This window comes from Mesorhizobium sp. GbtcB19 (assembly GCF_019091085.1).
Lineage (GTDB): Bacteria > Pseudomonadota > Alphaproteobacteria > Rhizobiales > Rhizobiaceae > Mesorhizobium.
This window is the reverse complement of sequence record NZ_JAGXJY010000012.1, coordinates 1-113,164: the sequence shown is the minus strand read 5'-3', so window position 1 is coordinate 113,164 and position 113,164 is coordinate 1. Positions and strand designations below refer to the sequence as shown.

The 113,164-nt window shown below is 64.9% G+C and carries 106 protein-coding genes and 1 tRNA gene; 52 read left to right on the top strand and 55 right to left on the bottom strand.

The features are described 5' to 3' along the window. Positions 1-16: 16 nt before the first annotated feature. The 3 genes from KVT37_RS20505 to KVT37_RS20495 all read right to left on the bottom strand — a co-directional run bounded on the left by KVT37_RS20505 (position 17) and on the right by KVT37_RS20495 (position 2,439). On the bottom strand, positions 17-589 hold the full coding sequence (locus KVT37_RS20505; RefSeq protein WP_217576372.1) for a YceI family protein: 573 nt from the start codon (positions 587-589) through the stop codon (positions 17-19). A gap of 69 nt (positions 590-658) precedes the next feature. Continuing rightward, a complete protein-coding gene (locus tag KVT37_RS20500) occupies positions 659-1,228 on the bottom strand; it encodes a cytochrome b (RefSeq protein ID WP_217576370.1) in 570 nt (189 codons plus the stop codon). A gap of 320 nt (positions 1,229-1,548) precedes the next feature. Then, positions 1,549-2,439: a LysR family transcriptional regulator gene (locus KVT37_RS20495; protein ID WP_217576368.1), complete on the bottom strand. Its 891-nt coding sequence runs from the start codon at positions 2,437-2,439 to the stop codon at positions 1,549-1,551. A gap of 96 nt (positions 2,440-2,535) precedes the next feature. Here KVT37_RS20495 and KVT37_RS20490 point away from each other — a divergent pair, with 96 nt between their 5' ends. Then, on the top strand, positions 2,536-3,531 hold the full coding sequence (locus KVT37_RS20490; RefSeq protein ID WP_217576366.1) for an aldo/keto reductase: 996 nt from the start codon (positions 2,536-2,538) through the stop codon (positions 3,529-3,531). Between the two features lie 247 nt (positions 3,532-3,778). Here the strand turns inward: KVT37_RS20490 and KVT37_RS20485 are convergent, their stop codons facing one another. From KVT37_RS20485 to infC, 8 genes are all read right to left on the bottom strand, one after another. Then, entirely contained in the window at positions 3,779-4,381 is a 603-nt protein-coding gene (locus KVT37_RS20485) for a nucleotidyltransferase family protein (RefSeq protein ID WP_217576364.1), read from the bottom strand. Positions 4,382-4,419: 38 nt separating this feature from the next. Then, a complete protein-coding gene (gene pheT, locus KVT37_RS20480) occupies positions 4,420-6,828 on the bottom strand; it encodes a phenylalanine--tRNA ligase subunit beta (protein ID WP_217576362.1) in 2,409 nt (802 codons plus the stop codon). Next, entirely contained in the window at positions 6,825-7,292 is a 468-nt protein-coding gene (locus tag KVT37_RS20475) for a GFA family protein (protein WP_217576361.1), read from the bottom strand. Before KVT37_RS20475 ends, pheT begins: the two co-directional genes overlap by 4 nt. Continuing rightward, the gene (gene pheS / locus KVT37_RS20470; RefSeq protein ID WP_217576527.1) at positions 7,289-8,341 is read right to left on the bottom strand and encodes a phenylalanine--tRNA ligase subunit alpha; all 1,053 of its coding nucleotides are present in this window, start codon (positions 8,339-8,341) and stop codon (positions 7,289-7,291) included. The genes KVT37_RS20475 and pheS overlap by 4 nt, the downstream gene beginning before the upstream one ends. Positions 8,342-8,541: 200 nt before the next feature. Further along, entirely contained in the window at positions 8,542-8,943 is a 402-nt protein-coding gene (gene rplT / locus KVT37_RS20465) for a 50S ribosomal protein L20 (protein WP_027053776.1), read from the bottom strand. Positions 8,944-8,980: 37 nt separating this feature from the next. Next, the gene (rpmI, locus tag KVT37_RS20460) at positions 8,981-9,184 is read right to left on the bottom strand and encodes a 50S ribosomal protein L35 (protein WP_027166935.1); all 204 of its coding nucleotides are present in this window, start codon (positions 9,182-9,184) and stop codon (positions 8,981-8,983) included. A 326-nt stretch (positions 9,185-9,510) separates the two neighbouring features. Next, positions 9,511-10,158: an isoprenylcysteine carboxylmethyltransferase family protein gene (locus KVT37_RS20455; protein WP_217576359.1), complete on the bottom strand. Its 648-nt coding sequence runs from the start codon at positions 10,156-10,158 to the stop codon at positions 9,511-9,513. 228 nt (positions 10,159-10,386) lie between these two features. Continuing rightward, the gene (gene infC / locus KVT37_RS20450; RefSeq protein ID WP_095819095.1) at positions 10,387-10,923 is read right to left on the bottom strand and encodes a translation initiation factor IF-3; all 537 of its coding nucleotides are present in this window, start codon (positions 10,921-10,923) and stop codon (positions 10,387-10,389) included. Between the two features lie 215 nt (positions 10,924-11,138). On the opposite strand from infC, the gene KVT37_RS20445 reads away from it, so the two are divergent. The 4 genes from KVT37_RS20445 (at position 11,139) to KVT37_RS20430 (ending at position 14,561) form a co-directional block, all read left to right on the top strand. After that, positions 11,139-11,909 (top strand): carboxylesterase, encoded by a 771-nt coding sequence (locus tag KVT37_RS20445; protein WP_217576357.1) that lies wholly within the window; start codon positions 11,139-11,141, stop codon positions 11,907-11,909. A gap of 2 nt (positions 11,910-11,911) precedes the next feature. Further along, positions 11,912-13,054, top strand: a complete 1,143-nt coding sequence (locus KVT37_RS20440; protein WP_217576355.1) for a benzoate/H(+) symporter BenE family transporter — start codon at positions 11,912-11,914, stop codon at positions 13,052-13,054. 115 nt (positions 13,055-13,169) lie between these two features. After that, positions 13,170-13,649 carry a DUF2852 domain-containing protein gene (locus tag KVT37_RS20435; protein ID WP_217576353.1) on the top strand — a complete coding sequence of 160 codons (480 nt, stop codon included), beginning with the start codon at positions 13,170-13,172 and terminating at the stop codon, positions 13,647-13,649. Between the two features lie 120 nt (positions 13,650-13,769). Beyond that, a complete protein-coding gene (locus tag KVT37_RS20430; RefSeq protein ID WP_217576350.1) occupies positions 13,770-14,561 on the top strand; it encodes a M48 family metallopeptidase in 792 nt (263 codons plus the stop codon). A gap of 255 nt (positions 14,562-14,816) precedes the next feature. On the opposite strand, the gene KVT37_RS20425 is transcribed toward KVT37_RS20430, so the two are convergent. Continuing rightward, positions 14,817-15,035, bottom strand: coding sequence for a hypothetical protein (locus tag KVT37_RS20425; RefSeq protein ID WP_217576348.1), 219 nt, complete (start codon positions 15,033-15,035; stop codon positions 14,817-14,819). A gap of 109 nt (positions 15,036-15,144) precedes the next feature. Here KVT37_RS20425 and KVT37_RS20420 point away from each other — a divergent pair, with 109 nt between their 5' ends. The 6 genes from KVT37_RS20420 (at position 15,145) to KVT37_RS20395 (ending at position 20,881) form a co-directional block, all read left to right on the top strand. Further along, positions 15,145-15,804, top strand: coding sequence for a phosphoribosylanthranilate isomerase (locus tag KVT37_RS20420; protein ID WP_217576346.1), 660 nt, complete (start codon positions 15,145-15,147; stop codon positions 15,802-15,804). Positions 15,805-15,830: 26 nt separating this feature from the next. Then, entirely contained in the window at positions 15,831-17,051 is a 1,221-nt protein-coding gene (gene trpB / locus KVT37_RS20415; protein ID WP_217576344.1) for a tryptophan synthase subunit beta, read from the top strand. A 2-nt stretch (positions 17,052-17,053) separates the two neighbouring features. Continuing rightward, positions 17,054-17,893, top strand: a complete 840-nt coding sequence (gene trpA / locus KVT37_RS20410) for a tryptophan synthase subunit alpha (protein ID WP_217576342.1) — start codon at positions 17,054-17,056, stop codon at positions 17,891-17,893. A gap of 39 nt (positions 17,894-17,932) precedes the next feature. Next, the gene (accD, locus tag KVT37_RS20405; protein WP_217576340.1) at positions 17,933-18,859 is read left to right on the top strand and encodes an acetyl-CoA carboxylase, carboxyltransferase subunit beta; all 927 of its coding nucleotides are present in this window, start codon (positions 17,933-17,935) and stop codon (positions 18,857-18,859) included. A gap of 222 nt (positions 18,860-19,081) precedes the next feature. Continuing rightward, on the top strand, positions 19,082-20,407 hold the full coding sequence (locus KVT37_RS20400) for a folylpolyglutamate synthase/dihydrofolate synthase family protein (protein ID WP_217576338.1): 1,326 nt from the start codon (positions 19,082-19,084) through the stop codon (positions 20,405-20,407). A 54-nt stretch (positions 20,408-20,461) separates the two neighbouring features. Continuing rightward, positions 20,462-20,881 (top strand): VOC family protein, encoded by a 420-nt coding sequence (locus KVT37_RS20395; protein WP_217576336.1) that lies wholly within the window; start codon positions 20,462-20,464, stop codon positions 20,879-20,881. Between the two features lie 24 nt (positions 20,882-20,905). On the opposite strand, the gene KVT37_RS20390 is transcribed toward KVT37_RS20395, so the two are convergent. The 13 genes from KVT37_RS20390 to KVT37_RS20330 form a co-directional block, all read right to left on the bottom strand. Further along, positions 20,906-21,187: a cupin domain-containing protein gene (locus KVT37_RS20390; RefSeq protein WP_027166948.1), complete on the bottom strand. Its 282-nt coding sequence runs from the start codon at positions 21,185-21,187 to the stop codon at positions 20,906-20,908. Positions 21,188-21,316: 129 nt separating this feature from the next. Beyond that, positions 21,317-21,640: a thioredoxin gene (trxA, locus tag KVT37_RS20385; RefSeq protein WP_217576334.1), complete on the bottom strand. Its 324-nt coding sequence runs from the start codon at positions 21,638-21,640 to the stop codon at positions 21,317-21,319. Positions 21,641-21,714: 74 nt separating this feature from the next. Beyond that, a complete protein-coding gene (gene addA, locus KVT37_RS20380) occupies positions 21,715-25,227 on the bottom strand; it encodes a double-strand break repair helicase AddA (RefSeq protein WP_217576332.1) in 3,513 nt (1,170 codons plus the stop codon). Next, on the bottom strand, positions 25,224-28,343 hold the full coding sequence (gene addB, locus KVT37_RS20375; protein ID WP_217576330.1) for a double-strand break repair protein AddB: 3,120 nt from the start codon (positions 28,341-28,343) through the stop codon (positions 25,224-25,226). Before addB ends, addA begins: the two co-directional genes overlap by 4 nt. Next, on the bottom strand, positions 28,340-29,077 hold the full coding sequence (locus KVT37_RS20370) for a nucleotidyltransferase family protein (RefSeq protein WP_254634146.1): 738 nt from the start codon (positions 29,075-29,077) through the stop codon (positions 28,340-28,342). Before KVT37_RS20370 ends, addB begins: the two co-directional genes overlap by 4 nt. Beyond that, complete coding sequence (gene tsaE, locus KVT37_RS20365; RefSeq protein WP_217576328.1) at positions 29,074-30,585, bottom strand: tRNA (adenosine(37)-N6)-threonylcarbamoyltransferase complex ATPase subunit type 1 TsaE; 1,512 nt, start codon at positions 30,583-30,585, stop codon at positions 29,074-29,076. The genes KVT37_RS20370 and tsaE overlap by 4 nt, the downstream gene beginning before the upstream one ends. 9 nt (positions 30,586-30,594) lie before the next feature. Further along, on the bottom strand, positions 30,595-33,174 hold the full coding sequence (locus KVT37_RS20360; protein WP_217576326.1) for a PAS domain-containing sensor histidine kinase: 2,580 nt from the start codon (positions 33,172-33,174) through the stop codon (positions 30,595-30,597). Between the two features lie 190 nt (positions 33,175-33,364). Beyond that, positions 33,365-34,765, bottom strand: coding sequence for an adenosylhomocysteinase (gene ahcY / locus KVT37_RS20355; RefSeq protein ID WP_217576324.1), 1,401 nt, complete (start codon positions 34,763-34,765; stop codon positions 33,365-33,367). 166 nt (positions 34,766-34,931) lie between these two features. Next, a complete protein-coding gene (locus KVT37_RS20350) occupies positions 34,932-35,228 on the bottom strand; it encodes an HPr family phosphocarrier protein (RefSeq protein WP_217576322.1) in 297 nt (98 codons plus the stop codon). After that, a complete protein-coding gene (locus tag KVT37_RS20345; protein ID WP_027166957.1) occupies positions 35,225-35,626 on the bottom strand; it encodes a PTS sugar transporter subunit IIA in 402 nt (133 codons plus the stop codon). Before KVT37_RS20345 ends, KVT37_RS20350 begins: the two co-directional genes overlap by 4 nt. Positions 35,627-35,790: 164 nt before the next feature. Next, complete coding sequence (locus KVT37_RS20340) at positions 35,791-36,252, bottom strand: HPr kinase/phosphorylase (protein ID WP_217576320.1); 462 nt, start codon at positions 36,250-36,252, stop codon at positions 35,791-35,793. Positions 36,253-36,262: 10 nt separating this feature from the next. Further along, entirely contained in the window at positions 36,263-38,047 is a 1,785-nt protein-coding gene (locus tag KVT37_RS20335; RefSeq protein WP_306796986.1) for a sensor histidine kinase, read from the bottom strand. Positions 38,048-38,194: 147 nt separating this feature from the next. Further along, positions 38,195-38,896, bottom strand: coding sequence for a response regulator transcription factor (locus tag KVT37_RS20330; protein WP_126063331.1), 702 nt, complete (start codon positions 38,894-38,896; stop codon positions 38,195-38,197). Positions 38,897-39,236: 340 nt separating this feature from the next. Between KVT37_RS20330 and KVT37_RS20325 the strand changes: the two genes are divergently transcribed. The 5 genes from KVT37_RS20325 to KVT37_RS20305 all read left to right on the top strand — a co-directional run bounded on the left by KVT37_RS20325 (position 39,237) and on the right by KVT37_RS20305 (position 43,918). Further along, positions 39,237-40,847 carry a phosphoenolpyruvate carboxykinase gene (locus KVT37_RS20325; RefSeq protein ID WP_217576318.1) on the top strand — a complete coding sequence of 537 codons (1,611 nt, stop codon included), beginning with the start codon at positions 39,237-39,239 and terminating at the stop codon, positions 40,845-40,847. A gap of 84 nt (positions 40,848-40,931) precedes the next feature. Then, entirely contained in the window at positions 40,932-41,369 is a 438-nt protein-coding gene (gene arfB, locus KVT37_RS20320; protein ID WP_217576316.1) for an alternative ribosome rescue aminoacyl-tRNA hydrolase ArfB, read from the top strand. A gap of 79 nt (positions 41,370-41,448) precedes the next feature. Then, entirely contained in the window at positions 41,449-41,925 is a 477-nt protein-coding gene (lysM, locus tag KVT37_RS20315; protein ID WP_217576314.1) for a peptidoglycan-binding protein LysM, read from the top strand. 93 nt (positions 41,926-42,018) lie between these two features. Further along, positions 42,019-42,642, top strand: coding sequence for an alpha-ketoglutarate-dependent dioxygenase AlkB (locus KVT37_RS20310; RefSeq protein ID WP_217576312.1), 624 nt, complete (start codon positions 42,019-42,021; stop codon positions 42,640-42,642). 61 nt (positions 42,643-42,703) lie between these two features. Continuing rightward, positions 42,704-43,918 (top strand): glycosyltransferase family 87 protein, encoded by a 1,215-nt coding sequence (locus tag KVT37_RS20305; protein WP_217576310.1) that lies wholly within the window; start codon positions 42,704-42,706, stop codon positions 43,916-43,918. A gap of 97 nt (positions 43,919-44,015) precedes the next feature. On the opposite strand, the gene KVT37_RS20300 is transcribed toward KVT37_RS20305, so the two are convergent. Then, positions 44,016-44,381: a VOC family protein gene (locus tag KVT37_RS20300; RefSeq protein ID WP_217576308.1), complete on the bottom strand. Its 366-nt coding sequence runs from the start codon at positions 44,379-44,381 to the stop codon at positions 44,016-44,018. Positions 44,382-44,527: 146 nt separating this feature from the next. Between KVT37_RS20300 and KVT37_RS20295 the strand changes: the two genes are divergently transcribed. From KVT37_RS20295 to KVT37_RS20240, 12 genes are all read left to right on the top strand, one after another. Further along, positions 44,528-44,842, top strand: a complete 315-nt coding sequence (locus KVT37_RS20295) for a hypothetical protein (protein WP_254634145.1) — start codon at positions 44,528-44,530, stop codon at positions 44,840-44,842. A 38-nt stretch (positions 44,843-44,880) separates the two neighbouring features. After that, the gene (locus tag KVT37_RS20290; RefSeq protein WP_217576306.1) at positions 44,881-45,768 is read left to right on the top strand and encodes a sigma-70 family RNA polymerase sigma factor; all 888 of its coding nucleotides are present in this window, start codon (positions 44,881-44,883) and stop codon (positions 45,766-45,768) included. A 232-nt stretch (positions 45,769-46,000) separates the two neighbouring features. Continuing rightward, positions 46,001-50,071 carry a Pls/PosA family non-ribosomal peptide synthetase gene (locus KVT37_RS20285; RefSeq protein WP_217576304.1) on the top strand — a complete coding sequence of 1,357 codons (4,071 nt, stop codon included), beginning with the start codon at positions 46,001-46,003 and terminating at the stop codon, positions 50,069-50,071. Continuing rightward, positions 50,068-50,538, top strand: a complete 471-nt coding sequence (locus KVT37_RS20280; RefSeq protein ID WP_217576302.1) for a GNAT family N-acetyltransferase — start codon at positions 50,068-50,070, stop codon at positions 50,536-50,538. The genes KVT37_RS20285 and KVT37_RS20280 overlap by 4 nt, the downstream gene beginning before the upstream one ends. 4 nt (positions 50,539-50,542) lie before the next feature. Continuing rightward, a complete protein-coding gene (locus KVT37_RS20275) occupies positions 50,543-51,199 on the top strand; it encodes a 4'-phosphopantetheinyl transferase (RefSeq protein ID WP_217576300.1) in 657 nt (218 codons plus the stop codon). 191 nt (positions 51,200-51,390) lie between these two features. Further along, on the top strand, positions 51,391-51,702 hold the full coding sequence (locus KVT37_RS20270) for a helix-turn-helix domain-containing protein (RefSeq protein WP_217576298.1): 312 nt from the start codon (positions 51,391-51,393) through the stop codon (positions 51,700-51,702). Positions 51,703-51,722: 20 nt separating this feature from the next. After that, entirely contained in the window at positions 51,723-53,717 is a 1,995-nt protein-coding gene (gene hyfB, locus KVT37_RS20265) for a hydrogenase 4 subunit B (protein ID WP_217576518.1), read from the top strand. Further along, positions 53,708-54,664 (top strand): respiratory chain complex I subunit 1 family protein, encoded by a 957-nt coding sequence (locus tag KVT37_RS20260; RefSeq protein WP_217576296.1) that lies wholly within the window; start codon positions 53,708-53,710, stop codon positions 54,662-54,664. The genes hyfB and KVT37_RS20260 overlap by 10 nt, the downstream gene beginning before the upstream one ends. Beyond that, entirely contained in the window at positions 54,664-55,326 is a 663-nt protein-coding gene (locus KVT37_RS20255) for a hydrogenase-4 component E (protein WP_140641826.1), read from the top strand. Before KVT37_RS20260 ends, KVT37_RS20255 begins: the two co-directional genes overlap by 1 nt. After that, positions 55,323-56,774, top strand: coding sequence for a hydrogenase 4 subunit F (locus KVT37_RS20250; protein ID WP_217576294.1), 1,452 nt, complete (start codon positions 55,323-55,325; stop codon positions 56,772-56,774). Before KVT37_RS20255 ends, KVT37_RS20250 begins: the two co-directional genes overlap by 4 nt. Before the next feature lie 20 nt (positions 56,775-56,794). Continuing rightward, complete coding sequence (locus KVT37_RS20245) at positions 56,795-58,312, top strand: NADH-quinone oxidoreductase subunit C (protein WP_217576516.1); 1,518 nt, start codon at positions 56,795-56,797, stop codon at positions 58,310-58,312. A gap of 21 nt (positions 58,313-58,333) precedes the next feature. Next, complete coding sequence (locus tag KVT37_RS20240; RefSeq protein WP_217576292.1) at positions 58,334-58,888, top strand: NADH-quinone oxidoreductase subunit B family protein; 555 nt, start codon at positions 58,334-58,336, stop codon at positions 58,886-58,888. 54 nt (positions 58,889-58,942) lie between these two features. On the opposite strand, the gene KVT37_RS20235 is transcribed toward KVT37_RS20240, so the two are convergent. Beyond that, positions 58,943-59,869 (bottom strand): LysR family transcriptional regulator, encoded by a 927-nt coding sequence (locus KVT37_RS20235; protein WP_217576290.1) that lies wholly within the window; start codon positions 59,867-59,869, stop codon positions 58,943-58,945. 75 nt (positions 59,870-59,944) lie between these two features. Between KVT37_RS20235 and KVT37_RS20230 the strand changes: the two genes are divergently transcribed. Continuing rightward, the gene (locus KVT37_RS20230; RefSeq protein ID WP_254634144.1) at positions 59,945-60,367 is read left to right on the top strand and encodes a nuclear transport factor 2 family protein; all 423 of its coding nucleotides are present in this window, start codon (positions 59,945-59,947) and stop codon (positions 60,365-60,367) included. Between the two features lie 30 nt (positions 60,368-60,397). After that, a complete protein-coding gene (locus KVT37_RS20225) occupies positions 60,398-61,045 on the top strand; it encodes a hydrolase (protein ID WP_217576288.1) in 648 nt (215 codons plus the stop codon). A gap of 204 nt (positions 61,046-61,249) precedes the next feature. On the opposite strand, the gene KVT37_RS20220 is transcribed toward KVT37_RS20225, so the two are convergent. Genes KVT37_RS20220 through KVT37_RS20210 form a run of 3 tightly spaced genes read right to left on the bottom strand, consistent with a single transcriptional unit; the run spans position 61,250 to position 63,898 of the window. Next, entirely contained in the window at positions 61,250-62,146 is an 897-nt protein-coding gene (locus KVT37_RS20220) for an NAD(+)/NADH kinase (protein WP_217576286.1), read from the bottom strand. A gap of 10 nt (positions 62,147-62,156) precedes the next feature. Continuing rightward, the gene (locus KVT37_RS20215) at positions 62,157-63,140 is read right to left on the bottom strand and encodes an SPFH domain-containing protein (protein ID WP_217576284.1); all 984 of its coding nucleotides are present in this window, start codon (positions 63,138-63,140) and stop codon (positions 62,157-62,159) included. A 17-nt stretch (positions 63,141-63,157) separates the two neighbouring features. Continuing rightward, positions 63,158-63,898: an NUDIX domain-containing protein gene (locus KVT37_RS20210; protein ID WP_217576282.1), complete on the bottom strand. Its 741-nt coding sequence runs from the start codon at positions 63,896-63,898 to the stop codon at positions 63,158-63,160. A 238-nt stretch (positions 63,899-64,136) separates the two neighbouring features. On the opposite strand from KVT37_RS20210, the gene KVT37_RS20205 reads away from it, so the two are divergent. Then, positions 64,137-65,315, top strand: a complete 1,179-nt coding sequence (locus KVT37_RS20205) for a CynX/NimT family MFS transporter (protein WP_217576280.1) — start codon at positions 64,137-64,139, stop codon at positions 65,313-65,315. Positions 65,316-65,357: 42 nt separating this feature from the next. Here KVT37_RS20205 and KVT37_RS20200 read toward each other — a convergent pair whose 3' ends face one another. Further along, positions 65,358-70,148: an autotransporter domain-containing protein gene (locus KVT37_RS20200; protein ID WP_217576278.1), complete on the bottom strand. Its 4,791-nt coding sequence runs from the start codon at positions 70,146-70,148 to the stop codon at positions 65,358-65,360. 237 nt (positions 70,149-70,385) lie between these two features. Here KVT37_RS20200 and KVT37_RS20195 point away from each other — a divergent pair, with 237 nt between their 5' ends. Continuing rightward, entirely contained in the window at positions 70,386-71,444 is a 1,059-nt protein-coding gene (locus tag KVT37_RS20195) for a helix-turn-helix domain-containing protein (RefSeq protein WP_217576277.1), read from the top strand. 90 nt (positions 71,445-71,534) lie between these two features. Here the strand turns inward: KVT37_RS20195 and KVT37_RS20190 are convergent, their stop codons facing one another. After that, complete coding sequence (locus KVT37_RS20190) at positions 71,535-72,065, bottom strand: dihydrofolate reductase family protein (RefSeq protein ID WP_217576275.1); 531 nt, start codon at positions 72,063-72,065, stop codon at positions 71,535-71,537. A 181-nt stretch (positions 72,066-72,246) separates the two neighbouring features. Here KVT37_RS20190 and KVT37_RS20185 point away from each other — a divergent pair, with 181 nt between their 5' ends. Then, positions 72,247-73,125 carry a GyrI-like domain-containing protein gene (locus tag KVT37_RS20185; protein ID WP_217576273.1) on the top strand — a complete coding sequence of 293 codons (879 nt, stop codon included), beginning with the start codon at positions 72,247-72,249 and terminating at the stop codon, positions 73,123-73,125. Positions 73,126-73,179: 54 nt separating this feature from the next. Here KVT37_RS20185 and KVT37_RS20180 read toward each other — a convergent pair whose 3' ends face one another. The 3 genes from KVT37_RS20180 to KVT37_RS20170 form a co-directional block, all read right to left on the bottom strand. Next, complete coding sequence (locus KVT37_RS20180; protein WP_217576271.1) at positions 73,180-74,202, bottom strand: hypothetical protein; 1,023 nt, start codon at positions 74,200-74,202, stop codon at positions 73,180-73,182. 16 nt (positions 74,203-74,218) lie between these two features. After that, positions 74,219-74,295 (bottom strand) — tRNA-Arg (locus tag KVT37_RS20175). A gap of 280 nt (positions 74,296-74,575) precedes the next feature. After that, a complete protein-coding gene (locus KVT37_RS20170; protein ID WP_217576269.1) occupies positions 74,576-76,069 on the bottom strand; it encodes a HAMP domain-containing sensor histidine kinase in 1,494 nt (497 codons plus the stop codon). Between the two features lie 256 nt (positions 76,070-76,325). On the opposite strand from KVT37_RS20170, the gene rpmH reads away from it, so the two are divergent. From rpmH to yidC, 3 genes are read left to right on the top strand one after another with little or no spacing between them, the layout of a single operon-like run. Next, positions 76,326-76,460: a 50S ribosomal protein L34 gene (gene rpmH / locus KVT37_RS20165; RefSeq protein ID WP_008833937.1), complete on the top strand. Its 135-nt coding sequence runs from the start codon at positions 76,326-76,328 to the stop codon at positions 76,458-76,460. 16 nt (positions 76,461-76,476) lie between these two features. Beyond that, entirely contained in the window at positions 76,477-76,830 is a 354-nt protein-coding gene (rnpA, locus tag KVT37_RS20160; RefSeq protein WP_217576267.1) for a ribonuclease P protein component, read from the top strand. A 14-nt stretch (positions 76,831-76,844) separates the two neighbouring features. Further along, entirely contained in the window at positions 76,845-78,665 is a 1,821-nt protein-coding gene (yidC, locus tag KVT37_RS20155; protein ID WP_217576265.1) for a membrane protein insertase YidC, read from the top strand. 590 nt (positions 78,666-79,255) lie between these two features. Here the strand turns inward: yidC and KVT37_RS20150 are convergent. Genes KVT37_RS20150 through KVT37_RS33820 form a run of 3 tightly spaced genes read right to left on the bottom strand, consistent with a single transcriptional unit; the run spans position 79,256 to position 82,213 of the window. Beyond that, entirely contained in the window at positions 79,256-80,800 is a 1,545-nt protein-coding gene (locus tag KVT37_RS20150; protein WP_217576263.1) for a DHA2 family efflux MFS transporter permease subunit, read from the bottom strand. Further along, the gene (locus KVT37_RS20145; RefSeq protein WP_217576261.1) at positions 80,797-82,089 is read right to left on the bottom strand and encodes an HlyD family secretion protein; all 1,293 of its coding nucleotides are present in this window, start codon (positions 82,087-82,089) and stop codon (positions 80,797-80,799) included. Before KVT37_RS20145 ends, KVT37_RS20150 begins: the two co-directional genes overlap by 4 nt. Further along, positions 82,082-82,213, bottom strand: coding sequence for a hypothetical protein (locus KVT37_RS33820; RefSeq protein ID WP_306796983.1), 132 nt, complete (start codon positions 82,211-82,213; stop codon positions 82,082-82,084). Before KVT37_RS33820 ends, KVT37_RS20145 begins: the two co-directional genes overlap by 8 nt. Positions 82,214-82,378: 165 nt before the next feature. Here KVT37_RS33820 and KVT37_RS20140 point away from each other — a divergent pair, with 165 nt between their 5' ends. The 4 genes from KVT37_RS20140 (at position 82,379) to KVT37_RS20125 (ending at position 84,851) form a co-directional block, all read left to right on the top strand. Beyond that, a complete protein-coding gene (locus KVT37_RS20140) occupies positions 82,379-82,693 on the top strand; it encodes a hypothetical protein (RefSeq protein ID WP_217576259.1) in 315 nt (104 codons plus the stop codon). Between the two features lie 94 nt (positions 82,694-82,787). Further along, positions 82,788-83,426, top strand: coding sequence for a CatB-related O-acetyltransferase (locus KVT37_RS20135; protein ID WP_217576257.1), 639 nt, complete (start codon positions 82,788-82,790; stop codon positions 83,424-83,426). Continuing rightward, on the top strand, positions 83,423-84,082 hold the full coding sequence (gene yihA, locus KVT37_RS20130; protein ID WP_217576255.1) for a ribosome biogenesis GTP-binding protein YihA/YsxC: 660 nt from the start codon (positions 83,423-83,425) through the stop codon (positions 84,080-84,082). The genes KVT37_RS20135 and yihA overlap by 4 nt, the downstream gene beginning before the upstream one ends. 67 nt (positions 84,083-84,149) lie before the next feature. Continuing rightward, positions 84,150-84,851 carry a hypothetical protein gene (locus KVT37_RS20125; protein ID WP_217576254.1) on the top strand — a complete coding sequence of 234 codons (702 nt, stop codon included), beginning with the start codon at positions 84,150-84,152 and terminating at the stop codon, positions 84,849-84,851. Positions 84,852-84,948: 97 nt separating this feature from the next. Here KVT37_RS20125 and KVT37_RS20120 read toward each other — a convergent pair whose 3' ends face one another. The 3 genes from KVT37_RS20120 to KVT37_RS20110 all read right to left on the bottom strand — a co-directional run bounded on the left by KVT37_RS20120 (position 84,949) and on the right by KVT37_RS20110 (position 89,341). Further along, a complete protein-coding gene (locus KVT37_RS20120; protein ID WP_254634143.1) occupies positions 84,949-85,764 on the bottom strand; it encodes a tetratricopeptide repeat protein in 816 nt (271 codons plus the stop codon). A gap of 163 nt (positions 85,765-85,927) precedes the next feature. Further along, positions 85,928-88,411, bottom strand: coding sequence for a DNA translocase FtsK (locus tag KVT37_RS20115; RefSeq protein WP_254634142.1), 2,484 nt, complete (start codon positions 88,409-88,411; stop codon positions 85,928-85,930). A gap of 231 nt (positions 88,412-88,642) precedes the next feature. Next, positions 88,643-89,341: a TetR/AcrR family transcriptional regulator gene (locus KVT37_RS20110; RefSeq protein ID WP_217576251.1), complete on the bottom strand. Its 699-nt coding sequence runs from the start codon at positions 89,339-89,341 to the stop codon at positions 88,643-88,645. 134 nt (positions 89,342-89,475) lie between these two features. Here KVT37_RS20110 and KVT37_RS20105 point away from each other — a divergent pair, with 134 nt between their 5' ends. Together KVT37_RS20105 and KVT37_RS20100 are read left to right on the top strand one after the other, a co-directional pair. Further along, on the top strand, positions 89,476-90,669 hold the full coding sequence (locus KVT37_RS20105; protein WP_217576249.1) for an HlyD family secretion protein: 1,194 nt from the start codon (positions 89,476-89,478) through the stop codon (positions 90,667-90,669). 119 nt (positions 90,670-90,788) lie between these two features. Beyond that, positions 90,789-92,402 (top strand): DHA2 family efflux MFS transporter permease subunit, encoded by a 1,614-nt coding sequence (locus KVT37_RS20100; protein WP_217576247.1) that lies wholly within the window; start codon positions 90,789-90,791, stop codon positions 92,400-92,402. A 119-nt stretch (positions 92,403-92,521) separates the two neighbouring features. On the opposite strand, the gene msrB is transcribed toward KVT37_RS20100, so the two are convergent. The 4 genes from msrB to KVT37_RS20080 all read right to left on the bottom strand — a co-directional run bounded on the left by msrB (position 92,522) and on the right by KVT37_RS20080 (position 95,253). Continuing rightward, entirely contained in the window at positions 92,522-93,025 is a 504-nt protein-coding gene (gene msrB, locus KVT37_RS20095) for a peptide-methionine (R)-S-oxide reductase MsrB (protein WP_217576245.1), read from the bottom strand. 200 nt (positions 93,026-93,225) lie between these two features. Further along, positions 93,226-93,702, bottom strand: coding sequence for a fasciclin domain-containing protein (locus KVT37_RS20090; RefSeq protein ID WP_254634149.1), 477 nt, complete (start codon positions 93,700-93,702; stop codon positions 93,226-93,228). Positions 93,703-93,994: 292 nt separating this feature from the next. Beyond that, entirely contained in the window at positions 93,995-94,717 is a 723-nt protein-coding gene (locus tag KVT37_RS20085) for an anti-sigma factor (protein WP_217576510.1), read from the bottom strand. Then, a complete protein-coding gene (locus KVT37_RS20080) occupies positions 94,714-95,253 on the bottom strand; it encodes a sigma-70 family RNA polymerase sigma factor (protein ID WP_217576241.1) in 540 nt (179 codons plus the stop codon). Before KVT37_RS20080 ends, KVT37_RS20085 begins: the two co-directional genes overlap by 4 nt. 222 nt (positions 95,254-95,475) lie before the next feature. Between KVT37_RS20080 and KVT37_RS20075 the strand changes: the two genes are divergently transcribed. Continuing rightward, positions 95,476-96,972 (top strand): amidase, encoded by a 1,497-nt coding sequence (locus KVT37_RS20075; protein WP_217576239.1) that lies wholly within the window; start codon positions 95,476-95,478, stop codon positions 96,970-96,972. Positions 96,973-97,377: 405 nt separating this feature from the next. Then, the gene (argB, locus tag KVT37_RS20070; protein WP_217576237.1) at positions 97,378-98,271 is read left to right on the top strand and encodes an acetylglutamate kinase; all 894 of its coding nucleotides are present in this window, start codon (positions 97,378-97,380) and stop codon (positions 98,269-98,271) included. A gap of 43 nt (positions 98,272-98,314) precedes the next feature. On the opposite strand, the gene bchE is transcribed toward argB, so the two are convergent. Both bchE and KVT37_RS20060 read right to left on the bottom strand, forming a co-directional pair. After that, entirely contained in the window at positions 98,315-99,868 is a 1,554-nt protein-coding gene (gene bchE / locus KVT37_RS20065) for a magnesium-protoporphyrin IX monomethyl ester anaerobic oxidative cyclase (protein WP_217576235.1), read from the bottom strand. A 151-nt stretch (positions 99,869-100,019) separates the two neighbouring features. Next, positions 100,020-100,496 carry an Lrp/AsnC family transcriptional regulator gene (locus KVT37_RS20060; RefSeq protein WP_040984916.1) on the bottom strand — a complete coding sequence of 159 codons (477 nt, stop codon included), beginning with the start codon at positions 100,494-100,496 and terminating at the stop codon, positions 100,020-100,022. A 139-nt stretch (positions 100,497-100,635) separates the two neighbouring features. On the opposite strand from KVT37_RS20060, the gene phhA reads away from it, so the two are divergent. Next, positions 100,636-101,469, top strand: coding sequence for a phenylalanine 4-monooxygenase (phhA, locus tag KVT37_RS20055; protein ID WP_217576233.1), 834 nt, complete (start codon positions 100,636-100,638; stop codon positions 101,467-101,469). A 466-nt stretch (positions 101,470-101,935) separates the two neighbouring features. Here phhA and KVT37_RS20050 read toward each other — a convergent pair whose 3' ends face one another. Continuing rightward, positions 101,936-102,424 carry a MarR family winged helix-turn-helix transcriptional regulator gene (locus tag KVT37_RS20050; protein ID WP_217576231.1) on the bottom strand — a complete coding sequence of 163 codons (489 nt, stop codon included), beginning with the start codon at positions 102,422-102,424 and terminating at the stop codon, positions 101,936-101,938. 101 nt (positions 102,425-102,525) lie between these two features. Between KVT37_RS20050 and KVT37_RS20045 the strand changes: the two genes are divergently transcribed. Continuing rightward, complete coding sequence (locus KVT37_RS20045) at positions 102,526-102,693, top strand: hypothetical protein (protein WP_217576229.1); 168 nt, start codon at positions 102,526-102,528, stop codon at positions 102,691-102,693. A gap of 83 nt (positions 102,694-102,776) precedes the next feature. Here the strand turns inward: KVT37_RS20045 and KVT37_RS20040 are convergent, their stop codons facing one another. The 3 genes from KVT37_RS20040 to KVT37_RS20030 all read right to left on the bottom strand — a co-directional run bounded on the left by KVT37_RS20040 (position 102,777) and on the right by KVT37_RS20030 (position 105,306). Beyond that, a complete protein-coding gene (locus KVT37_RS20040; RefSeq protein ID WP_217576227.1) occupies positions 102,777-104,216 on the bottom strand; it encodes a GMC oxidoreductase in 1,440 nt (479 codons plus the stop codon). Beyond that, positions 104,213-104,359, bottom strand: a complete 147-nt coding sequence (locus tag KVT37_RS20035; protein WP_217576543.1) for a hypothetical protein — start codon at positions 104,357-104,359, stop codon at positions 104,213-104,215. The genes KVT37_RS20040 and KVT37_RS20035 overlap by 4 nt, the downstream gene beginning before the upstream one ends. 185 nt (positions 104,360-104,544) lie before the next feature. Next, positions 104,545-105,306: a GGDEF domain-containing protein gene (locus tag KVT37_RS20030; RefSeq protein ID WP_217576225.1), complete on the bottom strand. Its 762-nt coding sequence runs from the start codon at positions 105,304-105,306 to the stop codon at positions 104,545-104,547. 150 nt (positions 105,307-105,456) lie between these two features. Between KVT37_RS20030 and KVT37_RS20025 the strand changes: the two genes are divergently transcribed. Beyond that, complete coding sequence (locus tag KVT37_RS20025) at positions 105,457-106,164, top strand: pyrimidine 5'-nucleotidase (RefSeq protein WP_127226836.1); 708 nt, start codon at positions 105,457-105,459, stop codon at positions 106,162-106,164. Between the two features lie 338 nt (positions 106,165-106,502). Here KVT37_RS20025 and KVT37_RS20020 read toward each other — a convergent pair whose 3' ends face one another. The 3 genes from KVT37_RS20020 to KVT37_RS20010 all read right to left on the bottom strand — a co-directional run bounded on the left by KVT37_RS20020 (position 106,503) and on the right by KVT37_RS20010 (position 108,035). Continuing rightward, on the bottom strand, positions 106,503-106,970 hold the full coding sequence (locus KVT37_RS20020; protein WP_217576223.1) for a hypothetical protein: 468 nt from the start codon (positions 106,968-106,970) through the stop codon (positions 106,503-106,505). Continuing rightward, positions 106,970-107,422: a hypothetical protein gene (locus KVT37_RS20015; protein WP_217576221.1), complete on the bottom strand. Its 453-nt coding sequence runs from the start codon at positions 107,420-107,422 to the stop codon at positions 106,970-106,972. Before KVT37_RS20015 ends, KVT37_RS20020 begins: the two co-directional genes overlap by 1 nt. A gap of 196 nt (positions 107,423-107,618) precedes the next feature. Beyond that, positions 107,619-108,035: a hypothetical protein gene (locus KVT37_RS20010; RefSeq protein WP_217576219.1), complete on the bottom strand. Its 417-nt coding sequence runs from the start codon at positions 108,033-108,035 to the stop codon at positions 107,619-107,621. A gap of 294 nt (positions 108,036-108,329) precedes the next feature. Between KVT37_RS20010 and KVT37_RS20005 the strand changes: the two genes are divergently transcribed. Continuing rightward, the gene (locus KVT37_RS20005; RefSeq protein WP_254634148.1) at positions 108,330-108,992 is read left to right on the top strand and encodes a sensor histidine kinase; all 663 of its coding nucleotides are present in this window, start codon (positions 108,330-108,332) and stop codon (positions 108,990-108,992) included. A 299-nt stretch (positions 108,993-109,291) separates the two neighbouring features. Continuing rightward, positions 109,292-109,915 carry a response regulator transcription factor gene (locus KVT37_RS33945; RefSeq protein WP_308642670.1) on the top strand — a complete coding sequence of 208 codons (624 nt, stop codon included), beginning with the start codon at positions 109,292-109,294 and terminating at the stop codon, positions 109,913-109,915. A gap of 128 nt (positions 109,916-110,043) precedes the next feature. Here the strand turns inward: KVT37_RS33945 and KVT37_RS19995 are convergent, their stop codons facing one another. Then, the gene (locus tag KVT37_RS19995) at positions 110,044-110,883 is read right to left on the bottom strand and encodes an LOG family protein (RefSeq protein ID WP_217576215.1); all 840 of its coding nucleotides are present in this window, start codon (positions 110,881-110,883) and stop codon (positions 110,044-110,046) included. A gap of 144 nt (positions 110,884-111,027) precedes the next feature. Between KVT37_RS19995 and dapD the strand changes: the two genes are divergently transcribed. The 3 genes from dapD to KVT37_RS19980 all read left to right on the top strand — a co-directional run bounded on the left by dapD (position 111,028) and on the right by KVT37_RS19980 (position 113,091). Beyond that, positions 111,028-111,882: a 2,3,4,5-tetrahydropyridine-2,6-dicarboxylate N-succinyltransferase gene (gene dapD / locus KVT37_RS19990; RefSeq protein WP_217576213.1), complete on the top strand. Its 855-nt coding sequence runs from the start codon at positions 111,028-111,030 to the stop codon at positions 111,880-111,882. A gap of 128 nt (positions 111,883-112,010) precedes the next feature. Next, positions 112,011-112,382, top strand: a complete 372-nt coding sequence (locus KVT37_RS19985; protein WP_217576211.1) for a DUF805 domain-containing protein — start codon at positions 112,011-112,013, stop codon at positions 112,380-112,382. Between the two features lie 7 nt (positions 112,383-112,389). Further along, on the top strand, positions 112,390-113,091 hold the full coding sequence (locus KVT37_RS19980; protein ID WP_217576209.1) for a hypothetical protein: 702 nt from the start codon (positions 112,390-112,392) through the stop codon (positions 113,089-113,091). Positions 113,092-113,164: the final 73 nt, after the last annotated feature.

Sequence of the window (113,164 nt, the reverse complement as noted above, 5' to 3'; positions counted from 1 at the left end):
AAGGCGGGGCTTAGAACTAGCCCCTTTTCCCCATCAGCGTCATGTCGAAGTCGACGATGTTGGAATAGAGCGGCGTGCCGACATCCATGCCGTAGCGTGACCTGAGCACCTTGCCGGTCACGTGGAACTTGATGGTCCCGCCCTTCAATCCGCCGAGCTCGGCGGTGAACTTTTCCGAAAACGTCTTGCCGCGTGCCGTCAGCCGGCCGATCACCAGCGCCGTCGTGTCGCCGGTGCGGGTCACGCTGGTCGAACGGAACTGGATTTCCGGATTGTTGGTTGCGTCGAACACCGCGTCGGAGCGCAGGAAGGCGTCGATGCGGCCCTGGCCGGTGCCGACGCTCTCGGGATAGATGGTGAGGTCGACCTTGGAGCGGCCGACATCGCCATTGTCGATGCGGATCGTGCCCTTGAAGCGGCCGAAGGCGCCGTCGAAGCCGCCGCCGCCCGCCTTGCCTATGGTGAAGCGGATCGAGGAGCCCGACGGGCTGATCGTGTAGCTGCCGGCGGCGTCGCTGAGCGCCACCGCGTAGACAGGCATGGCAAGGCAAGCGGCAAAAGCCGCCAATCCGAAGATGCGCGCTTTCATGAGAATGGTCCTCTTGGTGAGACAGCGCATTGCCGTCATCTCGCCGCATCAACGAATGACCGGCCTGTTCTATTCCTTGGCTGACGAAGGTGTGATGATGCGCGTGAGCACAGTGTCGCGCAGCAGGAAATGGTGGCGCAGCGCCGCCGCGATGTGCAGCGCCACCAGCGCGATGCCGGCATAGGCGAGATACCAATGGACGGACGTCCAAAAGCTCTCCGAGGCGTCCGACTCGGTCAGCGGCAAATTGGGCATCACGAACAGGTTGAACGGCATGGTCGGGATTTCCAGCGTCGACACCGAGACAAGCGCCCAGCCTGACAAGGGGAGCGCGATCTGGAAGGCATAGAGCGCGAAATGCGCCAGTGGCGCGGTCTTGCGCTCCAGCGTGCCGACCGAACCCGGCAAGGTCGGCGCCGCATTGCGAAGCCGCCAGGCGATGCGCAGGATGATCAGGCCGAGCAGCAGGAAGCCGACGGATTTGTGCAATTGGATCAGCTCGAAAGACGTCCGCTGGCTTGTCGTGCGCACCATGACGAAGCCGAGCGCGAACTGGCCGATGAAGAGGATGCCGATCAGCCAGTGCAGGATGATCATGGCCCAGCCGTAGCGGGTGGGGGTGTTGGTGATGGACTGCATGCGAGGCGAACGTTACCGGCGCCGGCTTTCTTCCGGCTTGACATCAAACGTTGCCTGCCCTCGAATTTGGATCGGAGAGAAATCCTCTCAACGCCGGCGCTGCCCCTCATTGCCCTGCCGGGCATTTCTCCCCGTAAACGGGGCGAAAGAGGCTGTCGCCGACGATTTCGCTAATCTCAGAAGTCGCAGGAAAAGGCGCCGGCCTTGCGGCCAGCCCCTTCTCCCCGTTCAACGGGGAGAAGATGCCGGCAGGCAGATGAGGGGCGGCGCCGACGCCGATTTTTTTCAGAAACGCTTTTGAAGCGTGGTTTTGCTGCAGGCTAGGCTGTGACTTTGAAGAAATCGACAAACGCCCTCAGCGCTGGCCGCATTTGCCTGCGGCTTGGATAATAGACGAAAAAGCCCTCGAAAGACGGGCACCAATCCTCCAGCACGCGGATCAGGCGGCCATCGGCGAGCGGCGCCCGCACATAGGATTCGAAGACGAAGGCGAGACCGGCGCCGTCGACCGCCGCCTGGGCGATCAGGTGGTCCTCGTCGAGGATCAGCGGCCCTTGCGCCGCGATCTCGATTTCCTCGCCGTCCTTCTCGAATTCCCAGCGGTAGAGGATGCCGCTGGAAAAGCGGAAGCGGATGCAGCGATGGTCGGCGAGGTCACGGGGATGGCGCGGCTTCGGCATGGAAGCGAAATAGGACGGCGCGGCGACCACCGCGCCGCGGAGGTCTGGCCCGATGCGCACCGCGATCATGTCGCGCTGCAGGCTTTCGCCGAGGCGCACGCCGGCATCGAAGCCGCCTTCGACCACATCGGTGAAGCGGTCTTCGATGGCGATCTCCAGCACGATATCGGGATAGGCTGTGGCAAAGGCGCCGAGCCTGGGCGTGAGCGTCAGGTGGGCGGCCGTGCGCGGCACGGTGAGCCGCAGATTGCCCGCCGGCCGGTCGCGCGCCTCGACTGCCGTTTCCAGTGCCAGGTCGATTTCGGAGAGCGCCGGGCGCAGGCGCTCTAGAAGCTGCGCGCCTTCCTCGGTCGGCGCGACGCTGCGTGTGCTGCGCGCCAGGAGCCGCACGCCGAGTCGCGCTTCCAGGCTCGACACCGCGTGGCTGACCGCCGACGGCGCGATGCCAAGCTCGCGCGCAGCACGACGGAAGCTGGCGCATTGGGCGACAGTGGCGAGCACGGCGAGCTGGGAGAGGTTGGTTCGGTCCATTGTTCTATTTTATAGATCAAGTCGTGCAAAAGAGAGCCGATTATCGAACGGACTGCAAGACCTTATTTCCCTCCCATCGCAACAAGGAGATGCGTCATGCAAACCCGCAAACTCGGAACTGAACTCGAAGTCTTTCCCGTCGGCCTCGGCTGCATGGGCATGAGCTTCGCCTATGGCGGCCAGCCGGAGGCGGAAGCGATCGCCACGTTGCGCCGCGCCGTCGAAATCGGCGTGACCTTCTTCGACACGGCGGAAGTCTACGGCCCGTTCGAGAACGAAATCCTGCTCGGCAAGGCGCTGAAGCCGGTGCGCGACAAGGTCACCATCGCCACCAAATTCGGCTTCAAGATCCTCGACGAAGGCACCGGCCTCGACCGCATGGCGGGCGTCGACAGCCGCCCCGAGCACGTCAAGGCGGTGGCGGAGGCCTCGCTGAAGCGGCTGGGTACCGATGTCATCGACCTCTACTATCAGCACCGCGTCGATCCGAACGTGCCGATCGAGGACACGGTCGGCGCCATGGCCGAGTTGGTGCGCGAAGGCAAGGTGCGAGCGCTGGGTCTCTCGGAGGTGAGCGGCGCGACGCTGCGCCGGGCGCATGCCGTGCATCCGATCGCCGCCGTGCAGAGCGAATATTCGCTGTGGAGCCGCGATCCCGAGGACGAGATCCTCGCCGTCTGCCGCGAGCTCGGCATCGGTTTTGTCCCCTACAGCCCGCTTGGCCGCGGCCTGCTCACCGGCACGCTCGCCAAGCCGGACGCGCTTGGCGCCGGCGACTGGCGCCTGACCCTGCCGCGCTTCCAGGCCGAGGCGATGGAAGCCAACAATGCGGTCATCGCGGTGCTGGAAAAGATGGCGGCCGAGAAGGGCGTGACATCGGCGCAGCTGGCGCTCGCCTGGGTGCTGCACCAGGGCGATTTCATCGTGCCGATCCCGGGGGCAAGGAAGATACGCCATCTGGAGCAGAATACGGCGGCCGCCGGGATCGAGTTGAGCGCGGCGGAAGTCGCGGCGATCGGCGATGCGCTGTCGCCCGACAAGGTGGTCGGCAAACGCTATACGGAGGAATTGCTGGCGCTGGTGAATGGGTGAGTACGCAACATGCAAATGAGAGGGGCGCTTCGGCGCCCTTTTTGTTGAGACGTTAGCGCGAGGCACCCCCCTCTGGCCTGCCGGCCATCTCCCCCGCAAGGGGGGAGATCAGATGTCGCCTTTGCTTTCGCCAATCGGCAACGTTGCAAGAATGGTGCCGGCGACGAAGCTGCCAATCTCCCCCCTTGCGGGGGAGATGCCCGGCAGGGCAGAGGGGGGGTGCTGTCCCGCCGACTTCTCTAATGTCCTACCACGGCACCACGCTAATCTCCGGCCAGCACTCCTGCGCCCTTCTCCCCTTCGCCTCATGCGTCCGCTGATTATCCAGCACCCGGTTGGGCACGATTCGGAACGAGAAAACATCGTCGAGCCCGAACGGCGCCACCAGATCGAGCCGCCCTTCGTCATCGTACCGCACCCCCACCGCATGGGTCTTCGAGGCGAAATAGCTGATGGACTCGCTTGCGTTGCTATACTGCGGACATTCCTGCCCGAACTTCGCCGGATACCACAGATGCACGCGCGCCTGGTTGCGCACCTCGACCGGCAGCTTCAATCCGTCGAAATGCGCCGCCGCCCGGCGGATCACCGCATCCTCGGCCTCGTAGGACAAGTCGCTGTCATCGAAATAGAACAGGTCGACATCCTTGATGCCGTATCCCGGCGGCTTGCCGGTGAGATGGTTCCAGACGCTGTTATAGAGCGCGCCCGAGACCACCAGCCAATCCGGCAAGGCAAATTCCCGCACCCGCGCCAGCGTCTCGCCAAGCAGAGAGTCGGCCGCGACGATCCTCAGGAACGCAGCGCGCTGCTCTTCGAAGGGAAGGCCGGAATAGCGGAGATGGCTCATCGCCCTTTGGAGGACGATTCGCCACCTGCCGGCAATGCCTACGCGCGCAGCACGCCGCCCGTCTGCTTGTTGACGTTCTCGACGATGCGCTTGGCCAGCATCTCGAAATCCTCGTCGGTAAGCGTCTTCTCGACCGGCTGGATCGATACCTCGATGGCGATCGACTTCTTGGCAGCACCCAGCGAGGCACCCTCGAAGACGTCGAACACCGAAACGCCGGTGACCAGCTTCTTGTCGGCCGCGAGCGCTGCCCGCACCAGCGTGCCGGCCTCGACCGTCCTGTCGACGACGAAGGCGAAATCGCGCTTCACCGCCTGGAAGGGCGACAGCTCCAGCTTCGGCTTGGTGCGTGTCGGCTTGGTCTTCGGCTCCGGTACGGCATCGACGAAAACCTCGAAGCCGCAGATCGGCCCGGACACGTCGAGCGTTTCAAGCGTCCTCGGATGGAACTCGCCAAAGGTGCCGAGCACGGTCTTGGGGCCGAGCTTGATCGTGCCGGAGCGTCCGGGGTGATACCAGGCCGGGCCGCCTGGCTCGATCTGCAGCCGGTCGACCGGCGCGCCGCAGGCCTCGAGCGCCGCGATCGCGTCCGCCTTGGCGTCGAACACGCCGACCGGCCCGGCATTGCCGGCCCAGCTGCGCCCCGCACCGTCGAGCTTGGCGGTGCCGCGCCTGACACCGGCGGCAACACGCCGCTGCTGGTCGGCCGCATCGCCCTCATAGGTGCCCGACACCTCGAACAGCGCCACGTCGCCGATGCCCTTGTCGGCATTGCGCTGCGCCGCTGCGATCAGGCCGGGAAGCAGCGAAGGCCGCATGTCGGACATGTCGGCGGCGATCGGGTTGGCGAGCTTCAGCGCCGTCTGGCCGCCGCCGAACAGTTCGGCATGCTTGGCCGGGATGAACGACCAGGTGACGGCCTCCATCATGCCGCGCACGGCCAGCGCGCGCTTGGCCGCGCGCGTGCGCACCTGCAGCGTGGTCAGGATCCTGCCATTGACCGCGTCATGCGAGGTCAACGGCTGGGCCAAGATGTTGTCGACGCCATGGATGCGCATCACCTCCTCGACCAGGTCGGCCTTGCCGTCGACATCCGGCCGCCAGGAGGGCACCTTGACCTTGACGACGTCGCCCGAACCCTGCGGCTCGAAGCCGAGACGGGTCAGGATGTCCAGCGCCTCCGCCTTCGGCACCTCGATGCCGGTCAGCCGTTTCACTTCCGACAGCGGGAAGGAGACGACCTTCGCCTTGTGGCCGGCATAGCCCGCCACCTCCATCTCGCTCGGTGTGCCGCCGCAGAAATCGAGCACCAGCCTGGTCGCCAACTCGACGCCCGGCACCATGAATTCCGGATCGACGCCGCGCTCGAAGCGGTAGCGCGCGTCGGTGATGATGCCGAGCGTGCGGCCGGTGCGAGCGGTGGTGATCGGATCCCAGAGCGCGGATTCGATCAGCACGTCGGTGGTGTTCTCGTCGCAGCCCGAATGCTCGCCGCCCATGATGCCGGCGATCGATTCGACGCCATTGTCGTCGGCGATCACGCACATTTCGGGCGTCAGCGTGTATTCGCGGCCGTCGAGCGCCAGCACTTTTTCACCGTCCCTGGCGCGGCGCACGACGAGGTTGCCGGCGACCTTCGCGGCGTCGAAGACATGCAGCGGACGGCCGCGGTCGAAGGTGACGTAATTGGTGATGTCGACCAGCGCGCTGATCGGCCGGAGCCCGATGGCGATCAGCCGCTGCTGCAGCCATTTCGGCGACGGGCCGTTCTTGACGCCCTTCACCAGCCTGAGCGCGAAACCGGGGCAAAGCTCCGGCGCCTCGATGGTGACCTTGACCGGGCACAGGCCTTCGCCGGCATGCGGCATGATCGCGCCGCCGGTGAGCCGGCCGAGCCCGCTTGCCGCGAGATCGCGGGCGATGCCGTAGACGCTGGTGGCGTCCGGGCGGTTCGGCGTCAGGTTGATCTCGATGACCGGATCGTCGAGATGCGCGTAGGCCGCGAAGCTGGTGCCGACCGGCGCGTCCTGCGGCAAATCGATGATGCCGTTATGCTCGTCGGAGATCTCCAGCTCGCGCTCCGAGCACATCATGCCGTGGCTTTCGACGCCGCGGATCTTGCCGACCGAGAGCGTCACGTCGATGCCCGGAACATAGGTGCCGGGCGCCGCGAACGCGCCGATCAGGCCGGCCCGGGCGTTGGGCGCGCCGCACACCACCTGCACCGGCGCCTTGCCGTCGCCGGTGTCGACGGTCAGCACGCGCAGCCGGTCGGCATCGGGATGCTGCACCGCCGTCAGCACCTTGGCGATGACGAAGGGTTTCAGGCCGGCCTTGTCGTCGACATGCTCGACTTCGAGGCCGATCGCGGTCAACCGCTCGACGATCTCGGCAAGCGAGGCGTCGGTCTCGAGATGGTCCTTGAGCCAGGAGAGGGTGAATTTCATGACTGGATTCCGTCGGATCTTGGTTCTTCGGGTCTTTGTTCGCCAGGTCTTTGTTCGCCAGGTCTGGGCACGCTGGTTTTCAGCTCGCGCGGCAAGGCGTCGGGCATGTGCAGGAAGGGCAGTTGCTCGCGCACATGCGCATGCACGGTCGGCCTGAAATAGGCCGGCATGTCCATGGCGCCGAGCATGAAATAGATCTGGTTGTCGAGCCGCTTGTCGGTATAGGCGATCGGCGAGCCGCAGATGCCGCAGAACGTGCGCTCCACCGGACCGTTGCGGTAGCTTTTCAGCGATTTGCCGTTGAGCGCGACCTGGTCGGCCAGGAAGCCGACAAAGGCCGACACCGGCGCGCCGCTGGCGCGCCGGCAGTCGCCGCAATGGCAATAGCTGATGTGGTGCGGCTCGGCCGAGGCCTCGAACCGCACGGCGCCGCAGCGGCAACTCCCGGTGTGGGGAGCAGTCATGTCGACAGTCCCCCGAACAGCGTCGGCAGGTCGAGCGGCCGGAAGCCGTAATGGGACAGCCAGCGCACATCCGCGTCGAAGAAGGCGCGCAGGTCCGGCATGCCGTATTTCAGCATGGCGATGCGGTCGATGCCCATGCCCCAGGCGAAGCCCTGATATTCGTCGGGGTCGAGCCCGCCGGCGCGCAGCACGTTCGGATGCACCATGCCGCAGCCCAGGATCTCCATCCAGTCGGAGCCCTCGCCGAAGCGCACTTCGCCAGGACGCGAGCGGTCGCACTGAATGTCGACCTCGAGGCTGGGCTCGGTGAAGGGGAAGAAGGACGGCCGGAAGCGCATCTTGACCGACGGCACCTCGAAGAAGGCCTTGCAGAACTCCTCCAGCACCCACTTCATGTTGGCGACATTGGCCGTCTTGTCGACCACCAGCCCCTCGACCTGATGGAACATCGGCGAATGCGTGGCGTCGGAATCCTGGCGGTAGGTCTTGCCGGGGATGACGATGCGGATCGGCGGCTTCTGCCGCTCCATGGTGCGGATCTGCACGGGCGAGGTGTGCGTGCGCAAAAGCTTGCGCTCGCCCTTCTCATCCGGCTGGAAGAAGAAGGTGTCGTGCATCTCGCGCGCCGGATGCCCTTCGGGGAAATTCAGCGCGGTGAAATTGTAGTAGTCGGTCTCGATATCCGGGCCTTCGGCGATCGCGAAGCCGAGATCGCCGAAGATCGCCGCGATCTCGTCGATCACCTGGCTGATCGGATGGATGCGGCCGCGCTCGGCCGGCGACTGGCGCACCGGCAGGGTCACGTCGACCGTTTCGGCGGCGAGCCGTGCGGCGATCGCCACATCCTTCAGCTCCGCCTTGCGCTGGGTGAGCGCCTCGGTGACGCGGTTCTTGAGGCCGTTGATCGCCGGGCCCTTCACCTGCCGCTCCTCGGCGCTCATGGCGCCCAGCGTCTTCAGCATTTCGGAGACCGAGCCCTTCTTGCCCAGCGCCGAGACGCGCACCGCCTCGATCGCCGGCTCGTCGGCCGCGGCCGCAATGTCGGCCATCAGCGAAGCTTCAAGGGTTTCAAGATTTCCAGCGGTGGCGTTCACGGCGAAGCTCTCTCGATTGATGACTGGCATTGCAGCGTCACCATTTTGGTTACGCGGGTGCCATTTTGGTTGCATCGGGCATAAGAAAAACCCGCGCCAGCCGAGCCAGCGCGGGTTCCCCAAATCAGTCCTAAAAATGCTTGGGAAGCGCTGGCTTAGGCGACAGCGCTCTCAAAAGCATTCGGCGTGGTGTTCTTCAGATATTCGAGCGCGACCTTGGCCTTGGCCACCAGTGCGGCGAAAGCCTGCGGCTCGTGGATGGCCATGTCCGACAGGATCTTGCGGTCGATCTCGATGCCGGCCTTGTTGAGGCCGTCGATGAAGCGGCCATAGGTCAGGCCGTGCTCGTGGGTCGCCGCGTTGATGCGCTGGATCCACAGCGCGCGGAACGAGCGCTTGCGGTTCTTGCGGTCGCGGTAGGCGTATTGCAGCGACTTCTCCACCGCCTGCTTGGCGATGCGAATGGTGTTCTTGCGACGGCCGTAGAAACCCTTGGCGGCTTTCAGGACCTTCTTGTGCTTGGCGTGGGCGGTAACGCCTCTCTTTACGCGTGCCATGTCATGATCTCCTTAAAACGTTGTCCAGGCCGAGGGATTAGAGGCCGTTCGGCAGAAAATTCTTGATGACCTTCTTGCCGTCCGGTTCAGCCAGAACCATCGTGCCGCGGGCATCGCGAATGAACTTGTTGGAACGCTTGATCATGCCGTGGCGCTTGCCGGCGGCAGCCGACAGCACCTTGCCGGTGGCAGTAATCTTGAACCGCTTCTTGGCGGCCGATTTGGTCTTCATCTTGGGCATTTTGCTACTCCGTATTGGTGGCGCACCATCGCGCTTCTTTTCTCGCTTCGGGCCGACCAAAGCCCGAAAAGCAAATGAAACCGCCACGGCATGCCCTGCCGGGCGGTTTTCTTGGAACGGCGGTCCTATAGATCAAACAGGGCGCGGGTGCAACACCTCGCCGTGCGACGCGCTGTCCTGCTGGGTAGGGTGGTTGAGATTCAGGTCAGGCCAAGACGAAAATGGTGGGTTCCGAGAACCGGATCGGAGCGTACTTAAAGTACGTGAGCACCGGAAGCGCAGGAAGCCGCCATTTGCAGGCCGGCCTCACCTGAATATCAGCCACCCTAGGGCAGGGTGAACCATACCGGCAGCATCCCCGACTGCTGCATGCCGTCGATCAGCTCGAAGGCCGGCAGCGCCACCAGGAACACCAGCCCGTCGAGCAGCGTGTTCAACAAGAGGCGGGGCCTGAAGCTGCCGGTATCGCCTTCCTGGTAGAGCGAGAGCTTGGGGAAGAAGCGCGGCACCTTGGCGAGATAGGCCTGGTAAGGCGCGCCGAGCACTTCTTTCAGATACCGCTCCTCGCGCAGGATGACGATGTGGAAGGCGCCGGCGCAAAGCACCGAAAACAAGACGATGCCGGTGAAGGAGCCGATCTGCGCGCCGACGCCGGCGGCCGCCACCGTCGAGAACAGATAGAGCGGGTTGCGGGTGATCGAATAAGGCCCGCCGGTGACGACCTCGGCCGATTTGCGGCCGCCGATATAGAGCGTCGACCACAGCCGCCCGACGATGCCGAGGAAGATCAGCAGCACGCCGAACATCTCGATCGACTCGTGCATTGGCGTGTCTGGCGGAAAGGAAGACTGGCCGAACAGCAGCGCGGCAAACAGCACCACGACCAGCACCGCCAGCACGATCCGGCGCATGTGCTGGTAGCCGCCCAACCCTTCGTTGCGGTTGTCGGCAGGGACCTTCACTTCATCGACCATGACCCATCCGATCGCGTTTGCTCGTGATCAGGGAAACCCGATCGTCGATTGGCTCGCGATCGAGGAACTCGATCGTCGAGTAGCGATCGGATTGAAAACAGGCGCCCCGCCGATCGTCGGGACGCCGTGCCCGGCAATTCGGGCGGATTTGAGAGCGGATGCAACGCGGCCCGGCAACTCGCGAAAGCGTGATGGGCGCGACGGTGTCGACGGCCGCGCCTTCCTCGATCAGCGCGGCGCCAGAACCATCATCATCTGGCGGCCTTCGAGCTTCGGCTCGGCCTCGACCTTGGCGATGGTGGCCACTTCCTCACGCACCTTGTTCAGAAGCTGCATGCCGAGCTCCATATGCGCCATCTCGCGGCCGCGGAAGCGCAGCGTCAGCTTGACCTTGTCACCTTCCTCGAAGAAGCGGCGCACCGCCTTCATCTTGGTGTCGTAGTCATGGCTGTCGATGTTCGGGCGCATCTTGATCTCCTTGATCTCGATGACCTTCTGGTTCTTGCGCGCTTCGGCCGCCTTCTTCTGGTTGGCGTATTTCAGCTTGCCGAGATCGAGGATCTTGACGACCGGCGGCACCGCATTGGGCGATATCTCGACGAGATCGAGCCCGGCCTCTTCGGCGAGCAGCAATGCGTCGTTGATGGAAACATCGCCGCGGTTCTGGCCTTCGGCGTCGATGAGCTGGACCCGGGGAACCCGGATGTCTCGGTTGGAGCGCGGGCCGTCCTTGGTGGGCGCCGCTGCTTTAAAAGGTCTGCGAATGGTCGTGGTCTCCTCGGCCGTTTCGTTCAGGGTTTCTGTAGAGTCAAAATAGGTGGACGCGCCTATGTGGTGAGCGCGGGGCGTGAGTCAATAGCATAGCCGCGCCGGAAAATCACCTGCCGCCTGGCAATTGTCTGCACCAAGCAAAGAAATGCCGCGAGCACTTTTCGTTGAACCACCGCCTGTGTCAAAAGACCGGCCGAGAGGACAAGGTCATGACCGCCAGCGCTCCGGTATTCATCGATGTGGACGGGTCGAAGATCGCCGTCCGGCAGGCGCGGGGCGCGGCGCCTGGCGTGGTCTGGCTCGGCGGCTACAAGTCCGACATGCTTGGCACCAAGGCCGAGACGCTTGCCGCCTGGGCCAGCGGCGAGGGCCACGCTTATCTTCGCCACGACTATTCAGGCCATGGTGAATCGGGCGGCGAATTCGCCGACGGCACCATCTCCAGATGGCTGGCCGAGAGCCTCGCCGTCTTTCGCCGCTTCGGTAAGGGCAAGCAGGTCCTTGTCGGCTCATCGATGGGGGCCTGGATCGCGCTGCGCATGGTGCAGGAACTGCGCAAGGCGGGTGACGACCGCGTTGCCGGGCTTGTGCTGCTCGCCCCGGCGCCGGATTTCACCGTCGAGCTGATCGAGCCGGTGCTGACCGGCGCGCAACGGCAGGATTTGCAGGAAAAGGGCTTCTTCGCCGAGCCGTCCGATTATTCGGACCAGCCTTATATCTACACGCGCGCGCTGATCGAGGACGGCCGCGCCAACCGGGTGATGACCGGGCCGATCGACACGCATTGTCCGGTGCACATCCTGCAGGGCCTGGCCGATCCGGACGTGCCTTCGGGCCATGCCTTGAAGCTCGCCTCCATGCTGCCCGCCGACGACGTGACGCTGTCCTTGATCCCGGACGGCGACCATCGCCTGTCCCGACCCGAGGATCTCGATATGCTGAAGCGCGCCGTCGGCGACATGGTCAGGCGGGCCAGCTGACGATGCGCGTTTCGATCCCGATTTCCGCCTTTGTCGCGGCGATCGTCGGCTTTGGCGGGACGCTCGCCATCGTCATCGCCGCCGCCAAGGCGGTCGGCGCGACGCAGGTCGAGACCGCGAGCGGCGTGACCGCGATCTGCCTTGCCATGGCGATCGAATGCCTGTGGCTGTCCTGGCGCACGAAAATGCCTGTCATCACCGCCTGGTCGACGCCGGGTCTGGCGCTGGTCGCCGCCTCCAGCGGCTTCACCATGCCCGAAGCGGTCGGCGCTTTCATCGTCACCGGCGTCCTGTTGATCGCCACCGGCCTGTTCAAGCCGTTGACCAGGCTGATCGCGCGGATACCGGCGTCCGTCGCCTCCGGCATGCTGGCCGGTATCGTCGTCACCTTCGCCATCAATGCGGTGAAGGCTATCCCGGCGGACCCCTGGCTCATCCTGCCGCTGATCGCAGCGTTTTTCGTCATCCGCCTGTTCAACCCGTCGCTGTCGGTGCTGGCGGTACTGGTCGGCGGCGGGCTCGCCGCCTTCCTCACCGGCCGTGTCGGCGGCCTGCCGGCGCCGGAATTGTCGACGCTGACGCTGATTGCTCCTGTTTTCACCGCCAAGGCGATCGTCGGCCTGGCGCTGCCGCTCTATCTCGTCACCATGGCCTCGCAGAACCTTTCCGGCCTCGCCGTGCTGCGCGCGGCCGGCTACCACCCCGAACCCGGACCGCTGATCGGCGTCACCGGCCTGTTTTCGCTGCTGTCGGCGCCATTCGGCGCCGCCACCACCAATCTGGCGGCGATCTCGGCGGCAATCTGCACCGGCCCGGACGTGCACCCCGACCCCGCCGAGCGTTGGAAGACCGGGCCGTTCTATGCGCTGGCCTATCTGATCTTCGCGATCTTCGGCGCTTCGCTGGTGGCGATCTTCGCCGTCCTGCCCCAGAGCCTGATCGTACTGGTCGCCGGGCTGGCGCTGATGGCGTCCTTGGCCAATGCCCTGTCGATCGCGCTGAGGGACGAGGCGGAGCGCATGCCCGCCACCATCACCTTTGCCGTCACCGCCTCCGGGCTCACCCTGTTCGGCGTCGGCGCGGCGTTCTGGGGCCTTGTCGCCGGCATGGCAGTGCTTTTCCTCGACAAACTCAAAAAGCGATAATCATTTCAGGCGCTTCGCCGGTTTTGGCCGGATTTGTCTTGAATAGCCTATTTCGCCTTCCCATTTCGATTCCACGCAGCCGGATTGGCTGTCTCCAACGGAAGGATTGGGAGAAATGAACACGAGTGCATTGATCCGTCCGGCCTGGACGCCGGCCACCATCGCGCTGATGGTTATCGGCTTCATGGTGTTCTGGCCGCTCGGCTTCGCCATGCTCGCCTACATCATCTGGGGCGACCGGCTCGAGGGCTTCAAGCGCGACGTCAACCGCGCCACGGACGGCATCTTCGCCGGCTGCCGCCGCGGTTCCGACAAGGCGGCCCGCTGGGGCCACGGTTCGACCCGCACCGGCAATGTCGCTTTCGACGACTGGCGCGAGAAGGAGCTCGAGCGCCTGGCCGAAGAACGCCGCAAGCTCGACGAGATGCTGACCGAGTTCGACGACTATGCCCGCGAACTGCGCCGCGCCAAGGATCAGGACGAGTTCGACCGCTTCATGGCCAACCGCAACAAGCATACCGCGCCGACCACTACCGAGTCGGGCGATAAGCCTGCTTCCAAGCGCGGCAAGGGTACGAACCTGCTCGACGACTGAGATCCCGCGACAGGTCTCGGCATGATATGCGGCGTCGCGTCTAGCGGCGCCGTTTCTTTTTTGTTCTCTATGTGGCACCCCTCCACTGGCCGTTTTTTTCGAATCGCGTATCGTCCAGCCATGACCCTCGGCTTCTTTCGCAATCTGACCAAGCCCAAGGCCGCGCCCGTCGTGGAGCGCGCCAAGCAAAAGGCCGCGCCCGTCGTAGAGCGCGAACATTGCGTCGCCGGCCGCACGCTGCCGCTGAAAATCGTCGAAAGCGCCAGGGCCCGGCGGCTGACGCTGCGCATCGATTCCGGTGGCCAGGGCCTGCGCGTCACCGTGCCGCCCGGCTTGCGCCGCGGCGAGGTCGAGAAATTCCTCGACCGCCATCAGGACTGGCTGGAGCAGCGCCTGGCCAAGGTGCCGACGAGGCCGCAGGTGCGCCCGGGCATCAGGATTCCGGTTCGCGGCGTGCCGCACCGCATCGTGCATGAGCCTTCGAAGCGCGGCACCATCACCGTGGCGCGCGACGACCGCGGCCCGCTTTTGATCGTCCATGGCGAGCGCATCCATCTGCCGCGCCGCATCGCCGATTACCTCAAGCGCGAGGCCAAGAAGGAGATCGAGAAGCTGGTGGTCAAGCACACCGAGGCGATCGGCAAGCGCGCCAAGGCGATAAGGTATAAGGATACCTCCAGCCGCTGGGGGTCATGCACTTCGGAGGGCAACCTCTCCTTCTCCTGGCGCATCATGATGGCGCCGCCGGCGGTGATAAACTACCTGGTGGCGCATGAGGTGGCGCATCTCAAGGAGATGAACCACGGCCCGAAGTTCTGGAAGCTGTGCGAGAAGCTTTGCCCGGATACCGACCGCTGCAAGGACTGGCTGAAGCGGAATGGCGGGGCGTTGCAGGCGATTGTGTTTGAGTAGCTCTCCCCTGCTGCTGCGCGCATGCGCGCAACGTTTGAGACGACGGAGTTCCTTCGCGCCCCCCCTCTGCCCTGCCGGGCATCTCCCCCACGAGGGGGGAGATTGGATGTCGCGACCTCTTTCGCCAATCATCGACGTTGCAAGAGAGGTGCCGCCGGCGGAGCTGCTGATCTCCCCCCTTGCGGGGGAGATGGCCGGCAGGCCAGAGGGGGGTGCTGTCCCGCCAGCGTCTACCGGGTTCAGGACGCAACTTCCTCAATCATCATTCGCCGCGTTCAACTCCTCCGGCCGCAACCCTTCGTGGCCATGTTGCGGCCATGGCAGGAAATTCCGGTCGAAGGCATCGCTGCCAAAATAGTCCAGCGCCCGGTGCGCCTCGGCGCCGTCGAAAGCGGCCTTGTCCATCAGATGCGCGATCACCTCGCGCGCCTGCGCGATCTTCTGCCTGAGTTCGGCGATGGTCTGGTCGGCCATGACTGTCTGCTCCCGCCTGTGCTTCCTATATCAAGGTAGTGTTTTCCGCAGAGCCGGCAACAGCATGCTTTTTCTCGACTCTCGCGGCTTTTCGTGCCAAGCCCGGCCCATGACGCTCGACATCAAGATCTGCGGATTGAAGACCGACGCCGCGATGGCCGCCGCCCTTGCCGGCGGCGCCAGCCATGTCGGCTTTATTTTCTTCGCCAAGAGCCCGCGCTATGTCGAGCCGGCCGAGGCCGGGCGGCTGCGCGAAACGGCGCGCGGCAAGGCGCTCGCGGTTGCCGTCACCGTCGATGCCGACGATGCATTCCTGGACGACATCGTCGCAAAAATGCAGCCGGACATGCTGCAGTTGCATGGTTCCGAGACGCCCGAGCGGGTGGCGGAGCTCAAGGCGCGCTACGGCCTGCCGGTCATGAAGGTGTTTTCGGTCAGCGAGGCTGCAGATCTCGACCGCGTAAAGCCGTTCGCCGGCATCGCCGATCGCTTCATGTTCGACGCCAAGCCGCCGAAGGGATCGCAACTCCCGGGCGGCAACGGCGTCGCCTTCGACTGGCGCATCCTTGCCGGCCTTGACGCCGGGCTTGATTACATGCTTTCCGGAGGGCTCAACGCCGCCAATATCGGCGATGCCCTGAGACTGGCCAATCCACCCGGAATAGACATTTCGTCCGGCGTGGAAAGCGCTCCGGGCGTCAAGGATCCGGCGCTGATCGAGCAGTTTTTCCGGGCCGTCAGGGCCGCGCGCGACGACCGCGCCGCCTGAAGCACATTCACATTAGGAGAGCGGCGATGAACAAGCCGGCTATGCCCAATTCCTTCCGCACAGGACCCGACGAGCAGGGCATGTTCGGCATTTTCGGCGGCCGTTTCGTCGCCGAGACGCTGATGCCGCTGATCCTCGACCTCGAGGAGCAGTGGAACAAGGCCAAGACCGATCCGGAGTTCAAGGCCGAGCTGCAGAATTTGTCGACCCATTATGCCGGGCGGCCGTCGAAGCTCTATTTCGCCGAAGGCCTGACGAAACATCTCGGCGGCGCCAAGGTCTATTTCAAGCGCGAGGATCTGAACCACACCGGCTCGCACAAGATCAACAATTGCCTCGGCCAGATCCTGCTTGCCAAGCGCATGGGCAAGAAGCGCATCATCGCCGAGACCGGCGCCGGCCAGCATGGCGTCGCCTCGGCAACCGTCGCGGCGCGTTTCGGCTATCCTTGCGTGGTCTACATGGGCGCCACCGACGTCGCCCGCCAGAGCCCGAACGTCTTCCGCATGAAGCTGCTCGGCGCCGAGGTGCGGCCGGTCACCGCCGGCCATGGCACGCTGAAGGACGCCATGAACGAGGCGCTGCGTGATTGGGTCACCAATGTCGAGGACACCTATTACCTGATCGGCACGGCCGCCGGCCCGCATCCCTATCCGGAGCTGGTGCGCGACTTCCAGTCGGTGATCGGCTCCGAGGCGCGCGCGCAGATTCTGGAACAGGAGGGCCGGCTGCCGGACGTGATCATCGCCGCCGTCGGCGGCGGCTCCAATGCCATCGGCCTGTTCCACCCCTTCCTTGACGACAAGGATGTCCGCATCATCGGCATCGAAGCAGGCGGACGCGGCCTCGACGGCGTCGAGCATTGCGCCTCGATGAACGCCGGCAAGCCCGGCGTGCTGCACGGCAACCGCACCTATCTCCTACAGAATGCCGACGGCCAGATCCTCGACGGCCATTCGATCTCGGCCGGCCTCGACTATCCGGGCGTCGGTCCGGAACATTCCTGGCTGCGTGACTCCGGCCGTGTCCAGTACGAGCCGATCCTCGATGACGAGGCGCTGGAAGCCTTCCAGCTCACCACCCGCGTCGAAGGCATCATCCCGGCGCTGGAATCGGCGCATGCCATCGCCCATGCGATGAAGATCGTGCCCAAGATGGACAAGGACCAGCTCGTCATCGTCAACCTGTCCGGCCGCGGCGACAAGGACGTGCACACGGTGGCCAACATGCTGGGCATGGAGATCTGACAATGACCACCCGCATCGACCGCCGCATGGCGAAACTGAAGGCCGAAGGCCGTCCGGCTCTCGTTACCTACATCATGGGCGGCGACCCCGACTACGACACCTCGCTGTCGATCATGAAGGCGCTTCCTGCCTCGGGCAGCGACGTCATCGAACTCGGCATGCCGTTCTCCGACCCAATGGCTGACGGGCCGGCCATCCAGGCGGCTGGCCTCAGGGCACTGAAGGGCGGCCAGACGCTGGCCAAGACGCTGAAGATGGCGTCCGATTTCCGCGCCAGCGACAATGACACGCCGATCGTGCTGATGGGCTACTACAACCCGATCTACATCTACGGCGTCGACCGCTTCCTCGCCGACGCCAAGGCAAGCGGCATCGACGGCCTGATCGTTGTCGACCTGCCGCCGGAGATGGACGAGGAGCTCTGCATTCCGGCGCTGAAGGCCGGCGTCAACTTCATCCGCCTGGCGACGCCGACCACCGACGACAAACGCCTGCCCAAGGTTTTGGAAAACACCTCCGGCTTCGTCTATTACGTCTCGATGACCGGCATCACCGGCTCGGCGCTGGCCGACACCGCCAAGGTCTCGGCGGCGGTCACCCGCATCAAGGGCCACACGGCCCTGCCGGTCTGCGTCGGCTTCGGCGTCAAGACCGCCGAGCAGGCGCGCGTCATCGGCGCCTCGGCCGACGGCGTCGTGGTCGGCACGGCGATCGTCAACGCGATCGCCAATGTGCTTGGGCCGAAGGGCGAGAAGACAGCCGATCCGGCCGAAGCCGTCGCCACCCTGGTCAGCGGCCTTGCCCAGGGCGTCCGCTCGGCCCGCCTTGCTGCCGCCGAATAGTTTTCCTACCTCTTCCTCACAGGGACAGGAGCCGAAGCGATGAACTGGATCACGAACTACGTTCGCCCGAAGATCAATTCGATGCTCGGCAGGCGCACCGACATGCCAGAGAACCTCTGGATCAAGGATCCCGAGACCGGCGAGATGATCTTCCACAAGGATCTCGAATCCAACCAGTTCGTCATCCCGGCTTCCGGCCACCACATGAAGATCTCGGCCAAGGAGCGGCTGAAATACTTCTTCGACGACGGCAAATACGAGACACTGGAAAATCCCAGGGTCGTCCAGGATCCGCTGAAGTTCCGCGACGAGAAGCGCTACACCGACCGCCTCAAGGAGGCGAAGGCCAAGACCAGCCTGGAGGATGCGATCCTCAACGGCGCCGGTACCATCGACGGGCTGCCGGTCATCGTCACCGTGCAGGATTTCGCCTTCATGGGCGGCTCGCTCGGCATGGCCGCCGGCGAAGCCATCGTGCATGCCTTCGAGGTCGCGCTGCAGCGCAAGCGGCCGCTGATCCTGTTCGCGGCCTCCGGTGGCGCCCGCATGCAGGAAGGCATCCTGTCGCTGATGCAATTGCCGCGCACCACCGTGGGCGTCGACCGGCTCAAGGAAGCCGGCCTGCCCTATATCGTCGTGCTGACCAATCCGACCACCGGCGGCGTCACCGCTTCCTACGCCATGCTGGGCGACGTCCAGATCGCCGAGCCCGGCGCGCTGATCGGCTTTGCCGGGCCGCGCGTCATCGAGCAGACCATTCGCGAAAAGCTGCCTGACGGTTTTCAGCGCGCCGAATATCTGATGGAGCATGGCATGGTCGACATGGTCGTCTCTCGCCTCGAAATGCGCCAGACCATCGCGCGGCTGTTGAGGATGCTACTGAAGGTGCCGGAAGCCGAAAAGCCGCTCGAGCCGGAGATCCTGCCGCCGGCGGTGGTCAATACTGAGGCGCGGCCATCGGCCTGACGCGACATCCTTGGTCGCGCCGCCCTGATTGCTTCACGCGTTGCGTGCTGTAGCCTCTGATTTGCGCATGGCCGTTCCGAAACCGATTCCCGGTTTCGGGGCCATGCGCTAAAGCAATTCCAGGAAAAGTGTGAAACGGTTTTCCGTCCGGAATTGCGTCAACAAAAAAGAGAGAGCGGTTCTGCATTTCCATGAAATGATGAACCGCTCTAGGATTCCATCATGACAACGCTTTCCGCCGAACGCGAAATCGAACATCTGATGACGCTGCATCCGAAAGGCTTCGACCTTTCGCTGGACCGCGTCACACGGCTTCTCGAACGCCTCGGCAATCCGCAGGACCGGCTGCCGCCGGTCATCCACATCGCCGGCACCAATGGCAAGGGCTCCTGCGCCGCCTTCTCGCGCGCGCTGCTGGAAGCGGCCGGCCATCTCGTCCACGTCCATACCTCGCCGCACCTGGTGAACTGGCATGAGCGCTACCGGCTGGCGGCCGAAGGCGGCGGCAAGCTGGTAGAGGACGATATTTTCGCCGAGGCCATCGCCCGCGTCGCCGAGGCCAATGGCGGCCAGAAGATAACCGTCTTCGAGATCCTCACCGCCGTCACCTTCATCCTGTTTTCGGAACATCCGGCGGAGGCGGCGATCATCGAGGTCGGCCTCGGCGGCCGCTTCGACGCCACCAACGTCGTCAAGCGGCCGGCGGTTTCTGTGATCATGCCGATCTCGATGGATCACGAGGCCTATCTCGGCGACCGCGTCGAGCTGATCGCGGCCGAAAAGGCCGGCATCATGAAGCGCGGCTGCCCGGTGGTGATTGGCGCCCAGGAAAGCGATACCGCGCTTCAGGTGCTGATCGAGACGGCCGAGCGACTGGATTGCCCGACGGTGGTTTATGGCCAGGACTTCCTCGCCTTCGAGGAGAACGGCCGCATGGTCTACCAGGACGAGGACGGGCTGATGGACCTGCCTTCGCCACGCCTGCCCGGGCGTCATCAATACGCCAACGCCGCGGCGGCGATCGCCGCGGTCAAGGCGGCCGGCTTCGAGATCAGCCATCGCGCCGCCGAAAAGGCGATGACCCATGTCGCCTGGCCGGCGCGCATGCAGAAGCTGACCCAGGGCAAGCTTGTCGACCTCGCGCCGAAGGGCGCGGAGATCTGGCTGGACGGCGGCCACAATCCCGGCGCCGGCATCGTCATCGCCGAGGCGCTGGCCGAGCAGGAGGAAAAGAACCCGAGGCCGCTGGTCCTGATCTCCGGCATGATCAACACCAAGGACCAGACCGGCTATTTCAGCGCCTTCAAGGGCCTTGCCCGCCATGTCTACACCGTGCCGGTGACCAGCAGCGATGCCGGCGTGCCGAACGACGAGCTGGCCTTGCGTGCCGAAGAGGCCGGGCTGTCGGCCGAGCCGGTCAGCTCCGTCGCCAGCGCGCTGATGCTGTTGCGCGACTCATGGGACGGCCCGGCGCCGCGCATTCTCATCGGCGGCTCGCTCTATCTCGCCGGCGCGGTGCTGGCCGAGAACGGCACGCCGCCGACATAAGCTGAGATCAAGATAGTGCTGCGGATGTCGGCGGGGGGCCGAAAGGAACCGGCCATGATCAAGGTCAAGCAGCTCGCCCATGTCTGCATTTTCGCGCATGACCTGGAGGCGACGCGCCGCTTCTACCGCGACGTGCTCGGCATGGAAACGCGGTTCAATTTCCTGCGCGACGGCAGGATTTTCGGCTTCTATCTCGATTGCGGCGGCCGCAGCCAAGTCGAGGTGTTCGAGAAGACTGAGGCCAGTTTCAGCGAGACCAACCAGATCAACCATTTCTGCCTGGAGGTGGAGGACATCGACGCCGCCATCGCCCACATCCGGTCGCAAGGCATCGCAGTGACGCCGAAGAAGCTCGCCTGCGACGATACTTTTCAAGCCTGGATCGCCGACCCCAACGGGGTGAAGATCGAACTGTTCGAATACACCGGCAAAAGCGCGCAGTTTACCGGCGGAGATCGCGTCGCCGACTGGTGACGGACCTGGATTGGTCGTGAGAAGCTACTTCAGCTCGATCTCGATGAAGGCGTATTCGCCGTCATTGGCGTTGATGACGTCGTGCTCGACGCCTTCCCTGCGGAAATAGGGAGCGCCTTGCTTCATCTCGGCGAAGGACTCGCCGTCCTTGGTCACCAGCTTCACCTTGCCGTCCATCAGGGGCACCACGACATAGTCGTGGCCGTGGCGATGCCAGCCGGTGTTGGCGCCGGGCGCGAAGCGATATTCGGTGACGATCACCCGCTCATTGTCGACATGGACTGTGGCCTTGGCTGTTCCGGTCATGGAGCTCTCCTTTTGCGCTAGCAAAGGAGATGGCGTGCCGAAACGTCAGGGCCAGAGCGCCGTCAGCGATGGCGCCAAAGAAAAGCCCGGCGCGATGGCCGGGCTCGTTCTTGAATTTTTCGGATTGGCTCAGGCGATAGCGCCGTTGATCCAGTGCGACAGCGCGGTCTTCGGTGCCGCGCCGACCTTCATGTCGGCCACTTCGCCACCCTTGAAGATCATCAGCGTCGGGATCGAGCGCACGCCGAACTGCGCGGCAAGCTCGGGATTCTCGTCAATGTTGAGCTTGGCGATCTTGACCTTCCCGCCGAGCTCCTTGGCGATCTCTTCCAGGGACGGGCCGATCATCTTGCACGGGCCGCACCATTCCGCCCAGAAATCCACCACAACCGGCTCCTTGGCGTTGAGCACATCGGCCTGGAAATTGCCATTGTCGACCTTGACGGTGGCCATGCTGAAATCCTTTCGAAAACTCGGGTTGCACCAAATGTGGTGGTTGTGGCGGCGATGTTCAAGCAGTTCTTGTGTCACGCTGCCGTGAGTCGGGCAAGGGCGTCGTCCATGACCTTGGCCGGTAGCTCGATCAGCCGCGGCGCTTCGGTGAACAGCAGCGCCGCCGTCACCCCGCGCCCGGGATAGAGCGGCTGAAGCAGCGCGCGGTAGAGCGCGAGCTGCAGCACGTAGGCAGGCGGCACCTCCGCCAGCTTCCCGGGTGCCGGCCGATTGGTCTTGTAGTCGACGATCGAGACGCTTTCCGGCGTGACCGCCAGCCGGTCGATCTTGCCGGAGATCGAGCGCAGCTTGCCCTTCACCTCGAGGCTGCCCATGATCGCCACTTCGGCGCGCGAGGACGGCGAGAACAACGGGCCGAAGCGGACGTCGGACAGGATCGACAGCACCGCCTCCAGCGCCTTGTCACGCTCACCATCCGGCCAGTCGGCACCGGCGCGCGCCAGATAGCGCTCCGCAGCCTCCCGCCTTTCCGCCTCGGCAATGCCGGGCAACATCTGCAGCAACTTGTGCAAGGCAAGGCCCCGCACCACCGCGAAGCCCGGCTCGGCGGCGGCGTCGAGCACCGGCGAACGCGTGTCGGGGAGAACTTCCTTCGCTTCATCGATCAGCGCCGAGGCGCCGGAAGGCGAAAGCGGCCGCGGCAGCTCCTCATAGGGCGGCAGCGGCCGGAACAGGTTTTCGGGCAGCGGCGCGGTGTGTTCGAAGGGCCCCGCCTCCTCGACGCCCGTCAGCGCCACCGGCGGCAGTTTCGTCATATGGAAGCGATGCACGGCCACATCGGCCGTCGCGGGATGCCGGCGTTCGGCACTTTCGGGGGCGCTCAGCAAAGCCCGGCTGACGATCGAATGCCAGGTGCCGGGGCTTGGCTGCCGCTTGCCGTGATAGCCGCAGACGACCAGCCGGTCCTCGGCGCGCGTCATGCCGACATAGAGCAGCCGCCGGTATTCGTCATCCGCCAGCTCGCGCGCCCGCGCCGAAGCCGCCTTCGAGACGCCATTGGCGACGTCGCTGGCCGAGCGCCAGAGATAACCCTTGCCTTTCCACTCAGCGCCCGAGCTTTCGAACGGCATCAGCCGCGGCAGATGCTGGTCGCTGAACGGCGCCGAGCCGCCATCGACGAGGAAGACGACCGGCGCTTCGAGGCCCTTGGCGGCGTGCACGGTCATGACGCGGACTTCGTCGCGCGTCTGGTCCATCTCGCGTTTGATCTCGGGACCGGCATTTTCCAGTGTCGACAGGAAGGATTCCAGCCCCGGCAGTCCAGTGCGTTCCTCGGCCAGGCAGAAGCTCAGGAATTCGTCGAGGATGTCGCCGGCCTCCGGCCCGAGCCGCGCCGTCATCTTGCGCCGCAACCCGTCGCGCGCCAGCGCCGCGGCATAGAATTCGAACACCGGCTTGAACGCCACTTCAGTCGCCCAGGCGTCGAGCCGGCTAACGACTGCGGCGAGGCCCACATCTTCGGTCGCATGCTGCCGCAGCGAGGCAATCAGCGACTGGCCCTTCGGCCGCTCGCCGGTAAGCGCCAGCAGCGTTTCTTCCGAAACCTCGAAGATCGGGCTGCGCAGCACGGCGGCCAAGGAAAGGTCGTCCTCCGGCTGGATGAGGAAATGTCCAAGCGCGATCAGGTCCTGCACGGCGATATGGCCGGGCAGGCTCAGCCTGTCGGCGCCGGCGACCGGGATCTGGCGGTTCTTCAGGCTGCGCGACAGCGCATGGACGAAGCGGTCGCGCTTGCGCACCAGGACGAGGATGTCGCCGGCGGTCAGCTTCCTGCCCTTGCCTTCGATGATTTCGCCATTGCGCAGCCAGCTCTGGATGGTCGTCGCCACATGCTCGGCCACCCGCACGGCCGGCGCGCTGGCATGGTTGACCGGCAAGGTCCAGTCGTCCGGTTCCTCGACCATTTCGGCGCCGACCGATGGCCACACCTCGACATAGCCCGGCGCGTCATTGCGGATCGCCTTGTGGCTGAGTGGATCCGGATCGTGGCTGATGCCGCGCCTGATCCCCGGCTCGGCGAAGACGCGGTCGACTGCCGCCAGCACATCGTCGCTCGACCGGAACGACCAGGTGAGCTTCAAATTGGCGAAGGCGGCTTCCGCGTCGCGAACGCGGCCGGCAAACAATAGCCGGCTTTCGGCAAAGGAATCAGGTGCTGCGCCCTGGAAGGAGTAGATCGACTGTTTCTCGTCGCCGACGGCAAACACCGTGCGCCTGACCGCCTCGCGCTGGCCTAGCCCGGCAAAAAACTCCTCCGTCAGCTTCTTCACCACTTCCCACTGGTCCGGGCTGGTGTCCTGCGCCTCGTCGAGCAGGATGTGGTCGATGCCCTGGTCGAGCTTGAACTGCACCCATGGCCCGGCATCGGGCCGCGACAAGAGGCTGACCGTGCGGGTGATCAGGTCGTTGAAATCGAGGAAGCCGCGACCGCGCTTCAACTGCTCGTAGCGCGCGATCAGCCAGCCGGCGACCGCGAGCGCCGCAGCAGTCCCTTCCAGCATGCGGAACAGCGCCAGCCGGTCCGACACGTCGAGGATCGCCTTGGCCGCCGCCAGGTAGCGTTCCGGCAGATCCGGCAGCCGGTCGACCAGCGCCTTCTTGAATATCTTGGGCGGGTCATAGGGGTCGCCGTCCGCCTTGAGAAAGGCCTTTGCCAGCAGCCGCAGCCGGCGGATCGGATCGGCTTCGGCGAATGCGCCGCGCGCATAGGGGACGACATTGTTCAGCACCTGCCGCGCGTCGGTGGCTTCGGCGGCCTGCGCGAATTCGGCGAACTGGCCGGGCGCGAAGCCGGGCAACGGCCAGAGGGAAGCGGCGATGTCCTCGGCCGTCTGTCCGTGCCTGAAGCCGAATTCGGCGAACAGCGGCCGGAAATCCCGATCCTTGCCGAGCCTGGCGACGAAGTCGCGCAGTTCGTCGCGCTTGCTGACGATTTCGGCAAGCAGTGAATCCAGCCCAAACTCGCCGCCGCGCTCCAGAACGGTGGCGAAGGCTTCCGCCAGGCCCTCGACGCCGGCGCCCGCGCCCGAGATCATGTCGCGCCGGGCATCGCCGAACAGCGAGGCTTCCATCTGCGGATCGAGCATCTCGAAATGCGCCGGGATGTTGGCTTCGAGCGGGAACTGATGCAGCACCGATTCGCAGAAGGCATGGATGGTCTGGATCTTCAGTCCGCCCGGCGTCTCCAGCGCCTCGGCAAACAATCGCCGCGCGCGCCGCATCATGTCGCGGTCGGCGGCCCGCCCGTCGAGCGCCGCGATCCTGGCCGCCAGCTCAGCATCGGGCAGCGCCGTCCATTCCGACAGCGTCGAGAAGACACGGTTCGACATGTTGGCGGCAGCCGCCCGCGTATAGGTGAGGCACAGGATCTTCGACGGGTCGGTGCCGTTGAGCAGCAGCCGGATGACGCGTTGCGCCAGGACATGCGTCTTGCCCGAGCCGGCATTGGCCGACACCCAGGCGGAATTGGCCGGGTCGGAGGCGCGCGCCTGGCTGGCGGCGGTATCGGAGGGGATCGGATATTTCATCCTTCCGCCTCGTCTTCGCTGGCGCCGCCGGCCGACCATTCCAGCACGCGCGCCAGGTGGTCGTAGTCGCCGTCGGCTTCGCCCTCGCGGAAAGGCAGCGCGCGCGACAGATAGCCGGTGGTCGGGTCGGCATAGTGGAAGAGCAGCCGTTCCAGCCGCGCCCAGGCTTCCTCGGAAAGGTCATTGGCGGTGCGGGGCTTGCGGTTGTATTCGAGGATCGATTCCTCGAACACCTCGCCATTCGGCTTCAGCCGCACGAAGGCAAGCTGCGAAGGCTCGCGAATGCCGAGCTCCTTGAAGGCGCCACGCCGGAGCAACGCGCCTTCCAGCGCCAGCTGCGGCGACAGCAGCGTGTGCGCCTGCGCTTTCGAGGGCGAGGAGCCGGTCTTGTAGTCGAGGATGTCCGCCATGCCGCCGGCAAGCAGGTCGACGCGGTCGGCGTAGCCGGACAGCGTCACGCCGGTGCGGCCGACCACCGTTTTCTCGGCGCGTTCCTCGGCATGGCGCCGGGCAACGGCATCGGCCCGGCCATGCTCCCATTCGATGATGTTTTCGGCGAGCTTTTCGAAACGCGGCCACCAGACAGCCTCGATGTCGGGTGGAAGCTTTGCGTCGGCAAAGCAAACACGACCCGCCTCGATGAGGCTTGCCAGCGCGTTCGGCGCTCTTGGATCCTCGACCCGCCGCGAGAACAGATGCAAGATTTCGTGGAACAGCGTGCCGCGTTCGGCGGCGCCCGGATCGCGGATCAGCGGCTCGAGCGGCATCAGGCCGAGGATGCGCCGCGCATAGACCGCGTAGGGGTCGCGGCGCAGCGTCTCGATCTCGGTGACCGAGAAGTGCCGCGGTCGCTGGCTGAGCGGCGGCTTAGGCTGCGGGCGCGCCGCAAAATCCTTCCTTTCGCCCGCGTCTAGCGCGCGTGCCCAGGCAAGCAGCGCGTCGCCGCGCCCGCGCAATACCGTCGCCGGCTCCTTGCCGATGAAGGTCAGCATGCGCTGCAGCCAGCGCGACGGCACCGCCGGTGCATCGCCGGAGCGCGCCGAACGCGTCAGCACGACCTCTTTCGTACCCATCGCCATCTGGAAATCATGCGCGGCAAGACCGATGCGGCGTTCCGGCGGCTCGAGATCGATGCCGGTCTTCATCAGCCGCGACATGAAGCGGTCGCTCTCGGGTTTGCGCGGCCAGACCCCTTCATTGAGCCCGCCGATGACCAGCGTATCGACGTTCTGCAGCCGGGCTTCCAGCGCGCCCCAAATGGCGATGTTGCGGTCGGTGCCCTGCGCCGGCTTCACCGTCTCCGGCGCGATCAGCGCCTCCATCACGTCGGGCCATTCGCCGGCCGCGAATGTGAAGGGCGAGGATGCGGCGACCAGCCCGCGCAGCAGATCGGCGAGTTTTTCGCCGGCGTCGCCGGCATAAAGGTCGGTCAGGCTGCCATCGACCGCGCGGCCCAGATCCTCCAGCGCAACCACGCTCGCGCGCGTCAGTGTTGTGATATCGGCGTCGTTCTCCTGGCGCGTCGCCGTCAGCGGTGAGAGCGCGTTGATGAGGCGGCTAAGCATGCCTTGCGCCTGCTCGATGCCGCGTACGGACAGGCGCGAAAACCAGAAAGGCTGCCTTGTGTCGCCGCTCAGCTCCGCGAGCCGTGTCTCGAAAAGCGCGTCGAGAGATGCGACATCGGGCCGGCCCGTGCCTCCCCGCAGGGCGACCAGCTCGACGAGTTCGGCGGCCTTGCGCACGCTCCGGCGTTCCAGGCCGAGCCCGAGCAGCGGATGCTTGAGCAAGGCGAGCAGGCCCACCGGATCGCCGGGCCGGAACGCGGCGCTGAGCGCCAGCCTGAGCAGGCTGGCGGCCGGCGTGTTGGCGAGCGGCGCGCCGCCGGAATCGTCGGCGACGACGCCGAAGCGCAGAAGCTCGGCCGAAACCCGCCGCGCCAGCGCGCGGTCGCCGGTGACGAGCGCCGCGCGCTTGCCCGGCGTCTCGACGGCGCGCTTCAGCGCGATGGCGATTGCCGCCGCCTCGTCGCGTTCGTTCGCCGCCTCCACCAGCGTCACGCCGGCAAGCGCCTGTTCGACATCGCTCGCCGTGAAGCGTGGCCGCGTCTCGGTCCAATACTCCGTGGTTTCGGCCGGCCGCAACGCTTCGCCGACAAGAGCCGCGCGCAGCGCAAGCGGAGATGGCGCCGCGACGATGTCCTCGACATCGCGGCGCGGAATGCCGATACCGCCGAGCAGCTTGGCGAGGCCGTATTGCGGGTGACCCAGCGTCGCCGGGCGCGCGCCGGGCGCCGTGATCGCGGCGAAGGATGCCTCGTCCAGTTCGCGGTCGAGCCCCGGCAGCACGACGGCGCCGTTGGGCAGTCCGGCGATCACGCCAAGCAGCTCGGCCGTGGCGGGAATGGAACCGGTCGAACCGGCAGCAATCACCGGTCCTGCCGGCGGATTGCGCTTCAGCCGCGTCGCCTCCAGGCGGATCAACGCGCTGCGATGCGCCGCGGGGTTCGAGCGGTTGCGTTCTTCTAGCAGCTTCGGCCAGTTGTCGGTGACGATGCCGAGGAAATCGAGCGTCACCTGCCACCATCCGGCGAGGTTGCCGGTGACCAGCGTCGCGAGCTTCGCCCAGTCCGTGCCTTCGGTCTCGATCTCGTCCATCAGCCCGGCAAGGTCGCGCGCCAGCCAGATTGCGTCCGCGGCCGAGGTCGGCACGACGAATTCCTCGTCGAACCGAGCCCGGACATGCGCCGGCAGGCTTTCCTTCCAGGCGCGCACCAAAGGCGCCAGCAAAAGCAGCCGCTCCTGCGCGGCGATCGGCGGTGCAAGCTCGATGGCCGGCGCCGATTCGGCGTCGAAGGCCGCCTCGTCCTCGTCGAACTCGCCGAGCGGCCGCACCGTCGGCAGGATGGCCGAGCGCTGCCCAAGCCGGTCGACGAAGGCGCCACGCAGCGCCCGCGCCGCGCGCCGCGTCGGCACATAGATGGTGGCGTCGGCGAGCGCCAGCGGCTCGCCGTCGAAGCGGAAGCCGGGGATCAGGCGCCCGTCGAGCAACGCCTCCGCCAGCGTCGGCAGGAACGGCGCTCCGGGTGGGATGGAAAGGACGCGGCGCGCGCCGCTCATACCGCCTTCGCTAGGGCGCCGGCGACGGCCGCCTCGGCGGCGGGGATGGCGTCCGGCGTGCCGACGGTGATCCAGCGTCCGTGCATCTTGATGCCGAACAGGCGCCCGGCGGCGATCGCCTTGTCGAAATAGACATTGAGCGAATGCGAGCCTGTGGGCGCACCCTCGAAAATGCGCGGATGGACGATCGCAGCGCCTGCATAGATCAGCCCAGCCGGGTCGCCCTTCGAGCGCTGGAGCGCGCCGTCGGGCGCCACCAGGAAATCGGTGCCGATGCAATGCCCGGTCGCTGAGTCGAGATCGGTAAGCATCAGCAGAATATCCATTCTGGCGGCGTCCCATGCAAGGGCGAGACGCTCGAGGCTGGGTTTGCCGCTGTCGATCCAGAAGGTATCGGCGTTGATGATATAGAAGGGTTCGCTGCCAAGCAGCGGCAGTGCCTTGACGATGCCGCCCGCCGATTCGAGCAGCGCCTCGCGCTCGTCGGAGATGACGATCTTCGGCGCTTTGCGGCTGGCGACATGCTCGACGATCTGCTCGGGCAGGTAATGCACGTTGACGACGGCCCTGGCGATGCCGGCCGCCTCGAGGCTGTCCAACCCCCAGTCGAGCAAGGTCTTGCCGGCGATCGTCACCAGCGGCTTCGGCATCGTGTCGGTGATCGGCCGCATGCGCTTGCCAAGCCCGGCCGCCAGCACCATCGCGGTCGTCGGCGTCATGGTTGGGGGCTTCATGGGACCCGTTCCTCGAGCAGACCGTGGGCCATGTAGAATTCCTTCAGGCCAGCCAGCGCCGGATGCGCCAGCGCCCGCCTTAGATAATCGCGGATGCGCGGCAGGTGTTTCAGATAGTAAGGCTTGCCGTCGCGCTTTTCGAGCCGCACGAAGATGCCGAGGATCTTCGAATTGCGCTGAGCCGCCATGATCGCATAGGCCTCGGCGAAGCCGGCCTCGTCGAAGGCGCCGGTTGCGCGCCGCGCCGCGACATAGGCAGCCACCGTCCGCCGCTCGATCTCGGGCGAGACGGTGACGCGCGCATCCATGGCAAGCGAAGCGACGTCATAGGCCGCTGGGCCGATCAGCGCGTCCTGGACGTCGACGATGCCGAGCCGGTCGAGGCCGGATCGCTCCGCGCGCCAGATGATGTTGGGCGAATGGAAATCGCGCAGCGTCAGCGTGTATTCGCTGCCCGCGAGGCGATCGAGGAGCTCATTCCACACCCGGTGATAGCCTGCCCGCAATTCGCTGTCGGGCTGCTCGCCGGTAATCCATGGCACATACCAGTCGACCAGCAGGTCGGCCTCGATCAGCATGGCTTCCCGATCGAAAGGCGGCACGTCGTGGAACACGCCGGGCGCGGCCGCCATGCGCGCGGGCCATTCCTTGCCATGCATCATGGCCAGCAGTTCCGCTGCTGCCTCATAGCGCTCGGCGATCGGCTGGCCGTCGCCGCTCAAAAAGCCTTCCGAGCCGAGATGTTCGATGAGCAGAAAGCCCTGGTCGAGGTTCTGGGCATGGATCACCGGCACGCTGACGCCGGCCGCAAGCAGTGCCCTGTCGATGGCGACGAAGGCCGCGACCGATTGCGCCGTGTGGGCGATCACAGCATAGGGCTTGCCGTCGCGCACGGGCGGGCCGAGCACCAGGCGCGGCGAGTTCATCAGCACGCGCGGCGCCTGGCCGGGCAGCGCGACGATCTCGTAGGAGCGGGCGGAAGCGTCGCCGACGAAGTGGCGGCGGCTGGCTTCGCCCCATCCGGCGGAAGCCAGGAAGTCGCGCATGGCCAGCGATCTCGCCACGCGCTCGAAGACCGGTCCCTGGCCCGACAAACGCGCAACGCGGCCTTCACCATGCTCGGCCAGATCGACCCACAGCGCGCTTGTCGGCAGTCGGTCTCCGGCCCGTTCCGGCCATTCGACGAGCGCCGTACCTTGGCTCAGCGCATCATCGAGGCCGAGCTCGTCGAGCTCATCCGGCGCCGACAGCCGGTAGAGGTCGAAATGGTGGACGGGAACGCGCGTCTCGTAGCTCTGCACCAGCGTGAAGGTCGGGCTCGGCACTTCGAGATTGGCGTCGTCGGCGAGCGCCCGGATCAACGCGCGGGCCAGTGTCGACTTGCCGGCGCCGAGATCGCCCTTGAGTGCGATCGCGTCGCCGCCGCGCAACGCCATGGCGAGATCCTCGCCAAGCCTTGCCGTTGCCGCCTCGTCGGCGAGAAAACGCTCGAGCACCATCCCTGTCATATAGGCTGGCTACTCGGCCGCGTCGCGGATGCCCGCCGGCGTGTCCGGGATACCTGAAGGCTTGTCCGGGAACGTGCAGATCACCGTGGTGCCCTTGTCCTGGCCGGTCTCGATGCGCACGCTCCCACCATGCAGTTCGACGAAGCTCTTGACGATCGAGAGCCCCAGCCCGGCGCCGCGCCGCCGCCCGCCATTGGCGCGCGGCTCGAAGCGGCGGAAGACCGATTCCAGCACGTCCGGCGGCATGCCGGGGCCATCGTCATGCACCGAGAACTCGACGGCATCTGCCAACCTGCGGCAGGTAAGCCGGATCGTGCTCGCCTCGGGCGCGTAGTTCGCCGCGTTGCTGAGCAGGTTGTAGAGGATCTGGCGGATACGGGTCTCGTCGCCATGGAAGCTCGCCGGCGCCTCCGCCGCATCGATCTCGAGCTTGATCCGGTGCTCGTCCAGCCGGTCGGCGACCAGTTCGGCGGCCGCCGCGATCGTCCGGTCGATGTTCATTTCGGAAATGTCGAGCTGCATGATGCCGGCATCGACGGTCGCCAGGTCGAGAATATCGTTGACGATGGTCAGCAGCACCGACGACGACGAGCCGACATGCTCGACATATTCGCTTTGCTTCGCGGTCAGCGGCCCGGTCGCGGGCAGCGACAGCAGTTCGGTGAAGCCGATGATGTTGGTCAGCGGCGAGCGCAGCTCGTAGGACACGTGCTGCACGAATTCGTTCTTCAGCTGGTCGGATTTCTCCAGCGCCTCGTTCCTGTCCTTCAACGCCCGCTCGACATTGACGGTGTCGGTGACGTCGACGAAGGTGATCATCACCTGGCCGTTCGGCAGGTGGATCACCGCGTAGCTCAGAACGGTACCGTTGACGAGCTCGATCTGGCCGCGGCGGTCGCGGCGCTCGTCGTCGAAGCCGGTGACCGCGGCGACGAAGCCGCCCCATGGGCTGTTCGCTGCCCGCTGGTCGCACAGGTCGCGGATCGCCGAAACATGGACGTTCGGCTTGACCGCTTCCGCCGTCAGCCCCCACAGCGCCACGAAGGCCGGATTGGATAGCCGCAGCCGCCCGTCCGGGCCGAACACGACCACGCCTTCGGCGAGGTTGTCCAGCGTCTCGCCCTGCACCCGCACGGCGGTCTGGTAGCGGCTTTCGAGGTCCATCTTCTCGGTCAGGTTCTCGAACACCCAGGTCACCCCGCCCTTCGGCTGCGGGTTCGCCACGACGCGGATCGTCTTGCCGTCCGGCAGGTGCCACCAGTGCTCCTGCGATTCGACGGCGCGATAGGCGCTGAGCAGGTTCTCCTTCCAGCGCCGCCATTCCGGCTGTTCGGCGATCCTGCCTTCCGAGCGCAGCCGGTCGAGCAGCAGCGTGTTCGAAGGGGCGCTGAGCAGGAAGCCCGAGTCGAGACCCCACAGCTTCTGGAAGGCCTGGTTGAAGAAGCGCAGCTTTTCGTCAGTGTCGAAGATCGCCACCGCGGTGTTCAGCTGGTCGAGCGTGTCGGCATGGCTGCGCACGGTCCGCTCATATTCGGCGCGGATCGTCTCGGCCGCGCTTGTGTCGCAGGCAAGTCCCGCCGAGCCGTCAGCGCCGGCGAAGTCGGTGACCGCGAACATGCGGCGGTCGCCTTCGATCACGGTGGAAAGCGTCTGTTCGAAGACCGGGCGCGACTTGTGCTGCTCGGCGATCTGCTCGCGTGCCTGGCCGCCGAGGAATTCCTTGGCGTCGCGCACCGCCGCGGCCGGGCTTTCCGCCTCCACCGCCTCGGCATAGGCGCGGTTGACCCATTGCAACCGGCCGTCCGCCGCGCGCAGCCAGGTCGGCATCTTCAAAGCGTCGAGCAGGCCGACCATGGTGTCGTACTCGGCGCTGAGCCGCTGGTTCTCGATCTTAAGCCTGGCCTGGCTGCGGAGTGTCTCCGACAGCGAGACGAAGCGCACCAGCACATGCGCCGCGCTCTTGCGGCCATGCACTTCCAGCGGCACACCGGCCTGGGTCTCGATGACAAGGTCGAAGGCTTTCGCCTGTTCGCGCAGAGCGGCGACCGCATGCTCCAGCGCCGCCGCCGAGCGCGGCATCAGCCAGCGGCCGAAAGCCAGGAAAGCCGACCGGTCGTCGGGCGCGCCGCTTTCCAGCGGCAGGCTGCCGATCAACTCGGCCTTCTTGTTGTCCGTTGTCCAGACGATCAGGCGCTGGTCGCGCAGATTGAGCAGCGCCTCGGAACGCTGCAGCGCCGCATTGACGTCGGCGATGCGGGACCTGAGCTGGACATTCTGCGAAGCAGTGCGGGCGCGCTCGCGGATCAGGAAGATGGCCGAGACAAGTGCGGCGCCCATGACGCCGACGAACATGGCGAGCTGCATGACCTCGACGGCGCTGACCGGCGCTGCGGCCTTTCCCGGGATGCGTGTCTCGGCGTGGGCGGCGAAGGCAAGCAGCGGACTGGCAAGCGCCGAAGTGGCAAGCAACAGGGCCTGCCGCGCGCCGTCGCGAAAACCGCCGCCCCTTACGGCAAGGCCGGCCTCGTTCGAATCCTCATGGCCGCCGGAAACGGCCTTTCCCGCGCGTAGCGGGTAATCCCCCGGCATGTCTTGGTCCTCTTCGCCGCTTGAATGCAAGACCGCCCTGAATGCGTCCCCGGCCCATCCTGTCCCCGGACCGCGAATCACAACAATAACGCCTGCCGGAATCGGCGTGAAGAATCATTGGCGCAAAAAATAAAGCCGGGCGGAAAGTCAACCACCCGGCTTCAATATCTGGTAGATAATTTCGCTTTGGTTAATAGCGGTAGTGTTCCGGCTTGAACGGACCCTGCGGCGTCACGCCGATATAGGCGGCCTGTTCGCCGGACAGCTCCGTGAGCCTGGCGCCGAGCTTGTCGAGATGCAGCCGCGCCACCTTCTCATCGAGGTGCTTGGGCAGCACATAGACCTGGTTCTGATACTGGCCGTGCTTGGAGAAAAGCTCGATCTGCGCCAGCACCTGGTTGGTGAACGAGGCCGACATGACGAAGCTCGGATGCCCGGTGGCGTTGCCGAGGTTGAGCAGGCGTCCCTCGGACAGAAGGATCATACGCTTGCCGTCCGGGAAGGTGATCAGGTCGACCTGCGGCTTGACGTTGGTCCATTTCAGGTTGCGCAGCGACGCCACCTGGATCTCGTTGTCGAAGTGGCCGATATTGCCGACGATCACCATGTCCTTCATCGACCGCATATGGTCGAGCGTGACGACGTCCTTGTTGCCGGTGGTGGTGATGACGATGTCGGCCGTCGGAGCCGCGTCTTCCAACGTCACCACCTCATAGCCGTCCATCGCCGCCTGCAGCGCGCAGATCGGGTCGACCTCGGTGACCTTGACGCGGGCGCCGGCGCCACGCAGCGAGGCGGACGAGCCCTTGCCGACGTCGCCATAGCCGCAGACCACCGCGACCTTGCCGGCCATCATGGTGTCGGTGCCGCGGCGGATGCCGTCGACCAGCGATTCCTTGCAGCCATATTTGTTGTCGAATTTCGACTTGGTGACGGAGTCGTTGACGTTGATCGCCGGGAAGGGCAACAGGCCCTTCTTCTGCAGCTGGTAGAGGCGATTGACGCCGGTGGTGGTTTCCTCGGTGACGCCGCGGATCGCCTCGCGCTGCTTGGTGAAGAAGCCGGGCGAGGCCTTCAGGCGCTTCTTGATCTGGGCGAACAGGATCTCTTCCTCTTCGCTGCCGGGGTTCGACAGCACGTCCTCGCCGGCCTCGGCGCGGGCGCCGAGCAGGATGTACATGGTGGCGTCGCCGCCATCGTCGAGGATCATGTTGGAGGTGCCGCCGTCGGTCCACTGGAAGATGCGGTCGGTGTAGTCCCAATAGTCTTCCAGCGACTCGCCCTTGATGGCGAACACCGGGATGCCTGCCTCGGCGATCGCCGCCGCCGCATGGTCCTGCGTCGAGAAGATGTTGCAGGAGGCCCAGCGGACGTCGGCGCCCAGCGCCTTCAGCGTCTCGATCAGAACCGCCGTCTGGATGGTCATGTGCAGCGAGCCGGTGATGCGCGCGCCCTTGAGCGGCTTCTTGGCGCCGAACTCCTCGCGGCAGGCCATCAGGCCCGGCATTTCGGTTTCGGCGATCTCGATCTCCTTGCGGCCCCAGCCGGCAAGCGAGATGTCGGCGACCACATAGTCCTTGCTACCCGTCATGGCAGTGCTCCGGTGTGATTTTTTCTCAAAGGCGCGCCGGCGCCGGGAGGCGCATGGGAGGGCGCGGTTGCCGGCTTGACTAGCAGATCGGCCGCGGGACGACAATGGGATATAAAGAAATCTTTATGCGCGCATGTCTTGAGGCGTGAGATCCGCGGTTAGGAAATTAGATTTCCTCGCCGAAACGCGAGGCCACCAGCTGTTCCAGCGCGTCCATAGCAGGCAAGGCTTCCGGGCCGCTGGCCATCACGCGGATGGAATAGCCCGGGCTCGCCGCCAGCATCATCAGGCCCATGATCGAAGTGCCGCCGACCTTCACGCCGTCCTTCTCGACATGGATGGTGGCATCGAAGCCGCTGGCGACCTGGACGAACTTGGCCGAAGCGCGCGCATGCAGGCCGCGCTGATTGATGATCGGGAACTCCCGCACCACCTCATCCGTCTGCGGCGCGGGTGCGTTCATTTGCTGCTCAGGAGCTGACTGGCGACGTTGATGTATTTGCGGCCCGCGGCCTGTGCCTCGTCGAGCGCGGCGGCCATGTTGTCGCCCTTGCGGATCGACGAAAGCTTGATCAGCATCGGCAGGTTCATGCCCGCGATGACCTCGGTGCGGCCGGATTCCATCACCGAGATGGCAAGGTTCGAGGGCGTGCCGCCGAACATGTCGGTGAGCACGATGACGCCGGCGCCGGTGTCGACGCGCGCAACCGCGTCGACAATGTCGGCCCGGCGCTGCTCCATGTCGTCGTCGGCGCCGATCGCCACGGTTTCGAAATTGTCTTGCGGCCCGACGACATGCTCTACGGCATGCCGGAACTCGGTGGCGAGTTGACCGTGCGTCACGAGCACGAGTCCGATCATTCTCTGGTGGCTCCCGTCATCGCCGCTTCACAGGCGTATCTTATGTTCGCCAGCCATTCCAGGCGGCGGGAGCGCTATCTTGTCGACGCGCGGCCGGTTGACAAGCCCAAAATTGCGGCGGCCCGGGCCATTTTGACGCATCGCAACAAAAAACCCGGGACGGATCATGAAAAAGGCTGGATCGACAGCCGCGCCATAACCGCCGGCAGGGCGGAGGCTGCGTTGCGCTCGGCAAGATCGATGCGTGGCACAGGACAGCCTGCGACCGGCTCGCTGATATCTTCCTGGAAACGGGCCATTTCTTCCTTCGGCACGAGCCGGATATGCAGGTCGATCACGCCGCCCGGCTCGAACGGCAACGGACATGGAATGAAACCTGGCACCTCTGCGAGGCCGGCGATGGCGGCCGGCGCGCGGCAGACCAGCCGCCCGCCATGCGCCACGGCAAGCAGCCTGTCGTCGCTGATCAGACACGAAAACAGTCCGCGCGCCCGGCAATGGTCGATGAGCGTCAGCGCCAGTGTCGTCTTGCCGGCGCCTGACGGCCCGGTGATGAGGACGCCGCAATCGCCGATAAGGATCGCCGTTCCATGGATGTTTTCGGGCTTCACGGCAGGGTCGGACATGCCGGTCGGATCAGCCTTCCGCCGGCAGCGTCACCACGAAGCGCGCGCCCTTGATCTCGCCGGGCTTGGTGCCGGGGATGTTCTCGGCCGTCAGCGTGCCGCCATGCGCCTCGACGATCTGGCGGCTGATCGACAGCCCGAGGCCGGAATTCTGGCCGAACGCCTCGCCGGCCGGCCGGTCGGTGTAGAAGCGCTCGAAGATGCGGTCGATCTTCTCCGCCCGGATGCCTGGACCATTGTCGTCGACGGTGATGATGTTGAACTTGCCCGCGCGCGCCAGCGAAATGGCGATGTGGCCATGCTCGTCGGGCACGAAGGAGCGCGCGTTCTCGATCAGGTTGGTGATGACCTGACCGATCCTGAGATCATGGCCGGAAACGAAATAGCCTTTGGCGCCGGCCGGCAGCTTGGCGACCTTGAGCTCGATCTCGACGGCCTTCTTGTTGCGCGTCGTCTCGCGCGAGACGGCGATCAGATCGGTGGTGAATTTCTTCAGGTCGACGATCGCCGCATCCTCGCGCGCCAGCTCGGCGTCGAGCCGCGAGGCATCCGAGATGTCGGTGATCAGCCGGTCGAGCCGCCTCACATCGTGCTGGATGATTTCCATCAACCGGCCGCGCGAGTTCTCGTTCTTCGCCAGCGGCAGCGTTTCGACCGCGCTGCGCAGCGACGTCAGCGGGTTCTTCAGTTCATGCGACACGTCCGCCGCAAAACTCTCGATCGCCTCGATTCTCGCGTACAGCGCATTCGTCATGTCGCGCACGGCGATGGACAGATTGCCGATCTCGTCCTGCCGGTCGGAGAAATCCGGGATCTCTTCGCGGCTCTTGACGCCGCGCCGCACGCGGACCGCGGCGGCGGACAGCCGCCGCAGCGGATTGGCGATGGTGGAGGCGAGCAGCATCGACAGGATGGCGGTGACCAAAGCCGCCACACCGAACACGCGCAGGATCGCCTTGCGCTCGGCCGCGACGATCTTGTCGATATCGCCGCCTTCGGTGGACAGCATCAGCACACCCAATACAGCGCGAAAACGCTGGATCGGCACCGCTACCGAGACGATCTGCTCGCCCTGCTCGCTCACCCGCACGATGGTCGACGGGCTGCCGGTCAGCGCCTTGACCACTTCCGGGAAGGCGGCGCCATTGCCGCCGGGCTGCTCGTGATAGACCGGCAGGTCCTTGTTGCGGAAGAAGTCGAAGACAAACTTCTCAACCCGCTCGACAATGCCGGGCTGCTCGTCGTCGACGGGCGGCAGGTCGTAGCGCAGGATCTGGCCGCGCGAATAGAGATGACGCGAATCCAGCAAAAGATTGGCATCCCGGTCGTAGATGCGGGCGCGTGTGCGCGTCGGCGAGATCAGCCTTCGCAGCACCGGCGCGACGCGCTCGGGATTGATCGGGAAGTCGAGATTGTCGAGCTGGTCCGAGCCAGGTCCCAGGCTTTCGCCGGCCTGCAGCTCAAGCAGCTTTTCCGGATCGATGCTGATCGAATCGGTCTCGACGGTCGCCGAAGCCGCGATCGCGCCGGCGATGATCTCGCCCTGCGTCATCAGGCTTTCGACGCGCGCGTCGATCAGTCCGTCGCGGAAGGTGTTGAGATAAAGGATGCCGGTGACCAGCACGGCGAGGCCGGCCAGGTTGAGGAACAGGATACGCCGCGTCAGGCTGGAGAAGATGTGATGGCCGAGAAACCGGCGCATCGGCACCGTGAATTTCGACACGAAGGCGGGCACGATACGCGGCGGACGCCTTGCCGCGCCCGCCCGTCTGCCTCGCTCTACTTCCACTGCCATCGACTAGCAGTTCCCTGTTTGGTGAGTAGGCAGTAGGAAGTAGGCAGTAGGCAAAGAGAAATGGCTGAAATTGCAGCGATGCATTAACTGGCCGCTCGCACCATTCAAGCTGATTACCGACTATCTGCCTACTGCCTATTCCCTATCTCACGCCTCTCGAAACCGGTACCCGACTCCGTAAAGGGTTTCGATCATCTCGAAGTCGTCGTCGACGGCCTTGAACTTCTTGCGCAGCCGCTTGATGTGGCTGTCGATGGTGCGGTCGTCAACATAGACCTGTTCATCATAGGCCGAATCCATCAGCGCATCACGGCTTTTTACCACACCCGGGCGCTGCGCCAGCGAATGCAGGATGAGGAACTCGGTCACCGTCAGCGTCACCGGCTCGCCCTTCCAGGTGCAGGTATGCCGCTCCTGGTCCATCACCAACTGGCCGCGTTCGAGCGAGCGGGCCTGCTGGGTGGGCGCCTTGGCCGCCGCCTCGCGGGCGCTGGTCCGGCGCAGCACCGCGCGCACCCGCTCGACCAGCAAGCGCTGCGAGAACGGTTTGCGGATGAAGTCGTCGGCGCCCATCTTGAGGCCGAACAATTCGTCGATCTCGTCGTCCTTGGAGGTCAGGAAGATGACCGGCAGGTCCGACTTCTGGCGCATGCGGCGCAACAGTTCCATGCCGTCCATGCGCGGCATCTTGATGTCGAGGATGGCGAGGTTCGGCGGCCGCGCCGCCAGGCCTTCCAGCGCCGACGCGCCGTCCGTGTAGGTTTCGACCCGATAGCCCTCGGACTCGAGCGCGATCGACACCGAGGTCAGAATGTTGCGGTCGTCGTCGACAAGCGCGATTGTTGCCATTTCAAGCGGCTCCCTCATGAGCTGTCCCTTCTGTCGTCGAGAAGGGGCTTTTGCAGGACAAATTGGGTACAAAATGTGGCACGGGCCCGGTCCGAAGTCACGGGCGGCCTGCCGTCACACACGATCGCACCCGTATTGGGATTGGACGAGTGAAGCCTGCCAATCCTTTGGGCAACCCCTATGGGTTTTTGCACATATAAACGATTTAAACAACTTTCAAATTTTTTAAATCGATTAAAGATTTGATATCATTCGGCTTTTCTGGTTCTGAACCTGGCAGCCCCAGCGCGGGCTCCGGGAAATCACCCGTCAGATGCGGCCAATCCAGAGAGGAAATTTGATGTCGGAAGCCGGCAAACGCAACCCCGACTGCGCGATTGACGCGATCGGCCTGAAGACCACGGGCGTGGTGCGCTACAATTTCGGTGCGGCCGAACTCTACGAGGAAGCGATCCGGCGCGGCGAGGCGAGATTGACCGCGCAGGGCGCCCTGCTCGCCGAGACCGGCCAGCACACCGGGCGTTCGCCGAAGGACAAATTCGTCGTGCGCGACGAGGCGACCGAGCCGCATGTCTGGTGGGACAACAACAAGGCGATCTCGCCCGCCCAGTTCGAGGCATTGCTTTCCGACTTCCGCGCCCATGCGGCGGACAAGGATCTCTATGTCCAGGACCTGGTTGGCGGCGCCGACGCCGACCTCAAGCTGCCGGTCCGCGTCGTCACCGAATTCGCCTGGCATTCGCTGTTCATCCGCAACCTGTTGATCCGTCCGCAAGCCGCCGAACTCGAGCGCTTCGTCCCCGACATGACGATCATCGACCTGCCCTCCTTCCGCGCCGATCCGGCGCGCCACGGCACCCGCACCGAAACCGTGATCGCGGTCGATCTCAGCCGCAAGATCGTGCTGATCGGCGGCACGTCCTATGCCGGCGAGATGAAGAAGTCGGTGTTCACCATGCTGAACTACCTGCTGCCGGCAAAGGGCGTCATGCCGATGCACTGCTCGGCCAATGAGGGGCCGGACGGCGACGCCGCTGTGTTCTTCGGCCTGTCCGGCACCGGCAAGACGACGCTTTCCGCGGACCCGTCGCGCACGCTGATCGGCGACGACGAGCATGGCTGGGGTCCGCACGGCATCTTCAATTTCGAGGGCGGCTGCTACGCCAAGACGATCAGGCTTTCGGCAGAGGCCGAGCCGGAAATCTTCGCCACCACGCAGCGCTTCGGCACGGTGCTGGAGAACGTCGTGCTCGATGCCGGCCGCGTGCCGGATTTCAACGACGGCAGCCTGACCGAGAACACGCGCTGCGCCTATCCGCTGGACTTCATCCCCAATGCCTCGAAGACCGGCCGCGCCGGTCACCCGAAAAACATCATCATGCTGACCGCCGATGCTTTCGGCGTGATGCCGCCGATCGCCAGGCTGACACCGGCGCAGGCGATGTACCACTTCCTGTCCGGCTACACCGCCAAGGTCGCCGGCACGGAAAAGGGCGTCACAGAGCCGGAGGCGACGTTCTCGACCTGCTTCGGCGCGCCGTTCATGCCGCGCCATCCGTCCGAATACGGCAATCTGCTGCGCGAGCTGATCGCCAGCCACGGCGTCGACTGCTGGCTGGTCAACACCGGCTGGACCGGCGGCGCCTACGGCACCGGCCGCCGCATGCCGATCAAGGTGACGCGCGCTCTTCTGGGCGCCGCGCTCGACGGTTCGCTGAAATCGGCCGAGTTCCGCACCGACGCCAATTTCGGCTTCGCGGTGCCGGTGGCGGTTCCGGGCGTCGACGGCGCCATTCTCGACCCGCGCTCGACCTGGGCGGACAAGGCCGGTTACGACCGCCAGGCCTCTAAGCTGGTCAACATGTTCGCGACCAATTTCGAGAAGTTCGAGCGTCACGTCGACGCCACCATCCTGGGCGCGGCGCCGCGCCTGCAGGAAGCGGCAGAGTAGCAACCGTCTCCAGGCATTCCCTCCAGGGCCCGGCCTTCAAGTCGGGCCTTTTCTTTTGGTCGCCGCCGCGCCATGACTGCGCGCATGGCGAGCGACGACGACATCATCATATCGGGAGAAGCGGTCATCCGCCCCGGCGACCTGCATGAGGATTTCATCCGTTCCTCCGGTCCGGGCGGACAGAACGTCAACAAGGTGGCCACCGCGGTGCAGCTGCGCTTCGACGCGGCAAACGCTTCGGGCCTGTCCGAGCGGGTCCGCGCCCGCGCGATCAAGCTTGCCGGCCAGCGCGCCACCAAGGACGGCGTCATCGTCATCGAGGCGGGCCGCTTCCGCACCCAGGAGCAGAACCGCGCCGATGCGCGGGCGCGACTGACCGCGCTGATCGCCAAGGCGGCCGAACCGCCACCGCCGCCGCGCAAGAAGACCAGGCCTTCCAAAGGCGCAGTGGAGCGCCGCCTCAAGAGCAAGGCAGGCCGCTCGACGGTGAAGAAGCTGCGCGGCCGGGTCGAGAATGATTAAGCACCGTTGAAATCGGCTGCTTCCAATTCAGGGTTGCAGATGGCAAGCTCCGATTGCTGCAACAGCGAGGAGACCAGCAATGGGTATTTTCGATTTCGTCAAAGGCGTCGGCAAGAAGCTCGGCATCGGCGGTGAGGACGAAGCATCGCCGACCGCGGATTCACTGAAGAAGGAACTGGATTCGCACAAGCTCGGCACCGACGGCGTCGACGTCGTCGTCCAGGGCGACACCGCGGTGCTGAAGGGCACGGTCAAGGACCAGTCGGTCTTCGAGAAAGCGGTGATCGCGGTCGGCAACACGCTCGGCGTCTCCAAGGTGCAGGCCGACGAGCTGAAAGTCGCGCCCGGAGCCGGCCAGGCGGCGTCGGCCAAGGAACCGACATTCTACACGGTGCAGAAGGGCGACAATCTCTGGAAGATCGCCGAAAAATCCTACGGCAAGGGTCAGGGCGCGAAGAACAACGTCATCTTCGAGGCCAACAAGCCGATGCTGACGCATCCCGACAAGATCTATCCGGGCCAGGTGCTGCGCATACCGGATCTCAACCCGGCCTGACGGGCATATCGCGGAAATCGGGCAAACGGCGGCTTTCGGGTCGCCGTTTTCTTTTGCCGGTGGCATGCTTGGGCCAGTCAACAGGATCGACCCATGCTCGTTTTGCCGAAAGGCGTCCGCCATATGCCGGGTTACCTCGCGCGCCCCGCCCAGGAGGCGCTGGTCGAGGAGATCAGGCGCGTCGTGCAGGCAGCCCCGCTCTATGTGCCGGCCATGCCGCGCACGGGCAAGGAGATGAGCGTGCGCATGACCAATTGCGGCGCGCTTGGCTGGGTGACCGACAAGGATGGCGGCTATCGCTACCAGCCGACGCATCCGGTGACGGGCGAGCCCTGGCCGCCGATCCCCGAGGCTTTGCTGCAATTGTGGCGCGAGGTTTCGGCGTACCCGCATCCGCCCGAGGCCTGCCTGGTCAATTTCTATTCGGCGGATGCCAAAATGGGCCTGCACCAGGATCGCGACGAGAAGGATTTCGCCGCGCCCGTGGTGTCGGTCTCGCTGGGCGACGACTGCCTGTTCCGGGTCGGCCAGTCGACGCGCGAAGGCGGCACGAAATCGTTCAGGCTGAAAAGCGGCGACGTCGTCGTGCTTGGCGGCGAAGGCCGCCTCGCCTTCCACGGCGTCGACCGCATCTACCCCGCGACGTCGGCGCTGTTGAAGCATGGCGGCCGCATCAATCTGACGTTGCGGCGGGTGACGGTGCCGATGCCCGGATGAAAGCGGGCAACGCGATCTTAAGGACGCCGGGATTACATGGCGGTTGCGAAACCGAGGTCCCATGGAACCGAACCGGATCAGCACCCGCAGCCTTTCCGACGTGGCCATCGTGACGATCGTATCGATCATTGGCCTGTGGATGGCGCAGTTCTACCTGAGCAGGCTGTGGGACCTCGACAGCAGGGGATTCTCCGAACTTTCGCTCAGACTCCCCTACTGGGACTTCACCAATCTCTGGGCAGGTTCGCGCATGGCCGCCGACGGCCACGTCGCCGTCGTTTTCGACGTGGATGCCTATCGCGCCGCGCTGCGCGACATGTTCTCGCCCGACCTGCCAAATCAGGAATGGAGCTATCCGCCGAGCATCCTGCTGCTCGGCGTTCCGCTTGCGGCTCTGCCGATCCTGCCAGCCTACCTGGTCTGGACGGCCGGCACCGTTTTGTGCCTGTGGCTGGCAATCCGGCCGCTGAAGCTCGGAGCGGCGGTGGAGCTGGCGATCGTGCTCAGTCCGGCCGTGATCTGGAACTCGGTGTTCGGCCAGAACGGCGCTCTGACGGCCGCGCTTTTGATCGGAGGCCTCGCGGTGGCGCCCAGGCGCCCGCTGCTGGCCGGCATCCTGTTCGGTCTGCTGACGATCAAGCCGCATCTTGGCATCCTCGTGCCTTTCTGCCTGCTCGCCAGCGGCAACTGGCGTGCCATTGTCGCCGCCATCGGGACCACGCTCGCGATCGCCGTCACCACCGGTATGTTCTTCGGCTTCGATGTCTGGCGACTGTTCCTGACCGAAACCCGTCCCTTGATGACGGCGATCATGGAGGCTCCCTATCCGCAGCCCTATCAATACCACGCGATAACGGTGTTTTTCACGATGAGGGCCATCGGCATCGGGGTGACGGGCGCCTATGGCGTGCAGGGGGTCGCGACCGTCGCTTGCATAGCCGCGGCGGTCTGGCTCTGGCGCCCGGGGCGCCCGGTTTCGCATCAGGAACGCGTGGCGCTCACCGCCGTCCTGGCAATCCTCGCCACGCCCTATGGCTACACTTACGACACGATCGGCATGGCCGTGGCCGTCGCGCTGCTCGCCACGATGCCTTCAAGGCCGCCTCGTCTGATCCTGGCGATTTGCTGGCTCTGGCCGTTCGTCGCGCATTCCTTCGCCCACGCCGGATATTGCGTGGGTGTGCTGGTCCCGCTGTTTCTCGCCGCATGGATGCTGCGTTCGATATGGACACGAGGCCGGAAGGCTGAAATCTCCGCGGAGCCGTCCCTGGCCTAGACCGTTTCACCGTTTCCCGGAAACGGCGAAACGCTCTATCCCTTTGTTTTTACGCAATTCCGAACGGAAACCCGCCCACACTTTTCCTGGAATTGCTCTAGCGGCTTGCCAGCACCATGCGGTTGCCTTCGCTGTCGTGGAATTCGGCGATGGTGCGGCCCGGCTCCCATGGCGCTTGCTGCGGCTCGCTGACGATCTCGACGCCCTTTGCCTTGAGCGATGCGACCGTTGCCTCGACATTGTCGTCGACCAGGACCATCACCGGCTCTGCGCTCGGCGATGCATCGGCTCGCCGGATAAAATGCAGATTGGTGACCGCGTGCGGGAAGGCCAGTTCCACCCAGCGCCAGCCGCTATCGCCCATCGGCTGGTCGGCGATGACCTGGCAGGCAAGGTTGTCGGTGTAGAACGCCTTGGCGCGGTCCTGGTCGGATACCGGCAGCTCGGCAAACTGGATATGCATGATGTCTCTCCTCATCGCGGAGGCCGCGAATGCGGTCTCGACACGTGAAAGACGATTGGCGCAGACAAAAAGATTCTCAGGTCGACGAGAATCTTTTCGCCGAACCGGAACGTCTTTCCTTCGCAAACCCGTCGAAGGAGACGACCATGACCTACAATTTCATCCGCTACGGCGTGAAGGACGCCAGCATCGCCGAGAACCGGGCGCTGGTGGCGAAAGTGCTCGAAGCCCTGGATGAGACGCAGCCGCAAACCGTACGCTATCTGGTGCTCGAACTGGAGAATGGCGAATTCGTCCATCTCGTCGGCTATGACAAGGACAGCTCGGCGCTGACCGAACTCGATGCGTTCAAGGCTTTCAGCGCCGATCACGCCGATCGGCGCTCGACACCGCTTGCCAGGTCGCCGGCGAAGATCGTCGCCAATTACCATATGCTGGCGAACGAGACCGCGCCGGCCTGACTGGCATGGCTCGAGCCGCGATTGAGAGAACGAGGACGATGAGCTCAGCCAGATTCGACCGCGCGGAACTCGAATCCTTGCTCGTCGGCCTGCGGCCAAAACTGCACCGCTATGCCGCCCGCATGGCCGGTTCGACGATCGAGGGCGAGGATATCGTGCAGGAGGCGATCGTGAAGGCGCTTGCGGCGCATGACGGCGGTGCATTGGTCGAGCGCCCCGAGCAGTGGCTGTTCCGCATCGCCCACAATGCGGCGCAGGATCACCTGCGCCGCCGCCAGCGCGAGCGCTCACGAACAACCGAGGCCGACATGACGGCAATAGAGGACCTTTCGGCCGACGCCGAGGCAAGACTTGCGGCGGCAACGAGCCTGCGCACCTTCATGCGGCTCACGCTGGCGCAGCGCGCGGCGGTCATCCTAACTGACGTGCTCGGCCTCAGCCTCACTGAGACCTGCGAGGTGACGGGGGCGACCTTGGCGGCAACCAAGGCGGCGCTGCATCGCGGCCGGGCCGAATTGAAGGCGCTGGCAGCCATATCCGACGAAGTTGCGATGCCGAAGCTCGATCCGGCAGAAGAGCGCCGCCTGCGCCGCTACATCGATCTGTTCAATGCCCGCGACTTCGATGCCGTCAGGGCGCTGATTGCCGAGGATATCGAGCTCGAGGTCGTCAACCGCACCCGGCTCAGCGGCAAGCAGCAGGCCTCGACCTATTTCGGCAATTACAACCGCGCCGCCGACTGGGCGCTGTCGCTCGGCTTTGTCGAGGGACGGCCGGCGATCCTGATCCGCAACCCGCAGGCGGACAATGCGGTGCGTGGCTTCATGCTCCTGGACTGGCACAACGACCGGGTCGTGGGGATCCGTGATTTCCGCTACGCGCCCTACTGCCTCGATAATGCCGACATCCGCGCTATCGCCGTTTGATCGCCTATGAGGGCGCTGCCCAATCAAATCATCGTGAAGTCGTGCGATCGTCACGGATCGGCCATCAGTGCGGCAGCATAGGCCTGCTTGAAGTCGGCCAGCTCCCAGTCTGACACGCCGCGGCACGATCATTTCACCGCCGCGCACAAGGCGCGCCCTGGTTAGACTTCGTTGGTTTAAGTCTTTTCATCAATCATGTATTGCGGGCGGATACGAGCCCGCGAGGTTCCCAATGTCTCTCAATGAAGCCACCAAGCCCGCCAAGCAGAATTCCCGCCAGGCCAAAGCAGCAACCGAAGCGCCGGCGCGCGAGCAGATTCTGATCGGCCCCGATTTCATCCAGAAAGGCGAGCCGCATGAGCGGCTCGACCGATTCTTCGGCGACCTGGCGAGCCGCTTCGACGCAGCCCCCGCGGTCATTTCCGGCGGCCGGCCGTGGTCGTACCGCGAACTGAACAGCCGGGCCAACCAGTTCGCCCATCTTTTGATCGAGCGCGGCGTGAAGCCTGGCGACCGGATCGGCCTTCTGCTCGACCGCTCGGCCGAAACCTATATCGCCGTGCTCGCCGTGATGAAGGCCGGAGCGGCATTCGTGCCTTTGGCCACCGCGTTTCCCGAAGATCGCATGGTGATGATCATCGAGGACGCCAACGTCACCATGGTGATCAGCGTTTCCGGCTATGCGGCGCGCGTGGCGCGTCTGCCCGTTCCGCATATCTCGATCGATTCGGCGGAGTCCGAGATCGCGCTGCAGCCGGAAACGGCGCCCTTGCCGGACGGCAGCCAGGATCAGACCTGCTACATCCTCTACACCTCGGGCACCACGGGCAAGCCAAAGGGCGTGGTCATCACGCATCAGAGTTTTTGCAACTTCATCCGCGTCGCGGCGGCGTCCTATGGCTACCAGCCGGGCGACCGCGTCTATCAGGGCATGACCATCGCCTTCGACTTCTCCTCGGAAGAGATCTGGGTGCCGTTTGCCGCGGGCGCCACCGTGGTGCCGGCGCCGGGCCAGCAGCCACTCGTGGGCGAGGAGCTGGCGAGCTTCCTGCGCGAGCACAACATCACCTGCATGGCCTGCAGCCCGACGCTGCTGTCGTCGATCGAGAGCGACGCGCCAAGCCTGCGCGCGATCCTGGTCGGCGGCGAGGCCTGCTCGCAGAAGCTGGTGACCCGCTGGGCAAAGCCGGGCCGCAAGATCCTCAACACCTATGGGCCGACCGAAGCGACGGTCACCGCGACGATGGCCTTTTTGACCCCGGACGAGCCGGTGACCATCGGCAAGCCGCTGCCCACCTATTCGATCGCCATTCTCGATCCTGAAAAGCCGGAAGTGCTCTCCGGCGATCAACTTGGCGAGGTCTGCATCGGCGGCATGGGCGTGGCGGTCGGCTACCTCAACCGGCCGGAACTCACCGAACAGCGCTTCATCAAGGATTTCATCGGCCTGCCGAACAATCCCAGCGGCCGCATCTACCGGACCGGCGACCTTGGCCGCGTCAACGACAATGGCGATATCGAATATCACGGCCGCATCGACACGCAGGTGAAGATCCGCGGCTACCGCATCGAGCTTGGCGAGATCGAGGCCGTGCTTCTGGATCAGCCGGGCATCGCGCAGGCGGCGGTCACGACCTGGGAGATCGAGCCCGAGCGCACGGAACTGGTCGGCTATTTTGCCCCCAAGAGCGGCGGCGACGGCGTGGACCGCACCGTGCTGGTGCAGGAGCTCAAGCGGCGGCTGCCCGACTATATGGTTCCGGCCTATCTGGAACAGCTGCCCGCGATCCCGATGACCGTTTCCAACAAGGTCGATTTGCGGAAGCTGCCGAAGCCGACGAGCGCCCGCGTCGCCGCCGGCCACGCGATGATCGACCCGCGCAACGAGGACGAGAAGTTCCTCGTCGACACGCTGCAGGACGTGCTGAAGTTCGAGGATATCTCGATCGAGGATCACTTCTTCGACGATCTCGGCGCGAACTCGCTGCTGATGGCCAGGTTCTGCGCGCGCATCCGTTCGCGCAAGGCCTGGTCGACGACGTCGATGCGCGACATCTACCTGCACCCGACGGTGGCGAAGCTCGCCGATTACCTGCGGGCGCCGCAGATGGCGGCGGTTGCCGCAAGCGAACCCATGCTGACGCATCGGGCCTCCAATCTTGCCATCTGGGCCACCGGCTTCGGCCAGCTGATCTTTTACGCGGCTTACTGGTATGCCGCGCTGTGGCTGATCAATGACGGCCTCAACTGGGTCTATGACGCGCTGGACGATGCGCCGGACCTCTATATGCGCTGCGTCGTTCTGTCCGCCGGCGTGTTCTTCGGCCTGAGCGGCTTCGCCATCGTCGCCAAATGGCTGCTGGTCGGCCGCTGGAAGGCCGAAACCTTTCCGATCTGGGGCTGGCGTTACTATCGCTTCTGGGTCGTGAAGACGCTGGTTCGGAGCGCCCCGGTCGTGCTGTTCCGCGGCAGCCCGCTCTACAGCCTCTATCTGCGCCTGCTCGGCGCGCGGCTCGGCAGCCGCACCGTGGTCGAGTGCAGGGCGGTTCCGGTCTGCACCGACCTGATCGCCATCGGCGACAACTCGATCCTGCGCAAGGACTCGACGATCCTCGGTTTCCGCGCGCAGGCCGGCTACATCCATACCGGACCCGTCGACATCGGCAACAACGCCTTTGTCGGCGTCGGATCGACGCTCGACATCGACACCCGCATGGGCGACGGAACACAGCTCGGCCATGCCTCGTCGCTGCATCGCGGGCAGTCGATCCCGGCCGGCGAGCGCTGGCACGGATCACCGGCGATCCCGACCGATGCGAATTACTGCACCGTCCCCAACGTGCCACTGTCCAGGGCGCGCCGCTTCATCTATGAGGCGATCCAGCTCTTCATCCTGTTCGCCATCGTCACACCGTTCCCGCTTCTGTTCCACAGCTACTGGGAAAATGTCGGCGACGACTACGACGAGACCATCGGCGTCGTGGCGATCGGCACCACGGTCACCGTGGCCGGCTTCATCATCGGCGGGGTGTTGCTGGCGGCGATCGTGCCGCGTCTCTTCAACCTCGTGCTGAAGCCCGGCCGGAACTATTCGCTCTACGGCTTCCACTACTGGCTGCAAACGATGCTGGAGCTGATCAGCAATGTGCGGCTGCTCAACGTGCTGTTCGGCGACAGCTCGGCCGTCGTCTACTATCTGCGCGCCATCGGCTGGAAGCTGAACAAGGTGGATCAGACCGGTTCGAATTTCGGCACCAACCAGCGGCACGAAAACCCGCAGCTGAGCGAGATCGGCTCGCACACGATGGTGTCCGACGGCCTGTTCATGGTCAACATGCAGAAATCGGCCAATTCCTTCCGCATCGAGCATACGCGGGTCGGCGAACGCAACTTCTTCGGCAACAACATCATCTATTCACCGGATTCCCGCGTCGGCGACAATTGCCTGCTGGGCACCAAGGTGCACGTGCCGGTGGACGGCCCGATGCGCGAGAATGTCGGGCTTCTGGGCTCGCCGCCCTTCGAGATTCCGCGCATGGTCAATCGCGACAAGGAGCTTCTCGGACTGATCTCCGACAAGGAGCGCAGCCGTCGCCTGCCGCTCAAGAACCTGCACAACCTCGTCACCGCGCTGATGTTCGTGGCCGCGCAGTGGCTGGTCCTGTTCCTGACGCTCGCCATCTGGGACCGCGCGCTCAACTACTATACCGAATGGGGGGCGACGGCGATGTTCGTGGCGGTGATGCTGACCACGGCGATCGGCATCCCGTTCTACATCTTCCTGGAGCGCGCCAGCCTCGGCTTCCGCCGGCTGAAGCCCAGGATGGCGACGATCTACGACCCGGTCTTCTGGCGGCACGAACGTCACTGGAAGCTGTCCGACTCGCCGATCATGGGTCTGTTCACCGGCACCCCGTTCCGGCCGATCATCCTGCGCATGCTGGGGGTGAAGGTCGGGCTGCGGCTCTATGACGGCGGCAGCATCATCACCGAGCGGTCGCTGGTGGAGATCGGCGACGACGTGACGCTCAACGAAGGCTGCGTGATCCAGCCGCACTCGCTGGAGGAAGGCGCGTTCAAGTCCGACTACATCCGCATCGGCAATGGCTGCACGCTGGCGCCATCCTCCTTCGTCCACTACGCGGTGGTGATGGGTGAGGGATCGGTGGCCGACGTCGACTGCTTCGTCATGAAGGGCGAGGTGCTCGAGCCGAACACGGTCTGGCGCGGCAACCCGGCGAAGCTCTATGGCGTGGTGACGCCGATCGATGCGCGCGCGATGGAAATCGGGCACGCCCCGTGACGCGTCCCGCCGGCACGAGCGGCCAGCCGGTTGCCCTGGAGCCTGTCGGCAAGGGCAACCGGGCGGCGATACGGGCGCTCGAACTGTTGCCGGAGCAGCAGGGGTTCGTCGCATCCAACGCCGAATCGCTGGCCGAGGCCCGGCAGGACGACGAGGCGATCGCCCGGGCGGTGGTCGCCGCCGGGCGCGTCGTCGGATTTCTGATGTACAGCGCGCCCGAGGACGATGACGAGGCGATCATCTATCGCTTCATGATCGACCGTCGCGAGCAGGGCAAAGGCCTTGGCCGTGCCGCCGTCGCCAAGGCGCTGGAAGAGATTGCCCGGCTCAGCCACGTCCGCCGTGTTCTGATCTGCTATGAGCCGGAGAACGAGGCGGCGCGCCGGCTTTACGCCGGCTTCGGTTTCGTCGAGCAGGGACTGGACCAAGACGACGAGATGATCGCCGTGCTCGAACTGGGCGGATAGAGCGTTGAGCACCCGGCCGCAAGGCACGTCAGCAAGCATCGAACGCGCCGTCGAGCAGGCATTGGCCGGCCTCGCGCCACCCGGCCTCAGCATCGGCTGCCGTCATATCCAAGCCGGCGACGAGCAGTATTTGCTGCCGGAGGAAAACGCCTCGATGGCCACGCGCGAACCCGGCGCGCGCGCCGCCACGGGGGCGGGCCGCAACATCGCGCACGAATTGCTGCGGCGCCTGGAGTGCGTTGATCTCTCAATATTGCGCGGCCAATCGGGAAACCCGATCTGGCCGGCCGGCATTGTCGGCTCGATCGCGCATGACGACGCGATGGCCGTGGCCGTCGCCGCGCGATCCGACTCGATCAAAAGCGTCGGCGTCGACATCGAGCCCGCCTTGCCATTGCCCCACGACCTTCTTGCCGTCGTCGCCGCGCCGCAAGACCGCCTGGGCGATCTCGACCCGAAGCTGGGCGGCCGCATCCTGTTCGCGGTCAAGGAGGCGGCCTACAAGGCGTCGTTTCCGCTCGACGGCCGCGTGCTGGGCTTTGAGGACATCGCGGTGGATGTCGGCCGCGGCGAGGCCGTCACCTCATTCGGCCGGCGCCTGACCGTGCGCTTTGCCACCTCTCCACGCATCCTGGCGCTGGCCTACTCGGCTGAGCGCTGAAGCGTCCTTCCGGACGACGGCGCTTCGGCGCCGGTCGAACAATCAGGCGCCGAGCAAGCGCCCGAGGGGCTCCGCCTTGGCTGCTGCCATCAACATAGATGTTTCAAACATCAATACTTGACGATAGAACGTTTTTATGTAGGGTAAAGCACCGAGACCTCATATCTCAGCACTGAACAAGAGAGTCGTCGGTGATAACCGCACCGCAATTGCGCGCCGCCAGATCGCTGCTCGGCATCGATCAGCGCCGGCTTGCCGAATTGTCCGGCCTGTCGGTGCCGACGATCCAGCGCATGGAAGCCAGCGGCTCGATCATCCGGGGCAATGTCGATTCGCTGATGAAGCTGATCGCCGCGCTCGAGGTGGCCGGCATCGAACTGATCGGCGAAGGCGCGGTCAGCCAGGGCGGCGGGCGCGGCGTGCGGCTGAAGGCCGGCTTCGATCCGGCCAAGACCTCCGAAGCCGACGGCAATGAGGCCGAACCCGGCGGGAGCCTGCCTTGAATTCGACGGTCGCCCTTCTCATGTGCGGCCCTGCCGCGCTTCTGGCGACAGCCCTGCTGGCCGCGGTGGTCGGCCGGCGCGCTTCAGCAACGCATCTGATCTATGGCGCGGCGCTTATCATTTCCGCCGCCCTGTTCGTGATCGCCGCCGGCCATCTCGCCCGCAATCCCGAAGCGGCGTCGGCCATCACATTGCCGCTCGGCCTGCCCTGGACGGGCGCCCGGTTCCGTCTCGACGGCCTGTCGGCGTTCTTCCTCGTCGTCGTCAATCTGGGCGGCGCCATTGCCAGCCTCTACGGTCTCGGTTACGGCCGGCACGAGGCCACACCACATCGCGTGCTGCCGTTCTACCCGGCATTCCTCGCCGGCATGAACCTCGTCGTGCTCGCGAACGACGCTTTCAGCTTCCTGTTGTCCTGGGAGTTCATGTCGCTCGCCTCCTGGGCGCTGGTCATGGCGCATCACGGCGACGAGGCCAACAGGCGGGCAGGCTATATCTACCTGGTGATGGCGAGCTTCGGCACGCTGGCCCTGCTGCTTGCCTTCGGCACGCTGGCGGGGCCGGCCGGAACCTACGTGTTCGACGCGATGCGGACGGCACATCCCGGACCGTACGCCGCCGGCGCGGTGCTCGTTCTCATGCTGCTCGGCGCCGGCTCCAAGGCCGGCCTCGTGCCGCTGCATGCCTGGCTGCCGCTTGCCCATCCGGCGGCACCCAGCCACGTCTCGGCGCTGATGAGCGGCATCATGACGAAGGTCGCCATCTACGGCTTCATCCGCGTGGTGTTCGACCTGCTTGGCGAGCCGGCATGGTGGTCGGGCGTCGCAGTGCTCCTGATCGGCGGCGTGACGGCGGTGCTCGGCATCCTCCACGCGCTGATGGAAAAGGATCTCAAGCGGCTGCTCGCCTATTCGACCATCGAGAATATAGGCGTCATATTTGCCAGTCTCGGCCTCGCGCTCGCCTTCAAGGCGAATGCCATGCCGTCGGCCGCGGCGCTGGCCTTCACCGCGGCGCTGTTCCACGTGCTGAACCACTCCTTCTTCAAGAGCCTGCTGTTCTTCGGCGCCGGCGCGGTGCTGACGGCGACCGGCGAACGCGACATGGAGAAGCTCGGCGGCCTCATCCACCGCCTGCCGGTGACCAGCTTCGTCTTCCTCGTCGGCTGCGTCTCGATCTCGGCGCTGCCGCCCTTCAACGGCTTTGCCTCCGAATGGCTGGTCTTCCAGGCCATCTTGCGCAGTCCCGAGCTGCCGCAATGGGGACTGAAGGTCATCGTGCCCGCGGTCGGCGGCATGCTGGCGCTGGCGGCAGCCTTGGCCGCGGCCTGCTTCGTCAAGGCATTCGGCATCACCTTCCTCGGCCGGGCGCGGTCGGCGGCGGTGGAGCGCGCGCATGAGGTCGACCGCTGGTCGCTGGCGGCGATGGCGGTGCTTGCCGTCTTCTGCCTGCTTGCCGGCATTGTGCCCGGCTTCGTCCTCGACGGCCTGTCGCCGGTGACGCTTTCGCTCGTCGGCGACCGCATGCCGGTGCAGATGGCCGAGCCCTGGCTGTCGATCGTGCCGATCGCCGAGAGCCGCAGCTCCTATAACGGCCTCTTGGTCTTCGCCTTCATCGCCATTTCGGCGTCGCTCGCGGCCTTCTTCATCCACCGCTTCGCCTCGCATGCCGTGCGCCGGGGCATCGCATGGGGCTGCGGCTTCGCGGATGCGGTGCCGGCCGCGCAATACACGGCCGCGAGCTTCGCGCAGCCCATCCGCCGCGTCTTCGGCAGCTTCGCCTTCCGCGCTCGCGAAACGGTGGACATGCCGGCGCCAGGCTCCCTCGACCCGGCCCGCATCAAGGTGGATATGCATGACGTGGCCTGGGAGATCTTCTACCAGCCGATCACCGGCGCGATCGATTTCGCCACCGAGCGGTTGAACCACCTGCAGTTCCTGACCATCCGCCGCTACCTGACGCTGGTTTTTCTTTACCTCGTCATCCTGCTCCTGGTGCTTGCGCTATGGCCGTGATCCTGGAGCTCGCGGTGCAGGGCGCGCAGATGTTTTCGGTGCTGTTGCTGGCGCCGCTTCTGATCGGCTTCGTGCGCAAGGTGAAGGCGAGGCTGGTGAGGCGGCAGGGGCCTTCCGTGATCCAGCCCTATCGCGATCTCGTCAGGCTGATGCGCAAGGAGGTCGTGCTGGCGGACAATGCGTCCTGGCTGTTCCGGGTGACGCCCTATCTGATCTTTGCCGCCACCTGGGTTGCGGCAGCGCTCGTGCCGACCTTCGCCACCGGCCTCGAGTTCAGCTGGGCCGCCGACCTCATCGTCATCGTGGCGCTGCTCGGCAGCGCGCGCTTCTTCCAGGCGCTGGCCGGAATGGATGTCGGCACCAGCTTCGGCGGCATCGGCGCCAGCCGCGAGGTGATGATCGCGTCGCTCGCCGAACCGGCGATGCTGCTCATCGTCTTCAGCCTGGCGCTGGTCGCAGGCGCCACGCAGCTTTCGACGGTCGCCGCCTTCATGGGCTCGCCCGAGGTGGGGTTGCGGGTGTCGCTCGGCATGTCGCTGATCGCCCTGGTGATGGTGGCGATCGCCGAGAATGCGCGCATTCCGGTCGACAATCCGGCCACGCATCTGGAACTCACCATGGTGCATGAGGCGATGATCCTGGAATATTCCGGCCGGCATCTGGCGATGATCGAGCTCGCCAGCTTCCTCAAGCTACTGCTCTACATGTCGCTGATCTCCTGCGTCTTCCTGCCCTGGGGGCTGGGGAGCGCGGGAACGGGTGCGAAATCGCTGGCCATCGGCGCCGCCGCCTATCTCGGCAAGCTCGCGGTGCTCGCCATCCTGCTTGCCGTGTTCGAGACCGCGGTCGCCAAGATGCGTGTCTTCCGCGTGCCGGATTTCCTGGGTGCTGCGCTGATGCTGGCGCTGCTCGGCACGCTTTTGCTGTTCGTGTCGCGGAGCCTGTGATGAACGGTCTCACCTTCGACATCGCCCATCTGCTCGCCGGCAGCCTGGTGCTGATCTCCTTCATGATGCTCTACCAGGACAGGCTGTTCGCGCTGATCAACGTCTTTGCGCTGCACGCGGTGGTGCTGGCGCTGTCGGTCGCCTGGCAGGCCTATATCCAGGACGCGCATCATCTCTACATCACCGCGGCAATAGCGCTGGTGTTCAAGGCCATCGTCATCCCCGTCGGGCTGCATCGCATCATCCAGCGGCTCGGCATCCACCGCGACATCGAAACCGCCGTCGGCATCGGCCCGACCATGCTTGCCGGCATCGGGCTGGTGACGCTCTCCATGGTGCTGATGCTGCGGGTGACGCCCGAGGCCGACCCGCTCGCCCGCGAGGATCTCGCCTTCGCGCTGTCGATCATTTTGCTGGGGCTGCTGGTGATGGTCACGAGGCGCAACGCCGTCAGCCAGGTCGTCGGCTTCATGTCGCTGGAAAACGGCCTGGTGCTGGCCGCCACCGGCGCCAAGGGCATGCCGCTGGTCGTCGAGATCAGCGTCGCCTTCTCGATCCTGATCGCCTTCATCGTTATCGGCGTCTTCCTGTTCCGCATCCGGGAGCGGTTCGATTCGGTCGATGTCGGCGCGCTCGACGACTACCGGGGAGAACGCCGGTGAGCGGGTTTTCCTTCGACGCCGTGGCCGCGATCCTTTTCATCCCGGCCGCCGCCGCAGCCATCCTGGCGGCGTTGCCGAACTACAAGATGACGGCCATGGTGAACGTCATCGCCAGCCTGCTCACCTTGCTCGCGGCGCTGTCGCTGTTCGTCACCGAGCGGCCGGCGCCGGGGCAATATCTCATCGTCGACGACCTCAATATCGTCTTCATCGTGCTCAACACATTCGTCGGCTTCACCACCAGCGTGTTCAGCGCCTCCTACATCGCGCATGAGCTGGAGACCGGGCGGCTGACCGCGCCGAACCTGCGGTTCTACCACGCCATGTACCAGATCATGATGTTCGGCATGAACCTCGCCTTCGTGTCGAACAATATCGGGCTGATGTGGGTCGCGGTGGAACTCGCCACGCTCACCACCGTGCTGATGGTCGGCATCTACCGCACGCATGAGGCGCTGGAGGCGGCCTGGAAATACTTCATCCTCGGCAGCGTCGGCATCGCGCTCGCCTTGTTCGGCACCATCCTGGTCTACATGGCCGCGCAGCCGGTCGTCGGCGAGGGCACCAACGCCATGGTCTGGTCGGTGCTGATCGAGAAGGCGGCGCATTTCGACCCCGCGCTCCTCAGCGTCGCCTTCATCTTCCTGCTACTTGGCTACGGCACCAAGGTCGGCCTTGCCCCCTTGCATGCCTGGCTGCCCGACGCGCACGCCGAAGGTCCGACGCCGATCTCGGCGGTGCTGTCGGGCCTGCTGCTCAACGTCGCGCTTTACGCCGTGCTGCGCTTCAAACTGCTGCTCGCGGCGAGCCCGCAGGCGATCGGGCCCGGGCCGCTGATGGTCACGATGGGGCTGACTTCACTGATCTTCGCCGCCTTCATGCTCTACCGGCGCCGCGACATCAAACGCCTGTTCGCCTATTCCTCGATCGAGCATATGGGCATCATCGTCTTTGCCTTCGGCATGGGCGGGCCGCTCGCCAACTTCGCCGGCCTGCTGCACATGGTCATGCACAGCCTGACCAAGTCAGCGATCTTCTTCGCCGTCGGCCACATCGCGCAGGTCAAGGGCACGCAGAAGATCTCCGAGATCAGGGGCCTGACCGAAAGCCATCCCGGGCTTGGCTGGGCGCTGGTGATCGGCGTCGTCGCCATCGCCGGCCTGCCGCCGCTCGGCATCTTCATGAGCGAGTTCCTGGTCGTCAGCTCGACCTTCGCCAGATATCCGTGGCTGGCGATCCCGCTGGTGTTCGGGCTGCTGATCGCCTTCGGCGCGCTGCTCTTGCGGCTGACCGGGCTCGCCTTCGGCGATCCGCGCGGCGGCATGGCCCCGGTCGAGGCGTCATACGTGCCGATGTATTCGCACCTCGCTCTGGTGTTTGCGGCCGGCATCTACCTGCCGGCGCCGCTGGTGGCGTGGTTCCAGCACGTCGCCGGCATCCTGGGGTGACGCGCATGATCCGGAAGAACATGCCAGCGCTCGCCGATCTCATCGAAGCCGACCGTCAGGTCGAGCATCACGCACCCTGGCCGCGCGCCGTGGTGGCCCCGAAGCTCTGGAACCTCGCCGTCGAGCAGCTCGCCAACGGCCGCTGGAACCTGCTCGGCCTGTGGGGGGAGCCGGACAAGGTTCACATGGCGCTTCTGGACGAGGCGCTGGACATCGGCGTCATCAGCCTGGATTGCCGCGGCGGCCGCTACCCGTCGGTCGGCCAGCATCATCCGCCGGCTCTGCGATTGGAACGCGCCGCGGCGGATCTTTTCGGGCTGGCGCCGCAAGGCCTTCCCGATACACGGCGCTGGCTCGACCATGGCCAATGGGACGTCAGCCACCCGCTGGCGGCGCGGCCCGGCGGGCCGCCAGCCGCCGCCTCCTACCGGTTCCTGGTGGCCGAAGGCGAAAGCCTCCACCAGATCGCGGTCGGGCCGGTGCATGCCGGCATCATCGAGCCGGGACATTTCCGCTTCACGGCCGGCGGCGAAACGGTGGTGCGGCTGGAAGAGCGGCTGGGCTATGTGCACAAGGGCATCGAGGGCCTGATGGCGGGAGCGGCGATCGATCGTGCCGCGAAGCTGGCGGGCAGGACCTCCGGCGACAGCACGGTCGCCTATTCGCTGGCCTTCGCCCGCGCGGTGGAGGCGGCGCTCGGCGTCACACCACCGCCGCGCGCGACATGGCTGCGCGCGCTGATGGCGGAGCTGGAGCGCCTTGCCAATCACCTCGGCGACATCGGCGCCATCTGCAACGACGCCGCTTTCGCGATCATGCACGCGCATTGCGGCGTGCTGCGCGAACGCGCGCTGCGCGCCGCCGACGCGGCCTTTGGCCATCGCCTGATGCGTGACCGCATCCTGCCCGGCGGCACGGCAAGCGATCTGAACGAAGCTGGCGCAGATGCCATCCGGTCGCTGGTCGCGGAGATCAGGCGGCGCTTCCCGCATCTGGTCGAGCTCTACGACAACACAGCCTCGCTGCAGGACCGCACGGTGGCGACGGGGCGGCTCAAGGTCGAGCTTGCCCGGCAATATGCCGCCGGCGGCTATGTCGGACGCGCCTCGGGCCGCGATTTCGATGCGCGGCGCACGCCGGGCTATGCGCCCTACGATCAGTTGACCTTCGATGTGCCGGTGCTGCAGGAGGGCGATGTCAACGCGCGCGTCTGGATCCGCGTGCGGGAGGTCGAGCAGAGCCTGTCGCTGGTCGAACAGATTCTGGGGCGGCTGCCCGCCGGCCCGATCCACATCGACCTCGCCGTGGCGGGTAGTGCCGCGCCGCGCGAAGGCATGGCACTGGTCGAGGGTTTTCGCGGCGACATACTCGCCTGGCTGCGCATCGGCGAGGACGGCACGATCGAGCGCTGCCACCTGCGCGACCCGTCATGGTTCCAGTGGCCGCTGCTGGAAGCGGCGATCGAGGGCAACATCGTCGCCGACTTCCCGCTCTGCAACAAATCGTTCAACTGCTCCTATTCCGGCCACGATCTCTAAGCTGGTCGAAGGCACACCGTCATGCGAAAACTCCTCTTCGAAAGCCTGATCCGCCCGCCCTTGACCGAACGCGCGCCGCAGGTCAGCGATGCGGCGGTCGACGAGCTGGCGCGCGCGCTCGACGGCATGGCGCGCAGGAAGCTCGGCCGGAGCCTGTCGATCCGCGCGGTCGATGCCGGTTCCTGCAATGGATGCGAGCTCGAGATGCATGCGCTCAACAACGCCTTCTACGACATCGAGCGCTTCGGCTTCCACTTCGTCGCCTCGCCGCGCCATGCCGACGTGCTTTTGGTCACCGGGCCGGTCACCAAGAACATGCGCGAGGCGCTGAAGCGGACCTTTGACGCGACGCCCAATCCGAAATGGGTGGTCGCGCTTGGCGACTGCGCCAAGGACGGCGGCTGCTTTGCCGGCAGCTATGCGGTCGTCGGCGGCGTGTCGGACGTGGTGCCGGTCGACCTGCACATTCCGGGATGCCCGCCGCCGCCGATCGAGATCCTCAAGGGATTGATCGCGCTGCTCGACGGCGCGAATGGGAATGCGCGTAAATCTCAGGCCGGAACCGCCCGGGCTTGAACGGGCAGGGCTGAGGGCGCAAAGCGGGCGGCCCCCAGGGCGGTTGCCGCGCAATCATCCATCCGCTGAAAACCGGTGCGCTAGGTTCTGTTCGCGGAACGCGGCGGACACATGATCGACAAAAGCGCGGGTCTTGGCGGGCAGCAATTTCTGGCTGGCGAAGTAAAGCGATATCGCGCCGAGGTCGGCATGCCAATCCGGCAGGAGGCGTAGCAGCGCACCGCTTTCGAGGTGCCGCTCCACATATGGCACGGCGATCATCGCCACTCCCAGACCCATCAGGGCCGCACGGCATATCGCCTCGGGATCGTTGGCCACCATGCGCGCCTTGTGTTCCAGCGTCGTTTCGGCGCCTTCGCGGTTGCGCATCCGCCAGACGCGTACACGACCCGTGTGCGCCGAGCGCATCGAGATTCCGTCCAGCATGGCCAGCTCGTGAGGTTGCCGCGGCGGCTGGCGGCCCCGCAAATAGTCCGGCGAGGCGACCGCGATGACATGCAGTGGCGCCAGCCGCCGGGCTATCACACCGGACGCCAGTTCCATGCCGCCGCCGATAGCGGCATCGTAGCCCTCGCTTATCAAATCGACCTGACGGTTCTCGAAGCTCCAGTCCAACTGGACATCGGGATAGCGCTTCATGAAGGCCGGCAGCAAAGGCAGCACATGGTCCAGCCCGAAGGTCAAAGCCATGCTCACCTTGAGCACGCCGGCGGGCTTGCCGGCCTGCGTCGTCACGCCGGCAATGGCCGACTGGATGGATTCGACCCCATCGGTGACCGACACCAGGAAACGCTCGCCGTCCTCGGTCAGGGTCAGGCTGCGGCTGCTGCGCTGAAACAAGCGAATGCCCAGGTTGCGTTCGAGCATCGCCACGTTGCGGCTGATCGCGGCTGGCGTCACGCCCAGCCGCCGGGCCGCCGCGGAAAAGCTCCCACACTCGGCGCTTCGGATGAAGGATTCCAGGTTGGCCAGCGTTTCCATCCGGCGATCTTAAACGAACAGTTGAAGCTGGTTCCAGTCATCAATGACTAATCGAAGCAGAATCCGGAATTATTTATGGGCCTCAAGGTGCCCCAACACGAGGCCGTGGCAATGTCCATCCCAGCGGAAGCTTCCATCGACTACGATCGCCTCATGCAGGCAAACCTGAAGCGGGTGTTTGGCGAACGCGACGCCGGACGGCGCCTCGCGGCGATCCGCGAGCTTTATGCCACAGACGCCGTTCTCAATGAGCCGCAAGCCGCGGCTACGGGCCACGCCGCCATAAATGGAGCGGTGACGGCACTCCTGTCGAACCTGCCCCCGACGTTCGCCTTCTCCGCAATCGGCCCGGCCGTCGGCCATCACGGCGTCGGCCGGCTTCGCTGGCAGTCCGGGCCACCGAACGGTCCCGTCGCGGTCAGCGGAACCGATGTCGCGCAGTTCCAAGGCGACCTCATCCAGACCCTGCACGTCTTTCTCGATCCACCCGCCGCCTGAGCACCACTCAGCGTTCTCCAAGGAGTTTCCATGCCCAAGACAGGTCTTGACGCCTTGCTTCGCCCCGAAGACAGCATCCTCGTGCTGATCGACCATCAGCCATACCAGTTCACCAATCTCAACAGCCACGAGCCGACGATGATCGTCAACAACGTCATCGGCTTGGCCAAGACCGCGAAGGTCTTCAATGTGCCGACCGTGCTGACCACAGTGATCGAGGAGCGCGGCGGTTATCTGATCAAGGGGCTCCAGGACGTCTTTCCAGAGCAGAAGCCGATCAACCGCACTTTCATCAACACTTGGGAAGACCCGAACGTCACCAGCATCGTCAGGAAGAGTGGCCGCAAACAACTCGTGCTGGCTGCGCTGTGGACCGAGATATGCCTTGCCATGCCGACGATCCAAGCGCTCGGCGAGGGCTACGACGTCTTTGTGGTTACCGACGCCTCCGGCGGCGTTTCGGCGGAAGCCCATGACATGGCCGTGCGACGCATGGCCGCCGCAGGTGCGGTGCCGATCACCTGGCTGGCCGTCATGGCCGAATGGCAGCGTGACTGGGCAAGGGAAAAGACCGCGGCCGCGCTCGCGGGTGTGCTCGCCGAACATGGCGGCGCCAGCGGCGTCGCCTTCGCCTGGGAAATGCAGCTTCTCGGCGGGCATGCCGGATCGGGTCGCTAGAGCGTTCATCGTTTCACGGAAACGGCGAAATGCTCTATCCCTTTGTTTTTACGCAATTCCGGACGGAAAACCGCTCACACTTTTCCTGGAATTGCTCTAAGCCGCACCGAGAAGACGTCACAAGGCGGGCGGTCCTGTTGGCCGTCCCGTCGAATTGGTTTGCTCCAGCGTGGCGGCGTCCACCTCGCGCCGACGCGCGGTCGCTTACCGATCGACGACCAGGCGCAGCACCCTCGACGCCGGCGACAGCCGCACCTGCCGGCCCCAATCGAAGGCGATAAAATCCTGTTCGATGCCGTCGGCGAAGATGACGCCGCCCTCATTCATGCGCGAGGTGATGAAGAGCGGTTTTTGCGTGATCTTTCCCGCCCGCAGTTTCGTGGCGGTGGCGATGCTCGGAAAAGGCTCGCGCACCCAGAAGCCGACCGCATGCTCCTCGCGCCCGAGCGACAGCTCCAGATGCGTCGCATCCATGATCGAGCGCGCCCAGCCGGTCGCGCCGGTGCCGGAGGCGACGATGAGGCCGCTGGAGGAATGGTCCTCCGTCCCGCCTTCCGCCTCGATGCGATAGCGGGCCGACTGGTGGCTGCGATGGCCGACGAAGATTTCGTTGAGCGCAAGAAGCGTCTCGCCTTCGCCGAGCTCGGCCTGGACCATGGTGCGCAATTCCATCTGGACATCGCTGGCGGCGCTGGCGGCAAGCAGTTTCGCCAGCCTGCCGACGCCGATCCGCACCAGGACGCCGTCATAGAGATCCGGCGCCGGATTGACGCCCAGCACCGGCTGGCCGTTCAGATATTTGGCGACGTTGGCGACCAGGCCGTCCTGCCCGACGGCGACAACGACGTCGTCGGGCGCAAACAGGAAGCGGTTGAGGTCGGCGCGCGTCACCAGGGTTTGCCGCCAGTCGGCCGGCACCGCGGCACGCGCCGTGCCGAGCACGGCCTGGAAATGGTCGTGCCGGGCTTCTACGTCTTCCAGCCGCTGGCCGCGCGTCTCGAGGAAGAAGCGGGCCTGACCGCGCGTCGCATGATGCGCGATCAGCAGTTCATAGTCGGTCTCGCGCGTCACGAAGACCGCGCGGGGTCGGTTCGCGGCCATATGCGTTGCCTCACCGCGCCTCGATCACCGCCAGGCCCTTGCGGAACTCGCCAAGCAAGGTCGCAAGCAGGTCGGGCGTGACGTTGACGTGCTCGATCTTGTCCAGCTTGCCGGCAAACTGCTGCGCGGCAAGGCCGAGCAGGATCGCGGGCGGCAGGTCGCGGTAGATGGCGATGTGCTGCCTTTCGGCCTCCGCCCTGGCGCCTTCGATGGCGCGGATGCGCTCGGCCTCGGCCCCGGCTTCGATCTGCTGCGCTTCGGCGGCGCCGGTGGCGCGATTGCGGGCGTTCTCGGCCTCCTCGGCGATGAGCAGCTTCTCGCGCCGCGCCAGCTCGGTCTTGTTCGCCAGCTCGTTCTCGGCGATGGCGCGCTCCTTCTCGACGGCCAAGGCCCGGCGCTGGAAGGTCGCTTCGTCGGCCTTCTGCTGCAGCGCCTCGAAGGTCGGCGTCTGCAGGGCACGCTCGAGCTCGCTGGTCGGCGTCAGGTTGGTGAGCCTGACCGCCACGGCGGCGACGCCGATGTCGGTCAGCGCCGGATCGGCGGCGACCAGCGCCTGCAGCCGTTCGCGCAAGGGCGCGGGTCCGGCGTCGAGCAAAGCGCGCACGGGCGCCTGTCCAAGATATTGCTGCACCGCCTGGTTGGCGATGCCGGCGATGCGCGCCTGGATCTTTTCGATCGGCTCACCGCGCAGCTTCCCGGTGGCAAGGTCGATGCTGAAATCAACGCGCTCGGCCAGCCGCGCCGGGTCGACGACGTGCCAGCCGATCGTGCCCTGCACGGCGACGGTCTGGAAATCCTGGCTGCGGCCCTTGACGAACAAGGTCATCTCGCGGTCGTCCATCGGCAGTTCGGCGATGCTGGCGGTCTCGGGCACGAACCAGAAGACCAGCCCGCGGCCGCTCTGCTTGGTGCGACCGTTGCGATAGCGGATGACGTGGCTGCTCGCCTCGCTGCGAAGCTGGGCGACGAAGCCTAGACTGCGGATGGTGGCCATGATGGGTTCTCCCTCAATCAGTATGCTGGAAGGCCTTGGGGACGTTGAAAGCGATAAAGTTCGGCCGGACGGAAGGCGGCGCCAGCCTCATAGGCGCCGGTCGCCGCCAGCCAACCCTTGTCGAGCTGCCGCCGGCGAAAGGCCGGCTTGTTGAGCGCGGTGCCGAGGACGGCCTCGTGCACATCCTGCAGCTGGCGCAGCGTGAAGAGCTCGGGCAGCAGCGCGAAGGCGACATCGGAATAGTCGAGCTTGCCGCGCAGCCTGAGCATCGCCATCGCCAGGATGGCGGCATGGTCGAAGGCGAGCGCCAGTTTTTCGCCTTCCGGCGCGAGCACATCGACAGGCCCCCCGGTCTCGCCGGCCCAGGGCACATGGATCGCGGCCGGCAGCAGAGCCGGCATCGCGCCGAGTGCCGCATCGAAGGCCTGTTCGGTAAGCAGCGCCAGATAGGCGACGCTGATGATGCGCATGCGCGGATCGCGATCCACCGCACCGAACGTGTAGAGCTGTTCGAGATGCGCCTCGGCCATGCCGGCCTTTTCGCGCAGCACGCGCGCGGCGGCCGCATCGAGGGACTCGTCGATGCCGACAAAGCCGCCCGGCAGCGCCCAGCGGCCGGCATGCGGAAGCTGGGCGCGCCTGACCAGCAGCACTGCCGGCCGGCCGGCGCGGATGCCGAGCAGGACAAGGTCGACCGCCACCGATGGACGCTGGAAGGCGCCCGGGTCGTATTCCTTGAGGAAATCTGTCTCGTTCATCGAACGCGTCCTTGCTAATATGCGAGATACATATATCTATTGTGAATATATGTCAACGATGAGTTTCGGGCGCGATGAAGGGGCGCCGGCTTGGCGCTGGTGGTGGGGCTTTCATTCCGGGCGGCAGGACGGCTTCACGCGCGGGCCGAATAGTGCATTATCCGAGATATCGATCGCGCCAGACCTTCATTGCCTTTACCGCACTTGAGCCGCCAGGTCCCTTAGCAGGAGCAGTGCCATGCGCAGCCGCTGGACCATCCTTGCCGTTCTCTTCGTCGCCCGCGCCGCGATGGCGGTGCAATTCGAGAGCATCGCGGCCGTTGCGCCGGAACTTGGCAAGGCGCTCGATGCAAACCTCGCCGACATCGGCGTGCTCATCGGTCTGTACTTCGCCCCAGGCGTCGCGCTGGCGCTTCCCGGCGGCGCGATCGGCAGGCGCTTCGGCGACAGGGCGAGCGTGCTCGCCGGCCTGATGATGATGCTGGCGGGCGAGATCCTGCTTTTCGCCTCGACTGCGTGGAGCGTGCAGATCGCGGGACGGCTGATCTCCGGCATCGGAGGCGTGTTGCTGAACGTGCTGATGACCAAGATGGTCGTCGACTGGTTCGCGGGACGGCGGATCGCCACGGCGATGGCGATCTTCATCAACTCATGGCCCCTGGGCATCGCCCTCACGCTCGCCGGGCTGCCGCTGATACAGGCGCGCTTCGGCATAGCGGGGACGCAGATCGCGGTGATGGCGCTCATCGTCGCGGCGCTTGCGTTGGTGGGGCTCCTGTACAGGCCGCCCGGGCCCGCCGCCGCCGCGGCTTCAACGCAAGGCTCGCGGCTTGCCAAGCCGGCCGTCTGGGCCGTGCTGCTGGCGGGCTTGACCTGGGCCTTCTACAATGTCGCCTTCGCCATGATTTTCAGCTTTGGTCCGTCGATGCTGGTCGAGCGCGGCTGGTCGACCGCCGCCGCCGGCTCGGCCGTCAGCATCGTGCTGTGGCTCGCGGCCCTTTCCGTTCCCTTCGGAGGCTATCTCGCGGACCAGACCCGGAGCCGAAACGCCATGCTGGCGACAAGCTGCCTCGCTTTCGCGGCCTTGGTCGTCTTGCTATGGCGCGGTTCGGCTGTGCTGCCCACGGTGGTTGTGCTCGGCCTGGTCTGCGGGCTGCCGGCCGGAGCGATCATGAGCCTGCCGGCGCGGGCGCTGGCGCCGGCGACGCGAGCGCTCGGAATGGGCCTCTTCTACACGGTCTATTACGCCACGATGCTGATCGCGCCCTGGCTCGGCGGCAAGCTTGCGCTTTGGACAGGCAGCGCCGGCGCGGCCCTCGGCCTCGGCGCGGCGGCTCTCGTGGCCTGCCCGGTTCTTTTGTGGGGGTTCGAACGCCGGCTGCTCGTGCAGACCCGGACGGCGCCGCAGGCGGGCTGAGGTCCGTCAATCCGTCACAGACAGCCTGTGCTGAAGTCCTCCTTAAAATCTCACCGCGAGATTGCCCTTGACGCTCTGGTCGATGGCACTGCCGGCGAATTGCCCGCCATAGGAGATGCCGAGCGTCGCATTCCTGGCGATGGCGACGTCCACGCCGACATCGAGCACCAAAGCGTTCCGGGCGATCGGCACGCCTGCCACCGTGAAGGGCGAGCCGCCGGCCAGGGCGAGAGTCGACAGCGGCGTCGTGTCGCCGAAAGCGTGGCGCCAGCCGAGCGTGCCGCGAACCGTCGCGGCAGTATCGCCAAGGGCAACGTCGGTCGAGGCATGCAGGCCGAGCGTGGTGAAGGAGACGGCGCTGTTGCTCCCGGCGCCTTGCAGCGCCGCGGCTCCACCCTGCTCCGCAAACGCGCCGGACCTCAGGTTCACATAGGCGAGATTGGCGAAGGGCTCGAACCCTAAGCCGCCGGCGCGAATGCCATAGCCGAGCTCGCCGAAGACCTGCGCCGTTCCGGCGTGATACTCCGCCTTCAGACTGTCGCTGAAGCCGGGAAGGACGACGGAACGGCCGGTCGAAATCTCGTGCCAGCTATAGGACGCGCCGGTCCGGAAGCCGAGATCGCCTCCCAAGACATTCCAGTCGGTGCCGCCATAGACACCGAGATGGTAGTTGTCGCTAGCGCCCGAGGAGGCGTGATCCTTCACCTCGAAGCTGGTGCGGCTGTAGCCCGCCATCATGCCGAAGCGCCAGGTGTCGAAGGCCGGCGCGTCGATGCCGACGAGCACGCCGCCGGTCGAATGCGACAGGCGCGCGGCATTGCCGTCGCCGCCGGTATTGCCCCAGCCGCCGAAGCCCTGCCCCCACAGTGCGAAACGATCCGTGGTCGCGGGCGCGGCGATGCCCGCCGTCGTCTCCTGATCGAGCGAGGCAAGCGCGGCATCTGCAGTGCCCGGCCTGCCATCGGCCGGTTCGGCAAAAGCCAGGACCGGTGCTTGCGGCGCCCCAACGGCGCCGAAGGCGGCGCGGATGCGGTCGGTGGCGGCGTCCTGAATGAACCGGCCGTCCTCGATCAGGGCGGTCTTCGCCGAAGCATGCGCCTCGCCCGAGACCAGGCCGAAGGCATTGCGCGCGGCCGCATCCGTCGGCAGCGCCAGGATGGCGTTGTAAAGCGGGTTGCCGGTGAAGAACGGATCGCTGCCCGCGAGGCTCTGGATGCCTGCCGCGGCAGCCTTCTGGTTGCGCGTCGCACCCGCATCGGCGAGATCGCGCAGCTGCAGCACATCGAGATAGGCGTTGTAGGTGTCGTAGCTGTCGGTGACCCCAAGGAAGGTCGAAATCGCACCGATCCCGGTGACGGAGCCGAAGGAGCCGGTGAGGCCGCTACCGGTCGTCATGATGGTGTAGCGTCCGATCTTCAGGCCCTGCGCCGACACGTCGAGCGCCGCGCCGGTGATGTCGGCCGTGCCCGACACGGCGATGCGATCGGAAGCGCCGGTTCCGTCGATGTCGGCGGCCAGATGCGAGCCGGCCGACATGGACAGATTGCCCTCCACCGAGAGGGTGCCGATGCCACCGCTGCCGGGCGCGATCGTGCCGCCGCTTTGCGCGACGATGCCGCCGACCGTGCCGCCGCCGCGAAGTGCCGCGCCAGCGGCAATCGTGACGGTGGAATTGGCGAGCGATCCATCGACCGCCAGTGCGCCGGCCCCGATCGTCGTCGGGCCGATCAACCCGCTGATCCCCGTGAGGGTAAGCGCTCCGGCGCCGGTCTTGGTGAAGGAGCCGCTGCCGTCGATGACGTTGGCGAAGACGGCATCGGTTTGCTGATCGACGACGAGGGCCGCGTTGTCGAGGATCGCGCCGCTGCCGAAACCGGCAGCCGATCCGCGCAGCGTGCCGGCGCTGATCGTCGTGCCCCCGGAATAGCTGTTGGTCCCGGTCAGGACCAGCGTGCCGAGATCGCTCTTCACCAACCGGCTGTTGCCGGTCAGCGCCGAAGCGATCGTGGCGGTCATGCCGGCGCCAGCCGCCGTGCCGTCGCCGACACGGATCGTGGTCGATCCGCCGGAGCCCTGCAGGGCTACCGAATCGCCTTCGATCCGGTAGCCGTCGACGGCGAACTGCATCTTGGTCACGCCGATCGCGCCGGCCGAGGCGTCCACCGTCACCACGCCGCCGGCATTCTGGAACACGGCAAAGGTCGGATTGGGCTGGTAGGGCCCGTTCACCGCGCCATCGGCCTGCGTCCAGTTGCGCCCGTCGGCGCGCCAGATACCTGACCCGCCATCGACCGCGCCATTGTCGTGCAGCGCGGAGTTGCCGCCATCCCAGAAGCTGAGCTCGACGCCCTGCGTGGAAACGAGATTGATCTGGTTGGCGACGGAAGTCTGCACGAAGAGATTGGACGCGGTCACGCCGGCCGGCGTGGAACCGATCGCGAGACCGTTGTCGGTGAGCGATCCGCCATAGTCGAACAGGCGATAGATGCCGGCGCCGAAGCCGCCCGCATCGGTCACGTTGAGCGTGCCGGCAAGCGTCAGGTTGCCGGTGACGTTGAAGAGCGCCGTCGTCGAGGGCGCGCCCAGCGCGACGTCGACGTTCGAGCCGGCGTCCAACGCCAGGCTGCTCATCGTCAGCGTCGAGCCGGCCGCGCCCGAAATCGTGCCGCCGGAAGTGACGAGCAGGCTGGCGATCGAGCCGGCGCCGCTGAGCGTGCCGCCGGCGTTGACCGTCGCCGCGCCCGCGATCGAGCTATTGATCCGCAATTCGCCGCCGTTCACCGTGGTGGGCCCGGTATAGGTGTTCGCGCCGCTCAGGGTAAGGATTCCGGCTCCTTCCTTGACCAGCGCCAGGCTGCCCGTGCCCCCGTCGCGTATGACCCCGGAAAACGACGAGGCGCCGGCGGTCGAGCTATCGACGGTGAGGATGCTGTTCGTGGCTGCGCCATTCTCGACGATACCCGCTCCCCCGTTCTGGCTGTCGATGGCGCCGACCACCGAGCTGTGGCCGTTCAGCCGCAAGGTGCCGCCCGGGCCGCCGATCGTGCTGTAGAAATCGATCCCGACGTCGCGGGTGAGGGCATTGTCGGCGAGCACGTTCAGCTTGCTTGCCTGGTAGAAACTCTGCGTCCCGCCGCTGACGGCATTGGCGGCGGAGGCGTTGAGTGTCGTGGTGCCCCTGAAAAACTGCGCCCCGCCGCTGACGGCGTTGGCGGCCGAGGCATCCAGCCTGCTGCTGTTGAAGAAATCCTGCGCTCCGCCGCTGACGGCATTTGCGGCGGAAGCATTCAATCGGCTGTCGCCCTGGAACCTCTGGTCGCCGCCGCTGACGGCGTTGCCGACAGTGGCATTCAGCGTGCTGGAATTGTAGAAGATCTGGAACCCTCCGCTGACGGCATTCGCGGCGGAGGCGTTCAGAGCACTGGAACCAAGGAAGCCCTGCCCGCCTCCGCTGACGGCGTTTGCAACGGAGGCGTTCAGCGCGCTGCTGTCGTTGAAGCCCTGGACTCCCCCGCTGACGGCATTGGCGGCGGAGGCGTTCAACATGCTGCTGCCGTAAAAACTCTGCGTCCCGCCGCTCAGGGCATTGCCGACGGAGGCGTTCAAGGCGCTGGTGTCGGAGAAGGTTTGCGTTCCGCCGCTGACGGCATTCGCCGCGGAGGCAGTCAGGACGCTGGTGCCGTAGAAGAGCTGCGTTCCACCGCTGAGGGCATTGGCGACGGAAGCTTTCAAGGCGCTGCTGTTGAAAAAGGTTTGGGTTCCGCCGGCGACGGCGTTGGCGGCGGAAGCGTTCAGCGAACTGGTGCCGTAGAAGAGCTGCGATCCATCACTGACGGCGTTGGCCGTAGAGGCGTTCAGCGTGCTTGTGTCGTAGAAGCTCTGCGTCCCGCCGCTGACGGCAGTGGCCTGGGACGCGTTCAGCGCGCTGGTATCATGGAAAGTCTGCGATCCTCCGTTGACGGCATTGAAATTGGAAGCATTCAAGGCGCTGGCGCCTGAGAATGTTTGCGTGCCGCCGGTGATGGCGCTGGAGCCGGAGGCGTTCAACGCACTGGCGTTGTCGAAGTTCTGCGTTCCGCCGCTGACGGCATTGACAGTGACAGCATTCAGCACGCTGGCGTCGTTGAAAGTCTGCACACCTCCGCTGACGGCATTGCTGACATAGGAATTCAGCACGCTGTTGTTGTAGAAATCCTGGATTCCCCCACTGACGGCATTGGTGGCCGAAGCATTCAATTGACTGGTGGCCCAGAATATCTGGTGTCCGCCGCTGACAGCGTTGCCGGCTGTTGCATTCAGCCAACTGCTGTTGACAAAGGTCTGGGCGCCTCCGCTGACGGCATCCGCCACCGTGGCGTTCAGTATGGTGAAGCCCGTGAACTGCTGGTTTCCGCCGTTGACCGCGTTGGCGGCGGAGGCGTTCAACGAGCTGCTGGCGTAGAAAACCTGCAGCCCTCCGCGGATCGCATTGCCCGCGGAGGCGTTCAGTGAGCTGCTGTTGTTGAAGAATTGGCGCCCGCCAACGGCGGCGTAGGCGGCGTTCGCGTCGAACGTGCTGGTGTCGTAGAAATATTGGTCTCCGCTCGAAAAAGGCCCGTTCGTCGTTTGCGTGCCGGTGAAAGTCTGCGCGGATGCTTCCGCTCCAAGGCAGATGGCCGCCGCCAAGATGCACAGGAGACGCAAGGGCCATGCCGCCCGCAGGCGGCCGCCTGGGCCGGCGCTCCCGTGCTGCGGCCGCGCCGGGCTGTTAGAAGCGTTCAGCGCAATACGCGAAACGGTGGTCAGCCAGGCGCGGCCGCAGGCCGCCGCCATCGTCTCAAATCCTGTCCCCATCACGCGTGCCGCCGGCTCCTCAGTCGTATCGCGACGCGCCGCACCGACCCGCCCTCGCGGTCGAATTCGGCGCGTCGCAGCCCCCGGGTGGATTTATTCGCGGTCGGCTTCGGCAGAAAAGCGGAGACTGTGAAATGAGACGCCAGGTCAATTAAAAGAGACGCCTTGCAAAATCAGGGGGCGTTGGGCAGGCTGGCTCGCCTCAGGTTTGGGTGCAGCCGCCCCGTGGAGCCGCCAGTGACGCAAACGATCCGCCGCGCGCCGAGCCGCGTCAGCCTGTCGATCGACCCCGGCAATGCGCGCGAATTCGACCTCTGGCAGTCGACCTATTCCTCCCTCTATGAGATGAACGCCGAAAGCGCGGCGAGCCGCGCTTCCTTTCGGGCTGGATTGACAAGCTTCAACCTGGCCAATGTCGTCATCATCGAAGGCTATTCCTCGGCGGAGACCTTGAAGCGAACGGGGCGAACAATCGCGCAGAGCAGCATCGACCATATCGGCGTCGTTGTCCGCCTGGAGGGCGGGTTCGGCCTCGATATCGAGGGCCGCGCGGCCGAGGTCCACACCGGCGATGTGTGTTTTCTCGACATGACCCGCCCCAGCGCATTGCGCGCATCCGACTATAGGAGCCTGACGCTCGTTCTGCCGAGAAACCTGCTTGCATCGCAGATCGCCGATCTCGACGGCCTGCATGGCAGGATCCTGCCGAAGGCGAGCCCGCTGAACGCGATGCTGACCGGCCATATGCGGCTGCTCTATGCGCAGGCGCCCTCGCTCGATTTGCCGGATGCCCATGCTGCCGCGCGCGGCGCGGCGGCCCTGGTCGCGGCGTTCGCGGGAGCATCGGCCGACGGGCGGGACATGATCGCTCAAGCGGCCGCCAGCGCTTCCCTGCAGGCCTGCCGGCGGATGATCGACGCGAACCTGCACGACCGGAGCCTGGGACCGGACCTCCTATGCGGAAAGCTCGGCATTTCGCGCGCGAAGCTTTACCGCATTTTTGAGCCCCTGGGCGGGGTGCGCCTGTATATCCAACAGCGGCGGCTGATGCGCGCCTATCAGATCATCGTCGATCCAGCACAGGTCCGGGAGCGGATCAGCGCCATCGCCCTTCGATGCGGCTTCAGCAATGTTCCGGCCTTCAACCGGGCCTTTCGCCGGGCCCATGGCATGTCGCCATCGGAATTGCGTTTCGCCTCGATAAGCGCCGGGAGGGAGAACATCGAACTCACGGGGGACAGAGCCTTCAGAACCATACAGCGCTGGCTGCACGGCATGGATGCAGTGGCGGCGTAGTGCATCGCTTGCCGCGACCAACGCAAAGCATTCCCCTCGCTCTAAGCCCGGTCCAAGACCGGACGTCAGGCGATTTTCCATCCGGCGAGATCAGGCAGGGCGATAGATCAGCCTGATCACATTCTCGTCGATCCGGTCGGCGGCCATGAGGCGCAGCGGCGGCCGGGGTCCGGCGAAATAGGGCTTGCCGCGGCCAAGCACTACGGGGTGCAGGTAGATCCGATATTCGTCGATCAAGCCGAGTTCGGTGAGGCTTCGCGCCAGGTCCGGGCCTGCGACCGCGATCTCGCCGTCGCGCTCGGCCTTCAGCTTGCGCATCGCGCCCTCGAGATCTTCACCAACAAGCCTGGCGTTGGGGCCTACCGATTGCAATGTGCGCGAGACGACCCATTTGGGCTGGTTCCGCCACGCCGCCGCGAAGGCCTGTCGGTCGGCATCCCATTCGGAATGCTCATCGTCCCAGTAGCGCATGGTCTCATACATGCGGCGACCGTAGACGCTGCCGGCCTTGCGCCCCACATCCTCGATGAAATGCCGGAAGAGCGTGGGGCTTGGCCCAAACTCCGTGTGATCGACATAGCCGTCCAGCGACTGGTTCATTCCGAAGATAAGCTTGGCCATAGCCGTTCCTTCGTGCATCCATGCGGGTCTGATTGCGCAATGCAATCGGTTTCAGGCTAGATCTACTGCTTTTATTTTGCAATTGGTTTTGGCGTGCGCATGAGCGTTTTCAAACCGCAAGATCGGTCGAGAACATCGTGGCCCTGGTCGGCTAAGTGATGCGGCCACAGAGCAAGGAACGATGAAAGCGGCGCTTCAGAACTACCATAGCCGGATGCAGCGGGCGCTGGACTATATCGACCGGCATCCTGACGGTGATCTCGACCTGGAAACGGTGAGCCGTGTTGCCGCCTTTTCCAAGTTCCATTTCCACCGGCAGTTCACGGCGACCTTCGGGCTGTCCGTGCATCGCTATGTCCAGCTTACCCGCATGCGGCGCGCTTCCTACAGGCTCGCCGACAAGGAGAGCGTCACGGAGATAGCGATGGATGCCGGCTACGAGGCGCCGGACGCCTTCGCCCGCGCCTTTCGGCAAAGGTTCGGACAATCGCCTTCGTCGTTCCGCAAATCCCCCAACTGGGGAGCGTGGCTAATGGCCTTCGGGCCGCTCGACAATGCGAGGAGAACGCTCATGCAGATCATCTTCACCGAGGACGACGTGACGATCCGCGACGTGCCGCCGACGCCGGTGGCGATCATGGAGCATCGGGGCGACCGGGCGACGCTCGGCGACACGATCCAGCGCTTCATCGCCTGGCGCAAGGCCGCCGGCCTGTCGCCCGAAACGAGCCCGACCTTCAACATCTTCCGTTCCGAGCGATGTCCCGCAATCGCGGCCGACTACAGCATGGATATCTGCGTCGGCACCGACCGGCCGATCGCGCCAGACGACAGGCAGATGAAGGCCGGCGTGATCCCCGGCGGACGCTGCGCCGTGCTGCGCTATCCCGGCAACACCAACAATCTCGAGCCAGCCGGTCTCTATCTTTATCGCGACTGGCTTCCGGCCAGCGGCGAGGAAGCGCGCGACTTCCCGCTCTATTGCCAGCGACGGCTGTCCTTCGCCCCGGACAGGCCTGTGCCCGAGATCGTCGTGGAGCTGTTCCTGCCGCTTAAATAGCGGTTTGGGGTGGCAGCTTGCCGCTTCCGGCCACGAGAAGCGGGCAGGTTGCTATCAGCGTTCGGCGAGATCGAATTCGATCCGAGTGATAGTGTCCCCATTCACGATCGCGAAACGCTTGGTGGCGGCATCGAATGCCATGGGCGGCGGGACGGCGTCACCATCAAGACCCCAAATGATACTGCCGTCCTGAAGGCCTGACCGTAGCTCGGTCCACATATGGACGACCTTGCCTGTCGAAAGATCGATCAGCTTCGGATGCCGATAAAGCGAAAGGACAAACCGCTCCCCGAGCGCCATGATGGTGCCCGCCGGCTCGTCCAACTGGAATGCCTGAAGGCAGGTTCGTTGGATCGCGTCGTAGACAGCCATTCCGGAGCGTGGTTCTTCGTCACGCTCGGCGGCAGCCCTGTCTGGCATGACCGAGACAGCCACGGCAAGGTGATGATCGTCGAGCCAACAGGACGAATTTTCCTCGACCAAACCCGGGCCGAACGATGGGGGAAGATCCTGCCCATCGTCGAGGTGACTCGGATCTGTAAGAGCCTGTGCAACGTCGAAGGATACCACGAGACCTAAGGGGTGCCATACCCATCCGGCGCTGAGCAGTCGCTGACCATCTGGGCTTACGGCTAAACGTGAATGGAAAAAATCGGACAGCTCGCGATCTGCCGATTCGGTGAGCGGTAGACCGGTTTCTGCATCCTCCAGGTCAATGCGGCGGTAGTCCCGCGGGCAATGCGCAAGCAGGACGCGACCGTCTGGGCCGTTGAACAGCGAAACGGGATACTCGTATGCGTCTGCAAAGTAGGAACTGCGCTCGAGTTCCCGAAGGATCCGTCCGTCGTGGAGCAGAAGTCCTTTCGTGCCCACCCTTTGGTAGATAACGGCGAAGCGGCCATCCGGCGATGCTGTCGCAGCGTCGAACCGATAGCGGTAACTTACTTTTGGGTCGCGCTCAGTGCCGTCGACCGCGAAAGAGCGGCCGCCACCGACCCAATCGACGAGCTCATCGCCGCGCCAGCAGAGCGACTTTATGCCGGTAGCTGTGAAGGTGGATTGCTTGAAGAGAGCCATGAGGCATTTACCGAAATGGCGCGCCCGAAGAGATTCGAACTCCTGACCCCCAGATTCGTAGTCTGGTGCTCTATCCAGCTGAGCTACGGGCGCGCAACAGGCCGTGTGTGACACAAGCCCCGCGATCCGGTCGAGACGGCCGGCCGCGATGTGGAGTGTTCCCTAACGACTGAATTCGCGAATTGCAAGCCGATCCGGCAAAAGTTTTGTCGCAGGCGGTTCGCCGGCGTCGAGGTGCGCCGAGATTCAGGTCAGGCCGAGACGAAAATGGTGGGTTCCGAGAACCGGAGCGGAGCGTACTTAATGTACGTGAGCACCGGAAGCGCAGGAAGCCGCTATTTGCAGGCCGGCCTCACCTGAATATCGGTGCGCCTCAGGCGGGGCGGCGCAGGCCGTTGCGCGCTTGATCGAGCCGGACCGGCTGATCGGGGATGGTGACGGCGAAGACGGTGCGGCCGCCGATCGATTCGACCAGCTCGACCGTGCCGCCATGGGCGCGGATCAGCTCGTGCGCGATCGCCAGGCCGAGCCCGGTGCCGCCGCTGCGGGCCGAGCCGCGGAAGGCGGCGAACAGGTTCTCGCGCGCCTTGGGCGGCAGGCCGGGACCGGTGTCGGTGACGGTGATGCGGCTGACGCTGCCCTGGCGCTCGGCAGCGACCGCCAGCCGGCGCACCACCGCGCTCTCGGTGTCGGCGGCCATCGCCTGGACGGCGTTGCGGCAGAGATTGGTAAGCACGCGGAAGAGATGATCGGAATCGGCGTCGACCTCGAAGGCGAGCTCGACGGCGTTGATGAACTCGATGCCTTCCTCGATATCGAGCAGGCCGTGCACGTCGTCGACCAGCTGGCGCAACCTGAGACGCCGGCGCGACGGCGCCGGCTCCTGCGTGCGGCCATAGTGAAGCACGCCCTCGGAATAGGAGACGGCGCGGTCGAGCGCGCGTACAAGCTTCGGCGCGAAGGACTGCACGGTCGGGTCCTTCACCTGGCGCAGCCGATCCGACATGAGCTGCGCGGAAGCCAGGATGTTGCGCATGTCGTGGTTGATCTTCGACACGGCGAGGCCGAGGTCGGCGAGATGCTTCTGCTCGGCCAGCATCTTCTGCAGCCGGTCCTGCATCTGCGCCAGCTCGCGCTCGGCAACGCCGATCTCGTCGGAACGCTCCGTCGGACAGATCACGCGGCCCGGATCGTCGGGCTGCTCCGAGAAGGACAGGATCGAGCGCGTCATGGTGCGGATCGGCCCGATCATGATCAGGTCGATCGCCGCATAGACCAGCATGGCGGTGAACAGCGAGATCAACAGGGACACGACCGCGACGTTGCGCGAATATCTGAGCATGGCGTCGCGCAGCCGGTAGTCCGGCATGATCAGCTCGAATTCCTTGTCGCTGTCGCCGACCGGGCCGAAGACGCGCAACATGCGCTTGCCGCCGAAGAACAAGGTGTCAAGCGCGCCGGTCATGCCGCTGACCAGGCCGACATTGGCGATGTCGATATGCACGTCGACCTGCGGCGGCATGTCAGCAACAACCAAGAGCCGCGAGACGCCGCCGTCGCGCACGGCGATCGCCTTGGCGCCGATCGCCATCAGCACGTCGTTCTGGGCGGCGTGCGACAACGAGTTGGGCTCGCCCTGCAAAAGCACGATCGAGACGGCGGCGGCGGTGTTCAGCCGCTCCTTCAGCCAGTTGACCCGGTAGCTGGCGATCCAGGGCAGGAAGATCAGAACTTCGGCCAGGAGCACGAAGGCGATGGTGAGCAGCAGGAGCTTGGTCGACAGGCCGCGCGACAGCGGCACCCGGCGCGTCGGGTTCGCCGCCGCCGGCTTTGCCTTTTCATCCGTGGACAGGACTTCACTCGTCATGACGCGGTCTTCACGAAGCCTTGATCGGCCAAGATTATGCGATTTGCGGCTTTTTTGCCAATTTCAACCTTGGTCCAGCGAAAAAATGCCCGGAGACCACGGCGGATTGACTTCCAAAAACCTTCTTTCTATAAGCCCGCTCACGCTCGGGCCATTCGTCCCGGCGCGGTTTCGATCGCGCCTAAGCCGGCCCGGCAAAGCTCCTGTTACACCGTGACAGAATCAAGAAGGGCCGCACCCCGCGGTATTAAAACAAATGAAGCGTACCTACCAACCGTCCAAACTCGTCCGCAAGCGCCGGCATGGTTTCCGTGCCCGCATGGCCACCAAGGGTGGCCGCGGCGTCGTTGCTGCCCGCCGCAATCGCGGCCGCAAGCGGCTCAGCGCCTGAACGAAAGACGAGATCGTTGCCCGCAACCGGCAAGCCAAAGGGGAACACCCCCGGGCGGCTTCTGAAACGCGCGGATTTCCTGGCTGTGCGCGGCGGCGAAAAACGCCGCGGACGGCTTTTTCTCGTTGAAGTTCTCGATCGCGGCGACGCTTTCGCGCCGCGCGTCGGCTACACCGTCACCAAAAAAGTCGGCAACGCCGTGGTGCGCAACCGCGTCCGGCGGCGGCTGAGGGAAGCCGTGCGCGTTCATGCCGCCGATGACATGGCGCCCGGCAATGACTATGTCATCGTGGGGCGTGAAGACGTGCTTGCCATACCGTTCGGCCAGTTGAAGGCTGAGCTTTCCCGCCGGCTGCGCGGAACACGATAGGCCAAGGGCTTTCGATGGAAAACAACCGCAATTTCTTCATCACCATCGCGCTGTCGGTGCTGATCCTGACGCTCTGGCAGGTGTTCTACATGAACCCGAAGATGGAGCAGCAGCGCGAGCAGGCCCGCGTCGAGCAGCAGCGTGTCGAGGCGCAGAAGAAGGAAGCGGGCGGCGGCGCCAACTCCGGCGCGGCCGGAACGCCTGCTCCCACTGCCGGCGCGATCCCCAACGCGCCCGGCGGCGATACGGTGACGGCGGCCAGCCGAGACCAGGCCGTTGCCGCGACCAAGCGCGTCAAGATCGATACGCCCAGCCTCGAAGGTTCGATCAATCTGACCGGCGCGCGCCTCGATGACCTGAAGCTCAAGCACTACACCGAGACCGTCGACAAGAACTCGCCCGAAATCCAGCTTCTCAACCCGCAGGCATTGCCAACCGGCTATTTCGCCGAGATCGGTTTCGTCGGCACCGACAAGACGGGGGCGGTGCCCAGCTCGGACACGGTGTGGAGTGTCGAAGGCAACCCGACGCTGACCGCGTCGACGCCGGTGACGCTGACCTACACCAACGACAAGGGCCTGACCTTCAAGCGCACCATCTCTGTCGACAATGATTACATGTTCACCGTTTCCGACACGGTGCAGAATTCGGGAAGCGCCGCCGTCAGCCTGTTCAACTATGGGCGCGTCACGCGCTACGACAAGCCGGCGGTCGCCAGCACCTATGTGCTGCATGAAGGCCTGATCGGCGTCACAGGCACTGAAGGGCTGGCCGAATACAAATACGCGGCCATCGAGAAGGACAAGGAAGTCAAGCCCGGCAAGTCGACCGACGGCTGGCTCGGCATCACCGACAAATATTGGGCCGTGACGCTGGTGCCGACCGAGAAGCAGTCCTTCCAGCCGCGCTACGCCTATTTTGAGGACGGGCGCCACCGCTATCAGTCCGACTTCCTCACCGACCCGATCAACATTGAGGCCGGCCAGTCGGCGACCGTCGAGACAGAGATTTTTGCCGGCGCGAAAGAAGTCGCCAAGATCAACGCTTATGAAGCTGACCGTCACATTCGCCAGTTCAACCTGTTGATCGATTGGGGCTGGTTCTATTTCATCACCAAGCCGATGTTCTGGCTGATCGACACGCTCTACAAATTCTTCGGTAATTTCGGGCTGGCGATCCTCGCCACCACCGTCATCGTCAAGGCCATCTTCTTCCCGCTCGCCAACAAGTCATACGCCTCGATGGCGAACATGAAGAAGGTGCAGCCGAAGATGGTCGAGATCCGCGAGAAATACGCGGACGACAAGATGAAGCAGCAGCAGGCGATGATGGAGCTCTACAAGACGGAGAAGATCAATCCGCTGGCCGGCTGCTGGCCGGTGGCGCTGCAGATCCCGGTTTTCTTCTCGCTCTACAAGGTGCTCTACATCACCATCGAGATGCGGCATGCGCCGTTCTTCGGCTGGATCCACGACCTCGCGGCGCCCGATCCGACGTCGATCTTCAACCTGTTCGGCCTGCTGCCGTTCGCAGCACCCGCCTTCCTGCCGCATATGGGCGCCTGGGCGGTGGTGATGGGTATCACCATGTTCCTGCAGATGCGCATGAACCCGGCGCCGCCGGATCCGACGCAGGCGGCGATCTTCACCTGGATGCCGGTGATCTTCACCTTCATGATGGGCAGCTTCCCGGCCGGCCTCGTCATCTACTGGGCCTGGAACAACACGCTGTCGATCCTGCAGCAGGGCGTGATCATGAAGCGCCAGGGCGCCAAGATCGAATTGTGGGACAATCTGGCGGCGCTGTTCCGCAAGAAACCATCGCCGGCGGAATAGCCGGCTCCCCGAGCTACAAACCAAAACCCCGGCCTTGTCCGGGGTTTTTGTTGTCTCACGACCTTTGCGATTTGCCGAGACGATAGCTCGGTCGTCATTCCAGGGCGGAGCAAGGAGCGAAGCGACGCGCGCAGACCCTGGAACCCACGCCGTTACGCCAAGGCGTTGCAACGGTTACAGAATTCTGCACCATCACACTCCGCGGCAAAGGTCACGGAATGGATCCTCGGGTCAAGCCCGAGGATGACGACGTCACGGGGGATTTCGGACAATCTCCAACGTCGGCGCCATTCGGGCAAGGTGATCGCGTACGGCTTTCCGCGTTGAGGTAGCCGGCATGCCTTGATCGGCGGCTTTGCGTTGGCGTTCGCCGATAAACCCATGCGTGATAGCCCCCGATCCGTCGGCGGCGGGAATAATTTTCGGCAAATTTATCAGGAGTTCCTGAAACTCCAAGCCGGGTCGCTCCGTATGGAATCCAGTCCTCCCTAAAAGGCCGGACGGCTTCCGGCGCAGCGACGCCGGTGTTTGGGAGGTCGTCCGGCAGACCGGGGTCCCACGGCGGGACCCCGGTCCTTTCCCGAGAAACCTCACTCCATGACAGCGCTGTGGTCGACCTTGGCCGGCGTGCCGGGCTTGCGCAGCAGAAGCACCAGCGGGATGGCGGCCAGCGACAGAATCATCATCAGCTTGAAGTCGTCGACATAGGAGATGATCGTCGCCTGCAGCGTGACCAGGCCGTCGAGCGCGGCGCGGCCGGCGGCGGTGTAAGGGCTCAGCGCCTGCGAGATCGCCGGGTCGGCGAACGCCGGATTGTACGGCGTCACATAGTCGGCGATGTTGGCATGGTTGATCTGCTGGTTCTGCGTCAGCAGCGCCGAGACCACCGAGATGCCGACGCTGGAGCCGATGTTGCGCGACAGGTTGTAAAGGCCGGTGCCCTCGGCGCGCCGCTCCGGCGCCAGCGTGGCGAATGTGATGGTGGTGAGCGGCACGAACAGGAAGCCCAAGCCAGCGCCCTGGACGAAGCCGGTGCTGATGATCGTCCATTGCGACACGTCCGGCGTCCAGCCGGTCATGTCGTACATCGCCCAGGCGGTGATCGCGAGGCCGATGAACAGCAGCCAGCGCGTGTCGACCTTGCCGACAAGACGGCCGACGAGGAACATGCAGGCCATGGTGCCGAGGCCGCGCGGCCCCATGACAATGCCCGCCGTCACCACCGGATAACCCATCAGCGTCTGCAGATAGGGTGTCATCAGTGCCAGCGAGGCGAGATAGGTGATGCCGATGATGAAGATGAAGATCATGCCGACGGCGAAGTTGCGGTCGAGGAACAGTTTTGGGTTCACGAAGGTGTCGCGCGCGGTGAAGGTGTGGACGATGAAGATGTAGAAGGCCGACGCGCAGACCAGCGCCTCGACGATGATTTCCGCCGAGGAGAACCAGTTGAGCTGCTCGCCGCGGTCGAGGAACATCTGCAGCGACGCGATGGCGAGGCTGAGCATGCCGAAGCCCAGCCAGTCGAGCCGCGCCTTGAGGTCGAGCTTGGTTTCCTGGACGAACATCGAGACGCCGGCGAAGGCCAGCAGGCCGATCGGCACGTTGATGTAGAACACCCAGCGCCAGGAGACGTTCTCGGTCAGCCAGCCGCCGATGACCGGGCCGAGCACCGGGCCGACCATGACCGAGACGCCGAACAGCGCCATGGCCGAGCCGCGCTCCTCGACGCTGTAGATGTCGAGCAGGATCGACTGCGACAGCGGCACGAGTGCCGCGCCGAACAGCCCCTGCAACAGGCGGAAGCCGACGATCTGCGGCAGCGACTGCGCGAAGCCGCACAGCACCGAGGCCACCACGAATCCGGTGATCGCCACCAGAAGGATGCGCTTGCGGCCGAAGCGGTTGGCGAGGTAGCCGGATGGCGGCGTCATCACCGCGGCGGCGACGATATAGGAGGTGAGCACCCAGTTGATCTGGTCGGCGCTCGCCGAGACGCTGCCCTGAATGTAGGGCAGCGCCACATTGGCGATGGTTGTGTCCAGCGCCTGCATGATGACCGCCAGGATCACGCAAGCGGTGATGGCGCCGCGATTGGCGACAACGGGCGCGCCTGTCGCGGAAGCGGTGGTCATGACTTTTGTCCGAAGCGCTTGAGGAGGTCGGTGACGAAATCGGGCAGGCCGCGGGCATGGCCGGTATCGATGCTGACGACGGCGCTCATGCCGCCGCGCAGCGGCGGCTTGCCCTGCGGATCATCGATCGTCACCCGCATCGGGATGCGCTGCACGACCTTGACCCAGTTGCCGCTGGTGTTTTGCGCCGGCAGCAGTGAGAAGCTGGACGACGAGGCCGGGCTGATCGAGCCGACGGTGCCGTGCCAGACCGCGCCCGGATAGCCGTCGATGCTGATCGTCGCCGTCTGGCCGGGCCGCACATAGGTGAGCTCGGTTTCCTTCGGCTCGGCGGCGATCCAGATGTCGGTCGACGACACCAGGCTGAAGGCTGGCTGCGAGGCCGGCAAATACTTGCCGACCTGCAGCGCATCGACATTGGTGACGACGCCGTCGAACGGCGCCTTGACGACGGAGTCGTTGAGGTTGCGCTGTGCATCATCCACCGCCGACTGGGCCTGCAGGTAGAACGGGTTCTTCTCGACCGGCTGGCTGGCGTCGCCGCCGAGCTGGGCAAGCATCGCCTGCGCCTGCGCCTTGGCGACGGTCACCTTCTGGCGGGCGGCGACGAGATCATGCTGGGCGCTGTCGAAGGTGGCCTTGGAGGCGGTCGAGGTCTTGAGCAGGTCCTGCTGACGCTGGAAGGCGGACTCGTAATAGGGGATGTCGGCCTCAGCCTGATCGATCGAAGCCAGCGACTGCTGGTAGCTTGCCTGCAAGGTCAGCACCTGGTTGCGCACGGTGCCGAGCTGCGCCCTCGCGCCTTCAAGCGCGGTCTCGAAAGACGCCGGCCGCAGCCGGAAGAGCACGTCGCCCTTCTTCACCGCCTGGTTGTCGTGCACGTCGATCTCGTCGACGGTGCCGGATACGTCGGTGGAGACCCCGAGCGACTGCGCCTGGATATAGGCGTTGTCGGTGGTCATGACCTGGCCGCCGACGACGTAGTAATAGCCGCCGGCCACCAGCGCGACCGGGAGCAGCGCAAACAGGATCGGCCGCGTCAGGCTGCGGCGCGGCTTGGCGGGGGCCGGCGGCGCGATGGTGACGGCAGCCGGCTTCGGCTGCGTCGAGGGCGCCTCCAGCGTTGCCGGCTCGGGAGCGACCGGCGCTTCCAGCTCGTCATCTTCGACGACAGGCGGATTGCCGCGCCTTTGCTCGCGCTGGCTGTCCAGGCGGATGACCTGGTCGCTTACTCTTTCGCCGACAATGTCTTCGTCGGCGGGCTTTCTGGGTGAGGTTCCTTCAGACATGGACTTTCTCCCGGTCGACGGCCGGCTGGGCGCGGGCCTCGAGCAGATTGGAATTGGTCAAGCGTGTTCCGGACAGGCGCGCGACGTCGTGCAGCACGAAGCTGATGCTGGATGAGGTAGACATGGGAGGTCAGCGAGTCGGCGACAACTTTTCGTGAGCATGCTTATTATCATCATGCACATAATCCTGCTGGACGCGCCGCGCAAGACCGACTAAGGCGCTTGGTAAAAAAATCGCATGGGCCAGATTCCGGCCGGACCGGCCTGGTTCGCGGCAAGGACAAAGACGATGAACCGGCTCAAGATCACCATGCTGGCGCTGCTGACGGGATACGCTTTTCCGGCCGCGGCGAAGGACGCGGTGAGCTGCGGCGGGGCGGCGATGCTCGGCGGCGCGCAGCTCAACTGCAGCCACGTGCAACCCAAGGCGCCCGCGCAATTCTGCACCTTCAGCTGGGCTCTGCACACGACGGCCGGCGACCAGAAAATCGTCGAGGGAAGCTTCTCGCTGCCGCCGGGCGCATCGAACGTCCAGGTCTATCAGGGCAGCGGGTTCGACAGCGCGCTCTCGAACCCGATCGTGATCTGCCGCGGCAGCCACTGAACGGTTGGTGCCCCGCAAGGATCACGTTAGTTTGATCGCGCGCGGACGTCGCCGGCCGCGTCTAAAGCTGGCTGCAAACCATGGAGGGACCGCGATGACCGGACCCAACCCCAACGTCAAGCATCCGATCGCGATGCAACCGCGTGTCGGCTTCCTGAAGGGGCTGGTGAATGCGCCGAACATCGAGATCGGCGACTTCACCTATTACGACGATCCCGACGGTCCCGATAAATTCGCCGAGAAATGCGTGCTGCATCACTATGACTTCATCGGCGACAGGTTGATCATCGGCAAATTCTGCGCCATCGCCGAGGGCGCGCGCTTCATCATGAACGGCGCCAACCACGCCATGTCCGGCTTCTCGACCTATCCGTTCAACATTTTCGGCCATGGCTGGGAGGAAGGTTTTGACCCGAAGACCTGGTCGAAGGAGATCCGTGGCGACACCATTCTCGGCAATGACGTGTGGATCGGCATGGACGCGGTGATCATGCCGGGCGTCAAGATCGGCCACGGCGCCATCGTCGCTGCGAAATCGGTTGTCACGCATGACGTGCCGCCTTATGCGATCGTCGCCGGCAATGCGGCAAGGATAGTGAAAATGCGCTTCGACGAATTCACGGTGCGGCGGCTGTTGAAAGCGGCCTGGTGGGACTGGCCGGTCGACAAGATCAGCCGCAACCTCAACGCCATTCGCGGCGCGGACATCGCAAAGCTGGAGGCTGCGGCTTGAGCGCACCCGACAAGTCCGTAATCGAAACCGAGCTCTTCACCCGCGCGTGGATCTTCATCCGCGGCGTGCCGTCGATGAAATTCCTGCCGCCGGAGGGCCCGCCGGAGATCGCCTTTGCCGGCCGCTCCAATGTCGGCAAGTCGTCACTGATCAACGCGCTGGTCGGCCACAAAGGCCTGGCGCGCACCTCGAACACGCCGGGGCGCACGCAGGAGCTCAACTATTTCGTGCCGGACGGGTTTTCCGGCGAGGGCGCCGACCTGCCGCCGATGGCGCTGGTCGACATGCCGGGCTACGGCTATGCCAGCGCGCCGAAGGACAAGGTCGATGAGTGGACGAAACTCATCTACGAATATCTGCAGGGCCGCGTGACGCTGAAGCGCGTCTACGTGCTGATCGACGCCCGCCACGGCATCAAGGCCAAGGACGAGGAAGTGCTGACGCTGCTCGACAAGGCGGCGGTGTCCTACCAGGTCGTGCTGACCAAGACCGACAAGATCAAGGCCGCGGGCGTGCCGAAGTTGATCGAGCAGACGCTGGCCAAGATCAAGAAGCGCCCGGCGGCTTTTCCAATGGTGCTGGCCACCTCGTCGGAGAAAGCCGCGGGGCTGGACGAGCTGCGCGCGGCCATCGCCCTGGTGGCGAACGGCGGCTGAGAACGGGCGTGGGCATTGACCACGCCTGGGCAAACCGTCAACTTTCCCCGGCCTGCTAGGTGACGCCATGCGCATTGTTTTCCGTTGCGACCCTGCACTTGCCGAGACGCTGCCGCAACCCGTGCCGGCACGCGCGGTCCTGCCTGACTGGCTGCGCAAGATGCCGTCGAAAGCCTATTCGGAGATCCACGGCCGCGATATCCGAACGGTAAAACAGTGTCCGCCCTTCGTCGATGCCATGACACATGGCTTCATGATCCTACTGCCATGCGACGTGACGGTGGAGAACGGCGCCTTCGAATGGCACTGGGACATCCCGGAGCCTTCAACTAAGGGTCACCCACGGTCTCCGCTTAGCTTCCACGTCGCTGAACAACTCGCCGGCGCGCCATTTGCCAACGGGCTTGCGGCGATAAAATTCAACAGTTTTTGGACAATCGAGTTGGAGGAGGGCTGGTCCCTGTTCGCCACCCACCCGGTCAACCGCGACGACCTTCCTTTCCGGCTGGTGACGGGTGTCGTCGATTCGGATCATTTCCAGGACGCCGGGATCAATTTTCCGGCGATCTGGACCGACCAGGATTTCCGGGGAGTTCTGCCGAAGGGCACGCCGGTCGCGCAGTGTTTTCCCGTGCCGCGCGCAGCACCCGAACTCATCTTCGAAAGCTTCGATGCCGCTCGCGAGATCGCCTATGCGGAAACCGTCGCCGATGTCCTTGCCAGACCCGGCGTCTACCGGAAGCAGTTTCGCGACAAGCGTTCCCGCTAGATCAGGATGACGTTTCGTTGAACCGCCATCCTGATCTAACTCTTTGTCGGAGCACGATCTTCTCCGAAAACCGGTTCCCACTTTTCGGGATCGTGCTTTAGAACTCGCCGAGCAGTCCCTTCAGCGCTTCGCGATCGAGCCAAAGCCGCCCATGCGGTGCCGACGTCAGGGCCATCGCAATGGTGCCGAGTGTTGCGGGGCGCTGCTGGTAGGCCGTTCGATAGGCTTGGATCGCGGCGTCCATGTCGCCTGTTTCCTGAAGCGCGACCCCTAGATTGACCGCGGCCTCGGCATCGTCCGGGCGCTTTTCCAGCGCCTTGCGATAAGCGGTGGCGGCGGCCGCGTGGTCATGCAGATCCTGCCTGACAAGGGCGAGGTCGAACCATGCCGAGGCGGGCGCGTCGCCCTTGACGGCGCGCTCCAGCAAAGGCGCTGCTTCGGCTGGCATGCCGTCCTCAAACAGAATGCGGCCCAGACGCGCCGCAGCTTCGGCGGATGAAGGATCGGCGTGCGTCACCGCCCGCCACGCCTGATACGCCTGGCCCCGGTCGCCCGCCGCATCGAGCGTGCGCGCCCGCTCGATGAGCACGGCAACGCCGGGCGCCAATTCCGCCGCGCGCTCGAAATGGTGGAGCGCCGGCTCAAAATCTTTCGCCGCCCGCGCTATCCGTCCAGCGAGCAGATGAGCGGATGCGTTGTCGGCTCTGATCGCCAGACTTGCACGAATGTGGGCCTGGGCCTCCGCCACCTCTCCCTTTGCAAACAGGACGGCCGCAAGAAGATGGTTGAGAGCCGGTTCATCAGGCGTCTGGCGAAGGCCCTCTTCGCAAAGCAGGCGCGCCTGATCGTGGCGGCCGGCATTGAAGTCCGCCACGATGCGCCGCATCTGGTTCTGCAGCTTTGTATCGACCATCCCCGACCTGCCTGTCACGCCGAGCCCATCTTCCTTGCGGCCCAATGATCCGTCGAGGCCCGCCTTAAATGTTTGAGCCTCGGGGCCGTCAGGTCAAGCTGGCGTTCGGTATGCCTCGTGGGTGATGTTGAACGGCAGCTGACGCCGGCCGACCCGTCAGAGATCAGTCCGTCTCTTCGCGCTCGGGCTCGCGGTCGCGCCGGCCGGTGAGGATCTCGCGCTTGCCGACATGGTTGGGCGCGCCGACCAGGCCTTCCTTTTCCATGCGCTCGACCAGCGAGGCGGCGCGATTGTAGCCGACGCCGAGCCGACGCTGGATGTAGGAGGTCGAGCATTTCTTGTCGCGCTTGACCACTTTGACCGCTTCCTCAAAGAGGGCGTCGCCGTCCTCCTCGGCGACCGAACCCTTGTCGAAGACCGGACCGCTGTCGGCCGCCTCCTCAGCCTCCTCCTCGTCGGCGGTGACGGTGTCGAGATATTCGGGGCGCCCTTGCGCTTTCAGGTGCGCCACGACGTGCTCGACCTCGAGGTCGGAAACGAAGGGACCGTGCACGCGCGAAATGCGCCCGCCGCCGGCCATGTGCAGCATGTCGCCCTGGCCGAGCAGTTGCTCGGCGCCCTGCTCGCCGAGGATCGTGCGACTGTCGATCTTCGACGTAACCTGGAAAGAGATGCGGGTCGGGAAATTCGCCTTGATGGTGCCGGTGATGACGTCGACCGACGGGCGCTGCGTGGCCATGATCAGATGAATGCCGGCAGCGCGCGCCATCTGCGCCAGCCGCTGGATGGCGCCTTCGATCTCCTTGCCGGCCACCATCATCAGGTCGGCCATCTCGTCGACGATGATGACGATATAGGGCATAGGCGCGAGGTCGATCGTGCGTTCCTCGAACAGCGGCTCGCCGGTGCCCTTCTCGAAGCCCACCTGCACCTGCATGGTCACGACTTCGCCCTTGTCACGGGCGCCGGCGGCGCGCTGGTTGTAGCCGTCGATGTTGCGCACGCCGAGGCGCGCCATCTTGCGGTAGCGGTCCTCCATCTCGCGCACCGCCCATTTCAGCGCGGTGACCGCCTTCTTCGGGTCGGTGACGACCGGCGTCAAAAGATGCGGGATGCCGTCATAGACGGACAGCTCCAGCATCTTGGGGTCGACCATGATGAGGCGGCATTCCTCCGGCTTCATCCGGTAGAGCAGCGACAGGATCATGGTGTTGATGGCGACCGACTTGCCGGAACCGGTGGTGCCGGCCACCAGCAGATGCGGCATCTTGGCGAGTTCGGCGATGACCGGCTCGCCGCCGATCGTCTTGCCAAGGCCGAGCGCCAGCTTGCAGGAGGTGTTGCGGAAGCCGGCCGATCCGATCAGCTCGCGGAAATAGACCGTCTCGCGCGTTTCGTTGGGGAGCTCGATGCCGATGACATTGCGGCCCGGCACCACGGCGACGCGGGCCGAGATGGCCGACATGGAACGGGCGATGTCGTCGGCCAGGCCGATGACGCGGCTGGATTTCACCCCCGGCGCCGGCTCGAACTCGTAGAGCGTGACGACGGGGCCGGGGCGGACATGGATGATCTCGCCCTTGACACCGAAATCCTCCAGCACGCTTTCGAGCAAGTCGGCGTTCTGCTCCATCCGCTCCTGCGACATGTAGAAGCCCTGGCCCTCGGGCGGCATCTGCAAAAGATCTTCTGAAGGAAGCTCGTAGCCGGCGGACGCCGGCAGCGGCACGACCTCGCCGGCGATGGGCAGTGAGGGCGCCTGCCTGGCTTTCCTTGCGCTTGCCGGGGTTGAAATCGGCATAGCCTCGGCAGGTGCCGGTTGGGTGGCGACCGAAGCCGGTACCGGCGTCGGTGCGGCGATTGAGTCTCCTACATTGGAGCGCCACTCGATGACGCGGTAAAACGACGTCGCTTCGCCCAGGAAAGCGGCGCGGGGCTGGACCGGCTGCGCCGCCGGACGATGCGCCGGCATCGTCTGGACGGGCTGCGCCGGGGCGACGGGCGCCTGTCCCGCTTCGTTCGCCCGCGCCCGCGCCAGACGCTCGGCGAGGAAGGGCATGCCGAACTCGAAGAAGGCATGGTCGGACAGATAGGACCACCGCAATCCGGACGGGCGTGGTTTTGGCGCCGGAGCGACGGCAACCTGGGGCGGCACAACCGGAGCGGCGGGGGCAACAGGGGCGACCGCGGGAGCTGCGCGGACCGGTTTGACTTGCAACGGCGCGACAGTGCGAGCGGCCGCGCCTGCCGGGATCGGCCGGACTGGATTGATCGACGCCGGGGCCGGCGGCACTGGCCGGACGGGTTCGCGGAGGGGTGTCTTGTTCTGCGCGGAGTCTTCCGTGTGCGGAGCGGTTCGCTTGGCAAGATCGGTGTCCGGCGTGCGGGTGAAGCGCACATTTGGCGCAAGGAAGAAATAATCCTGCCAGGCCGGGCGGCCGAACTCGCCGCCATCGGCCGAATCGAACGAGGCGCCGCGAGCGGCATCCGATTCGCCCTCGACCGAGGCCCGCAAGGTCACGACCTGCCCTGCCCGCGGCTGTGTCTGCGGGGCCGCGACCCGGCGCCCGCCTTCCTCCGCACGACGGTGATCGTCGTCGTTGCCGTGGGCGGAATCGCCGGAATGATTGGCACGGGGAAAGCGCATGGATGTCATACTCGAGACTCGCCGATTGAACGTCTCCCGAGACATAGAAAGCGATGGTTAACAGGTCCTTCCGAAAGCGCCTGCTGACGATGCCGATCGACGTTCGAAAAAGGTCGGCGGACAGGTTTTCACGGCACGGAGGCCAGCCACGATGCCGGCAAAGTTCTCACCTCGCTGGCGCGAATTTCTCAGGCTTTCGCTATGCGCTACGGACTTCGCGTACCGGAATGGTCAGGCCAATGCCGAAGCCCGTTCCTCGGCGAGAAATTTTTCCGTGGCGTAGGCCTTGAGGAACACATCGACGCCGGACGTCACGATGTGTTCGATCTCCGCGGTGCTCGGCGCCTTGGTGCGGTAGGAAAAGATGCACTGGCGAAACAGGCCGGCGAGGCAGAGCTCGGTGAATTGGTAGGCGGCAAGGTCGACGTCGTCGATCTGCAGCAGGCCGCGTTCGACGGCCTCGTTGAGGAAGGTCATCATCCTGTCGTGGCCGCGCTTCGGGCCGCGCTCGTAAAAGCGCGCGCCAAGCTCGGGAATCCGGTCGGCGGCGCCGACCACCGTGCGCTGAGCCTGGATGACCTTGGCCGAGGTGATCTTCGCCGACAGCCCCGTGCCGAACTTCACCAGCGTGTTGCGCAGGTCGTCGAAGTGGTCGAGCACCTCATACATGTTCTTGAAGATGGTGCCGCGCTCTTCCTCGATGAGAGCCTCGAACAGCTCTTCCTTGTTCTCGAAATAGACGTAGATCGTGCCCTTGGAGACGCCCGCCTCGCGCGTGATGTCGTTCATCGAGGCGGCTTCAAAACCCTTGTCGATGAAGACGCGGCGCGCGCCTTCGATGATCTGAGCCCGCTTGACCGGGTCCTGCCCGGCCGCCGGACGGCCCTTGCGCAAGTCGAGCAGATCGCTGTCCGCTGTCGTGTCGACCATGGAAGTCATTCCTTAGAAAATATTTCGAACCACCCGGTTCGATTTCCTCTTGATATGGTCCCGTTTCCGCGCTATGTCAATCACCAATTCGAACCGAACGGTTCAGTCTGACTGACAATCCTAGAGAGATTACCATGTCCTCGAACGCGCCCGCCACCGCCGAAGTCCGCACGTTTCCAAATGCCAAGGTCCAGCCGTCGACCGAAGCCCCGGAAGTTCCCGCACAGCCGGTCACTCCGGTTGCGCCGCCCGCGGCCGAGGCTCCCGCAAAGAAGAAGCGTTCGGTGCGCTCGTTCCTTTTGCCGATCATCGGTCTGGCCCTCCTCGGCGCCGGTTCCTGGTATGGTTACAACTATTGGGCCGACGGCCGGTTCATGATCTCCACTGATGACGCCTATGTCCAGGCCGATATGTCGTTCGTGTCGCCGAAAATCTCCGGCTATATCGACAAGGTGCTGGTGAGCGAGAACCAGCAGGTCAAGGCCGGCGATCCGCTGTTCGTCATCGACAATGGCGACTACAAGATCGCCGTCGCCCAGGCTGAAGCGCAGATCGCGACGCTGGCAAAGACGCTCGACCGCATCGACGCGCAGACCAAGGCAGCGCAGGCCTCGCTGCAACAGGCCCAGGCCTCGAAGGTCGCCGATCAGGCCGCCGCCGACAATGCCGGCCGCGCCCAGGATCGCGCGGCGCAACTGCTCAAGACGCATGTCGGGACGCAGGCGCAACTCGACGACGCGCAGACCGCGCTCGACCAGGCCAAGGCGGCGCTTGTCGGCGCCGACGCGCAGATCGCCGCGGCGCAGGCCAGTATCGGCGTGCTGGAAGCCCAGCGCGCGGAATCGGCCAGCACTTTGGCCTCGCTGCAGCTCAGCCGCGACAAGGCCCAGCGCGACCTCTCCTTCACCGTGCTGAAGGCGCCCTATGACGGCGTCGTCGGCAACCGCTCGGTCGAGCAGGGCGACCTCGTCAGCCCTGGACAGAAGCTCGCCGTCGTCGTGCCGATGGACAAGCTCTACATCGTCGGCAACTTCAAGGAGACGCAGCTCGGCCGCATGGTGCCCGGCGAGAAGGTTCGCATCGCGGTCGACGCGATCGACGGCCAGAGCTTCGAAGGCACTGTCTCTTCGCTGGCGCCGGCTTCGGGCGCGGTGTTCTCGCTGCTGCCGCCGGAAAACGCCACCGGCAACTTCACCAAGGTGGTGCAGCGCGTGCCGGTGCGCATCGACGTGCCCGCCGACGTCTTGAAGACCGGCAAGCTGCGCGCGGGCCTGAGCGTCGTCGTCGCGGTCGACAGCCGCACGGCGCCGGCCTCGACGACCAACTAATCAAGGGGGGCGGTTCGGTGGCCATTTGAGCGCCGAGCCGCCCAGCCTGCTTTATTCGTTTCGACGCAATCCGGGACCGCCACGCGCCTGTCCCTGGAATTGCCTAGGGAGGCCATGACATGGCAACCGCAACCATCACCGCAGGATCAGTACCGGGTCGTCCGGTCGCTGCCGCGCCGGCCCTGCCGGCGGACCATATGCCGGTGCGCCGCGTCATCGCCTTCCTGGCGATGGTGTTCGGCATGTTCATGGCGATCCTCGACATCCAGATCGTCTCGGCCTCGCTCGCCGAAATCCAGGCGGGCTTGAGCGCCAGCTCCGACGAGATCCCGTGGGTGCAGACCGCCTATCTGATCGCCGAAGTGGTGATGATCCCGCTGTCGGGCTTCCTCAGCCGCATGCTGTCGACGCGCGTTTTGTTCACCACCGCCGCGGCCGGCTTTACCGCGGCCAGCGCACTTGCCGCGACCGCCACCAACATCGACCAGATGATCGTCTACCGCGCCATCCAGGGCTTCATCGGCGGCGGCATGATCCCCAGCGTCTTCGCGGCCGCCTTCACCATCTTCCCGCCCTCCAAGCGCGCCGTCGTCTCGCCGATGATCGGCCTGGTGGCGACGCTGGCGCCGACGATCGGCCCGACGGTGGGCGGCTATATCAGCCACGCCATGTCCTGGCACTGGCTGTTCCTGATCAATGTGGTCCCCGGCATCCTGGTGGCGACGGCGGCCTGGTCGCTGATCGACTTCGACAAGCCGAACCTGAAACTGTTCTCCAAGTTCGACTGGTGGGGCCTGGCCGGCATGGCCGCCTTCCTCGGCTGCATGGAGTATGTGCTGGAGGAAGGCCCCAACCACGACTGGCTGCAGGAGCCGGCGGTCTTCGCCTGCGCCATCGTCATGACCATCGGCGGCATCATCTTCTTCTGGCGCGTCTTCACCGCCGAGGAGCCGATCGTCGACCTCAGGGCCTTCAGCAACGTCAACTTCGCCTTCGGCTCGCTGTTCTCGTTCGTCGTCGGCATCGGCCTTTACGGGCTGACCTACCTCTATCCGGTGTTCCTCGGCCGTATCCGCGGTTACGATTCGATGATGATCGGCGAGGCGCTGTTCGTCAGCGGCATGGCGATGTTTTTCACCGCGCCTATTGCCGGCATCCTGTCGAACAAGATCGACCTGCGGCTGATGATGATGATCGGCTTCCTCGGCTTCGCCACCGGCACATGGTGGATGACGCATCTCACCGCCGACTGGGATTTCTACGAGCTACTCATCCCGCAGATCCTGCGCGGCTGCTCGATGATGCTGTGCATGGTGCCGATCAACAACATTGCGCTGGGCACGCTGCCGCCGGAACGGCTGAAGAATGCGTCCGGCCTGTTCAACCTGACCCGCAATCTCGGCGGCGCCGTCGGCCTTGCGGTGATCAACACGGTGCTGATCGACCGCAACGCCTTCCACTATGCACGGCTCGCCGAGCATGTGCAGTGGGGCAGTGCCGCCGCTCAGAACAAGCTGCAGAACATGACGCTGAATTTCGAGCAGACCGCCGGGCTCGATGCCACGACGGCCGCGATCTCGAAACTGTCGGGCATGGTCCAGCAGCAGGCGGCGCTGTTGTCCTTCATGGACGTGTTCATGATGCTGACCGTGCTGTTCGCTTCGCTTGGGTTCTTCGTGCTGTTCATCAACAAGCCGGCCCCGCAGGGCGGCGGTGGCGGCGGAGGCCATTGAGGCGCGCTGGATCCCCCGCCTGGCGCCCCTCATGCATGACCCCGGAAATCGACACCGATTTCCGGGGTTATGTTTTTTAGCGGATGGCCGAAATCTTACGGGGGCCGCCGCAGCCTCGCTCAGGCGGCGGCCGGCTTGAAGCTCAGCGCCACGCCGTTGATGCAGTGGCGCAGGCCGGTGGGCGGCGGGCCGTCGTCGAAGACGTGGCCGAGATGACCGCCGCAGCGGCGGCAGTGAACCTCGGTGCGAGTCATGCCGAGCGAGCGGTCGACGGTCTCGCCGATAGCCTTGGGGATCTCCTGCCAGAAGCTCGGCCAACCGGTGCCGGAATCAAATTTCGTCTCAGACGAATAGACCGGCAGGTCGCAGCCGGCGCAGGCGAAGATGCCCTTTCGATGCTCGTTGAGCAGCGGGCTGGTGCCCGGATATTCGGTGCCTTGCTTGCGCAGCACGTCGAAGGCCTCGTCGGACAGGATGGCGTGCCATTCGGCTTCGGTCTTGGTGACCTCGAAGGTCTCGGCGGCAAGAGCCGGCTTCGGCCCGCCGGCGCGCAGCATCGCTCCGGTTCCGACGATGAGAGCGGTGGCGGCGGCGCCGCTCCAGAGAAAATCGCGACGGTTCATGGCCGTTCCTCCTGAGATATTTTGCCAAGATAAAGCACCACCCGGAAATCAAAAGCCGGTGACGCCCTATACGCTTATATTGATGATGCAACTCCGCGCCGCCCTTACGGGACGACGCGGAGCACACCCTTGCCGGCGGCGCGGATCTTGGATGTTGCGGCCGGCGCTCAGCCATGTCTTCGCCGGCCAGGCCCGCTTTGTTACATCTTCGGCAAGAGAACCTTGTCGATGACGTGGATGACGCCGTTCGACTGGCGGACATCGGCGATGGTGACGTGGGCGACATTGCCGTTCTCGTCGGTGACGGTGACCTTGCCTTTCTCCGACTTCAGCGTCAGCGCGCAGCCGCCGACCGTCTTGACCTGGTGCGCGCCGCCATCGGCCTTGGCCATCTTGGCGACATCGGCGGCCAGCGCCTTGGCGGCGATGACATGGCAGGTCAGCACCTTGGTCAGCTTGTCCTTGTTCTCGGGCTTGAGCAGCGTGTCGACCGTGCCGGGGGGCAGTGCGGCAAACGCTTCATTGGTCGGCGCGAAGACAGTAAACGGACCGGCGCCCTGCAGCGTGTCGACCAAGCCGGCGGCCTTGACGGCGGCGACCAGCGTGGTGTGGTCCTTAGAATTGACGGCGTTCTCGATGATGTTCTTCTTGGCATACATCGGCGCGCCGCCGACCATCGGATTGGCATAGGCAACGGCACCGATCACGGAAAGGCCGAGCGTAGAGGCAAGCAAAAGGGTGGCGAGTTTACGCATTGTGTCAGTCTCCTCGGGTTGTTTTTCCCGTCCTTGGGAACGCGAGAAGATACGGAGGTGCCGGAACGTTAGTTTCACCGCCGTTGCGAATTTTTTCTTCGTTCGATTTATTTCGTTCGCGCCACTGATGGCAACAGCAGACTGCTCCTTTCGGTGACAACCGAAAGATCCACTTCAGTTAGTCTTTATGATTTTGACTCTGCCGAAGCGTCGATCAGATGCCCTTCAGGTCACCCGCGGCGACGACGGGGCCGGTGGGCTGGCCGGTCGGAGAACCGCCCGAAGGCTCGAGGCTGACGGCGAGCACGGCGCCCTGCGCGAGCTTCTGCTGGACAGCCGGCGTAACGGCCATGCGCGCGGTCTGGCCGGCCGGGATAACGCCCATCGAGACCGGCGCGTTCTTGCCCTCGATCATCCACAGCTCGAAGTCCTTGCCGGCGCCACGCTCGCCGGAGACCAGCGACAGGCCGACCTCATGGCGGGCGGCGTCATAGACGGCGAGGTATTTGACGGGGCTGTTGTCGGCGGCCAGCGAGGCGACCAGCCTGGTCTGAGGCTGCGTGACCGGTGGATTGACGAAAGGCAGGGCGACATAGACCGCCAAAGCGGCAATGGCCGCGGCGGCGAGGCCGCGCCAGAAGGCAAGGTTCGTCCACAGGCTGGCACCGGGCGCCGGGGATGTGGAAGCGGTCGACGCGAACAGGCGGCGGTCGATCGCCACCTTGACCGAAGCCTGCGGCTCGACCGCGGCATAGGCGGCGGCTATCGGCGCGAAGTGGACCTCCCAGGCATCGACCAGGCGGGCGAACGCCGTCTCGGTATCGATGCGACGGGACGCGATCTGGCGTTCGTCGGCTGGCAGAACGCCGAGAACGTATTCGGCGGCGAGCAGGTCGTCGCCTCCACGTTCCGGTCCGTTGTCTTCCGCCAGCGTCATCTTTCCAGGCATTCTCTCAGTTTCAGCAGGCTTCGCCGCAGCCAAGTCCGCATCGTGTTCAACGGAACCTTGAAGCGCTCCGCCAGTTCGGCATAGCTTTCGCCGCTCAAATAGGCGCCCCGGACGGCCGCCGCCCGGTCTTTCTCCAGTTCGTCGAGACAATGGTAGATGCGTTCGGTCTCGCCGCCCGCAACAGCCATGGCCTCGGGTCCAGGCGTCGGGTCAGCGACGTCGAGGGCCGTATCGATGTTGGCAGAAGGACTGCGCCGCGCCCGGATGCGATCGATCGCATGGTTGCGCGCAATGGCCACCAGCCAGGAGATCGGGCTCAGATCGGAAACCGCGAAACGATCCGCCTTCGTCCAAATCTTGACGAAGACCTCCTGCAGCGCCTCTTCCGCATCACCCCTGTCGTTCAAGACACGAAGGCAAACGCCGAAAAGTTTCGCGCTGGTCTGCCTGTAGAGCAGATCGAACGCAGCCCGGTCCTTCATCGAAGTCCGGACGATCAGCTTGCTGATGTCCTGCGGCGCCATAGCGGCAAATTAGAAGATTGCAATTTATTTGCAACGGGTCCCCGGCTCGCTCCGCATTGGGTCGTTGCCAAGCAAATCGGGCGCCGCCCGAGCGTTTCACCGTTTCACGCAAACGGCGAGCCGCTCTATCTCCCTACTCCTTGTCTTGACGCAATTGCGGACGGAAAACCGCTCACACTTTTCCTGGAATTGCTCTAGCCTTTCCGAAAATCGGGGATGCGGATGTCGATCGAGCGCGTGCTTTGGGAACAGGATGCGACGGGGCTTGGCGAGCTCGTGCATCGGGGCGAAATCGCGCCGCAGGAGCTGGTCGACGCGGCGATCGCGCGCGCCGAGGCGACGCGGCCCGACATCAACGCCATCGCCACGCCGCTTTACGACGCCGCGCGAACGCGGGCCAAGACCGTCGACCGCACGCTGCCGCTGGCCGGCGTACCGTTCGCACTCAAGGATCTCGGCATCGGCCTCAAGGGCGTACCGATCCATGGCGGCAGTCGCATCCCGCCTTTCACCGCCGATTTCAACTCGGTGATGGTCGAGCGCCATCTCGCCGCCGGCCTGATCCCGATCGCCACCAGCACCTCGCCCGAGCACGGGCTCAGGCTGATGACGGAGTCGGCCCGCTTCGGCATCACCCGCAACCCCTGGAACACAGGCCACACCACTGGCGGCTCGTCGGGCGGCGCCGCGGCGCTGGTGGCGGCCGGCGTGGTGCCGGCGGCGCACGCCTCCGACGGCGGCGGCTCGATCAGGGTGCCCTCGGCCTGCAGCGGGCTGGTGGGCTTGAAGACCTCGCGCGGCCGCGTGCCGCTGACGCCGCTGACCAGCGAAAGCTGGTACGGCATGGTGGTCGACCACGCCGTCAGCCGTTCGGTGCGCGACACCGCGCTTCTGCTCGACCTGACGCACGGCGCCGACCCGCTCTCACCGTATGCGGCGCGCGCGCCGAAAGGCTTCTTCGCGGTGGCGGCGGCGCGCGACCCGGGCAAGCTCAGCCTCGCCGTCTACCGCAAGTCGCCGCTCGGCCTGCCGATATCCGCGGAGACGATTGCGGCGCTCGACACCGCGGTGGCGCTGGCGCGCGAGGGCGGACATACGGTGGAGGAAATCGACCTGCCTTTCATCGGCCGCGACTTCATCGCCGATTTCTGCAAGACGGTGGCCGCGGCGGTCGCCGGCACGATGCGGTCGGAGGCACGGCGCGTCGGCCGCCCGGTAATCGGCGAGGTTGAGCGCGCCACCCGCGTGCTCGGCCGCCTCGGCGAAATGCTGTCCGCCGGCGAAGTCTATGACGGCGTGCAGCGTCTCAACGCCACGGCAAGGCGGTTGATCGAGGAGACCGCGCGTTACGATGCCGTGCTGATGCCGATCATCGCGCATCCGCCTCTGGCCTGCGGTTCGATGGACCCCAAGGGCGCCGACGAATTCATCGAGAACCTGCTCGACAAATTGCGTCTCACCGGACTGCTCAAGATCAAGTCGTTCTTCGGCCAGCTGATGGACAAGAGCCTGTGGTTCACCCACTGGCCAGCGATCCAGAATGTCAGCGGCCAGCCGTCGATCGCGCTGCCGGTGCATGTTACCGCCGACGGCCTACCGCTCGGCATTCAGGCCGCGGGCCGGCCGGGCGACGAGGAGACGCTGTTGTCCTTGGCCGCGCAGATGGAGAAACTCTCGGGTTGGCTGAAGCGGCGCGCGCCGCTCAAGGTGCCGGCTTAATCACATAGGGCGTTCCCTCTCTCCGTCTCGGCTTCGCCGAGCTATCTGGCGCGACTGATCGGCGGAAGGCTTGATTGCCAGGTGGTTCCCCCAATCCGTCGCTGCTTCGCAGCGCCACCTTTCCCCCCTCCGGAGGGAAAGGAAGGGAGCCTTGCTGGACGAGCGCTGACGGCAAAAAGCTTGGCGCCTTTCCTCTCCCCCGTCGATCGGGGGAGAGGTGGCTCGGCGAAGCCGAGACGGAGTGGGGGTCGACCAGCGCTACATTAGACAATGCATGCGCCAAGCTGCCATGCACGCTATCGCCAAAGACCACGCACAATTTCATCTTTGTGACCGCAAAGCTGTTTGCGGCCTGCGGCAATTCCCGCTATGAGGCCGCCATTCAAGCTAGCCAGGATCACACCGATGACGGACGTCGCCGCCAACGCCGAAATGCAGGCCGCGCTGCTCTCGCGCGCGCTGCCTTACATGCAGCGCTACGAGAACAAGACGGTGGTGGTGAAATATGGCGGCCACGCCATGGGCGACCATGAGCTCGGCAAGGCGTTCGCCCGCGACATCGCGCTTTTGAAACAGTCGGGGGTCAACCCGATCGTCGTGCATGGCGGCGGGCCGCAGATCGGCGCGATGCTTTCCAAGATGGGCATCGAATCCAAATTCGAGGGCGGCTTGCGCGTCACCGACCAGAAGACGGTCGAGATCGTCGAGATGGTGCTGGCCGGCTCGATCAACAAGGAGATCGTGGCGCTGATCAACGCCGAGGGCGAATGGGCGATCGGGCTCTGCGGCAAGGACGGCAACATGGTGTTCGCCGAAAAGGCGCGCAAGACCATGCTCGACCCGGACTCCAACATCGAACGGGTGCTGGATCTCGGCTTCGTCGGCGAGCCGGTCGAGGTCGACCGCACGCTGCTCGACCTTCTGGCGCGCTCGGAGATGATCCCGGTGTTGGCGCCTGTGGCGCCCGGCCGCGACGGCCACACCTACAACATCAACGCCGACACGTTTGCCGGCGCCATCGCCGGTGCCTGCCGCGCCTCGCGCCTCTTGTTCCTCACCGACGTGCCGGGCGTGCTCGACAAGAACAAGAAGCTGATCGACGAGCTGACGGTCGCCGAGGCCAAGGCGCTGATCAAGGACGGCACGGTGTCGGGCGGCATGATCCCGAAGGTCGAGACCTGCATCGAGGCGATCGAGCGCGGCGTCGAAGGCGTCGTCATCCTCAACGGCAAGACGCCGCATTCGGTGCTGCTCGAGCTCTTCACCGAGCATGGCGCCGGCACGCTGATCGTTCCGTAAGGAAGAGCGGGCAAGTTCGCCGCTTGACCGTGAGCTGCCGTAATCAGCCGGCTAATCTTCTCTGATCTTCGATGACAGGCACGACCGGTTTTCCGGCCGGCCGCCTGACGATCATCGATTCCTCCTCGGCGTCCTGCGGCGCGCCCCAGAAATCGGCGAGCGTCGGGCCGTCCGTGACGCGGCGGTCGCGGGCCAGAAACCCCCAGACTTCGCGGAACCAGACGCGGCGGCCCATCCTGGTGTACCAGCGCATCGAATGGCGCTGCTCGGGATCGGGGTGGAAGAGAATCCGCGCCAGCGCCTTCGGGCGCGACTGCACCGCGACCTCGATCAGCTTGACGGCGAAGAACAGCTTCCATGGCTTCAGCCGGGTCATTTGCAGCACCTGGTGTTTGTAGTCCCAGAGGCGCACGTCCTTCTGGATCACCTTGCGGTCGCTGGCGATGCGGAAGAACGGCGTCCAGCGATGCGGCGTGACATAGAGCGCCTGGATCTGGTCGGGATCATAGGCAATGAGCTGGCGGAAGCCGCGCCAGAGATCGCGCAAGGTTTCGTCCTCGAAGCCGGCAACCCAGGTCGCCATCGACAGGATGCCGTGCCGGCGCAGCAGCCGGATCGCCTCACGGTCGGACTTGGTGCTGCCGCCCTTGCGGATCAGCGACAGCGTTTCCTCGTCGGTATTCTCCATGCCGAGCAGCCAGCGAATGACGCCTGCCTTGCGGTAGAGATGCAGGCTGTCGGCGTCGCGCACGATGTCGTCGGCGCGGGTCGAGCCGACGATCAGCACCGGCACGTTCTCGGCAATCATGGCGTCGAGAAAGGCGCGCCAGGCCTTCTTCGAGGAGGTCGGGTTCTCGTCCGCCAGGTTGATCAGCTCGACGCCATGCTCGCGATGCAGCCAGGCGATTTCCTTGGCGAATTTCACCGGGTCGCGATGCCGCCAGCGGGTCCAGAACCCACGCTGGCCGCAATAGTTGCACAGATGCGGACAGCCGCGCGAGAACTGCATGACCACCGCCCGCTTGCCGCCCCAATAGGAGTAGCGGCGATGATCGATCAGTTCCCAGCCGACGCGCCAGGCGTCGAGATCGGCAATGGTCATGGCAGCTTGCGTGGCGACGGGACGGCCAAGGTCGTCGCGATAGGCGATGCCGGCGACGCTTGCCACCGGCTGGCGCATTTCGATCGCCTCGACCAACGCCGTCGCGGTCGCCTCGCCCTCGCCGCGCACGATGAAGTCGAAGACGTCGGTCGCGGCCAGGATGTCGCGCCAGTGATAGGTCGGGAAGACGCCGCCATAAATGACGATGACGCCCGGCGCGCGCGCCTTGATCATCTCGGCGATGCGCAAGGCCGTCGGATGCGCCGAGGTCGAGCCGGAATGGCCGATCAGGACGAAGTCCGGATCGTCGCGCAGAGCATCGCCGACCAGCTCGCCAAGCGGCATCGGCCCGAACTCGGCATCGACAAGGCACACCTGATGGCCGGAATCGATCAGCGGGCCGCCGATCGCCAACAGGCCGAGCGGCGGCAAGTGGTCGTCGGGCACGCGGCTGCCGATGGCCGTGTGCGGCGGATTGATCAGCACGATGTTCAAGGCGGACCTCCATATTGGTCCGCTTGTGCTAGTTGCCGATGTCGAAGCCGCCTTGGCGCGGTTCAGCAGTTTCCCCGCAGCTTTTCGGGAGAAGTTTTGTTTTGAAGCAATTCCGGACGGAAAACCGCATCACACTTTTCCTGGAATTGCTTCAGCGCCGCAGATGGCTGAGCGGCACGTGGCCCGGCCCCTTGATGTTCTGCAACACCAGCTGGGTATGGACGTCGCGCACGCCGGGCAGCCGCATCAGCCGGTGCATGACGAAGGCGTTCAGATCGTCGACCGACGGCACCATGACATGCAGCAGGAAATCGTGGTCGCCGGTCATCGTCCAACAGGACGAGACCTCGTCCATGCGCTGGACGGCGGCGATGAAGCTTTCGGGCGAGCCGTCGCTGTGGCTGACCAGCCGCACCTGGATGAACACCTCGACGGTCAGGCCGACGGCGCGGCGGCTGAGCACGGCGGCAAAGCCCTTGATGATGCCGGTTTCCTGCAAGGCCTCGAAGCGGCGCGCGCAAGGGGTGGTCGACAGGCCGATCTCCTGCGCCAGCTCCGAAACGGGCTTGCGGCCATCGCGCTGCAGGATGTCGAGCATCTTTATCTCGAAATCGTCGAATTGAGGCATGTTTTCCCGATCTCTCGTTGATCGGAGTGATTTTACCTCAAAATCTGCCTGCGAGCTACAAACAAGGCTGATTTGCCTCATCAGCCGCCTCTAAACTCCGCGTCACGATCCACGGATCACGATCTTCGAGGAGGAAGCAATGACGATCAGCGTTGCCGATTACGCCGCCGAATGCGCGGCGCAGGGCCTTCGCGGCGACTATTCGGTGTGCCGCAGCGATTTCACCGTGGCGCAAGGTTACGGCTATTCGGCCGAGGAACAGGCGGTGTGGCGCACGCTGTGCGACCGCCAGACGAAACTGACCAGGAAGCTCGCGCATCGTTCTTATCTCGACGGCGTCGCGGCGCTCGGCCTGCTCGACAGGATTCCGGATTTCGACGCGGTTAGCGAAAAGCTCAGCAAGCTGACCGGCTGGGAGATCGTCGCCGTGCCGGGCCTGATCCCGGCCGGCCCGTTCTTCGATCATCTCGCCAACCGCCGCTTCCCGGTCACCAATTGGCTGCGGACGGAAAAGGAGCTCGACTACATCGTCGAGCCGGACATGTTCCATGATTTCTTCGGCCATGTGCCGATCCTGACCCAGCCGGTGTTCGCCGATTTCATGCAGATGTATGGCGAAAAGGCGGAGGATGTGATTGCGCTGGGCGGCGACGAGATGATCACCAGGCTCTACTGGTACAGCGCCGAATACGGCCTCATCCAGGAGCCTGGCCAGCCGCTGAAGGCCTTCGGCGCCGGGCTGATGTCGTCCTTCACCGAGTTGCAGTTCGCGGTCGAGAGCAAGGAGGCCCACCATGTGCCGTTCAAGCTCGAGACGGTGATGCGCACCGGCTATGAGATCGACAAGTTCCAGCGCGCCTATTTCGTGCTGCCGTCCTTCGATGCGCTGCGCGATGCTTTCGCCGGCGGCGATCTGGCCGGCATCGTCTCGCGGTTCAAGGGTCAGCCGGCGCTCGACCCGGCGACGGTCTGAGGTCGGTTTTCGCCCAACCGACGTGTCAGGGCGGTTCAGTTGCCGGTAGGCAGCTGGGCCGCTTTGCAGCTTTTGCGATTAGTTCTCCAGCACAGGGATTTTGACCGATTGGCTGTGTTTGCGCTGGCAGGTGGCATGCCTTGGAGATTGGCCGAAACGCCCACCCAGTCGTCATCCACGGGCGGAGCAAGGAGCGAAGCGACGCGCGCAGACCCGAGGATCCATTCCGTGACGCATGAGCGCTGCTGCGGTGCAGAATTCTGCTCCGCTGTGTTCTTCGGTCAAAGTCACGGAATGGATTCCAGGGTCTCCGCGACGCCGCTTCGCGGCTGCTCCGCCCTGGAATGACGAGGTTGGAAGGCTTCGGCCAATCCTCGGCGTTTGCGCTGATTTCACCGAAAGGAACGGTGAAAATTGTGCCCGTCGACAAACGGCAACCTTTCAACATCCTGTGCAGAACCTCTAGTTAAGCCTTGCCGGGCTCGGCCTTGATCCTGGCCAGTTGCTCGCTCTGCAGTTCCAGCGCCGCATTGATGAAGCGCAGCACGGTCGCGAGCTCCGCATCGCTGAAGCTCGCCACCACCTTCTCGCCCTCCCGTGCGATTGCACCGTAATAGCGCTCCGACAATTCCCTGGTCAGCTCGGTCGCCTCGATCACCACCTTGCGCCTGTCCTCCAGGCTCCGGGTCCGGGTGACGTAGCCGCGCGCCTCAAGCCGGTCGATCAGCGCCGTCACCGCCGCCGGCGTCAGCCCGGTCGCCGCCGCGACGGCGCCCGCCGATTGTGGCCCGGCATAGAGCAGGCCGAGGCAATGCCGTTCGGCCGCGATCAGCCCGAGCCGCGCCCCCACCGCCTCGTCATAGGCCTGCGTGGCGTCCTGCCAGCGCATGACGGCGAGGCCGACGTCCCGGGTCATCTCGTCACGTTTCGTGCTTGACGAATTTATTTCGATCATCTAACTATCAATCTGTCTAACATTAAGACGAGAATAGCAATATGCGACCGCGACTCCCGCAACGCAAGAGCCCTAAGCGGTCGCCAAAACGGAGACATGTAATGTTCGAGACCTCTACCCGCGCGTCGATGACCCCGGCCGAAGAATACAAATACGCCAAGCTGGCGATGGAATGGTATGGCTGGGGTTCGCCCATCGGCCTCGGCATCCTGCTGGTGGCGCTCGCCGCCGCGGCGGTTCTCGCGCGCATCGCCGTCTACGGGCTGTAGCGCGCTCGCAATTTCACCAAAAGGCGCGCCAAGGCGGCGCCGGTTGCCAATCCAGGCGCCGGCGCCGTCTGCTCTTCGTGCGTTCAGACGGCGATCACCTTGCCGAGATGCTCGCCCAGCCGGCAGGCGAGCGCGGTGATGGTGGTGGTCGGGTTGCACTGGCCCGACGTGCAGAACACCGAGGAGCCGCCGACATAGAGATTGTCCATGCCATGCACCTTGCAGTTGGCGTCGACGACGCTCTTCAACACATCGGTGCCCATGCGGGTGCCGCCCATATGGTGGTGGCCGGCCGTTTCCTCATTGGTCGGGTAATCGGCGCCATTGCTGATCCAGTCGTCGATGCGGACACGGCCGAGATTCTTCTGCGCCATGGTCGTGCCGAAGAGCCTCAAGCCCTCGAGCAGGGTGCGGCGCTCGAGCGGAGACTTCTTCCAGTGCAGTTCGATGCGCGGCACGCCTGCGTGGTCGACATCGGCCTTCGACAGCTCGATCTGGTTCGAGGCCAGCGGCGCCTGTTCCCAGGCGACATAAAGCTGGGCGGCGCAGCGCAGCTTCTGGTCAAGCTGGGACGACATCCACTCCGCCATGTTGGGCGCGGTGCAGGCGAGATCGGCGATCAGCTTCTTGACGTTCGGATAGGGCGACTCGATCAGGCGGATGCCGAAATTCATGATCTGCAGCCGCTCCATCGCCGCAAGCGTCGGCGAGAAGAAGGCTTCGTTCGAGCCGTCGACCTCGAACTCCGAGTAGTTGGCTAGGATGGCGTTGCCGCCCTCGAAGGTCGGATGCTCCATCCAGTAGCGGCCGAGCGCGGTGGCATTCGGCACCACGCCGCCATTCGAACGCTGGTTCGACCACAGAAGCAGCCGCGAGTTCTCCAGCCCGCCGGTGCAGGTGACGAAATAGTCGGCCGAGAGGGTACCGGCCTCCTGGCCGTTCGACCACAGCTTCGCGCCGGTGACGCGCTTGCCGTCGCCAATGAGCTCGGTCGCGTAGGTGTTGAGCACGACGGCGATGTTCTTGCTCTGGTCGAGCTCGTCGGCGAACTTCTCGCCGAAGCGCACCGCCGGGCTCTTGATCAGCTGCACCCAGCGTATGTCGTCCGAAACCGGGACATCGGGGCGGAAATCGGGAAGCTCGAGGATGTCGTGGACTTCCGCCAGATAGGGCTCGATGTCGGCGCGGCTGATCGGCCAGCCGGTGTCCGGCGCCCAGGCCTTGGGCTCGAAGTCCTGCTTGTCGAGCACGCGGCACCAGCCGGCCCAGTGGTTGGACGAGCCGCCCATGAAGCGCAGCCTGGTGATGTCGAGGTCGAAATAGAAATCGCCGACCGTCTTGCCGCGGTAGAAATCCTGCGACTCGTCGCTGAATTCGCGCGAGCCCGCCTCCAGCACGACGACCGGAATGCCGGCGGCGCCGAGCTTCCTGGCGATCGTCGTGCCGGCCGGGCCGGAGCCGAGGATGCAGGCCTTGGGTTTGAAGCCGGCCTGCTTATAGGCTTCGTAGCTGTCGAAGATCATGCCAGGTCGCTCCGCCGCAGGATCCAGCCATTGATCTCGACGATTTCGTCGGGCTCGGCCACGACCGGGCGGTTGCGGAACAGCGACAGCGCGGGCAGCGCGATCAGCGCCTGCACGATGGCGCGGCGGGACATTCTTTTCATGAAATTGCTCATGATACGTCTTTCGATAGGGGCCTCGATCCACGCATGCCGTTCCTGAACGGCACACATGCCACCCGGGAGGCCAATTCCGTGCCAAACCTAGGTGAAAACGACGTTACACCCGGAAGTTTAGCGCGGTTGAATATGGACATGGATAAGGCTTTCCTAACACCTGCAGCGAGGCTTCATGCCGCTTCCGGAAGTTCGCGGTCGAGGATCGAAAGGTTGCGGCCGCGGTTCTTCGCCTCGTACAGCCTGCGATCGGCGGCGCGCATCAAATCGGAAACGGTCGCGCTCTCGCCGCAGGTTATGCCGCCGATCGAGACGGTGAGCAGCACGGTGCGCTCGTCGACGGGGCGAAACCGGATCAGCTCGACCTCGCGGCGGATGCGTTCGGCGACATGCTTGGCTTCAACTTCGGTGGCGCCGACCAGGAAGGCCGCGAACTCCTCGCCGCCGATGCGGCCGAGCACGTCGCCGCCGCGAATGCCGCGCTCGATGGCGCCGGCGATCAACAGCAGCGCTTCGTCCCCGGTCAAATGACCGTAGCTGTCATTGATCCGCTTGAAGTGGTCGGCATCGATGATCAGCAGCGCGCCGCGATCGCTCTTGCGCCGCGAACCATCGAGCGCGGCAAAGAAGGTTTCGCGGTTGAGCATGCCGGTCATGTCGTCGCGGCTTGCCTTTTCCGACAGGCGCCTATGAGCGGCGGCCAGCTGCGCATGGGCGCGGGCCAGCTCGCGATGCGCATTCTGCAACCTGTCGCTCTGCCAGAAGCTGCTGGCGCTGGCGGCCCAGGCGAGCACGAGCGGGCAAACCGTCGACGCCAGCCAGACGCTGCGGCTCATCGGAAAGCCCATTGCCGGAACGACAATCAGTGTCAACAAAAGCGAGGCAGCGACCGAAGCGAACGCCACGGCAGCGGCCCTCAGAAATATGCGACTCATCACTTGCTCCCAACGGAAAGCTTCTGTGGCAGCAAGCGTTAAAGGCGACCTTTCCGAGACTTTTAAAATTTGAAGTGAGACGCCATTTTCACACTTCGTGACCCGTATAAGTTGTGGATAAGTCCAGCGCCGGCATGCCATAAGAAAGCCATGACAACGACACCCGATCCCGCCCGCTTTGCCCATGTCACGGACTGGGTGTTCGACCTCGACAACACGCTCTATCCGCATCACTCGAATCTGTTCGCGCAGATCGACGTCAAGATGACCGCCTATGTCGGCGAGCTGCTGACGCTTTCGCGCGACGAGGCGCGCAAGCTGCAGAAGGAGCTCTACCTGGAATACGGCACGACGCTGAACGGGCTGATGAAACGGCACGGCATCGATCCGGACGATTTTCTCGAGAAGGTGCACGACATCGATTATTCGAGGCTGGTGCCGGATCCGGTGCTGGGCGCGGCGATCCGCCAGCTTCCCGGGCGCAAATTCATCTTCACCAACGGCGACCGCAGGCATGCCGAGCGCACTGCGCGCCAGCTCGGCATATTGGAGCATTTCGACGCCATCTTCGACATCGTCGCGGCGGGGCTCAATCCCAAGCCGGAGCGCCAGACCTATGAGCGCTTTGCCGAATTGCACTCGGTGACCGGCCACAACGCGGTGATGTTCGAGGATCTGGCGCGCAATCTGGCCGTGCCGAAAACGCTCGGCATGACGACCGTTCTGGTGGTGCCGCGCAATTTCGAACCGACCTTTTCGGAGATCTGGGAACGCGACCCGGCAAACGAGGACGACGTCGATTTCGTCACCGACGATCTCGCCGGCTTCCTGACGGCGATCGTCGAAGTCGTGGCCTGAACTCTGCTTGCCTTGGCATGCCTTGGCGAATGGCCGAAACGCGCATCGCGATCGTCATCCACGGGCGGAGCAAGGAGCGAAGCGACGCGCGCAGACCCGAGGATCCATTCCGTGACCTCCGAGCGTTGCCGCGGTGCAGAATTCTTCTCCGCTGCACTCTTCGAGCAGGGTCACGGAATGGATTCCAGGGTCTGCGCGACGCCGCTTCGCGGCTGCTCCGCCCTGGAATGACGAGGTTCGGGCGGCCTTAGCCTATCCCCGGCGTTTGTGCGGACGTGGCCGGCGAAAAATCTAGGCTGCCGACGGGCCTGCGGTTTTTCAAATCCCTCGGTCGGCACCTAATCGAAATCCGGAATCGTGCCGGGCGGCAGTCCCAGCCGGCCATTCAGGTCCTTCAGAAACCGGCACCAGTCCGGGGCGCCGGCGGCGCCCTTGCCGTTGCCATTGCCGTCCGACGAATAGCCATTGCCGAAGCCGTTGCCGCAATTGGCGTTGCCGTTGAAGTTGCCGCCATTGAAATTGCCGCTGAAGCTCCCGGAATTGCCGTTGCCGTTGAAATTGCCACTATTGCCATTGCCGTTGAAATTGCCGGAATTCCCGTTGCCGTTGAAATTTCCGGTGTTGCCAAGGCCATTGGCGACTCCGGTACCGATCGGCAGGTCGGCAATCCTGACCAGGGTCGAGGCGTCGGCGACCAGCATCGCTGCAAGCAAAGTGGCGACCGCGAGGCCATTTCCGTCAAGCAGCCGCGCCGCCACCTGGCGCTTGCGAGACGGAGCGAACCCAGGTGGTTTCAGGCCGTTCATCAATGGTTTCCCTGACCGTTACGGTTGCCGTTGAAGGACCCGACATTGCCGTTGCCGTTGAACGAGCCGCCATTGAAGTTGCCGTTGCCGGAACCGATGTTGCCGTTGCCGTCATATTCGCCGGTGTTGCCGTTCCCGTTGAAGGCGCCGATATTGCCGTTGCCGCTGGTCGAGGAGGTGTTGGCGTTGCCATTGAACGCGCCGACATTGCCGGTGCCGCTGTTGAAGGCGCCGATATTGCCGCTGCCGCTGTTCTTGTAGCCGACATTGTCGCCCGCGAAGCCCAGCGGGTTCATGCTCCTGACGTTCGAACCGATATATTGGCCGTACTGGCCGGCGGTTTGCTGGACGCGGGACATGCTGAAGGCCTGGGTGCCGGTCGTGGTGTCGGCCCTGGCCGCGGTTGCGCTCAACAATGCCAGGCACAATGCCGCTAAGACACGCCGTTTCATATGCGAACTCCTTCCATGGCTCTTGCTTGAAAAGGGACTCTGCTCGGAAAGGGACTCTCTGTGCTCGGAAAGGACTGGGACCGCCGGCGACATGTCGCGATAGCCTTGCGCGGGGGACGGGCGCGTGGCTCGGCGGTCCCAGAGACGTCAGCGTCTTCCAGGTCGAAGCCTGGCGACGCTAGCGGTTTGGACGGCGCTAGTGGTTGGCGTTGCCGTTTCCGTTGCCGTTGCCGGCGCCCCAGTTGCCGTTGCCGTTGGCATTGCCGTTCCCGAGGCCGAAGTTGCCGTTGCCGTTCACGTTGCCGTTGCCGAGGCCGAAGTTGCCGTTGCCGTTGCCATTGCCGTTGGCGATGCCGGCATTGAAGTTGCCGTTGTAGTTGCCGTTGAAGGCACCCATGTTGGCATTGCCGTTGCCGTTGCCGTTGCCGATGCCGAAGTTGCCGTTGCCGTTGAAGTTGCCGTTGAAGGCGCCGGTATTGGCATTGCCGTTGCCGTTGCCGTTGCCGACGCCGACATTGCCGTTGCCATTGCCGTTACCGCTACCGATGGACACTGCGGATGCCGTGCCAGTCAGAGCCGCCAGGACAGCCGCGGCCAGGATGATCTTTCTCATGACGTTCTCCTTGTTTGCGTTGAGCTTCCCGGCCAGTTCGAGATGACCGGGAGGACGCAAAAAGGATGCACGCAGAAATAGCGCCGATACATTCGGGCTGATCGGCAGGCTCTGCCAGTTTTTCTGCTGATGCCCCTGTCAGGAAAATTCGAAGAGATCGGGAAAAATCTGACACGCCCAAACGCGTCTGGCGGGTGTATATTGCGCGGACATTCATGCCTTTTCTCGCCGACTCGCAGGTGGCTTGCGACCCCCGCGGCGGCAATGGGAAGAGAAGGGTTGATGTGGGTGGGTATGACTACGGGCAAGGACGACAAGGCCCTGCGCCGTCGGCTGGCGTGGCGTTTGATTGCCGTGCAGGAGGAGCAGCGCCTGCGCCTGTCGCGCGAGCTGCATGACGATCTGGGCCAGATGCTGGCCAGCGTCGCGCTCGAATTGCACATCGTTCGCGACGGCTCGCATGAGATGGACGCGCGTCTCGCGCGCGCCGCGATGCTTGTCGACCGGCTGAGTGCCAGGGTGCATGACGCCGCCTGGAGCCTTAGACCCGCGGATCTCGATCGTCTCGGCCTGCGCGCCTCGGTGGAGGACCTGGCCAGCGTGCTGTGCGGCCAGCTCGGCATTCAATGCGAGATGGATCTCGAAGCCCTGTCAAGCCCGTTGCCCGCCGAAGTCGCGCTGACGCTTTACCGGATTGCGCAGGAAGCTCTCACCAATATCGGCAAGCATGCCGCGCCGAGCCGCGTAAGCGTCACGGCGCATATTCAAGACGATCGCATGCGCCTGACGATCGAGGATGATGGCCGCGGCTTTGACAGCGGCGCCGAGCCCGGTCCCGGCCATCTGGGGCTTGCCGGAATGAGAGAGCGCCTTGCGCTGGTGGGTGGCAAATTGTCGGTTGAAACCGCCAAGGGAAAGGGGACCACCCTCTATGCCGATGCGCCGCTCGCCGGCTGATGGGACAGTTTCGTACGATCAATGTGATCAAGCCGGAAATGGCTTCTTCCGTAAACGTAAGGGTTACGTGAAGCGCCGCACATCCCGGACTTTAGTCCCGGCTTAAAGTCCGGGCATCATGGGTTAGGCGGGGGATGGCTTTACCCGCAGCAGCCGCCTCGCGGCTTGCCGAGACAGACGGGCGTCCCGCATGAGGCGGGGCAGTTGCCTAGACCATCAAGAACAAGAGGGCCGCTTCCTGGTGAAGGGCTCTTTCATCGACTGATGGAGGTTTTAAGGTGTGCTGCAGGCGAATATTTGTGGTCGATGACCACCCGATCATCCTGTCGGGGGTCGGCGCGATGATCAACAGCCAGGACGATCTGACGATCGTCGGGCTGGCCGGGAATGCCGACGACGCCCTCGAAGGGATCGGCAAGGCGCTGCCCGATGTCGCCGTGGTCGACATATCGCTCCCGGGCGTCAACGGGGTCACGCTGATCGAACGGCTCGGCGAGCGCTTTCCCGAGGTCAGCTGCATAGCGCTGACGGCGCATGAGGACCCGGGCTGCCTGCGTCAGGTGCTTGCGGCCGGCGGGCGCGGCTTCGTGGTCAAGCGGTCCACCGCAACGGATCTGCTGCAGGCCATACGCTGCGTGCTGGCCGGCGACAACTATGTCGATCCGGCGCTCGCGGCGCGCCTGCTCAGCCCGCGCAGCGCCCCGCAGGGCGATCCCGGCAATCTCAGCGAACGGGAGCGGTCGGTCATCCAGCTGGTGGCGCTCGGCTACAGCAACAAGGAAATCTCGTCTCGGCTCAACCTCAGCATAAAGACGATCGAGACCTACCGCACCAGGGCAACCGAGAAGCTCGAGTTGCGTTCACGGGCGGCCATCGTGCGCTTCGCGCACTCGAATGGCTGGCTGGTCGAGCTGCCGGTATAGCAGGCGGCAGCAGGCAGCCGACCGACTCTAGAGCGTTCCCCGTTTTCACGGAAACGGCGAACCGCTCTATCTCTTTGTTTTGACGCAATTCCTCGCGGAAAACCGCCCACACTTTTCCTGGAATTGCTCTAAAGCTTGTAGAAGCGGCGGATGATGTCCCAGGCTTCCTCGGCGGTGTCGACGAAATCGATGATGTCCTGATCGCCGGGCGAGATCGTGCCTTGCTCGGCGAGGAAATCGAGATCGATCGCCCTTTGCCAGAACGCCTTGCCGAACAGGATCACCGGCACGCGCTCCATGCGCCCCGTCTGGATCAGCGTCAGCGTCTCGAAGAACTCGTCCATGGTGCCGAAGCCGCCCGGAAACACCGCGACCGCCTTGGCGCGCATGACGAAATGCATCTTGCGGATGGCGAAATAGTGGAAGTTGAAGCAGAGCTCAGGCGTGACATAGGCGTTGGGCGCCTGCTCGTGCGGCAAAACGATGTTCAAGCCGATCGACGGCGCGCCGACATCGTCGGCGCCGCGATTGCCCGCTTCCATGACACCAGGGCCGCCGCCGGTGACGACGACGTATTCGCGGTAATAGGAGGTGGCCGACTGCAGCGAGCACAGACGGGCGAATTTGCGCGCCTCCTCGTAATATTTGCTGTTCGCCTCGAGGTTCTTCTTCTGCGTCTCGTTCTTCGCCGCCCAGGCCTCGCCGCCGGGTTCGGGCAGACGGGCGCCGCCGAACAGGATCACGGTGGAGCGGATGCCGCGTTCGGCCAGGATCATTTCCGGCTTCAGGAGCTCGAGCTGCAGCCGCACGGCGCGCAATTCGCGCCGCGTCATGAAATCGGGATCGTTCCAGGCCAGCCGGTAGGTTTCGGCGCGTGTCTGCGGGGTATCCGGCACGCTTTTCGAGCGCTCCAGGTCCTCATCCGAATGCGGCAGCGGGGTCCATCCCGCCTTTTCCATGGGAGTCATCGAATCCACCCGTCCAATTCCCTTACTTGCGCCGTCCCGTGACGCTGGCGCGATTGACCCTCATTAAGCCTTAACATAGGGTCCGCGCGACTTTTAAACAGGTTAAGGCGCAGCCCCTTAACAGCTTGGTAATGGAGCGAAATCATGTCGAAGCCCGATCTGGCGAGCCTCGAAAAGACCATCGAAAAGGCCTTCGAGGAGCGCGACACGATTTCGACCGCGACGCGCGGCGAGGCACGCGAGGCCATCCAGTCGGCGCTCGACCTGCTCGATCGCGGCGTCGCCCGCGTCGCCGAGCGGCAGGATGACGGCAAGTGGCACGTCAACCAGTGGCTGAAGAAGGCAGTGCTGCTCTCCTTCCGGCTGAACCCGATGGAGATCATCAAGGGCGGTCCCGGACAGGCGGTGTGGTGGGACAAGGTGCCGTCGAAGTTCGACGGCTGGAGCGCGGTCGACTTCGAGAAGGCCGGCTTCCGCGCCGTGCCGTCCTCCGTCGTGCGCCGCTCGGCCTATGTCGCGCCGGGCGCCGTGCTGATGCCGTCCTTCGTCAATGTCGGCGCCTATGTCGATTCGGGCACCATGGTCGACACCTGGGCCTCGGTCGGCTCCTGCGCCCAGATCGGCAAGAACGTGCATCTTTCCGGCGGCGTCGGCATCGGCGGCGTGCTGGAGCCGATGCAGGCCGGCCCGACCATCATCGAGGATAATTGCTTCATTGGCGCGCGCTCCGAAGTGGTCGAAGGCTGCATCGTGCGCGAAGGCTCGGTGCTCGGCATGGGCGTCTTCATCGGCCAGTCGACCAAGATCGTCGACCGCGCCACCGGCGAGGTTTTCTACGGCGAGGTACCGCCGAATTCCGTCGTCGTCGCCGGCTCGATGCCGGGCAAGAATTTCCCGAACAATGAGCCGGGTCCGAGCCTCTACTGCGCCGTGATCGTCAAGCGCGTCGACGCCAAGACCCGCTCCAAGACCTCGATCAACGAATTGCTGCGCGATTGATCCTGCCTAAAGCGCGTCGCGATCTTTCAGATTCGCTCCCTGCGCTTTAGGTTTTTGATCCTGCGCATGTCTTTGTCCCGAAACCGGTTCCCACTTTCGGGAGACATGCTTTGACGGAGCGGACGCGGTTGTCTGAAAGATCGCAATTCCTCTGGCTGTTCTTCAGTCTTTCGGGGCGGCTGAGCCCCGTCGCCTATGCGCTGGCCGGGGTTTTGCTGGTGCTTGTCCAGTTCTTTCCGTTCTACCAGTTCGCGCGGGTGGAGCTGAACACCACCGCCAGCCAGAACTGGGCCATGATATGCTGGGGGGTGCTGCTGATCTCGGCCTGGGCGACGTTCGCGGTGACGGCAAAGCGCTTCCATGATTTCGGCAAGCCGACCTATTTCGCGCTGATCTCGCTGGTGATCGGGCCCATCCTGCTCATCATCCTCTCCTGTTTCCGCAGCGATCCGGGACCGAATCGTTACGGCAGGCGCACCAACGCGCCGGGCGATTCGTGAGGCCGCCATGCGCTATCGCGCGCTCGACCCGCAACTGATCATCGAGACGGCCGAAAGGCTGGAGGGGCGGATCGGCGAGCGTTTTCCGGAAGCAGGCCTGCGCGGCGTCGCCGCCGAGCTGGTGTCGCTGTCGCGGGATCTGGCGAAGGCGGCCAAGGCGCTGGAGACGCCGATCTGGTGGCTGCGCGGCGTCATCATCGCCGCCTTCGCCGCCGGCGTGGCGGTGTTCCTGTTCGTCGGCACGATCCTGCCGCTCGACCGCATCTCCGGCGCCGACGACGCCGTGCAGTCGATGCAAGGCATCGAGGCGACGATCAACACCGTCATCCTGGCGGTGCTCGGACTGCTGGCGCTGGTCCGCACGGAGGAGCGGATCAAACGCAAGAAAGTGTTTCGGCAATTGCACGGGCTGCGCTCGCTGATCCACGTCATCGACATGCACCAGCTGACCAAGGACCCGGCGGCGTTGTCGGCCGACTTCAAGCCGACCGCGCATTCGCCGCAGCGCATCACCAACGCGGCCGACCTTGCGCGCTATCTGGACTATTGCTCGGAGATGCTGTCGATCACCGGCAAGATCGCGGCGCTGTTCGCACAATCGGTCAATGACGACGTCGTCATCGACGGGGTTAACGACATCGAGAATCTGAGCTCCAACCTGTCGCGCAAGATCTGGCAGAAGATCACGCTGATCGAGGACCGCCGCTAGGCTGTAGTGACAATTTAATTATTTGAGCCAGAGCATGATGGCAGCGAGCTTGACGAAGCCGAGGAAGTTTGCG

Coding starts and splice junctions, on each gene's coding strand:
- KVT37_RS20325 (WP_217576318.1), top strand. CDS start 39,237: ATGTCGGAAGCCGGCAAACGCAACCCCGACTGCGCGATTGACGCGATC.
- KVT37_RS20205 (WP_217576280.1), top strand. CDS start 64,137: ATGCGCAGCCGCTGGACCATCCTTGCCGTTCTCTTCGTCGCCCGCGCC.
- KVT37_RS20020 (WP_217576223.1), bottom strand. CDS start 106,970: ATGAACGGCCTGAAACCACCTGGGTTCGCTCCGTCTCGCAAGCGCCAG.
- KVT37_RS20255 (WP_140641826.1), top strand. CDS start 54,664: ATGAACGGTCTCACCTTCGACATCGCCCATCTGCTCGCCGGCAGCCTG.
- KVT37_RS20290 (WP_217576306.1), top strand. CDS start 44,881: ATGAGCTCAGCCAGATTCGACCGCGCGGAACTCGAATCCTTGCTCGTC.
- KVT37_RS20030 (WP_217576225.1), bottom strand. CDS start 105,306: ATGAGTCGCATATTTCTGAGGGCCGCTGCCGTGGCGTTCGCTTCGGTC.
- KVT37_RS20040 (WP_217576227.1), bottom strand. CDS start 104,216: ATGATCTTCGACAGCTACGAAGCCTATAAGCAGGCCGGCTTCAAACCC.
- KVT37_RS20485 (WP_217576364.1), bottom strand. CDS start 4,381: ATGAGCCATCTCCGCTATTCCGGCCTTCCCTTCGAAGAGCAGCGCGCT.
- KVT37_RS20210 (WP_217576282.1), bottom strand. CDS start 63,898: ATGAACGAGACAGATTTCCTCAAGGAATACGACCCGGGCGCCTTCCAG.
- KVT37_RS20010 (WP_217576219.1), bottom strand. CDS start 108,035: ATGAGAAAGATCATCCTGGCCGCGGCTGTCCTGGCGGCTCTGACTGGC.
- pheS (WP_217576527.1), bottom strand. CDS start 8,341: ATGGCCGACATTGCGGCCGCGGCCGACGAGCCGGCGATCGAGGCGGTG.
- KVT37_RS20495 (WP_217576368.1), bottom strand. CDS start 2,439: ATGGACCGAACCAACCTCTCCCAGCTCGCCGTGCTCGCCACTGTCGCC.
- addA (WP_217576332.1), bottom strand. CDS start 25,227: ATGAAATATCCGATCCCCTCCGATACCGCCGCCAGCCAGGCGCGCGCC.
- dapD (WP_217576213.1), top strand. CDS start 111,028: ATGTCGAAGCCCGATCTGGCGAGCCTCGAAAAGACCATCGAAAAGGCC.
- rpmI (WP_027166935.1), bottom strand. CDS start 9,184: ATGCCCAAGATGAAGACCAAATCGGCCGCCAAGAAGCGGTTCAAGATT.
- KVT37_RS20475 (WP_217576361.1), bottom strand. CDS start 7,292: ATGACTGCTCCCCACACCGGGAGTTGCCGCTGCGGCGCCGTGCGGTTC.
- lysM (WP_217576314.1), top strand. CDS start 41,449: ATGGGTATTTTCGATTTCGTCAAAGGCGTCGGCAAGAAGCTCGGCATC.
- KVT37_RS20330 (WP_126063331.1), bottom strand. CDS start 38,896: ATGGCAACAATCGCGCTTGTCGACGACGACCGCAACATTCTGACCTCG.
- KVT37_RS20435 (WP_217576353.1), top strand. CDS start 13,170: ATGAACACGAGTGCATTGATCCGTCCGGCCTGGACGCCGGCCACCATC.
- KVT37_RS20400 (WP_217576338.1), top strand. CDS start 19,082: ATGACAACGCTTTCCGCCGAACGCGAAATCGAACATCTGATGACGCTG.
- KVT37_RS20045 (WP_217576229.1), top strand. CDS start 102,526: ATGTTCGAGACCTCTACCCGCGCGTCGATGACCCCGGCCGAAGAATAC.
- KVT37_RS19995 (WP_217576215.1), bottom strand. CDS start 110,883: ATGACTCCCATGGAAAAGGCGGGATGGACCCCGCTGCCGCATTCGGAT.
- KVT37_RS20455 (WP_217576359.1), bottom strand. CDS start 10,158: ATGGTCGATGAAGTGAAGGTCCCTGCCGACAACCGCAACGAAGGGTTG.
- KVT37_RS20180 (WP_217576271.1), bottom strand. CDS start 74,202: ATGGCTCTCTTCAAGCAATCCACCTTCACAGCTACCGGCATAAAGTCG.
- KVT37_RS20350 (WP_217576322.1), bottom strand. CDS start 35,228: ATGAACGCACCCGCGCCGCAGACGGATGAGGTGGTGCGGGAGTTCCCG.
- KVT37_RS20445 (WP_217576357.1), top strand. CDS start 11,139: ATGACCGCCAGCGCTCCGGTATTCATCGATGTGGACGGGTCGAAGATC.
- KVT37_RS20215 (WP_217576284.1), bottom strand. CDS start 63,140: ATGGCCACCATCCGCAGTCTAGGCTTCGTCGCCCAGCTTCGCAGCGAG.
- KVT37_RS20430 (WP_217576350.1), top strand. CDS start 13,770: ATGACCCTCGGCTTCTTTCGCAATCTGACCAAGCCCAAGGCCGCGCCC.
- KVT37_RS20110 (WP_217576251.1), bottom strand. CDS start 89,341: ATGGTCGACACGACAGCGGACAGCGATCTGCTCGACTTGCGCAAGGGC.
- KVT37_RS20300 (WP_217576308.1), bottom strand. CDS start 44,381: ATGCATATCCAGTTTGCCGAGCTGCCGGTATCCGACCAGGACCGCGCC.
- KVT37_RS20425 (WP_217576348.1), bottom strand. CDS start 15,035: ATGGCCGACCAGACCATCGCCGAACTCAGGCAGAAGATCGCGCAGGCG.
- KVT37_RS20225 (WP_217576288.1), top strand. CDS start 60,398: ATGCCCAAGACAGGTCTTGACGCCTTGCTTCGCCCCGAAGACAGCATC.
- arfB (WP_217576316.1), top strand. CDS start 40,932: ATGGCGAGCGACGACGACATCATCATATCGGGAGAAGCGGTCATCCGC.
- KVT37_RS20005 (WP_254634148.1), top strand. CDS start 108,330: ATGACTACGGGCAAGGACGACAAGGCCCTGCGCCGTCGGCTGGCGTGG.
- KVT37_RS20015 (WP_217576221.1), bottom strand. CDS start 107,422: ATGAAACGGCGTGTCTTAGCGGCATTGTGCCTGGCATTGTTGAGCGCA.
- KVT37_RS20370 (WP_254634146.1), bottom strand. CDS start 29,077: ATGAAGCCCCCAACCATGACGCCGACGACCGCGATGGTGCTGGCGGCC.
- KVT37_RS19980 (WP_217576209.1), top strand. CDS start 112,390: ATGCGCTATCGCGCGCTCGACCCGCAACTGATCATCGAGACGGCCGAA.
- KVT37_RS33820 (WP_306796983.1), bottom strand. CDS start 82,213: ATGTCTACCTCATCCAGCATCAGCTTCGTGCTGCACGACGTCGCGCGC.
- addB (WP_217576330.1), bottom strand. CDS start 28,343: ATGAGCGGCGCGCGCCGCGTCCTTTCCATCCCACCCGGAGCGCCGTTC.
- phhA (WP_217576233.1), top strand. CDS start 100,636: ATGACGATCAGCGTTGCCGATTACGCCGCCGAATGCGCGGCGCAGGGC.
- trxA (WP_217576334.1), bottom strand. CDS start 21,640: ATGGCCACCGTCAAGGTCGACAATGGCAATTTCCAGGCCGATGTGCTC.
- yidC (WP_217576265.1), top strand. CDS start 76,845: ATGGAAAACAACCGCAATTTCTTCATCACCATCGCGCTGTCGGTGCTG.
- KVT37_RS20345 (WP_027166957.1), bottom strand. CDS start 35,626: ATGATCGGACTCGTGCTCGTGACGCACGGTCAACTCGCCACCGAGTTC.
- KVT37_RS20115 (WP_254634142.1), bottom strand. CDS start 88,411: ATGCGCTTTCCCCGTGCCAATCATTCCGGCGATTCCGCCCACGGCAAC.
- KVT37_RS20135 (WP_217576257.1), top strand. CDS start 82,788: ATGACCGGACCCAACCCCAACGTCAAGCATCCGATCGCGATGCAACCG.
- KVT37_RS20295 (WP_254634145.1), top strand. CDS start 44,528: ATGACCTACAATTTCATCCGCTACGGCGTGAAGGACGCCAGCATCGCC.
- KVT37_RS20220 (WP_217576286.1), bottom strand. CDS start 62,146: ATGGCCGCGAACCGACCCCGCGCGGTCTTCGTGACGCGCGAGACCGAC.
- hyfB (WP_217576518.1), top strand. CDS start 51,723: ATGTGCGGCCCTGCCGCGCTTCTGGCGACAGCCCTGCTGGCCGCGGTG.
- KVT37_RS20105 (WP_217576249.1), top strand. CDS start 89,476: ATGTCCTCGAACGCGCCCGCCACCGCCGAAGTCCGCACGTTTCCAAAT.
- KVT37_RS20140 (WP_217576259.1), top strand. CDS start 82,379: ATGAACCGGCTCAAGATCACCATGCTGGCGCTGCTGACGGGATACGCT.
- trpB (WP_217576344.1), top strand. CDS start 15,831: ATGAACAAGCCGGCTATGCCCAATTCCTTCCGCACAGGACCCGACGAG.
- KVT37_RS20190 (WP_217576275.1), bottom strand. CDS start 72,065: ATGGCCAAGCTTATCTTCGGAATGAACCAGTCGCTGGACGGCTATGTC.
- KVT37_RS20235 (WP_217576290.1), bottom strand. CDS start 59,869: ATGGAAACGCTGGCCAACCTGGAATCCTTCATCCGAAGCGCCGAGTGT.
- ahcY (WP_217576324.1), bottom strand. CDS start 34,765: ATGACGGGTAGCAAGGACTATGTGGTCGCCGACATCTCGCTTGCCGGC.
- KVT37_RS20200 (WP_217576278.1), bottom strand. CDS start 70,148: ATGGGGACAGGATTTGAGACGATGGCGGCGGCCTGCGGCCGCGCCTGG.
- rplT (WP_027053776.1), bottom strand. CDS start 8,943: ATGGCACGCGTAAAGAGAGGCGTTACCGCCCACGCCAAGCACAAGAAG.
- rpmH (WP_008833937.1), top strand. CDS start 76,326: ATGAAGCGTACCTACCAACCGTCCAAACTCGTCCGCAAGCGCCGGCAT.
- KVT37_RS20060 (WP_040984916.1), bottom strand. CDS start 100,496: ATGCCTCAATTCGACGATTTCGAGATAAAGATGCTCGACATCCTGCAG.
- KVT37_RS20090 (WP_254634149.1), bottom strand. CDS start 93,702: ATGGTCGGCGGCGCGCCGATGTATGCCAAGAAGAACATCATCGAGAAC.
- KVT37_RS20230 (WP_254634144.1), top strand. CDS start 59,945: ATGGGCCTCAAGGTGCCCCAACACGAGGCCGTGGCAATGTCCATCCCA.
- KVT37_RS20260 (WP_217576296.1), top strand. CDS start 53,708: ATGGCCGTGATCCTGGAGCTCGCGGTGCAGGGCGCGCAGATGTTTTCG.
- KVT37_RS20360 (WP_217576326.1), bottom strand. CDS start 33,174: ATGCCGGGGGATTACCCGCTACGCGCGGGAAAGGCCGTTTCCGGCGGC.
- KVT37_RS20170 (WP_217576269.1), bottom strand. CDS start 76,069: ATGACGAGTGAAGTCCTGTCCACGGATGAAAAGGCAAAGCCGGCGGCG.
- KVT37_RS20245 (WP_217576516.1), top strand. CDS start 56,795: ATGCCAGCGCTCGCCGATCTCATCGAAGCCGACCGTCAGGTCGAGCAT.
- KVT37_RS20080 (WP_217576241.1), bottom strand. CDS start 95,253: ATGGCGCCGCAGGACATCAGCAAGCTGATCGTCCGGACTTCGATGAAG.
- accD (WP_217576340.1), top strand. CDS start 17,933: ATGAACTGGATCACGAACTACGTTCGCCCGAAGATCAATTCGATGCTC.
- KVT37_RS20240 (WP_217576292.1), top strand. CDS start 58,334: ATGCGAAAACTCCTCTTCGAAAGCCTGATCCGCCCGCCCTTGACCGAA.
- KVT37_RS20025 (WP_127226836.1), top strand. CDS start 105,457: ATGACAACGACACCCGATCCCGCCCGCTTTGCCCATGTCACGGACTGG.
- KVT37_RS20075 (WP_217576239.1), top strand. CDS start 95,476: ATGTCGATCGAGCGCGTGCTTTGGGAACAGGATGCGACGGGGCTTGGC.
- pheT (WP_217576362.1), bottom strand. CDS start 6,828: ATGAAATTCACCCTCTCCTGGCTCAAGGACCATCTCGAGACCGACGCC.
- KVT37_RS20285 (WP_217576304.1), top strand. CDS start 46,001: ATGTCTCTCAATGAAGCCACCAAGCCCGCCAAGCAGAATTCCCGCCAG.
- KVT37_RS20440 (WP_217576355.1), top strand. CDS start 11,912: ATGCGCGTTTCGATCCCGATTTCCGCCTTTGTCGCGGCGATCGTCGGC.
- KVT37_RS20310 (WP_217576312.1), top strand. CDS start 42,019: ATGCTCGTTTTGCCGAAAGGCGTCCGCCATATGCCGGGTTACCTCGCG.
- KVT37_RS20500 (WP_217576370.1), bottom strand. CDS start 1,228: ATGCAGTCCATCACCAACACCCCCACCCGCTACGGCTGGGCCATGATC.
- KVT37_RS20490 (WP_217576366.1), top strand. CDS start 2,536: ATGCAAACCCGCAAACTCGGAACTGAACTCGAAGTCTTTCCCGTCGGC.
- KVT37_RS20035 (WP_217576543.1), bottom strand. CDS start 104,359: ATGAAAAGAATGTCCCGCCGCGCCATCGTGCAGGCGCTGATCGCGCTG.
- trpA (WP_217576342.1), top strand. CDS start 17,054: ATGACCACCCGCATCGACCGCCGCATGGCGAAACTGAAGGCCGAAGGC.
- KVT37_RS20125 (WP_217576254.1), top strand. CDS start 84,150: ATGCGCATTGTTTTCCGTTGCGACCCTGCACTTGCCGAGACGCTGCCG.
- KVT37_RS20050 (WP_217576231.1), bottom strand. CDS start 102,424: ATGATCGAAATAAATTCGTCAAGCACGAAACGTGACGAGATGACCCGG.
- argB (WP_217576237.1), top strand. CDS start 97,378: ATGACGGACGTCGCCGCCAACGCCGAAATGCAGGCCGCGCTGCTCTCG.
- KVT37_RS20185 (WP_217576273.1), top strand. CDS start 72,247: ATGAAAGCGGCGCTTCAGAACTACCATAGCCGGATGCAGCGGGCGCTG.
- KVT37_RS20100 (WP_217576247.1), top strand. CDS start 90,789: ATGGCAACCGCAACCATCACCGCAGGATCAGTACCGGGTCGTCCGGTC.
- msrB (WP_217576245.1), bottom strand. CDS start 93,025: ATGAACCGTCGCGATTTTCTCTGGAGCGGCGCCGCCGCCACCGCTCTC.
- KVT37_RS20145 (WP_217576261.1), bottom strand. CDS start 82,089: ATGTCTGAAGGAACCTCACCCAGAAAGCCCGCCGACGAAGACATTGTC.
- KVT37_RS20395 (WP_217576336.1), top strand. CDS start 20,462: ATGATCAAGGTCAAGCAGCTCGCCCATGTCTGCATTTTCGCGCATGAC.
- tsaE (WP_217576328.1), bottom strand. CDS start 30,585: ATGACAGGGATGGTGCTCGAGCGTTTTCTCGCCGACGAGGCGGCAACG.
- KVT37_RS20335 (WP_306796986.1), bottom strand. CDS start 38,047: ATGGCAGTGGAAGTAGAGCGAGGCAGACGGGCGGGCGCGGCAAGGCGT.
- KVT37_RS20505 (WP_217576372.1), bottom strand. CDS start 589: ATGAAAGCGCGCATCTTCGGATTGGCGGCTTTTGCCGCTTGCCTTGCC.
- KVT37_RS20150 (WP_217576263.1), bottom strand. CDS start 80,800: ATGACCACCGCTTCCGCGACAGGCGCGCCCGTTGTCGCCAATCGCGGC.
- KVT37_RS20120 (WP_254634143.1), bottom strand. CDS start 85,764: ATGGTCGATACAAAGCTGCAGAACCAGATGCGGCGCATCGTGGCGGAC.
- KVT37_RS20340 (WP_217576320.1), bottom strand. CDS start 36,252: ATGTCCGACCCTGCCGTGAAGCCCGAAAACATCCATGGAACGGCGATC.
- KVT37_RS20305 (WP_217576310.1), top strand. CDS start 42,704: ATGGAACCGAACCGGATCAGCACCCGCAGCCTTTCCGACGTGGCCATC.
- KVT37_RS20420 (WP_217576346.1), top strand. CDS start 15,145: ATGACGCTCGACATCAAGATCTGCGGATTGAAGACCGACGCCGCGATG.
- KVT37_RS20390 (WP_027166948.1), bottom strand. CDS start 21,187: ATGACCGGAACAGCCAAGGCCACAGTCCATGTCGACAATGAGCGGGTG.
- KVT37_RS20085 (WP_217576510.1), bottom strand. CDS start 94,717: ATGACGCTGGCGGAAGACAACGGACCGGAACGTGGAGGCGACGACCTG.